The 112,272-nt window shown below is 70.1% G+C and carries 100 protein-coding genes, 12 tRNA genes, 1 other RNA gene and 3 pseudogenes (1 of these 116 only partly in view); 60 read left to right on the top strand and 56 right to left on the bottom strand.

What is annotated here, in order from left to right:
• Positions 1-1,413, bottom strand: the 5' portion of a protein-coding gene (locus tag AB0H86_RS03615; RefSeq protein ID WP_362432498.1) for a PP2C family protein-serine/threonine phosphatase. It extends 192 nt beyond the left edge of the window; the window shows 1,413 of its 1,605 coding nt (coding positions 1-1,413); the start codon lies at positions 1,411-1,413; its stop codon lies beyond the left edge, outside the window.
• Positions 1,414-1,905: 492 nt separating this feature from the next.
• On the opposite strand from AB0H86_RS03615, the gene AB0H86_RS03610 reads away from it, so the two are divergent.
• Both AB0H86_RS03610 and AB0H86_RS03605 read left to right on the top strand, forming a co-directional pair.
• Positions 1,906-2,571: a bifunctional DNA primase/polymerase gene (locus tag AB0H86_RS03610; protein WP_362432495.1), complete on the top strand. Its 666-nt coding sequence runs from the start codon at positions 1,906-1,908 to the stop codon at positions 2,569-2,571.
• A gap of 55 nt (positions 2,572-2,626) precedes the next feature.
• Entirely contained in the window at positions 2,627-3,244 is a 618-nt protein-coding gene (locus AB0H86_RS03605; RefSeq protein WP_362432492.1) for a hypothetical protein, read from the top strand.
• A 243-nt stretch (positions 3,245-3,487) separates the two neighbouring features.
• Here AB0H86_RS03605 and AB0H86_RS03600 read toward each other — a convergent pair whose 3' ends face one another.
• The 3 genes from AB0H86_RS03600 to AB0H86_RS03590 all read right to left on the bottom strand — a co-directional run bounded on the left by AB0H86_RS03600 (position 3,488) and on the right by AB0H86_RS03590 (position 6,470).
• Entirely contained in the window at positions 3,488-4,477 is a 990-nt protein-coding gene (locus tag AB0H86_RS03600; protein ID WP_362432489.1) for a DUF5926 family protein, read from the bottom strand.
• A gap of 352 nt (positions 4,478-4,829) precedes the next feature.
• On the bottom strand, positions 4,830-5,504 hold the full coding sequence (locus AB0H86_RS03595; RefSeq protein WP_362432487.1) for an ATP-binding protein: 675 nt from the start codon (positions 5,502-5,504) through the stop codon (positions 4,830-4,832).
• Between the two features lie 138 nt (positions 5,505-5,642).
• Complete coding sequence (locus AB0H86_RS03590; RefSeq protein WP_362432485.1) at positions 5,643-6,470, bottom strand: glycerophosphodiester phosphodiesterase; 828 nt, start codon at positions 6,468-6,470, stop codon at positions 5,643-5,645.
• A gap of 257 nt (positions 6,471-6,727) precedes the next feature.
• Here AB0H86_RS03590 and AB0H86_RS03585 point away from each other — a divergent pair, with 257 nt between their 5' ends.
• From AB0H86_RS03585 to AB0H86_RS03540, 10 genes are all read left to right on the top strand, one after another.
• Positions 6,728-8,257, top strand: coding sequence for a trypsin-like peptidase domain-containing protein (locus AB0H86_RS03585; RefSeq protein WP_362432482.1), 1,530 nt, complete (start codon positions 6,728-6,730; stop codon positions 8,255-8,257).
• A 385-nt stretch (positions 8,258-8,642) separates the two neighbouring features.
• Positions 8,643-9,074, top strand: a complete 432-nt coding sequence (locus AB0H86_RS03580; RefSeq protein WP_362433638.1) for an Asp23/Gls24 family envelope stress response protein — start codon at positions 8,643-8,645, stop codon at positions 9,072-9,074.
• Positions 9,075-9,112: 38 nt separating this feature from the next.
• Positions 9,113-9,340, top strand: a complete 228-nt coding sequence (locus AB0H86_RS03575) for a hypothetical protein (RefSeq protein WP_362432479.1) — start codon at positions 9,113-9,115, stop codon at positions 9,338-9,340.
• A 455-nt stretch (positions 9,341-9,795) separates the two neighbouring features.
• Positions 9,796-10,455 (top strand): DUF5994 family protein, encoded by a 660-nt coding sequence (locus AB0H86_RS03570; RefSeq protein ID WP_362432477.1) that lies wholly within the window; start codon positions 9,796-9,798, stop codon positions 10,453-10,455.
• Entirely contained in the window at positions 10,440-10,604 is a 165-nt protein-coding gene (locus tag AB0H86_RS03565) for a hypothetical protein (RefSeq protein WP_362432474.1), read from the top strand. The genes AB0H86_RS03570 and AB0H86_RS03565 overlap by 16 nt, the downstream gene beginning before the upstream one ends.
• Before the next feature lie 6 nt (positions 10,605-10,610).
• A complete protein-coding gene (locus tag AB0H86_RS03560) occupies positions 10,611-11,102 on the top strand; it encodes a DUF5994 family protein (RefSeq protein ID WP_362432472.1) in 492 nt (163 codons plus the stop codon).
• 189 nt (positions 11,103-11,291) lie between these two features.
• Complete coding sequence (locus AB0H86_RS03555; protein ID WP_362432469.1) at positions 11,292-11,663, top strand: STAS domain-containing protein; 372 nt, start codon at positions 11,292-11,294, stop codon at positions 11,661-11,663.
• A 765-nt stretch (positions 11,664-12,428) separates the two neighbouring features.
• Positions 12,429-12,515 (top strand) — tRNA-Ser (locus AB0H86_RS03550).
• Positions 12,516-13,221: 706 nt separating this feature from the next.
• Positions 13,222-13,965 (top strand): hypothetical protein, encoded by a 744-nt coding sequence (locus AB0H86_RS03545; protein WP_362432467.1) that lies wholly within the window; start codon positions 13,222-13,224, stop codon positions 13,963-13,965.
• A 1-nt stretch (position 13,966) separates the two neighbouring features.
• Positions 13,967-15,658, top strand: coding sequence for an amidohydrolase (locus tag AB0H86_RS03540; protein ID WP_362432465.1), 1,692 nt, complete (start codon positions 13,967-13,969; stop codon positions 15,656-15,658).
• Positions 15,659-15,835: 177 nt separating this feature from the next.
• On the opposite strand, the gene AB0H86_RS03535 is transcribed toward AB0H86_RS03540, so the two are convergent.
• Complete coding sequence (locus AB0H86_RS03535) at positions 15,836-16,702, bottom strand: bifunctional DNA primase/polymerase (protein WP_362432463.1); 867 nt, start codon at positions 16,700-16,702, stop codon at positions 15,836-15,838.
• A 357-nt stretch (positions 16,703-17,059) separates the two neighbouring features.
• Between AB0H86_RS03535 and AB0H86_RS03530 the strand changes: the two genes are divergently transcribed.
• From AB0H86_RS03530 to AB0H86_RS03505, 6 genes and pseudogenes are all read left to right on the top strand, one after another.
• Positions 17,060-17,386: a hypothetical protein gene (locus AB0H86_RS03530; protein ID WP_362432461.1), complete on the top strand. Its 327-nt coding sequence runs from the start codon at positions 17,060-17,062 to the stop codon at positions 17,384-17,386.
• Between the two features lie 698 nt (positions 17,387-18,084).
• A complete protein-coding gene (locus AB0H86_RS03525; protein ID WP_362433635.1) occupies positions 18,085-18,984 on the top strand; it encodes an OB-fold domain-containing protein in 900 nt (299 codons plus the stop codon).
• A 17-nt stretch (positions 18,985-19,001) separates the two neighbouring features.
• Positions 19,002-19,421: pseudogene (locus AB0H86_RS03520) on the top strand (protein dehydratase); the annotation flags it as partial.
• Positions 19,422-19,615: 194 nt separating this feature from the next.
• The gene (locus AB0H86_RS03515; protein WP_362432458.1) at positions 19,616-20,782 is read left to right on the top strand and encodes a lipid-transfer protein; all 1,167 of its coding nucleotides are present in this window, start codon (positions 19,616-19,618) and stop codon (positions 20,780-20,782) included.
• Between the two features lie 170 nt (positions 20,783-20,952).
• On the top strand, positions 20,953-21,522 hold the full coding sequence (locus tag AB0H86_RS03510; RefSeq protein ID WP_362432456.1) for a SigE family RNA polymerase sigma factor: 570 nt from the start codon (positions 20,953-20,955) through the stop codon (positions 21,520-21,522).
• A 194-nt stretch (positions 21,523-21,716) separates the two neighbouring features.
• Positions 21,717-23,393, top strand: coding sequence for a long-chain fatty acid--CoA ligase (locus tag AB0H86_RS03505; RefSeq protein WP_362432454.1), 1,677 nt, complete (start codon positions 21,717-21,719; stop codon positions 23,391-23,393).
• Positions 23,394-23,438: 45 nt separating this feature from the next.
• On the opposite strand, the gene AB0H86_RS03500 is transcribed toward AB0H86_RS03505, so the two are convergent.
• The 3 genes from AB0H86_RS03500 to AB0H86_RS03490 form a co-directional block, all read right to left on the bottom strand.
• Positions 23,439-23,597: a hypothetical protein gene (locus AB0H86_RS03500; RefSeq protein WP_362432452.1), complete on the bottom strand. Its 159-nt coding sequence runs from the start codon at positions 23,595-23,597 to the stop codon at positions 23,439-23,441.
• A 54-nt stretch (positions 23,598-23,651) separates the two neighbouring features.
• Positions 23,652-28,271, bottom strand: a complete 4,620-nt coding sequence (locus AB0H86_RS03495) for a PAS domain-containing protein (RefSeq protein ID WP_362433633.1) — start codon at positions 28,269-28,271, stop codon at positions 23,652-23,654.
• A 381-nt stretch (positions 28,272-28,652) separates the two neighbouring features.
• A complete protein-coding gene (locus AB0H86_RS03490; RefSeq protein ID WP_362432450.1) occupies positions 28,653-29,225 on the bottom strand; it encodes an SSI family serine proteinase inhibitor in 573 nt (190 codons plus the stop codon).
• 190 nt (positions 29,226-29,415) lie between these two features.
• Here AB0H86_RS03490 and AB0H86_RS03485 point away from each other — a divergent pair.
• Positions 29,416-29,506, top strand: a tRNA-Ser gene (locus AB0H86_RS03485).
• Positions 29,507-29,694: 188 nt separating this feature from the next.
• A tRNA-Arg gene (locus AB0H86_RS03480) sits at positions 29,695-29,767 on the top strand.
• 122 nt (positions 29,768-29,889) lie between these two features.
• Here the strand turns inward: AB0H86_RS03480 and AB0H86_RS03475 are convergent.
• Complete coding sequence (locus AB0H86_RS03475) at positions 29,890-30,378, bottom strand: nucleoside deaminase (protein WP_362432447.1); 489 nt, start codon at positions 30,376-30,378, stop codon at positions 29,890-29,892.
• A gap of 158 nt (positions 30,379-30,536) precedes the next feature.
• Positions 30,537-31,586, bottom strand: a pseudogene (locus AB0H86_RS03470) (NAD(P)-dependent alcohol dehydrogenase).
• 114 nt (positions 31,587-31,700) lie between these two features.
• Here AB0H86_RS03470 and AB0H86_RS03465 point away from each other — a divergent pair.
• Positions 31,701-32,288 (top strand): TetR family transcriptional regulator, encoded by a 588-nt coding sequence (locus AB0H86_RS03465; RefSeq protein WP_362432444.1) that lies wholly within the window; start codon positions 31,701-31,703, stop codon positions 32,286-32,288.
• Between the two features lie 22 nt (positions 32,289-32,310).
• On the opposite strand, the gene AB0H86_RS03460 is transcribed toward AB0H86_RS03465, so the two are convergent.
• From AB0H86_RS03460 to AB0H86_RS03450, 3 genes are all read right to left on the bottom strand, one after another.
• The gene (locus AB0H86_RS03460; protein ID WP_362432441.1) at positions 32,311-33,003 is read right to left on the bottom strand and encodes a hypothetical protein; all 693 of its coding nucleotides are present in this window, start codon (positions 33,001-33,003) and stop codon (positions 32,311-32,313) included.
• Positions 33,004-33,094: 91 nt separating this feature from the next.
• Entirely contained in the window at positions 33,095-33,643 is a 549-nt protein-coding gene (locus AB0H86_RS03455) for a GtrA family protein (protein ID WP_362432439.1), read from the bottom strand.
• Between the two features lie 440 nt (positions 33,644-34,083).
• On the bottom strand, positions 34,084-34,572 hold the full coding sequence (locus AB0H86_RS03450) for a MarR family transcriptional regulator (protein WP_362432436.1): 489 nt from the start codon (positions 34,570-34,572) through the stop codon (positions 34,084-34,086).
• Between the two features lie 89 nt (positions 34,573-34,661).
• Between AB0H86_RS03450 and AB0H86_RS03445 the strand changes: the two are divergent.
• The 8 genes and pseudogenes from AB0H86_RS03445 to AB0H86_RS03410 all read left to right on the top strand — a co-directional run bounded on the left by AB0H86_RS03445 (position 34,662) and on the right by AB0H86_RS03410 (position 45,088).
• Positions 34,662-35,068 (top strand): annotated as a pseudogene (locus AB0H86_RS03445) (HGxxPAAW family protein).
• 60 nt (positions 35,069-35,128) lie between these two features.
• On the top strand, positions 35,129-36,004 hold the full coding sequence (locus AB0H86_RS03440; RefSeq protein ID WP_362432434.1) for a DUF2797 domain-containing protein: 876 nt from the start codon (positions 35,129-35,131) through the stop codon (positions 36,002-36,004).
• A 161-nt stretch (positions 36,005-36,165) separates the two neighbouring features.
• Positions 36,166-36,906: a response regulator transcription factor gene (locus AB0H86_RS03435; protein WP_362432432.1), complete on the top strand. Its 741-nt coding sequence runs from the start codon at positions 36,166-36,168 to the stop codon at positions 36,904-36,906.
• A complete protein-coding gene (locus tag AB0H86_RS03430) occupies positions 36,903-38,543 on the top strand; it encodes a HAMP domain-containing sensor histidine kinase (protein ID WP_362432430.1) in 1,641 nt (546 codons plus the stop codon). The genes AB0H86_RS03435 and AB0H86_RS03430 overlap by 4 nt, the downstream gene beginning before the upstream one ends.
• A gap of 14 nt (positions 38,544-38,557) precedes the next feature.
• Positions 38,558-40,132: a bifunctional glycosyltransferase family 2/GtrA family protein gene (locus AB0H86_RS03425; protein WP_362432427.1), complete on the top strand. Its 1,575-nt coding sequence runs from the start codon at positions 38,558-38,560 to the stop codon at positions 40,130-40,132.
• A complete protein-coding gene (locus AB0H86_RS03420; RefSeq protein ID WP_362432425.1) occupies positions 40,132-42,450 on the top strand; it encodes a glycosyltransferase family 39 protein in 2,319 nt (772 codons plus the stop codon). Before AB0H86_RS03425 ends, AB0H86_RS03420 begins: the two co-directional genes overlap by 1 nt.
• A gap of 158 nt (positions 42,451-42,608) precedes the next feature.
• Entirely contained in the window at positions 42,609-44,105 is a 1,497-nt protein-coding gene (locus AB0H86_RS03415; RefSeq protein ID WP_362432423.1) for an MFS transporter, read from the top strand.
• A gap of 212 nt (positions 44,106-44,317) precedes the next feature.
• Entirely contained in the window at positions 44,318-45,088 is a 771-nt protein-coding gene (locus AB0H86_RS03410) for a TetR/AcrR family transcriptional regulator (RefSeq protein ID WP_362432421.1), read from the top strand.
• A gap of 10 nt (positions 45,089-45,098) precedes the next feature.
• Here the strand turns inward: AB0H86_RS03410 and AB0H86_RS03405 are convergent, their stop codons facing one another.
• Both AB0H86_RS03405 and AB0H86_RS03400 read right to left on the bottom strand, forming a co-directional pair.
• Entirely contained in the window at positions 45,099-45,575 is a 477-nt protein-coding gene (locus tag AB0H86_RS03405) for a PPOX class F420-dependent oxidoreductase (RefSeq protein WP_362432418.1), read from the bottom strand.
• A 117-nt stretch (positions 45,576-45,692) separates the two neighbouring features.
• The gene (locus AB0H86_RS03400) at positions 45,693-46,058 is read right to left on the bottom strand and encodes an STAS domain-containing protein (RefSeq protein WP_362432415.1); all 366 of its coding nucleotides are present in this window, start codon (positions 46,056-46,058) and stop codon (positions 45,693-45,695) included.
• Between the two features lie 224 nt (positions 46,059-46,282).
• On the opposite strand from AB0H86_RS03400, the gene AB0H86_RS03395 reads away from it, so the two are divergent.
• The 3 genes from AB0H86_RS03395 to AB0H86_RS03385 all read left to right on the top strand — a co-directional run bounded on the left by AB0H86_RS03395 (position 46,283) and on the right by AB0H86_RS03385 (position 48,265).
• Complete coding sequence (locus tag AB0H86_RS03395; RefSeq protein ID WP_362432413.1) at positions 46,283-47,005, top strand: ANTAR domain-containing protein; 723 nt, start codon at positions 46,283-46,285, stop codon at positions 47,003-47,005.
• Positions 47,006-47,059: 54 nt separating this feature from the next.
• Positions 47,060-47,767: a GAF and ANTAR domain-containing protein gene (locus AB0H86_RS03390; protein WP_362432411.1), complete on the top strand. Its 708-nt coding sequence runs from the start codon at positions 47,060-47,062 to the stop codon at positions 47,765-47,767.
• Between the two features lie 111 nt (positions 47,768-47,878).
• The gene (locus AB0H86_RS03385; protein WP_362432409.1) at positions 47,879-48,265 is read left to right on the top strand and encodes a hypothetical protein; all 387 of its coding nucleotides are present in this window, start codon (positions 47,879-47,881) and stop codon (positions 48,263-48,265) included.
• Between the two features lie 77 nt (positions 48,266-48,342).
• Here AB0H86_RS03385 and AB0H86_RS03380 read toward each other — a convergent pair whose 3' ends face one another.
• The 3 genes from AB0H86_RS03380 to AB0H86_RS03370 form a co-directional block, all read right to left on the bottom strand.
• Positions 48,343-49,164, bottom strand: coding sequence for a YceI family protein (locus tag AB0H86_RS03380; protein ID WP_362432407.1), 822 nt, complete (start codon positions 49,162-49,164; stop codon positions 48,343-48,345).
• Between the two features lie 102 nt (positions 49,165-49,266).
• Positions 49,267-51,849, bottom strand: a complete 2,583-nt coding sequence (locus AB0H86_RS03375; RefSeq protein ID WP_362432405.1) for an MFS transporter — start codon at positions 51,847-51,849, stop codon at positions 49,267-49,269.
• A gap of 13 nt (positions 51,850-51,862) precedes the next feature.
• Entirely contained in the window at positions 51,863-52,381 is a 519-nt protein-coding gene (locus AB0H86_RS03370; protein ID WP_362433631.1) for a MarR family transcriptional regulator, read from the bottom strand.
• Positions 52,382-52,575: 194 nt separating this feature from the next.
• Between AB0H86_RS03370 and AB0H86_RS03365 the strand changes: the two genes are divergently transcribed.
• Entirely contained in the window at positions 52,576-52,773 is a 198-nt protein-coding gene (locus AB0H86_RS03365) for a hypothetical protein (protein WP_362432402.1), read from the top strand.
• A gap of 775 nt (positions 52,774-53,548) precedes the next feature.
• Here the strand turns inward: AB0H86_RS03365 and AB0H86_RS03360 are convergent.
• The 8 genes from AB0H86_RS03360 to AB0H86_RS03325 all read right to left on the bottom strand — a co-directional run bounded on the left by AB0H86_RS03360 (position 53,549) and on the right by AB0H86_RS03325 (position 58,141).
• Complete coding sequence (locus tag AB0H86_RS03360) at positions 53,549-54,430, bottom strand: RNA polymerase sigma factor SigF (RefSeq protein ID WP_362432400.1); 882 nt, start codon at positions 54,428-54,430, stop codon at positions 53,549-53,551.
• Between the two features lie 268 nt (positions 54,431-54,698).
• Positions 54,699-55,568 carry an RNA polymerase sigma factor SigF gene (locus AB0H86_RS03355; RefSeq protein WP_362432398.1) on the bottom strand — a complete coding sequence of 290 codons (870 nt, stop codon included), beginning with the start codon at positions 55,566-55,568 and terminating at the stop codon, positions 54,699-54,701.
• A 177-nt stretch (positions 55,569-55,745) separates the two neighbouring features.
• A complete protein-coding gene (locus tag AB0H86_RS03350) occupies positions 55,746-56,039 on the bottom strand; it encodes a Dabb family protein (protein WP_362432396.1) in 294 nt (97 codons plus the stop codon).
• On the bottom strand, positions 56,036-56,215 hold the full coding sequence (locus tag AB0H86_RS03345) for a hypothetical protein (protein ID WP_362432394.1): 180 nt from the start codon (positions 56,213-56,215) through the stop codon (positions 56,036-56,038). The genes AB0H86_RS03350 and AB0H86_RS03345 overlap by 4 nt, the downstream gene beginning before the upstream one ends.
• 105 nt (positions 56,216-56,320) lie before the next feature.
• A tRNA-Ser gene (locus tag AB0H86_RS03340) sits at positions 56,321-56,405 on the bottom strand.
• Positions 56,406-56,471: 66 nt separating this feature from the next.
• Positions 56,472-56,903, bottom strand: a complete 432-nt coding sequence (gene tadA / locus AB0H86_RS03335) for a tRNA adenosine(34) deaminase TadA (protein WP_362432392.1) — start codon at positions 56,901-56,903, stop codon at positions 56,472-56,474.
• A 56-nt stretch (positions 56,904-56,959) separates the two neighbouring features.
• The gene (locus tag AB0H86_RS03330) at positions 56,960-57,493 is read right to left on the bottom strand and encodes a hypothetical protein (protein WP_362432389.1); all 534 of its coding nucleotides are present in this window, start codon (positions 57,491-57,493) and stop codon (positions 56,960-56,962) included.
• A 354-nt stretch (positions 57,494-57,847) separates the two neighbouring features.
• Positions 57,848-58,141 carry a hypothetical protein gene (locus AB0H86_RS03325; RefSeq protein ID WP_362432387.1) on the bottom strand — a complete coding sequence of 98 codons (294 nt, stop codon included), beginning with the start codon at positions 58,139-58,141 and terminating at the stop codon, positions 57,848-57,850.
• Positions 58,142-58,281: 140 nt separating this feature from the next.
• On the opposite strand from AB0H86_RS03325, the gene upp reads away from it, so the two are divergent.
• The gene (gene upp / locus AB0H86_RS03320; RefSeq protein WP_362432385.1) at positions 58,282-58,917 is read left to right on the top strand and encodes a uracil phosphoribosyltransferase; all 636 of its coding nucleotides are present in this window, start codon (positions 58,282-58,284) and stop codon (positions 58,915-58,917) included.
• 67 nt (positions 58,918-58,984) lie between these two features.
• On the opposite strand, the gene AB0H86_RS03315 is transcribed toward upp, so the two are convergent.
• The 5 genes from AB0H86_RS03315 to AB0H86_RS03295 form a co-directional block, all read right to left on the bottom strand.
• Positions 58,985-59,626, bottom strand: coding sequence for a LytR C-terminal domain-containing protein (locus AB0H86_RS03315; protein ID WP_362432383.1), 642 nt, complete (start codon positions 59,624-59,626; stop codon positions 58,985-58,987).
• Between the two features lie 139 nt (positions 59,627-59,765).
• Positions 59,766-60,062 carry a type II toxin-antitoxin system VapB family antitoxin gene (locus AB0H86_RS03310; RefSeq protein WP_003999914.1) on the bottom strand — a complete coding sequence of 99 codons (297 nt, stop codon included), beginning with the start codon at positions 60,060-60,062 and terminating at the stop codon, positions 59,766-59,768.
• Positions 60,063-60,312: 250 nt separating this feature from the next.
• Positions 60,313-60,438: a hypothetical protein gene (locus AB0H86_RS03305; protein ID WP_362432381.1), complete on the bottom strand. Its 126-nt coding sequence runs from the start codon at positions 60,436-60,438 to the stop codon at positions 60,313-60,315.
• Positions 60,439-60,540: 102 nt separating this feature from the next.
• Positions 60,541-60,855 carry a hypothetical protein gene (locus tag AB0H86_RS03300; protein WP_362432378.1) on the bottom strand — a complete coding sequence of 105 codons (315 nt, stop codon included), beginning with the start codon at positions 60,853-60,855 and terminating at the stop codon, positions 60,541-60,543.
• 117 nt (positions 60,856-60,972) lie between these two features.
• Positions 60,973-61,578: an HhH-GPD-type base excision DNA repair protein gene (locus tag AB0H86_RS03295; RefSeq protein ID WP_362432376.1), complete on the bottom strand. Its 606-nt coding sequence runs from the start codon at positions 61,576-61,578 to the stop codon at positions 60,973-60,975.
• Between the two features lie 94 nt (positions 61,579-61,672).
• Here AB0H86_RS03295 and AB0H86_RS03290 point away from each other — a divergent pair, with 94 nt between their 5' ends.
• The 3 genes from AB0H86_RS03290 to AB0H86_RS03280 all read left to right on the top strand — a co-directional run bounded on the left by AB0H86_RS03290 (position 61,673) and on the right by AB0H86_RS03280 (position 64,890).
• Positions 61,673-62,152, top strand: a complete 480-nt coding sequence (locus AB0H86_RS03290; RefSeq protein ID WP_362432374.1) for a cupin domain-containing protein — start codon at positions 61,673-61,675, stop codon at positions 62,150-62,152.
• Positions 62,149-62,952 carry a glucose 1-dehydrogenase gene (locus AB0H86_RS03285; RefSeq protein ID WP_362432372.1) on the top strand — a complete coding sequence of 268 codons (804 nt, stop codon included), beginning with the start codon at positions 62,149-62,151 and terminating at the stop codon, positions 62,950-62,952. The genes AB0H86_RS03290 and AB0H86_RS03285 overlap by 4 nt, the downstream gene beginning before the upstream one ends.
• A 135-nt stretch (positions 62,953-63,087) precedes the next feature.
• Positions 63,088-64,890, top strand: a complete 1,803-nt coding sequence (locus AB0H86_RS03280) for a copper resistance protein CopC (protein WP_362433629.1) — start codon at positions 63,088-63,090, stop codon at positions 64,888-64,890.
• 30 nt (positions 64,891-64,920) lie between these two features.
• On the opposite strand, the gene AB0H86_RS03275 is transcribed toward AB0H86_RS03280, so the two are convergent.
• Together AB0H86_RS03275 and AB0H86_RS03270 are read right to left on the bottom strand one after the other, a co-directional pair.
• Positions 64,921-65,217 carry a zinc-ribbon domain-containing protein gene (locus AB0H86_RS03275; protein WP_362432370.1) on the bottom strand — a complete coding sequence of 99 codons (297 nt, stop codon included), beginning with the start codon at positions 65,215-65,217 and terminating at the stop codon, positions 64,921-64,923.
• Positions 65,218-65,294: 77 nt separating this feature from the next.
• Entirely contained in the window at positions 65,295-67,769 is a 2,475-nt protein-coding gene (locus AB0H86_RS03270) for a SpoIIE family protein phosphatase (RefSeq protein ID WP_362432368.1), read from the bottom strand.
• 215 nt (positions 67,770-67,984) lie between these two features.
• Here AB0H86_RS03270 and AB0H86_RS03265 point away from each other — a divergent pair, with 215 nt between their 5' ends.
• Positions 67,985-69,604 (top strand): MFS transporter, encoded by a 1,620-nt coding sequence (locus tag AB0H86_RS03265; RefSeq protein WP_362432365.1) that lies wholly within the window; start codon positions 67,985-67,987, stop codon positions 69,602-69,604.
• Between the two features lie 5 nt (positions 69,605-69,609).
• Here AB0H86_RS03265 and AB0H86_RS03260 read toward each other — a convergent pair whose 3' ends face one another.
• Positions 69,610-69,945: a hypothetical protein gene (locus AB0H86_RS03260; protein WP_362433626.1), complete on the bottom strand. Its 336-nt coding sequence runs from the start codon at positions 69,943-69,945 to the stop codon at positions 69,610-69,612.
• Positions 69,946-70,171: 226 nt separating this feature from the next.
• Positions 70,172-70,447, bottom strand: coding sequence for a hypothetical protein (locus AB0H86_RS03255; RefSeq protein WP_362432363.1), 276 nt, complete (start codon positions 70,445-70,447; stop codon positions 70,172-70,174).
• Positions 70,448-70,668: 221 nt separating this feature from the next.
• Here AB0H86_RS03255 and AB0H86_RS03250 point away from each other — a divergent pair, with 221 nt between their 5' ends.
• On the top strand, positions 70,669-72,069 hold the full coding sequence (locus AB0H86_RS03250) for a DUF2252 domain-containing protein (RefSeq protein ID WP_362432361.1): 1,401 nt from the start codon (positions 70,669-70,671) through the stop codon (positions 72,067-72,069).
• A gap of 27 nt (positions 72,070-72,096) precedes the next feature.
• Here the strand turns inward: AB0H86_RS03250 and AB0H86_RS03245 are convergent, their stop codons facing one another.
• Entirely contained in the window at positions 72,097-72,963 is an 867-nt protein-coding gene (locus AB0H86_RS03245; protein WP_362432359.1) for an oxidoreductase, read from the bottom strand.
• Between the two features lie 73 nt (positions 72,964-73,036).
• On the opposite strand from AB0H86_RS03245, the gene AB0H86_RS03240 reads away from it, so the two are divergent.
• The 3 genes from AB0H86_RS03240 to AB0H86_RS03230 all read left to right on the top strand — a co-directional run bounded on the left by AB0H86_RS03240 (position 73,037) and on the right by AB0H86_RS03230 (position 74,933).
• Positions 73,037-73,690 carry a DNA-binding response regulator gene (locus tag AB0H86_RS03240; protein WP_362432356.1) on the top strand — a complete coding sequence of 218 codons (654 nt, stop codon included), beginning with the start codon at positions 73,037-73,039 and terminating at the stop codon, positions 73,688-73,690.
• Between the two features lie 232 nt (positions 73,691-73,922).
• Positions 73,923-74,147 (top strand): hypothetical protein, encoded by a 225-nt coding sequence (locus tag AB0H86_RS03235; protein WP_362432354.1) that lies wholly within the window; start codon positions 73,923-73,925, stop codon positions 74,145-74,147.
• Positions 74,148-74,162: 15 nt separating this feature from the next.
• Entirely contained in the window at positions 74,163-74,933 is a 771-nt protein-coding gene (locus AB0H86_RS03230; protein ID WP_362432352.1) for a DUF2637 domain-containing protein, read from the top strand.
• A 91-nt stretch (positions 74,934-75,024) separates the two neighbouring features.
• On the opposite strand, the gene AB0H86_RS03225 is transcribed toward AB0H86_RS03230, so the two are convergent.
• A complete protein-coding gene (locus AB0H86_RS03225) occupies positions 75,025-75,309 on the bottom strand; it encodes a hypothetical protein (protein ID WP_362432349.1) in 285 nt (94 codons plus the stop codon).
• Between the two features lie 338 nt (positions 75,310-75,647).
• Positions 75,648-75,735, bottom strand: a tRNA-Ser gene (locus AB0H86_RS03220).
• 72 nt (positions 75,736-75,807) lie between these two features.
• Here AB0H86_RS03220 and ffs point away from each other — a divergent pair.
• The 6 genes from ffs (at position 75,808) to AB0H86_RS03190 (ending at position 85,104) form a co-directional block, all read left to right on the top strand.
• Positions 75,808-75,904: signal recognition particle sRNA small type (gene ffs / locus AB0H86_RS03215), an RNA gene on the top strand.
• 183 nt (positions 75,905-76,087) lie between these two features.
• Positions 76,088-78,544, top strand: coding sequence for a DNA polymerase III subunit gamma and tau (locus AB0H86_RS03210; RefSeq protein WP_362432347.1), 2,457 nt, complete (start codon positions 76,088-76,090; stop codon positions 78,542-78,544).
• 95 nt (positions 78,545-78,639) lie between these two features.
• Entirely contained in the window at positions 78,640-79,917 is a 1,278-nt protein-coding gene (gene purD, locus AB0H86_RS03205; protein ID WP_362432344.1) for a phosphoribosylamine--glycine ligase, read from the top strand.
• 302 nt (positions 79,918-80,219) lie between these two features.
• Positions 80,220-82,271, top strand: a complete 2,052-nt coding sequence (locus tag AB0H86_RS03200) for a hypothetical protein (RefSeq protein ID WP_362432342.1) — start codon at positions 80,220-80,222, stop codon at positions 82,269-82,271.
• Positions 82,272-82,539: 268 nt separating this feature from the next.
• Positions 82,540-84,066, top strand: a complete 1,527-nt coding sequence (locus tag AB0H86_RS03195) for a N,N-dimethylformamidase beta subunit family domain-containing protein (protein ID WP_362432339.1) — start codon at positions 82,540-82,542, stop codon at positions 84,064-84,066.
• A gap of 138 nt (positions 84,067-84,204) precedes the next feature.
• Entirely contained in the window at positions 84,205-85,104 is a 900-nt protein-coding gene (locus AB0H86_RS03190; RefSeq protein WP_362432336.1) for a phosphoribosylaminoimidazolesuccinocarboxamide synthase, read from the top strand.
• 111 nt (positions 85,105-85,215) lie between these two features.
• Here the strand turns inward: AB0H86_RS03190 and AB0H86_RS03185 are convergent.
• From AB0H86_RS03185 to AB0H86_RS03150, 8 genes are all read right to left on the bottom strand, one after another.
• Positions 85,216-85,288, bottom strand: a tRNA-Gly gene (locus AB0H86_RS03185).
• Between the two features lie 23 nt (positions 85,289-85,311).
• On the bottom strand, positions 85,312-85,926 hold the full coding sequence (locus AB0H86_RS03180; RefSeq protein WP_362432335.1) for a response regulator transcription factor: 615 nt from the start codon (positions 85,924-85,926) through the stop codon (positions 85,312-85,314).
• The gene (locus AB0H86_RS03175; protein WP_362432333.1) at positions 85,923-87,305 is read right to left on the bottom strand and encodes a histidine kinase; all 1,383 of its coding nucleotides are present in this window, start codon (positions 87,303-87,305) and stop codon (positions 85,923-85,925) included. Before AB0H86_RS03175 ends, AB0H86_RS03180 begins: the two co-directional genes overlap by 4 nt.
• A 68-nt stretch (positions 87,306-87,373) precedes the next feature.
• Positions 87,374-88,153: an ABC transporter permease gene (locus AB0H86_RS03170; protein ID WP_362432330.1), complete on the bottom strand. Its 780-nt coding sequence runs from the start codon at positions 88,151-88,153 to the stop codon at positions 87,374-87,376.
• Positions 88,150-89,163, bottom strand: a complete 1,014-nt coding sequence (locus AB0H86_RS03165; protein ID WP_362432328.1) for an ABC transporter ATP-binding protein — start codon at positions 89,161-89,163, stop codon at positions 88,150-88,152. The genes AB0H86_RS03170 and AB0H86_RS03165 overlap by 4 nt, the downstream gene beginning before the upstream one ends.
• 172 nt (positions 89,164-89,335) lie before the next feature.
• A tRNA-Gly gene (locus AB0H86_RS03160) sits at positions 89,336-89,408 on the bottom strand.
• Between the two features lie 80 nt (positions 89,409-89,488).
• Positions 89,489-89,560 (bottom strand) — tRNA-Gly (locus tag AB0H86_RS03155).
• A 149-nt stretch (positions 89,561-89,709) separates the two neighbouring features.
• The gene (locus AB0H86_RS03150; protein WP_362432326.1) at positions 89,710-90,027 is read right to left on the bottom strand and encodes an Lsr2 family protein; all 318 of its coding nucleotides are present in this window, start codon (positions 90,025-90,027) and stop codon (positions 89,710-89,712) included.
• Between the two features lie 351 nt (positions 90,028-90,378).
• Here AB0H86_RS03150 and purS point away from each other — a divergent pair, with 351 nt between their 5' ends.
• The 3 genes from purS to purL are packed head-to-tail and all read left to right on the top strand — an operon-like array spanning position 90,379 to position 93,598.
• Positions 90,379-90,642, top strand: a complete 264-nt coding sequence (gene purS / locus AB0H86_RS03145) for a phosphoribosylformylglycinamidine synthase subunit PurS (RefSeq protein WP_020124274.1) — start codon at positions 90,379-90,381, stop codon at positions 90,640-90,642.
• Positions 90,639-91,343: a phosphoribosylformylglycinamidine synthase subunit PurQ gene (gene purQ, locus AB0H86_RS03140; protein WP_362432323.1), complete on the top strand. Its 705-nt coding sequence runs from the start codon at positions 90,639-90,641 to the stop codon at positions 91,341-91,343. The genes purS and purQ overlap by 4 nt, the downstream gene beginning before the upstream one ends.
• A complete protein-coding gene (purL, locus tag AB0H86_RS03135) occupies positions 91,340-93,598 on the top strand; it encodes a phosphoribosylformylglycinamidine synthase subunit PurL (RefSeq protein WP_362432321.1) in 2,259 nt (752 codons plus the stop codon). The genes purQ and purL overlap by 4 nt, the downstream gene beginning before the upstream one ends.
• Positions 93,599-93,634: 36 nt before the next feature.
• On the opposite strand, the gene AB0H86_RS03130 is transcribed toward purL, so the two are convergent.
• Entirely contained in the window at positions 93,635-93,832 is a 198-nt protein-coding gene (locus AB0H86_RS03130; RefSeq protein ID WP_362432319.1) for a hypothetical protein, read from the bottom strand.
• A gap of 57 nt (positions 93,833-93,889) precedes the next feature.
• On the opposite strand from AB0H86_RS03130, the gene AB0H86_RS03125 reads away from it, so the two are divergent.
• The 4 genes from AB0H86_RS03125 to purM all read left to right on the top strand — a co-directional run bounded on the left by AB0H86_RS03125 (position 93,890) and on the right by purM (position 98,009).
• The gene (locus tag AB0H86_RS03125; protein ID WP_362432316.1) at positions 93,890-94,693 is read left to right on the top strand and encodes a sterol carrier family protein; all 804 of its coding nucleotides are present in this window, start codon (positions 93,890-93,892) and stop codon (positions 94,691-94,693) included.
• Between the two features lie 60 nt (positions 94,694-94,753).
• On the top strand, positions 94,754-95,236 hold the full coding sequence (locus AB0H86_RS03120; RefSeq protein ID WP_362433624.1) for an META domain-containing protein: 483 nt from the start codon (positions 94,754-94,756) through the stop codon (positions 95,234-95,236).
• Positions 95,237-95,308: 72 nt separating this feature from the next.
• The gene (purF, locus tag AB0H86_RS03115) at positions 95,309-96,838 is read left to right on the top strand and encodes an amidophosphoribosyltransferase (protein WP_362432314.1); all 1,530 of its coding nucleotides are present in this window, start codon (positions 95,309-95,311) and stop codon (positions 96,836-96,838) included.
• An 88-nt stretch (positions 96,839-96,926) separates the two neighbouring features.
• Positions 96,927-98,009, top strand: coding sequence for a phosphoribosylformylglycinamidine cyclo-ligase (gene purM / locus AB0H86_RS03110; protein ID WP_362432312.1), 1,083 nt, complete (start codon positions 96,927-96,929; stop codon positions 98,007-98,009).
• 149 nt (positions 98,010-98,158) lie between these two features.
• Here the strand turns inward: purM and AB0H86_RS03105 are convergent, their stop codons facing one another.
• Both AB0H86_RS03105 and AB0H86_RS03100 read right to left on the bottom strand, forming a co-directional pair.
• A complete protein-coding gene (locus AB0H86_RS03105; protein ID WP_362432310.1) occupies positions 98,159-98,413 on the bottom strand; it encodes a DUF3073 domain-containing protein in 255 nt (84 codons plus the stop codon).
• 294 nt (positions 98,414-98,707) lie between these two features.
• Positions 98,708-99,802 (bottom strand): Glu/Leu/Phe/Val dehydrogenase dimerization domain-containing protein, encoded by a 1,095-nt coding sequence (locus AB0H86_RS03100; RefSeq protein WP_362432307.1) that lies wholly within the window; start codon positions 99,800-99,802, stop codon positions 98,708-98,710.
• Positions 99,803-100,024: 222 nt separating this feature from the next.
• On the opposite strand from AB0H86_RS03100, the gene AB0H86_RS03095 reads away from it, so the two are divergent.
• A complete protein-coding gene (locus tag AB0H86_RS03095) occupies positions 100,025-100,867 on the top strand; it encodes a hypothetical protein (protein WP_362432305.1) in 843 nt (280 codons plus the stop codon).
• A 558-nt stretch (positions 100,868-101,425) separates the two neighbouring features.
• Entirely contained in the window at positions 101,426-101,632 is a 207-nt protein-coding gene (gene bldC / locus AB0H86_RS03090) for a developmental transcriptional regulator BldC (RefSeq protein ID WP_003949541.1), read from the top strand.
• A 461-nt stretch (positions 101,633-102,093) separates the two neighbouring features.
• Here the strand turns inward: bldC and AB0H86_RS03085 are convergent, their stop codons facing one another.
• The 7 genes from AB0H86_RS03085 to AB0H86_RS03055 form a co-directional block, all read right to left on the bottom strand.
• On the bottom strand, positions 102,094-102,321 hold the full coding sequence (locus AB0H86_RS03085; protein WP_362432303.1) for a DUF6274 family protein: 228 nt from the start codon (positions 102,319-102,321) through the stop codon (positions 102,094-102,096).
• A 506-nt stretch (positions 102,322-102,827) separates the two neighbouring features.
• Positions 102,828-102,902: transfer RNA gene (locus AB0H86_RS03080), tRNA-Asp, on the bottom strand.
• 94 nt (positions 102,903-102,996) lie between these two features.
• Positions 102,997-106,974, bottom strand: coding sequence for an ATP-dependent RNA helicase HrpA (gene hrpA, locus AB0H86_RS03075; RefSeq protein ID WP_362432300.1), 3,978 nt, complete (start codon positions 106,972-106,974; stop codon positions 102,997-102,999).
• A 298-nt stretch (positions 106,975-107,272) separates the two neighbouring features.
• A tRNA-Phe gene (locus tag AB0H86_RS03070) sits at positions 107,273-107,346 on the bottom strand.
• A 24-nt stretch (positions 107,347-107,370) separates the two neighbouring features.
• Positions 107,371-107,445 (bottom strand) — tRNA-Asp (locus AB0H86_RS03065).
• Between the two features lie 37 nt (positions 107,446-107,482).
• A tRNA-Glu gene (locus AB0H86_RS03060) sits at positions 107,483-107,555 on the bottom strand.
• 80 nt (positions 107,556-107,635) lie between these two features.
• Positions 107,636-109,288, bottom strand: coding sequence for a metallophosphoesterase (locus AB0H86_RS03055; protein ID WP_362432298.1), 1,653 nt, complete (start codon positions 109,286-109,288; stop codon positions 107,636-107,638).
• A gap of 103 nt (positions 109,289-109,391) precedes the next feature.
• Here AB0H86_RS03055 and AB0H86_RS03050 point away from each other — a divergent pair, with 103 nt between their 5' ends.
• The 3 genes from AB0H86_RS03050 to AB0H86_RS03040 form a co-directional block, all read left to right on the top strand.
• Positions 109,392-109,742 (top strand): metallopeptidase family protein, encoded by a 351-nt coding sequence (locus tag AB0H86_RS03050; RefSeq protein ID WP_362432295.1) that lies wholly within the window; start codon positions 109,392-109,394, stop codon positions 109,740-109,742.
• A gap of 107 nt (positions 109,743-109,849) precedes the next feature.
• Positions 109,850-110,404 carry a hypothetical protein gene (locus tag AB0H86_RS03045; RefSeq protein ID WP_362432293.1) on the top strand — a complete coding sequence of 185 codons (555 nt, stop codon included), beginning with the start codon at positions 109,850-109,852 and terminating at the stop codon, positions 110,402-110,404.
• A gap of 250 nt (positions 110,405-110,654) precedes the next feature.
• On the top strand, positions 110,655-112,272 hold a 1,618-nt coding region (locus AB0H86_RS03040), incomplete at its 3' end, for a DEAD/DEAH box helicase (protein WP_362432291.1).

The raw sequence follows: 112,272 nt of genomic DNA, 5'->3' as shown, positions 1-112,272 counted from the left end.
CAGGCCGTCGGTGTACAGCAGAACCGTCTCTCCGGCTTCCGCCTGGAGCTCCACGCTCGGCGCCTCCCAGCAGGCGAGCATGCCCAGAGGCGCCGACACCGAGGTCTCCACGAATTCCGTCTGCCGCTCGCCGAGCAACAGCGGCGGGCTGTGCCCGGCACCGGCAAGGGTGATCTTGCGCAGCGCGGGTTCGCAGTAGGCGAACAGGGCGGTGGCGGAGCGGGCGGGCTCGGTGAGCCGCAGCAGCAGCTCCAGATCGGACAGCACCGCGACCGGGTCCTCGCCCTCCATCACGGCGTACGCCCGCAGGGATGCCCGCAGTCGGCCCATCGCGGCGATCGCGCTGGGCCCGGAACCCGTCACCGACCCGACGGCGAGCCCGAGTGCGGCGTCCGGCAGCGGCAGCGCGTCGTACCAGTCGCCGCCGCCGCGCGGGCCGCTGCGGTGCCGGGCGGCGAGCCGCACTCCGGCGACGCGGGGGAGCCGTGACGGCAGCAGTTCCTCGGCGATCGTCGCCAGGCACGCGCGGGTGCGCTCGACCTCGACCAGCCGGGCCAGGTGCTCGCCCGCGTAACGGGCGTACAGGCCGACGAGGTGACGCTGGCGCTCTGCCGGTTCGGCGGGCTCGTCGTAGAGCCACACGGCGGCGCCGAGACGTCCGGTGCCCTTGGTGGAGTCCATGGGCGTGCCCCGGGTGGTGCCGCCGACGATGCCGTGGTTGATGCCCTCGGTGGTGCGGTCGGTGCCATCGAGGGGGCCTTCGGCGGTCAGGGGGAGTGCGTAGCTGGCCGCGTATCCGAGGCGGGCGGCCACTTCGCGGTGCCGGGGGTCGAGTCCGTCCCCGGCGAACAGGTCCGGCTCGGCGATCTCGCCGTCGCCGCCGGGCAGTCCGTCGAGGATGCGGCCGTACGCCAGGGAACTGCGCGGCACGGTCTCGATGTGGCCGAGGTCGGCGCGGCCGAGGCCCAGGCCGATGGTGGTGTCGGGGCCGAGTCCGTCGCCCGGCTCCAGGACGACCAGTCCGCGGCGGGCGCCGACCAAGGCGGCCCCGGCGCGCAGGAGTTCCTGGAGTGCGTCGGTGAGCACGTCTGTGCGTGCCAGACGTTCGGTGAGTTCGTGCAGCGTGGTGAGGTCCGACACCCAGCCGGCCAGACGGTCCTGGAGCAGGGCGCCCGGTGCGTTGGACGAGAGAACCGCAGTGGTGTCCGAGGCAGCAGGCGCGGGCGCGACAGTGTGTGCGGGCGAGGGAACCGTTGAATCGATTCCAGCCACTTTCGGAGGGTGAGGGGCGTTCATGGTGTCCGGCTTTCCGACCGGTGCGTACTGCTCAAAAGCATCGCAAACCCCCATGTCATTCTGCGTCGCTAGCAGTGTCTCCACATGTACACGCACTCGTAAGGGGATGTCCAGCATTGTCCTGCTGGGATTCCTGGTGTCCGTGGTGCGCGGGTGCACCACTTGCCAAAAAGTGAAGTTGGCCTAAAACTGCCCCAGGTAAGGGCCTATTGCGGTCGACTGGGCTTGCTCCACAGAGCGTCACACCGGTCGTGATGGGTACGTACTCGGAGAAGGCCAGGGGTGGTTGGCATTCACCCGGAACCTGGTGAGGGGCCCGGGCGTCTTAGCCACCGACGACCGAGCCCCATCCTTCCGTGGCGGAGGCGAAGAGACATACGCGGGACGGCAAACGCCAGACTTCGCCACCCCCACGCCAGCCCATGCTTTTGGTAGACCGCAGTATGGGCGAGGCTGCCGCGGACGCAGCCGACGTTCGACCCATAGGGGTTCCCCTTGTCTCCGACAGGGGTGTGATGCGCCAACAGGTACGCACAGTGAAGTGATCGACACATGATGTGATGTGGTCCACGGTGTTGCCAGCGGTGCAACGGAAAGGAACGAGCGCTCATGCGCGAGATCCTCGGAAGGCGACGCAGGCTTCTGTCCCAGCGCAGCGACGGGAGGCCTGAGTTGATCAGCGCGGCCCTGACCTTCGCCACGCAATGGCAGTGGCCCGTACTCCCCGGTGTGGCGCCGGACCCGCAGGGGCGGGCCCGCTGCGGCTGCCCCGACCCCGAGTGCACGGTGCCCGGTGCCCACCCCTTCGACCCCGGCCTCCTCGCGGCCACCACCGACGAGCGCATGGTGCGCTGGTGGTGGGCCAACCGGCCGGCGGCCCCCATCGTCCTGGCCACCGGCGACACGGCCCCCTGCGCGGTCAGCCTGCCGGCGCTCCCGGCCGCCCTCGCGCTCGGCGCGCTCGACCGCAAGGGCATCCGCCTGGGCCCGGTCGTCGCAGCGCCCACCCGCTGGGCGATCCTCGTGAAGCCTTACTCCCTGGAGCAGTTGGGCGAACTGCTGTACGCCCAGGATCACGTTCCCGGCTCCCTCCGCTTCCACGGCGAGGGCGGCTACCTCGCCCTGCCCCCGTCCGAGACCGGCCAGGGCGAGATCCGCTGGGAACGCGCCCCCCTGCCCGGCTCGTCCTCTCCCTGGGTGCCCGATGTGGAGGCCGTGGTGGACGCCGTGGTCGAGGCACTCACTCGTACGGGTGTGAGCGCACCCGACTTGTAAGGGTGTCGGCGCGGACGGAACCGACCTACCGCCGCCGCTCGTTATCTTCCGGTACATGAACCTTCGTCTGCTCGCCCTCGCGGGCGTCGCGGTATGCGTGATCGCGCTGCCGCTGGCCGTGGCGTCCGCGGGACAGGTGGGCGACGAGGGGCGCTCGCCCGCTCGCGGCGTCGTACACCCTTCCGCACCCACCGATGCGCACGGCGCGGTACGTCCTTCCGCACCCGCTGACGCGCGCGATGCCGTACGTCCTTTCGCGCGCACCGATGCCAAGATTCCCTCCCCGGAGCCCACCGGCTCTCCGCTGCTGCTCGGCCTGGGACTGGCCACCGCGGCCCGCTGCGGTCCCGAACTCACCTCCCCCGACGGTGTCGAGGCGCAGACCTGTGTGCTGACACAGGGTGAGGAGCGCTGGGCGCGCACGTACTACCGGAACGTGACCGGTCAGTCGCTGGACGCCGTACTGAGTGTCATGGGGCCAGGCGGCCGGACCGTACAGATGCGCTGCGCCGTGGCCGCCGAGGACGACCCCGGAATGTGCGAGACGCCTCGGGAACGCACCCGGGGAGATGGGGACGACTACACGGCCGTCGCGGAGTTCGCGTCGAAGGGCGGGGGCAGACCGCTGCTGCTGCGGTCCGGGAGCAACTCCGGTGCGCCTACGGGTAGTTGACGCGCGATTCCATTCCGTAAAGAAGTCCGCGCAAAGAAAGACCCGGTTGCTGGCGACGGGGGATGCACCAGCAACCGGGCTACTCGAACGGTAACAAGAGATCGGCAGTTCGCAAATTCGATCTCGTCTTGTCGTCGGCTATTCGGACACCGACTGGCTTGTCCTGAGCGGGAGTTGTGAGCCGAGCCGCCGAAGCGGCGCGATCACGTGCGGCTGACCGGCCAGTCAGCCGCACGGACTTCGTCAACTCAGCGTGACCTGCCGGTTGGTCAGCCCGCCGCGCGCGCGGCGCTCCTCGGCGGTCAGCGGTGAGTCGGTGGCCAGGGCGGCGGCGAGGCGCTCGGCGAACTCGGCGGCCGGCTTCTCGATGTCCTCCGCCGTGACGCCGCTCGGCAGGTCCCAGACCGGCACGGTGAGCCCGTGAGCGCGGAAGGAACCCACGAGGCGGGTGCCCTCGCCGAGGCTCGACCGGCCTGCCGCGTGCAGCCGCGCGAGAGCGTCCAGAAGCTGCTCCTCGGGGTGCGGCATGACCCAGCGCAGGTGGTTCTTGTCCGGGGTCTCGCACCAGTACGCCGCGTCCACGCCGGTCAGCCGCACGGTCGGGATGGCGGCGGCGTTGGCCCGCTCCAGGGAGGCGGTCACCTCCTGCGTGGCGTTCTCCGCGTCCGGGACCCAGAACTCGAAGCCCGGGTGCACAACTGGCTCGAAGGCGCCTTCGGGGTCGAGCAGATCCTGCAGCCGCGGACCGTCGGCCGGGGCGCGTCGGCCCTCCACCGGAGTGCCGGGGTCCGCCGTGAGGGCGCGCTGCAGGGTGTCGGCGAGGTCGCGGCTGATGTCGCCCGACGCCGTGTCGTTCTGCAGGCCGATCAGCACCGAGCCGTCGTCACGACGCAGGGCGGGCCAGGCCATCGGCAGGACCGTGGCCAGCGTGACCGACGGGACGCCCTCGGGGAGGCCGTTCCTCAGTGTCAGTCCGACCGTCGAGGCCGGCACCAGCTCGCGCAGCGCCACCCAGTCGCACTCGCCCGGCAGTCCTTCGAAGGGCCGGTGCACCAACTCGGTCGCGGCGTGCGCGGCCGCCCGGCCGTGGCAGGCCTTGTAACGGCGGCCGCTGCCACAGGGGCAGGGCTCGCGGGCACCGACGACCGGAACGGGCCCGTCGGTGCCGGCGGCGTGGGCCCCGTTCGTGAGTTGCGGCCGCTTGGCCTTCGTCTGGGGGCGCTTCTTGGCCATGGTGGGTGTCTCCCGGTTACGGCTCGTCTCGTACTGGCGCGAGCCTAGCCGTTCACGACTTGACCGATGGGAGCCTGTGGACAACGGGGGCCCGCGTGCCTCCGTCGGGCCTTCGCCGTTTCGATCGGTCGAGCCTCTGCGGTGTCGGCCTGTGTATAGCGCGCCAGCCTGTGTATGGCGCGTCGGCCTCTGTATGACGCGCCAGCCTGTGTATAGCGCGTCGGCCTGTGCATGACGCGCCGGCCTGTGGGCAACGCGCCAGTCTGTGGGCAACGGGTCAGGTCGTCCAGGTGCCCGGCCGGTCCAGGTCGTCGACATGCCGGGGGTCTGCCCAGGTCGTCATGGATCGTGGTCAGTCCAGGTCGTCGAACGCGTCCGCGAATCCCAGCCCGGGCACCGAAGACCCCGAGGGGCCCATGGAGGCGCCTCCCGCTCGGGCGAAGTCGCGAGCCGGGGAGTGGGCGGCGAAGTCGTCGCGGTGGTGCCCGGCGTCCGGATCGTGAACGTCGACGTGGACCACGACCCACACCGTGACCTCGCCCCGGGTCTCGTCGCGTACGCCCCAGTCGTCGGCCAGCGCGGTGATGATGTTCAGCCCGCGGCCGCCGTGCGCGGTGACCGAGGGCGTGGCCGGAGCAGGGCGGGTGGGCCCGCCACCGTCCGTGACCTCGACCGTGAGTCTGCCGACCGGGTCCACCTGCCAGGCAGCGCGGACATCACCGTCCCCGGCCAGGGCGTCGCCCAGCGGCCGGCCGTGCCTGCACGCGTTGCTCAAGAGTTCGGAAAGGATCAGTACGGCGTCGTCGATGACCGATTCCGACACACCGCCCCTGCGTAGCTGAGCCCGCATACGGTGTCTTGCCTCGCCCACGCCCGCAGGGCCATGGGGTACGGCCATGCTCGACGACGTGGGCACCTCCTGTGCCACCACCAACGCCACCCCCGAGACCTCCTTTGCCCCACGCCACGGTGTGGATGCCCTCTCGGCCTGAACCGGAAACCGGCCAATCCAGGTCCGATGTCGCATTCGCAACGATCGAACACGGACCGAACGCGCCGGAGCACTCCCTGTAGTGATTTGGCCGGATTTCATCGGTGTGGCCGAGGCAGGAGGATGGCGGCCGGGCGGTGGGCGGGTCAAGGGTTCTTCACAGGTCTTTACCAGTCAGCGGCCGAGCCGGTGCAGTACCGCTGCCGGGCGGTTGGTGATGATGGCGTCGACGCCCAGGTCGAGACAGAGGTCGACGTCCTCCGGCTCGTTCACGGTCCACACATGCACCTGGTGGCCGATCCGCTTCAGTCGCTCGATGTACGCGGGATGGTTGCGCACGATCCGGATCGACGGGCCCGCGATCCGGACACCGGCGGGCAGCCGCCCGTCGCGCAGCCGGGGCGAGACGAACTGCATCAGATAGACCGTCGGCAGCGTCGGCGAGGAGGCCCGCACCCGGTGCAGCGAGCGTGCCGAGAAGCTCATGATTCGGACCGGAGAGTCTCCGGCGGAGTCCGGGGTGTCGAGCCCGAAGCGCTTCAGCAGAAGCATCAGCCGGTCCTCGACCTGCCCCGCCCAGCGTGTGGGGTGTTTGGTCTCGATGGCCAGCTCCACGCGCCGCCCGGCGTCCGCGACCAACTCCAGCAGCCGCTCCAAGGTCAGTACGGAGGTGTCCTCGTGGTCCTCAGGACGGAACTCCCAGTCGGGCTCCTCGTCGCGCGTGCGCCAGAACTCCCGCGTCCTGCGCGAGCCGAAGTCCAGTGCGGCGAGGTCGGCGAGCTCCAGCGCGGAGACCGCTCCCCGGCCGTTGGACGTACGGTTGACGCGACGGTCGTGGACGCAGACGAGATGGCCGTCCGCGGTCAGGCGCACGTCGCATTCGAGGGCGTCGGCACCGTCCTCGATCGCCTTCCTGTACGCGGCCAGGGTGTGTTCGGGGGCCTCTTCGGAGGCTCCGCGGTGGGCGACGACCTGAGTGCGGTGCTGTCGTACGTGGGTCACTGCGTCATGGTGCCACCGCGTGCGGGTACGCGTGCGAACGGAGGCCTCGGAATTGCGTCCTATATGTCCGAGGTGGCCTATATAAAGAGTGGCCGCGGACGCACAGGCACCGCTTATGGTGCTCTGACGGCCCGTGGGAAAAGCTGACGGCATACAAAAACACATGCACAGCTGCATCGCGCCGGACCGTTGAGCTACGTGACGCGCGCGACCGAGTGCGACCGACAAACAACAGCCGTGGACCGAGGAGACAAGCTGTGAGCACCGAGAACGAGGGCACTGCGGTACCCCCGGCCCCGTCCGCACCCCCCGTGCCGGTGGATGCTCCCGCTGCGTCGGCGCCCCAGGAGCACCCCGCTCCCACCGGCGACGCCCCGACGACTCCGATCCCGCCGGTGCCTTCGGGAAACCCCGGCGGCCAGGAGCAGGAACTGGCGCACTCCGGCCAGACACCCGCGTCCACCCCCGCGTACGCCGCGGCGAGCGCCGGTGGCGCTCCCCAGGGACCGCATCAGGGACAGCCCCACGGGCAGTACGGCCAAGGCTCCGCCCCGGAGGGCGACTGGCCGCCGCCCGCGCCGCCGGCCGTCCCTTCGTACGCCGACGGCGGCTCCGGTGGCGCGGGATCCGGCTGGGGCACCGCCTACCAGCAACCCGCGCCGAAGCCCCGCAGCGGTCGTGGCGGACTGGTCGCCGCGATCCTGGTGGCCGCGCTGGTCGCGGGCGGCCTGGGCGGCGGCCTCGGCTACACCCTGGCCAAGGACAACGACACCAGCTCCTCGACGACCGTCTCCGCCTCCGACAGCGGCGGCTCCGTCAAGCGCGACCCCGGCACGGTCGCCGGCGTGGCTGCCAAGGCACTGCCCAGCACCGTCACCATCGAGGCCGAGAGCAGCAGCGGCGAGGGCGGCACCGGTACCGGCTTCGTCTTCGACACCGAGGGCCACATCGTCACCAACAACCACGTGGTGGCGGACGCCGTCGACGGCGGCAAGGTCACGGCGACCTTCCCGAGCGGCAAGAAGTTCGACGCGGAGGTCGTCGGCCACGCCCAGGGCTACGACGTGGCGGTCATCAAGCTCAAGAACGCCCCGTCGGACCTCAAGCCCCTGACACTCGGCAACTCCGACAGGGTCGCGGTCGGCGACTCGACGATCGCGATCGGCGCCCCCTTCGGGCTGTCCAACACGGTCACGACGGGCATCATCAGCGCCAAGGACCGCCCCGTGGCGTCGAGCGACGGCAGCGGCTCCAACGCCTCCTACATGAGCGCCCTCCAGACGGACGCCTCGATCAACCCGGGCAACTCCGGCGGCCCGCTGCTCGACGCACAGGGCAATGTCATCGGCATCAACTCCGCGATCCAGTCCAGCAGCGGCGGCGGCCTCGGCGGCACCAGCCAGTCCGGCTCGATCGGCCTCGGCTTCGCCATCCCGATCAACCAGGCCAAGTACGTCGCCCAGCAGCTGATCAAGACCGGCAAGCCGGTCTACGCGAAGATCGGCGCGTCGGTCTCCCTGGAGGACGGCACGAGCGGCGCCCAGATCACCGAGCAGGGCGCCAGCGGCTCCGACGCGGTCGAGGCGGGCGGCCCCGCCGCCAAGGCCGGCCTCAAGCCCGGTGACGTCATCACCAAGATCGACGACCACGTGATCGACTCCGGCCCCACCCTGATCGGCGAGATCTGGACCCACAAGCCCGGCGACAAGGTCACGATCACCTACGAGCGCGGCGGCAAGAACCACACCGTGGAACTCACTCTGGGCTCCCGCCAGGGCGACAGCTGACACCCACGCGCGCGCACCAACCCGTTGCTCGCCGACTCCGCAGGTTGTAGACGTGCTGGTCAGAAGGGGTGCCTCTCTCTGAGGGGCACCCCTTCTGCATGGGGTTGTCCCACCTGGCCAGGCCGAGCCGTTCGGCGGCTCAGTCGAGCAGTGTGCTCCTCGACTGGTCGGTGCGCGTCCGAGGACCGGGACGGCCGCTTGCTCTGCTGCCGTGCTGTGCCTGGAGTGTCCCCAAGGGCTTGGCGTACGGGCGCTCGTGCCACTGGCACTGCTCCGACTTCGCATTTCGGACAATAGATACTAAAACGAACTATAGTGTTAATGGTGGTGCCAGGTGGGCTCCTTGATTGAGGGAGGGATGACCTCGATGACTTCGACGACCTCGATGACTGAGAACGCCGGCGTAAAGCAAGCCGGTGCGCCCGGCTCTCGCGGCCGGACGACCATCGCAGATGTGGTGGTGGAGAAGATCGCCGGAATGGCGGCACGGGACGTGCTCGGCGTCCACGCCCTCGGCAGCAGAACCGCGCGCTCGATGGGATCCATGCGGGAGCGGATGCCCGGTGCTGATAGTGGCAAGTCCGTCACGCGCGGGGTCAGTGTCGAGGTCGGCGAGCGGCAGGCGGCCATCGATCTGGAGATCGTCGTCGACTACGGCGTGTCGATCACGGACGTCGCCGGTGCAGTTCGGGAGAACGTGATCTCCGCTGTGGAGCGGATGGCGGGCCGCGAAGTCGTGGAAGTCAACATCGCGGTCAGCGACGTGAAGCTGCCCGACGAGGAGGACGAAGACGAAGAGCGACAGCAGGTCCAGTAACCGGGGCGAAGTAGCCCGCTTGCGTGAGGGAGCGCGTGATGAGTAGGGCCGTGGTGGGCTTGATGGCCGGAATGGCGCTGGGCTTCGCCGCGTATTTCGGTGACTTCTGGGCCTTCCTGCTGGTGCTGGGACTGGGCGTGGTCGGTCTCGCGGTCGGGCGGTTCATGGAAGGTGATTTCGAAGCGGGCGACTTCGTCCGCCGCAGGGACCGGCAGGAGCGGATCCGCGATGATCGGCGACGGGCTCGGGGAGACTGGCGGCAGTGAGCGGTGACGCCGAGCGGCGTCCGGGCATTCCCCGCGAGGAGCGGATTCGCTTCCGCGCGGTCCAGGAAGGGCATCGCCCTGCGACAGCCTCGTTCCTCCTCCGCGCTCTCCATGATCCGGAGGCGGTCCCTGTGGGTGGGGCGTATGACCAGGCGTTCTCCCCGCAAGGCGCCGTCTGAGTCACCGTGTGAAGACTTCGCCCTCGTTACCGGGTGTCGTTTGCCTCCGGCTCGGTGATCACTCGTCTTCTCCGGACAGCGCCTTGGGGTCGAGCCCGTCCGGAGGGGGGTGCCAAGGGGGCGGTTCATCCGCCGACGGCACTGTCCGTTCGGCTTGGCCGGGGAGTACGGTGAAGGCACCGAAGATATATCGCGCACCGGCTACCACGCTCGTGTCGTTTTCGGCGATCGAATAGGCCGGACCGATCGCGGTCGGCCCGGGGCAGGGTCCGCGTCATGACTGCGACCATTTCCCTCTCGCCGACACTCGAGGACCGGCTCTCGTCGCCCTCCCCCGCCTCTTCCTCTCTCCGCCTGTCGCTGGCTCCCGTCGGCGCCGCTCCGGCTCTCCTGGACGGCGCATGGTGGCCCCGCTCTCGCGATCTCGGGGCGGAACTCCCCAATCTGGCAGCTGTGTTGGATCCGCTGTGGGGGCGGATCACCCGGGTCACGGTGAATCCCACCCACTGGCCGGTCGTTCCGCGCAAGGTGCCCGTCGCCGGGCGTGTGGTGAACGTGGGCTGGTTCCTGCCCGAGCAGGATCCGCACGAACTGCTGCTGCTCTCGTACCGCGTGGGCCGCTGGAACCTGCTGGTGATCCCGCCGCGGACGGACCCCGTCTCGGCCGCCTGGCTGATGGCCGCCGCGAGCGACCCCCTGGGCACGTCGACCGCGAGCCGGTTGATGGAGCAGGCCGCGCGCCGGCGGACGGTGACGGAGACCGACCGGGCCGTGGAGGCGGTCTGGGACTCCGAGGGAGGGCATGGGGCCCGCGATCCCGCCGCACAGCCACGGATCCCGGCAGCCATGCCCGAGGGCGGAGATCGAGCCGCTGCCGCCGCCGCGACCCCGAATCGGCCGACGATGGGGATGCGAGGACCATGGAGACCCTTGTGACCGTGGTCGTGCTCATGGCGATGATCGCTCTGGGCGTGCTCCTCGTCCACATGGCCAACCGGCAGCACAGCGGCCGCATCGCCGCCTCCCACCGCGGCCGCTCCTGGGCGGCCGCGTGGGGACGCCGCACCTGGAAGGGAGTGGGGTGAGTACTCGTGATCCCCATCAGGCTTCTGGCAGACACCAGCACGGAGCCGATACTCCCGGGCACCGCGGTCCTGCGGATGGAGACGACGCCCAAGCGCACGGGGACGTTCGACGGCGCGTGGTGGCCGCGGTCACGTGACCTCGAGAGCCAACTCTCCGGACTGCTCGCCGCGTTGACCGCCCGACTGGGTCCTCTCGCCCGTGTCGGCCTCGACGCGGGCGCCTGGGACGAGAGGCCGACCCATCTGGTCGTCGACGGTCGCACCGTCCGCATCGACTGGTCGGCCGTCGGCGACGACACCATGATCGTCACTCGGGGTGACCAGGACCACTTCGTGTTCCTCGTGGTCCCTCCACAGACGGCTCCGTCGCGCGCTCGCGCCGCGATGGCCATGGCCGTACGGGACGACAACGACGCCTCGGCCGAACGGATTCTCGCAGCCACCGGCGTCACCCCCGCCGACCAGACGCCCGTACTGCCCGGTGCTCCCGGCTCGTAGCCCATCTGCTCGCACAACACGCACTCCGGTACCGGAGGCCGCCTGCAGGAGCCGAGTTCAGGAACCGAGTTCAGGAACCGACGGCAGGAACTCGGTTCGCCGGAGCGCAAGTTCATCCCGTCCCTCACCGCGCACGCGCACGCACACCCACACCCACACCCACAGCCTCATGCGTCCGACAGAGGAGCCATGGCCCTTCCACAGCTGAACGTCTACCGGCACGGCAGCGGCGCCCGTGCTCTGATCACCCTCGCGGGGGAGATCGACCTGGCCACGGCACCGCTGGTGAGCGAAGTGCTGGCGGAGTGCCTGAGCGACGGCACCCGCAGCATCGATGTCGACCTCACGGCGGTCACCTTCTGCGACGTCAGCGGACTCAACGCCTTCCTCTCGGCATCCCTGCTCGCCACGGACGCCGGCAGGACCCTGCGGCTGCACCACCCGCCGCAGAGCATGACCCGCGTCATCGAGATCACCGGCTCCGGATTCCTGCTTCACTCGCTCCCTGCCGCCGGCGCGCGACCGGGTCGGATTCCCATTGCCCCGGGCGGTGCGCCGTGACGGCCCCGCCCGGGCGGGAGCAGCCGCCGCACGGTGACGGCAGCACACCGTCCGCCATGGACGCGTTACGCCTGCGCCGGCTGACCCGCTGGCAGGCCGAGACCCTCAAGGAGGACCTGGCCGACCTGTACGTGGAGTCCTCCGGGGCACGCCCGGCGAAGGGGTACCGGGGCCGGGAGGCGTTTGTGCGGCGGCTGACTGGGCGCCATCCGGCGGTCCGGTTTCGCCCTGCTGATCGCGGAGAGCACCGCTTTCGCCGGGTGTGTCTACGGATTTCCGGTACGGCGCGAGGGGACGTGGTGGCGGGGGTTCGAGCAAAGCCTGCTCGCCGACCATCACGCCTCGCTCGGGGCGACGTTGGTGGATCAAGCAGACTCGGCGGTCTGCGACGCCTTCCTGTCATGGGGCTGGCAGGACATCGGGACGGTCCGCCGCCCATCGGACCGTTCCGGTCTCCTGCCTCTCCGGCTGTCAGAGGCGTCGACCTCTCGCTTGGCGCGCCGCCCGATTCGACTGATCAGAAGGTCGTTGCTTCACGAGGATGAGCTTGGGCGCACCCGTACAGAGTCCTGCTCTTGCTGGGGCGCGGCCTGTACCGTGCTTTCCACAGTGCCGGCGTGCGACCGGGGACCGGGTGCTGATCGCGGGCGGTGGCACCGGCGGACGAAAAACAGAGCCGATGGACCCCGTGTGGACCATGCCCCCCCGCGTACCGGACGCGCCCGGTACGCTGTACTCGCTCCACCCCAGGTGGGCAGGGGCGCAGGTGGGTTGCCCGAGCGGCCTAAGGGAACGGTCTTGAAAACCGTCGTGGCAGCGATGTCACCGTGGGTTCAAATCCCACACCCACCGCTTGCTGGTCAGACGCATTGCAGGTCAGAAGGGGTGCCACTCTCCGGAGCGGCACCCCTTCTGCGTGCACCGTCTCAGCGCGTTCATCTTGGCCTCTTGGCCGTCCAGCACCTTGGCGTAGTAGCGCTCGAGGCCGACGACGCTCAGGCAGCGCCGTGCACAGAGGCGAGGTCTGTGCACATGTGCGCCCGGCGCGCATCAGATGCTTCGAGTGCGCCGCTTACTGATGGCCGCAACGTCAGTAGTGTTGCAGCGGCTTCGCCGTTTTCAGATGAGCCGACACCTGCACCGGACACAGCAGGCTCGCGTCCACACCGAAATTGACGCGGCCCATCACTGCAAGCGGACACGTGGTTGGGCGTCACACCGTGGACCGGTCAGGGAGGCATGTCGAATGCAGGAAGACCTCCGATGGCGTGTCGAGTGTCTATTCATGGTGGCGATTCGGCGCCCGGGGACCTACATAGTCGGCCTTTCTGGGGCCATCACCGGAATACTTGGTTCCCTGCAAATATCGGAGCCTATCCAAAGGGTGATCGGTGATATCGAATTTCTTACGTACAGTGACTGGGTGCTTTATATAGCTCTTACCGCAATACTCGGAAGCTTTCTCCTCGTGTGCTCACGAGTCGTGGGAGCGATCTGGGGAGCGCAACCCTTCGAGCGGATAGCGAGCTATATCGACTCATTAGAGGTGATACCCACCTTGGAGCAACAGGTGCATAATCGACTTCGGGACGACGCTGCACAAGGAGGGCAACCGCTTCGATGTCGATATCGACGTATCGAGCTGCACGAACTGGAGCTATTCAATCAGTTGAATCGCGAGGTGTTCAAGCACACCGCTTTCACCCTGCCACTGCACGTGATTAGGAGGAGGAATAACGAGCTGTTTAGTGCCGATCCAATGATGTTCGGGATAGTGGAAGCATCCAAGGATGGTCACTATACCCCCGTGGGCATGTCGCACATCATACCTCTGAACGATTTAGGGGCTTCCCTCTATGTTCGCAACGGTGGCCTGAAAGATTCCGAGATAAGTGCGCGGTACGCCGCCAAACAGGGGGAATGGTCGGATAGTCTCGTTTTATTCTCCATGGGAATTTTGAAGTCTTCCCGTGACTTGTTGAAGGATAGGCACCTGCTGCTTCCTGCAGTTTTTGCCGACCATCTCGTCGATCTGATATCTGAGATGTGCTCGCTCCATCCGGATAGGTCACATGTGCGCGTATACGCACAAACCGAGAAACCTAATGGAGGGATTGGGCGACTTCTGGCGCGTCTGGGTTTCGAAGAAACGTCCATCATTGGCGGAGATGGTTATCCGCTGTGGGAACTTCGATTGGCGCTACCGGAACGATCGAGAACCCAAGGTGTGCGCCCGACTTTGTCGGCAGTGGTAGGCGCTTGGCGCGAAATGCTTCCGTATAGGTGGGTGCGAGGGCGGTAACATGGGTAAATCAGTGTCTGAGCAAGCCGCCGATCTCGTTATGACCGGTGCTCGTGTCCGCCTCGGTCGCGGACTCTGGGCCGGCGCCGTTGCCATCCGGCGAGGCAGGATCGTCGCCCTGGGGAATGACGCTTCCAGCGTTCGCCACCTGATCGGACGACGTACTCGAGTCATCCACGCGCCGGGTGGGATGGTGATACCTGGATTCCAAGACAGCCACATTCACGCTCCCTTCGCGGGACGTGAGCGACTCCGCCTCGATCTCCACATCATGACAGGGCGGCACGCGTACTTGGATGCGATCGCTTCGTATGCTGCCACGCATCCGTCAGAGCCGTGGATCCTCGGTGGCGGTTGGTCGACAGATCACTTTTCCGGTGGGATTCCTCGTAAGGAGGATCTTGACGCTGTCGTTCCTGACCGCCCGGTCTTCCTTTTCAACAGGGACCTACACAGAGCATGGGTCAACTCACGAGCACTCGAGGCAGCAGGGATCACACGCGACACTCCAGATCCTGCTGACGGCCGGATCGAACGCGACCCTGTCACCGGTGACCCCTCGGGAATGCTGCATGAGGGAGCGGCCTACCGTGTCAACGATCGAATCGTCCCTTCGCCAACCCGCCAAGAGTGGGAGGCAGCGATTCTCCATGCGCAGAATTACCTGCACTCTCTTGGGGTCACGGGTTGGCAAGACGCCTGGGTCACCGCAGATACCCAGGCGGCGTACGAGGCGCTGGCCGCCCAGGGACGGTTGACTGCCCGTGTTGTCGGTGCCCTTTGGTGGGACAGGTACCAGGGCCTGTCACAGATTCCCGAGCTGCTCGAACGTCGGGAACGCGGGCTTTCGGTCGTATCTCCCACAGGGCATTTAGGATCCGGGTTCTACCCGACCTCCGTAAAAATCATGACGGACGGCGTGTTGGAGAATTTCACGGGAGCCTTGCTGCAACCCTACTGCAGCGGGTGTGGCGGTCATTGTGCCGACCGTGGTCTGACGTATGTCGATCAGGAGTTGTTAACAGCAGCGGCTACTGAACTTGACGCCCTTGGATTTCAGATACATCTGCACGCTATCGGAGACCGTGCCGTTCGTAATAGTTTGGACGCCCTCGCAAGCGCGCAAGCCTCCAACGGAAACACCGGCCGACGACACCACATAGCTCATGTCCAGGTCGTACAGCCACAAGATGTGGTGCGTTTCGCAAGGCTTGGCGTCGTTGCCAACTGTCAGGCGTTCTGGGCGAGAAGTACACCGGAAATGGATGAGATGACCATTCCCATCCTGGGGCCCGAGCGTGCACGGATGCAGTACCCGTTCGGAGATCTCTTTGCCTCAGGAGCGAAGTTGGCCATGGGTAGCGACTGGGCCGTGACCACGGCGAATCCCCTTGAGCAGTTGGAGGTGGCCGTGACTCGCATTTCGCCTAAAAACCGGGATCAGGCATCCTTTATCCCGTCACAGCGGTTGCGATTGGATGACGCTCTGGATGCCTTCACCTCGGGCTCCGCGTACGTCAATCATGACGACCAGGCCGGACAGATCGCCGTGGGCCGCCGGGCCGACCTGGTTCTGCTCGACACCGACATCTGTGAGCCGGGATTTGCCACCTTGGATGCGGCTCCGCTCGCGGACGTACGCGTGCGCCTCACCGTGTCGTCTGGGTCCATCGTTCATGACGATGAAGCATGACGCCAACTCTCCACCACCCAGAGCACAAACGCTGATCAGCACCACATCGCTGACGCTGCGGTTCGGGCTGGGCTGGGCTGTTCCGAGCTCGAGCGTTCACCCGCCTCCGTGATCCTCATCTGCGTTCACAGCCTTCGTGCGAGCCTCTGCTCGCAAGCCTTCGTACGAGAGCTCTTCTCAGGCCCGGTGCCCCGACATCCGTGCCGCCGATGCGATCGTCGCCCGAGCTTCGCGTTCGCTGAGCCCCGTGTTCAGGGCCGCGTCGACGAGCGGGTCGACGAGGGCGGGGCCGATGCCGTCCTCGTAGGCGCGGCAGGCGGCCCAGAACAGGCGGGTGTTGCGCTGGCCCTCGTGCGCGGCGAGGACGAACTGGACCAGGCCCTGGCCGTGGTCGCCGGTCGACTGGGGCGTGGGGTGGTGGGTGCGGGGCGGGGGCAGCAGGAGCCGGAGGAGCGCGGGTGGACAGGCCGCGGGGGCGAGGTGGGCGGTACCGGGAGCGGTGGCGTACTCGCCGTGGTCCGTGTGCGAGCCGGGGCCGACGAGGTAGCCGCCGGCTCCCCGGATGTCGATGCCGGGGGCGAGTCGGCCGGCCGAGTTGGGGACGACGACGTCCGGTGGACCACTCAGCCAGAGGTGCCGGCCGCCGCTCGGGGTCAGTACGACGACTGTGTCGGGGATCGTGAACAGGTGCCGCAGGGCGAGTTCGCGCAGGGCGGCCGAGGAGTTCGTACCGGACTTCGTGTCGAGGTCGACGCCGACCAGGTGGTGTGGCGGGAGGCCGCACGCGATGCCGTACCCCGTGGCCCAGGGCGCGGCGGCGAACAGTTCGCGGATGCGCGCCGGGTCGGTGGTGGCGTCGTAGACCCCGTGGCCGAAGCGTCCGCACTCGCCGTGGCAGGGCGGGGCCGTGGGGTCGTCGCGGTGGGGTGAGCGCAGGGCCGGGAGCTTCGCCCGGGACAGGGGGATGACGGCCAGTCCGCGTTCGGCGGCTGACAGGGCGTGTGCGAGGGCCAGCGTCGTGGCCTGCCGGTCGGTGGTGGCCATGGGTCCATGTTCGTACACACGTTCGAAAAAGGGAAGGGGTGGCGACCATGACTCGTCAGGTGGGCGGATTGGCTGGAAACGCGCCGGAACGCTTTACCTCTTGCGCCGCTTGGGGGTGGAGCTGCCTGCACTGTCCCGACCTGGGATTTTGCGTAGTGAAAGGGGTTTATCGACTTGTCATCACGCTTGAGGGCGAATAACGGCTTCCGGGTGGTTCGCCGGGGATTCGGTAGGCAACTCTGGTCTCGCGACGTCGAGCACGAATACCGGGGCGGTCGGCCAACTGCCCTGGCGGAAGCCGTACTTCACGTACTTCCGGCACTACTGCCGGTGCGTAATTTGTTCTTGAGGAACACCATGGCAAGCATCCGTACCGCCCGTGTCATCGCCGCCGTCTCCGCCCTCCCGCTGGCCGTCGCGCTCTTCTCCGGCGTCGCGACGGCGGACAACGGTGCGATCGCGGACGACGGATCGAGCGCGTCCGTGACGAATGCCAAGGCGGGCATCGTCGGCAGCGGCGTCGGCGGTGACAACGACGGCAACTCGTCCACCACACAGCAGCAGGCGGTCGGCTCCGGCGCCTCGAACCAGAGCAACACCGCCCAGGTCAACGGCTCAGCGTTCACGGCCATCAATCAGGGCAACGACAACACGTCCGTCAACTTCACCCCGCTGTGGTGGTGATCTGAGGGGGCCGGTGCTTCGGCGTCGGGCCCCTGGACTCTGGTGTGTGGGGTGCTCTGTGGGGTGACAAGTGTCTGCGCTGCGGTGCTACGGCATCGGCGCGCAGACGCTTTTGCGTGCGCCGGCTGTTTCGCGTGCGCGCGACTGTTGTGGTGGGCGGGCGGCTGTTCCGGTGTGGCGTGGGGGCGGCTGTCCAAGGTGTGCGGATAGCTGTCGCACGTGGCTGTCGCGCGTGGCTGTCGCGGGTGGGCGGGCAGCGCATTTGGCATGCGGGCCAGGCGACTTGGCCTTCGGGCCGGGCGTTCTCGGGTGCGGGCCGGTTGACTTGGCCGGTGGGACGACGCCTTGACACCTCTTCCTATCTGACGGACAGTCAGAAATCTTCGCGAGGACGGTGGGAACCGGTCCGGCGGCTGCGGTGTACCAGAAGTGTCTACGCGATGCGGCACGTGCCACGAGGCACGGCGCGGGACGGCAGGGAACGGCGGAGGTCGGCGAAGGCAGCTAAGGGCAGCGAGGGGGCGAAGATGGGCGAGCAGTCGGAGGTGCGCGGCCGGTCCGGAGGCAGCGGTGAGCTGATGGGCGGCGGTGAAGCGTGCGTCACGGACGATCCGGTCGCGAGCAACGAGCCAGGCGTCAGCGGTGATCCGCGAGCCGGCGACGAGCAGGCGGCCGGTGGCGACCCGCCCATCCTGGACATGCGGCTGAAGGCCTTCGAGGGGCGGCACGCAGCCGTGGCCGGCATCGGCAAGGACCCCGTCAACGCGCCCATGATCCGGCACTGGTGCGAGGCGATGGGTGACTCCAGTCCGGCGTACAGCGGACCGGAGGCGATCGCCCCACCCACCATGCTCCAGGTGTGGACCATGGGCGGCCTCTCCGGTCACACCGGGCGGACAGGGGCGTACGACGAACTGCTCACCCTCCTCGACGAGGCGGGCTGCACGTCGGTGGTCGCCACCGACTGCGAGCAGGAGTACGTCAGAGCTCTGCGACCCGGCGACGAGGTCACCTTCGACTCGGTCATCGAGGCGGTATCGGAGCGAAAGACGACCAAGCTCGGCGCGGGGTACTTCGTCACGACCCGTATGGACGTCCGGGTGGGTGAGGACCTGGTGGGCACCCACCGCTTCCGCATCCTCAAGTACGCCCCCGCACGCCGACCAGAGGAAAAGCCCTCACGTCCCCGCCCCGCAGCGCGCCCACGCCCTGTCGTCAATCGTGACAACGCCGGCTTCTGGGAGGGCGTTCGACAGCACCGGCTTCTCATACAGCGGTGCGCCGCCTGCGCGGCGCTCCGTCTCCCCTGGCTGCCGGGCTGTACAGCGTGTGGCTGCCCGGACTGGGACACGGTCGAGGCGAGCGGAGAGGGCACGGTCTTCTCGTACGTCGTCCTGCACCATCCGCCCTTCCCCGCCTTCGATCCGCCCTACGCGGTGGCCCTGATCGAACTCGCGGAGGGCGTCCGGACGATCAGCAACGTGGTCGGCTTGCCGTACGACAAGGTGCGGATCGGTCAGTCCGTGCGACTCGAGTTCCAGGAGTACGAGGACGAGTTGGTGCTGCCGGTCTTCCGCGCCGGAGGGGAGGCCGGATGAGGGCCGTCGGACATCGCATGAAGGCCGGTGACCAACTCCCGCCCCTGGAGATCCCGATCACCCGCACCCTCGTCGTCGCCGGCGCCATCGCCTCCCGCGACTACCAGGACGTGCACCACGACGCCGAGTTGGCCCGGCAGAAGGGCTCCCCCGACATCTTCATGAACATCCTGACGACGAACGGCCTGGTCGGCCGGTACATCACCGACCACTTCGGCCCCAGGGCGGTGCTCCGCAAGGTGGCCATCAGACTCGGCGCACCCAACTACCCAGGCGACTCGATGGTGTTGACGGGCACGATCGAGGACGTGACCGAGGACGTGATCGAGGACGTGACGGATGAAGTGGACGGCTACACCGCGACCGTCCGCGTGGTCGGAGCCAACGCGATCGGCAGACACGTGACCGGCACCGTCACGGTCACCGTGCCGAGAGGGGCGTCACCGGATCCGGAGGGGGCGAACGCGACGGTGGGAGGAGAGCCGGGGCAGCCGACGGAAGCCGAGGTACCGGGAGAAGCCGGGCAGCGGCCGGGGGAACTGGGGGAACTGGGGAACGCCAAGGAACCGGGGAAAGCCAAGCACCCGCCGAGCGAGCCCACGCACCGGCCCAGGGAACCGAGGGAGCCGCGATGAGCGCCCGCACGCGGGACTCGCTCGGCGGTCGGGCGGCGATCGTCGGCATCGGTGCCACGGAGTTCTCCAAGGACTCGGGCCGCAGCGAGCTGCGGCTGGCGGCGGAGGCCGTGCGGGCCGCGCTGGACGACGCCGGACTGCGGCCGGCCGACGTGGACGGCATGGTGACCTTCACGATGGACACCAGCCCGGAGATCACCGTCGCCCAGGCCTGTGGGATGGGGGAGCTGTCCTTCTTCTCCCGTGTCCACTACGGCGGCGGGGCGGCCTGTGCCACCGTCCAGCAGGCCGCGCTCGCCGTGGCCACGGGCGTGGCCGAGGTGGTCGTCTGCTATCGAGCCTTCAACGAGCGGTCGGGCCGCAGATTCGGCTCGGGCGTGCAGCACCGGGAACCGTCGGCGGAGGGGGTCGCCCTGGGCTGGTCCCTGCCCTTCGGACTGCTCACTCCGGCGTCCTGGGTGGCGATGGCGGCCCAGCGGTATCTGCACACGTACGGCCTGACCCCGGAGGCCTTCGGGCACGTGGCGGTGACGGACCGCGGATACGCGGCGACCAATCCGGCGGCCTACTTCCACGGCCGCCCGATCACCCTCGCCGACCACGCGGCCTCCCGTTGGATCGTGGAGCCGCTGCGGCTGCTGGACTGCTGCCAGGAGACCGACGGCGGCCAGGCACTCGTCGTCACCTCTGTGGAGCGGGCCCGCGACCTGCCCCACCCGCCCACCGTCGTCTCGGCGGCCGCCCAGGGTGCGGGCCGGGGGCAGGAACAGATGACGAGCTTCTACCGTGACGACCTGACCGGCCTGCCGGAGATGGGCGTGGTGGCCCGGCAACTGTGGCGGACCTCGGGCCTCACCCCCGCCGACATCGACGTGGGGATCCTGTACGACCACTTCACGCCGTTCGTGCTGATGCAGCTGGAGGAGTTCGGCTTCTGTGAAAAGGGGGAGGCGGCGGACTTTGTACGCCACGGTGAGTTGCCGCTGAACACACACGGGGGACAGCTCGGGGAGGCGTATCTGCATGGCATGAACGGCATCGCGGAGGGTGCACGACAGATTCGGGGTACGGCCGTGAACCACATACCGGGGGCGAGCCGGGTCCTGGTGACCGCGGGGACGGGGGTGCCGACGTCGGGCCTGGTCCTGGCCTCGGACGAGTGAGCCGCAGGGACCGCGGAGGGGTAACCCCCAGGGGTGATCCCGCAGTACCCCCGGTCCGCCAGTCCACCTTCAGGAGGTGGAGCCAGCCCCACCCCTACAACCTGAGGCGGACTTGTCTTCGGGACCTACGGCCGATGAGCCGCAGGCGCTCTCACTCATAGCGTTGAGCCATGACCACACCCGTCTGCACCAGCGCTTCGAAGGCCGCCGCACCGGCGACGCAGACCCGTTCGTACTCCACTTCGTACCCCACGTTCGCGTCGTACGTTAAGGCCCGTCAGCCGGTGCTGCTGCGTACCGCCCGGTCGCTCACCGCGAACCCGAGTGACGCGGAAGACCTGCTGCAGACCGCGCTCACCAAGACGTATGTGGCCTGGGAGCGCATCGAGGACCACCGTGCGCTCGACGGCTATGTGCGCCGCGCGCTGCTCAACACGCGTACCTCGCAGTGGCGCAAGCGCAAGGTCGACGAGTTCGCGTGTGACGAGTTGCCCGAGCCGGAGCCGGTGCCCGCCGGTAGCGACCCGGCTGAGCAGCAGGCCCTGCATGACGCGATGTGGCGGGCGATCATGAAGCTGCCCGCCCGGCAGCGGGCGATGGTCGTCCTCAGGTACTACGAGGACCTCAGTGAGGTCCAGACGGCAGAGGTGCTCGGGGTGTCCGTCGGCACGGTGAAGTCGGCGGTGTCCCGGGCGCTGGGCAAGCTCCGCGAGGACCCCGAGCTGGTACTGGTCCGCTAGCGCGGGCTCCGGCAGCGGGCCTGTGCGTGCGTGGCCGTGGGTTCCGGTAGGCCTGTGGCGCAGGTTCCGACACCTCCGACCCGGTACCTTCTTCATGCGATGAGCGCAACGTGACGTGATCGATCATCCTCCCCTAGTGACATACCGATCGGTATGCGCGCAGAATCTGCGCAACCCTAACTACCGCGCAGGCAATGTCGCCTCGGGAGGACGCCGTGCTGAGCACCATGCAGGACGTACCGCTGCTGATCTCCAGGATCCTGACCCATGGGTCGACGATCCACGGCACATCGCAGGTGATCACATGGACCGGTGACGACGAACCGCACCGCCGCTCCTTCGCCGAGGTCGGTGCCCGTGCCGCCCAGTTGGCGCACGCTCTGCGGGAGGACCTCGGAGTCGTCGACGACGATCGGGTGGCAACTCTCGCCTGGAACAACGCCGAGCACGTCGAGTGCTACTTCGCGATCCCCTCCATGGGCGCCGTGCTGCACACGCTCAACCTTCGCCTCCCACCGGAGCAGCTGGCCTGGATCGTCAACCACGCGGCCGACCGGGTGGTGATCGCCAACGGTTCGCTGCTCCCGCTGCTCGCCCCGCTGCTCCCGCACCTCAAGACGGTCCAGCACGTGGTGGTGACCGGGCCGGGAGACCGCACCCTCCTCGCGGGCGCCGCCGTCCAGGTGCACGAGTACGAGGACCTGATCGCCGGGAAGCCGACGACGTACGAGTGGCCGGAGCTGGACGAACGCCAGGCGGCCGCCATGTGTTACACCTCCGGGACGACGGGCGACCCCAAGGGGGTGGTCTACTCCCACCGTTCGGTCTACCTGCACTCCATGCAGGTCAACATGACCCAGTCGATGGGCCTGACCGACCAGGACACCTCGCTGGTCGTGGTCCCCCAGTTCCATGTGAACGCCTGGGGCCTGCCGGACGCGACCTTCATGACCGGCGTGAACATGCTGATGCCGGACCGCTTCCTCCAGGCCGCCCCGCTCGCCGAGATGATCGAGCGCGAGAAGCCGACACACGCGGCCGCCGTCCCCACCATCTGGCAGGGCCTGCTGGCCGAGCTCACGGCCAAGCCGCGCGATGTCTCCTCCCTCACCCAGGTCACCATCGGCGGCTCGGCCTGCCCGCCCTCGCTCATGGAGGAGTTCGACAAGCTGGGTATGCGGGTCTGCCACGCCTGGGGGATGACGGAGACCTCGCCGCTCGGCACGGTCGCGCGTCCTCCGGCCCACGCGGTGGGTACGGAGGAGGAGTTCGCGTACCGGCTCACCCAGGGCCGTTTCCCGACGAGTGTCGAGGCCCGGCTCACCGGCCCCGGCGGCGAACGCCTCCCCTGGGACGGCGAGTCGGCGGGCGAGCTGGAGGTCCGGGGCCCCTGGATCGCCGGTGCCTACTACAACGGCCCCGATGCCGAACCCCTGCGCCCCTCCGACAAGTTCAGCGAGGACGGCTGGCTGAAGACGGGGGACGTGGGATCCATCTCCCCGGACGGCTATCTCACCCTCACCGACCGCGCCAAGGACGTCATCAAGTCCGGCGGCGAGTGGATCTCCTCGGTGGAGTTGGAGAACGCGCTGATGTCCCACCCGTCCGTCGCGGAGGCGGCCGTCGTCGCCGTCCCCGACGACAAGTGGGGCGAGCGCCCGCTGGCCACGGTCGTCCTCAAGGAGGGCACCACCGCCGACTTCGAGTCCCTGCGCGCCTTCCTCGCCGACGAGGGCCACATCGCCAAGTGGCAGCTCCCGGAGCGCTGGTCGATCGTCGAGGCGGTGCCGAAGACGAGCGTCGGAAAGTTCGACAAGAAGGTGCTGCGCAGGCGGTACGCCGACGGGCAGCTGGACGTCACGAAGCTCTGACGCCCTGACGAACTCACGCGTCGACGCCGGTGCCGAGCGGGGCCCTCACGGTCCCTGCTCGGCACCGGCGTCCCTGCTCGGTACCGGCACACACGTCACTGTCAGGGCCAGGGCCAGGGCCAGGTCGGCCACGTGGGACGCCACCAGCGCCTGCGACGCCACCAGCCCCGCCTGCGACGCCACCAGCCCCGCCTGCGACGCCATCAGATGCAGCCGCAGCGCGAGCGAGGCCCACGCTGGTCGGTGCCGTCTCGTGCGTCAGTTGGTGCCGATGCGGGCCAGCAGGTCGACGATCCGCGACTGCACCTCGGTGCTCGTGGACCGCTCCGCCAGGAACAGCACCGTCTCGCCGGAGGCCAGCCGCGGCAGGTCGGCCTGGTCGACGGCGGCGGTGTAGACGACGAGCGGGGTGCGGTTGAGCTGGCCGTTCGCGCGCAGCCAGTCGAGGATGCCGGCCCGTCGCCGATGCACCTGCATCAGGTCCATCACGACGAGATTCGGCCGGAGCTGCCCGGCAAGCGTCACCGCGTCCGCGTCACTCGCGGCCCGCGCGACCTGCATCCCGCGCCGCTCCAGCGTCGCGGTCAGCGCGAGCGCGATCTCCGCGTGCTCCTCGATCAGCAGCACGCGCGGCGGGTGCTGCTCGGTGTCACGCGGCGCCAGTGCCTTCAGCAGTACGGCGGGATCGGCGCCGTACGCCGCCTCCCGCGAGGCCTGCCCGAGCCCGGCCGTCACCAGCACCGGCACCTGGGCCGCGACCGCCGCCTGCCGCAGCGACTGCAGCGCGGTCCGGGTGATCGGACCGGTGAGCGGGTCCACGAAAAGCGCGGCGGGGAAGGCCGCGATCTGCGCGTCGACCTCCTCGCGCGAGTGCACGATCACCGGCCGGTAGCCGCGGTCGCTGAGCGCCTGCTGGGTGGTGACGTCCGGCGCCGGCCACACCAACAGCCGTCGCGGATTGTCGAGCGGCTCCGGCGGCAGCTCGTCGTCCATGGGTTGCGGCCGTGGCGGGTCCGCCACCTCGATGGCACCGCCCGGACCGTCCAACGGCTCGGGCCCCTCGGCCGCGTTCTGGTCCGGTGCCCCTATGGCATACGACCGCCCCGAGCCCTCGGTGGCCTGCGCCAGCCGGGACTGCCCGGCCAGCGACGGCTGCGACTGCGGTTGCTGGGCCTGCGAGGGTACGAGGGGCTGGTCGGCCTGCGGGTGCGAGCGGGCCGTCTGCTCCGGGTGCCCGGAAGCGGGATCGGTCCGCGTACCGAGCTTGCGACGCCGACCCGAGCCGCCTGTCTGATGCGGGGGAGGCGTGGCCGACGGAAGGGCGGAGACGGGTGCGGTCACCGGATGCGGCGCCTGGGCCTGCCGCACGAACGGCACCCCCTGCCCGAGCGTCCGCACGCTGATGGCCCTGCCCTGCGTGGAGTTCGGGTCGACCGCCGGTTCGGGGGGCGCGGTGGGTGTGGCCGCCGGAGGGGCGGGTGTGGTGGCGGCGCCGGGTGCGGGTGTCGCGGCCGTCGCACCCGTTGCCTCGGCGGGGAGGGGCTGGGCGACGGGCGGCTGCGCTGCGGCGGCCTCCGGGGGGAGGGGGGTGCCGGGAGCGGGGGTGGCCGTCTGCGCGGGCGGTGCGGGCTGCGCAGGCGGTGCGGGCTGTGGGTTCTGGGGGGCGCCGGGGATGCCCTGACCGGGCGCGGCCTCGGCCGGGAGCGGCTGGCCGGTGGCGTGGGCGTCGGGCATGCCGTGGGCAGCCGGGCCGGCCTGAGCCGGGATGCTCTGGGCGGGCAGGGAAGGGTTGGGCACGCCGGTCTGACCGGGCGCGATCTGTCCCGGCGCGGGCTGCCCGGGTACGGGAGCGCCAGGCGCGGGCTGCCCAGGTACCGGCTGGCCCGGTGCGGCTTGGTTGGGCAGGCCGACCTGACCGGGGGCGTTCTGCGCGGGACCGGCTGCGGGCGCGGGGGCAGGGACACTCTGGCCCTGCGCCGCAGGCGCCGGTGCCGGTGCCGGCGCGATCGCGGCCTGCGCCCCGACCGGCTGGCCCGGTGCCGTCTGAACCCCGTGAACGGCCGTGCCCGGCGCGGGTACCGTACCGCCCTGGCCGACCACCCCACCCTGACCGGCGGCCGGAGCCGCCTGGCCCACGTGGGCCTGAGGCGCACCCGGCTGAGGCGCACCTGCCTGGACCGGCACTCCCTGCGCCGCGACGCCCTGGTCCGGGACCTCCTGCACGGGCGCCCCGGCGGCCTCCAACTCCGCCCGCTGGCCGACCGCCCGGCGACGGCGCCCCGTGGGCGCGTTCGTGGGGTGCGGCTGCGGCGGAGTGTGGTCGTCGGCCTGGCTGTGCGGCACGGCGTCGTGCCGACCGTCGTCGACACCGGCGTCCGCGGGAACCCCCTGGCCGGGAACCCCCTGGCCAGGAACCTGCACCTGCTCCGGAACCGGGCCCGCAGCGGGCGCGGGCGCGTGAGCGGCGGCATCGGTGCCGGTGGCGACGGACGGAGCGGGCGGCACAGCCTGCCCGTTCGCCCCCTCCGTCGTGCGGTCCGCCTCGGCGGGCGGCAGGGCGAACACCGTACGGGGTCCCGCCTCCTGCGCGGCGGCGCGCTCCGTGGCGGCGGCCAGTGCCCGCCGGCGGCGTCCTGTCGGCTGCTGCGGATTCCCAGTGGAGTCGGCCGACGGACCGGCGGCCTGGGCCGGATCGGCGGAGGCCAAGGCCGGCAGTGCCGGCGGCAGCGCGTGCTGTTCACCGGCGTCGAGCCGGGCACGACGTCCGTCGGGCGCGGGCACGCCCTGCGGCGGCACCGTCCCGCCCAGACCCGTACCGGCCGCCGCGGTCCCGGCCGCGTGCTCGGCGGCGGTGACGACCGCCCCTTCCGAGACGCCCGCACCCCCCGCGATGGCGGCGATCGCCCCACCGGCGTCAGCGCCGCCCGTACCACTCGCACCGGCACCACTGGTGATCTCGGCGGGCCGTCCCCGGCGCCGTCCGGTACCGCCGGACGCCTCACCGGCCTCGCCCGAGGCCTGGGCCGGGATGGGGGCGGGTTCCTGCGCGGCGGCGCCCCGCCGCCTGCGCCGACCGGTCGGCGCCACGGACTCCGGGTCGGCTTCGTCGCTGTCGGCGCCCGGCAGCTCGCTCTCCAGGAAGGCGTCGGTGGTGGCCCGCCGGGCCCGCCGCCGTCCGCCGCCGGAGGTGGCCTGTTCGGGCAGCGCGACCTCGCCGGGTCCGGCCTCCAGCGCGGCCGGTCCCGGAGCCGCGACGGCTCCGGCCCCACCGCCGAGGGGCACTTCGAGGACGTAGGCACTACCGCTCATGCCCGGCACCACGTGCGTCTGCAGCACACCGCCGTGGGCCCGCACGATGCCGCGCACGATCGGCTCGTGCACCGGGTCTCCCCCTGCGTACGGCCCGCGCACCTCGATCCGTACGACCTCGCCGCGCTGTGCCGCCGCCACGACGACGGTGTTGTCCATGTAACCGCCCGCCGAAACGTGCGCGTTGCCGGTCGCGTCGACGCCGGCGACGTCCGCGACGAGGTGGGCGAGCGCGGTGGCGAGCAGCCGGGAGTCGACCTCGGCCTCGATGGGCGGCGCGTGCACGGCGAACTGCACCCGCCCGGGCCCGATCAGCTCCACGGCCCCTTCGACGCCCGCCGCGACGACGGCGTCGAGCATCACCTTCGTACGGGTGATGCCGGCCGCCCCGGTGTCGAGGCGCTGGTACCCGAGGACGTTGTCGATGAGGGTCGTGATCCGTGAGTAGCCCGCCGACAGGTGATGGAGCACCTGGTTGGCCTCGGGCCACAGCTGCCCGGCGTCGTCGGCGGCCAGGGCGGACAGATCACGGCGCAGTTCGTCGAGGGGGCCGCGCAGCGACTGCGAGAGCAGGGTCAGCAGCTGCTCGTGCCGTCCGGAGAGGGCCTCGTAGCGGTCCTTCGCGCGCTCCCCGAGGGCGGCGTACCGCTCCTCGCCCGCGGCGAGCTCCTCCTCGTGCTGCTCCTGGATCTCCTCCAGTTCGGTCACGTGCTTCTGGCGCAGCGAGGTGAGCTCGGAGGCTTGCTCCTCGGAGAGCCGTTCCAGCTCGTCCTCGTGGCGCTTCTCGGCGGCCGCCTTCTCGTCGGCGAGCGCGTCGTACGGCCGCCGGTCGGCGAAGGTCATCACGGCACCGACGAGTTGGTCGCCGTCGCGGACGGGCGCGGTCGTCAGGTCGACCGGAACCCTGTCGCCCTTCTTCGACCACAGCACCTGCCCGCGCACCCGATGCTTGCGCCCGGAGCGCAGGGTGTCGGCGAGCGGTGACTCCTCGTACGGGAAGGGCGTGCCGTCGGGACGGGAGTGCAGCACGAGTTCGTGCAGCTCACGGCCGCCGAGGTCGCTGGCCCGGTAGCCCAGTATCTGAGCGGCGGCCGGGTTGACGAGGACGATCCGGCCGTCCGTGTCCGTCCCCACGACACCCTCGGACGCGGCCCGCAGGATCATCTCGGTCTGCCGCTGCGACCGGGCGAGTTCGGCCTCGGTGTCCACGGTGCCGGTCAGGTCCCGTACGACGAGCATCAGCAGCTCGTCGGCGCTGTAGCCGTAGCCGTCGTAGGCCTGCTGGCCGTTCTCGAGGTTCGCGCTGGTGACCTCGACCGGGAACTCGGTCCCGTCGGTCCGCCGGGCGACCATCCGGGTCGGCTTGGTCCGCCCGCGCGGATCCATGTGGTCGGGCCGACGCATGGACCCGGGGATGAGCTTGGAGTCGAACTGCGGCAGCAGATCGAGCAGCCCGCGTCCGACCAGAGCGGTCCCCGGCGTCTCGAAGGCCTCGAGCGCGATCGTATTGGCGTTCACGACGGTCCCATTGGCGTTGACCAGCACCAACGCATCGGGAAGCGCATCCAGTATGGCTGCGAGGCGAGCAGCGCCTCGGGATGGCCTGCTGCTCACGAGACGCTTCCTCCCTGTTACCGCACCTTGCCGACCGCTCGGGCCATCTTGCCAACCGGCCCGCGACGTGTCACGCGAGGGAGTCTACGGGCAGCGGTTGCGCTCGCGACGCCGGATGAGAGGGAGGTCGCACGACGAAGTGACGCAGAACATGTGACCGCATACTCGACCACACGCCTGGGCTCCCGGTTCGCCTCCACGTGACCTGGGCGGGACCGTCTCGGGACCTTTACGGAGCCGGGGCGTCCGCCATGAAAACGGCGGGGGCGGGTGGCCGACCCGGGACGCCCGGTCGCCCCGGATGCCTGCCCTGCCTGACTGTCAGCCTGGCGGCGCTCAGGAGCCGGAGCCCAACTTGGGCAGCAGCGGCACGAGCCGGTCCCACCGCCCGATCTCACAGCCGTTGCTGCGGTCGAACGTCGCGTCGACGGGCCGCCCGGCCCAGGTCCCGGTGACATGCGCGGTGGCGGGCCCGCCGTACTGCATGGTGCAGACGCTGTCCCCGGGCACCGGCCCGAAGACGTCCTTGCCCCACCGGGTGTTCCGGTCGACGACGGCACACGCGCCGCTGACGTCGGGATGGCTCCCCCGACCGGGATGACAGTTCACCTCGTACGTCCCGTCGGCACTGACGCCCGCCTTCCGCACGGTGACGGTGAGGTGATCGCCGACTGGCTCCACCCGGTCCTCGTCCCGGACGGGCGGGGGCGCGAGGGGGATGGAGGCGGCGGCGGGAGTGCCAGGAGTGAAAGGAGTGAAAGGAGTGGAGGGGGCGAAGGGCACGGCGGGAGCGGCTGCCGCGGGCAGGGCGGTGGCCATGGGCACGGATGCGGCGGCGCCGGCGGAGCCGACGGCGACGAGGAGACGGGCGAACCCTGCGAACCGGCTGCGCCGGGCGACGTATGACATGCCCTGACTAACGCGGTGGGCCGCGGGACGATGCGGCGCGGGGCCGCCGGACCGCCGGACCGCCGGACCGCAGGTAAGGACTTTGCCCTGCGGCCCGCCCGCCTAGTACCGTGGGAGGCGATTGGTGACACCGCGCTCGACTGTGTCATCATCTGCACGCACCACTCGCGCTCGCGCGGGAGGTTGTGCTGGAGGCGTCGCCTAGTCCGGTCTATGGCGCCGCACTGCTAATGCGGTTTGGGACTTCAATCCCATCGAGGGTTCAAATCCCTCCGCCTCCGCACCAGATCACGAAGCCCCGGTCCACAGGCCGGGGCTTCGTCGTCTCCCGCCATACCCCTTCTGGAGCCTTTCCGCAGGTCACAAGGGGTATGGCTAACGGATTTCACATGGCGGCGGCAGTCATGTAATGTTCTTCCTGTCGCCGCGAGCGGGCCATAAGGACCAGGAACGGCACAAAACAAAACAAGCACTCGTAGCTTAACGGATAGAGCATCTGACTACGGATCAGAAGGTTGCAGGTTCGAATCCTGCCGAGTGCACACAGGTGAGAGGCCCCGGAGAGATCCGGGGCCTCTTGCGTTTCAGGGGCGTACAGCAGCGAAGTGCACGCCACTTTCGGGTGGACCTTGAGCGCGACCAGGAGTGAGCTGCACGTGTGGAGCTAGTCGCGCTGCCTCGCGCCGTGGAATCTGCGGTGCAGGTCGCGGACCTCCGTCACCAGTTCCGGGACCGGCCCCTCCACGACTACCCCGGGGGCGACCTCGTTGACTGGCAGGGCGCGTACTGGAGGTGCTGGAACCCCCAACTCGCCGAGCCATGTCTGGAGTTGCTCGGACGAGGCCACGTACACGATGCGGCCGAGACCGACCCAGGCATGCGCGGCCGCGCACATCGGGCAGTGCTCGCCGGAGGTGTAGACGGTCGCGGCCGTCCGCTGCTCGGGCGTCAGGTGGGCGGCGGACCAGCGGGCAAGCTCGAACTCGGGGTGCCGTGTGTGGTCTCCGGAGGCCACCTCGTTGTGACCCTCGGCGAGCACCGAGCCATCCGCGCCCACCAGCACCGAACCGAACGGCTCGTCCCCCTTCGCCAGCGCCTGGGCTGCCAGCTCCACGCAGCGGCGCAGGTACGGCAGTTGGGCTTCCGTCGCCATGGCGTACGGTCCTCCTCACATCGCGATCTTCGGGCGCAGCCTACGTCCGTCTGTGGCGACCGGGAAGGCGCACCGGCGGGGGCGTTACCGGCGCCCAGGGAGTGACCTGGGTTCGAATCCCGCCGAGTGCACAAAGGTGAGAGGCCCCGGAGGGCGGGTCAGTCCAGGTCGGACAGGTCGAGTACGAAGCGGTAGCGGACGTCGTTGTGTTGGAGGCGGGTCAGGGCCTCGTTCACGTGGGTCGAGGGGAGCAGTTCGATGTCGGCGGTGACACCGTGCTCGGCGCAGAAGTCCAGCATGGCGGCGGTGGCGGGCCTGCCGCCGCTGCCCGCGGAGCTGAGCTTCTTGCGCCCCACGAGCAGGTCGGTGGTCTCCACGGTGACGGGGCCGAGGTGTCCGAGGTGGCTGAGCGTCCCGTCCATGGCGACCAGGCGTAGGTAGGGGGAGAGGTCGTGCGGGGCGGAGATGGTGTCGATGACGACGTCGAACCGTTCACGGGCGTCGGTCATCTGTTTCGGGGCGGTGGAGACGATGAGATCGGCGGCGCCGAGGCGACGGGCGTCGTCGATCTTGTCCGGTGAGCGGCTGATGACCGAGGTGTCGGCGCCCAGCGCCACGGCGATCTTGACCGCGAGATGGCCGAGACCGCCCAGTCCCGCCACGGCGACACGCGTCCCCGGACCCACGCCGAGGGCGCGCAGTGGCTCCCATACGGTGACCCCGGCGCACAGCAGTGGAGCCGCGGCGGCCGGATCCAGAGCGGCGGGGAGGGCGTAGGCGAACCGGTCGCGGACGACGTACTCGCGGGAGTAGCCGCCCAGGGTGGTCGATCCGTCGTGCCGGTCGAGGCCGCCGTAGGTGAGGGTCGGGAAGTCGTGGCAGAAGTTCTCCTGGCCGGCTCGGCACATGGCGCACGTGCCGCACTAATCGACGATGTTGCCGACCGCCACCGGATCACCGACGGTGAAGCCGGTGACCTCGGGCCCGGTCTCGGTCACCACACCCGTGAACTCGTGCCCCGGCACCACGCCATGGGCGCGGACGGCGTGCAGGTCGGTGTGGCAGACACCGCAGTAGTCCACGCGGATCGCGAGGTCGTCGGGGCGTAGGTCGCGCCGTTCCAGTGGTGTCCGGCGCAGCTTCCGCAGGGGTGCCCGCTGCGATGTCGCCTCCGTGCTGGTCGACTGCCAGCCGACTGTGGTCCTCATGACGCTCCACTCCGCTCCACTCGTATAGACAGACTGTTCGGTCTGCTTTGCTGTCAATTACAGAGGTGCGGGGCGTCAGGCAAACCAACTGTTCTGTTTGGTAGTGTGGCGGGCATGGTTGACCAGCCCCTGACCTCGCGTGGCGTGGCGACGCACCGGCGCATCATCGAGGTGGCGACCCAGGAGTTCGCCGAGCACGGGATCGCCGGAGCGCGCATCGAGCGGATCGTGGCCGCCGCACGCACCAACAAGGCCCAGCTCTATGCCTACTTCGGCAACAAGGAAGGGCTCTTCGACGCGATCTTCTTCAGCTCCCTGGAGCGGATCGTGAACGTCGTCCCGATCGACGCCACCGACCTCGCGGACTGGGCCGTGCGCCTCTACGACGAGTACCTGCGCCGCCCCGATCTCATCCGCCTGGCCACCTGGGCGCGACTGGAGCGACGCCCGGCAGGTCACCTGGTCGACGACCCCGACCGCCTCGACGACAACAAACTGCGCGCCATCGCCGAGGCGCAGGCCGCCGGCCTGGTGCGCCGGGGGGACCCGTTCGACGTGATGGCCATGGTGATCGCCATGTCCATGGCCTGGTCGCCGGTCAGCAACGTCTACGCGGCGACCGTCGATGAGCCCCCGGAACTGCACGAGCGGCGTCGAGCCCTGCTTCATGAGAGCGTTCGCCGCGCGATGGCGGCCGACTAGTCCCAGCCAGGAGCCGACAGTCCTAGCCGTAGAACGGGCCCGGGGTGCTCCACGTCGAGTGGCCGAAGACGTTGTCGTCGGCGATGGTGACCTTGACGTTGCTGACCTTGAGGCCGTACTGGGCCGGGGTCATGCCCGTGGGGCAGTCCACCGTGACCGCCGGGAAGTTCATGTAGAACAGCGGGCCCGTGTCCTGGGTGGGGTTCGCGCGGAGCTCGTAGAGGACCCAGTTGGCTTGCGGGTAGTAGTAGTTGTGTATCAGCTCCTGCTGCTCGGTGCGGACGACGAAGCTGGTGCTGTGGTCGAAGGTGCCGTCGGGGCGCAGGCACCCGAAGGTGCGGGCGGTGTCGGCGTAGGCCTTGAACGATTGGTCGGTGCTGCTCAGGCCGGCGATGTAGCCCGGCTGGTTGCGGACGTTGTGCAGGGTGACGCCCAGTTTGAAGCCGCCGCAGCCCGGGGTCGGGTCGTAGTCGTGGTACGTGTTCAGACACTTGCGGTCCCCGAAGGCGGCGGTGGGATCCGGGTTGTAGGGCTTCGGGACGACGGTGCCGTAGAACTTCACCGTCGCCGAGACGCCGTCGGCGGTGGGTGCTGGGATGTCGACCGTGGTGGTGGCCTGGGCGGTGCCCGGGCCGGACAGGGCGAGGCCGGTGGCGGCCAGCAGGGCGATGGTCAGTCGCGTCAGTGCTCTTCGTGTCTTCCGTGTCTCCCGCATGCGGAGAAACCCCCTCGTGCACATGGTGCACTCTCATACGAACAGTGACATACAGACAGTGACATGGGCACGCTAGTCGGTCATTGCCTGGTCATCCGGCAAAAGCCTCGGTCCTCACAAACGGAACGTTCCAGTCGTTCGCCGGGCGGGGCTTCCGTGTCGTGGCCTGCTTCCGGTCGCCGCCGGTGAAGACGAACAGGCGCAGGACCAGGAAGCGGCCGATTCCGGCGAGACCGGACGCGGAGAGATAGACCGCCTGCTCCCACAGCAGGCTCGGCGACGACCGTACCGACTGGAGCATGAACATCGCGGCGCAGGTCACCACGTACGCCGCCGTCGCGGAGCCCGCGGACTGCAGGTGGCGGCGCCAGCCGGGGCGGCGGCCCGTGCCGAAGGTGAAGAGCGCGTGCAACTCGGTGCACAGGAGGGTGGACGCGACGGTGATCACCGCGTTCGCGGCCGCCCAGGGCATCGTCGCGGCCAGCAGCGGTACGGCGAGGCCGGCGAGGAGGCCGACACCGCCGCCGCAGATCACGAACCGCAGGAAGGAGGTGAGGGGGCCCGGAGTCGCGGAGGTGCCGCGGACTGGCCGGGGCTCGCCGCGCGTGGGCTGCGGCTTCGGCGGGAGCGGCGACTCCATGACGTTTCCTTCCGGACGGGGCGGGCTTCGTTGCGTCGTCAGCTGAGACCGGTCCGACTTCAGGCGACCTTCGCGGTCGGGCTTCGGTCGGACTTGAGTCGAGCTTCGATCGGGCTTCAGCCGGGGCCAGTTGGGATCAGCCGGGGGGCGGCGGGATCCGTTGGGATCGGCTGGGTTCAACGATGCCGTCGTCCGCTAGCGGGAACGATGGAGCGGGCTACCGGACTGGGGGTATGGCCAGCTACACCACCCGGGTATCGCGCCGGGTGTCACGGTCGGGGTTACGCCGGGTTTCACGGCCGGTTTCACGGCCGATTTCACGGCCGGTTCCACGGCCGGTTCCACGGCCGGTTCCACGGCCGGTTCCACGGCCGGTTCCACGGCCGGTTCCACGGACGTGTCGCGTCCGGAGTCGCGTCAGGGGTCACTTCCCCCTTGCGTCACTTCCTCTTGGCGTCCTGGTCCCGGAGTTCCTCGATGTAGCTGTGGGCGACGGCCGTCGCGCGGGTGAACCAGTCGGTGATGGCGGCCAGTTCGTCGGCGGGGTAATCGGCGAAGAGGTCGTTCAGGCGGGCGTAGTGGGGCTCGTAGAGGGCGACCACGCGGGTGACGGCGTCCGGGACGGCGGCCACGCGGACGCGGCGGCGGTCCGCGGGGTCTGGGACGCGGGTGACATAGCCGGCGCGTTCGAGGCGGTTGAGGATGCCGGTCACGCCGCCGGTGGTGACGTGCGCGCGTTCGGCGATGTCGCCGGCCGTCAGGAGGTTCTCGCCCGCCTGAAGGACGTAGGCGAAGCACAGGAGGTCGCTGACGTTCAGGCCCAGTCGCTGGGCCATCTCCTGTTGGCCGAGCAGGTGGGCCGCGACGAGGGAGTCCATCGCCGACAGTGCCTGGGCCGGAGTGGCAGGGGGGCGCGACTTGGCTGGCATTGCGGGTTCCTGTTTCCCTTAGCTTGTGAGAGGTTCACGTAGTAAATTACTTACGCTGTGAGATACCCGTACGGGAGGAAGGCGGGCACGTGAGCGCACATCAGTATGACGAGGGGCATACGGTCGCAGGCTGGACCGGTTTCGGCATCGCGACCGTCGGGACGGCGGTGCTGGGGCTGGGTGTGTGCGTGGTGTCCACTCCGCTCCTGGTGGCTGGGGCCACGATCGACGTCGTGAGCCTCCTCGTCACCTGGGCCCTGCATCTCACCGGCTGGGGCAAGCCGCCGGGGAAACGGCCGAGGGAGCAGTGGGGGATACGGGTGCGGGACACGGGGGCGCGGGGCGGGCATCCCGGGTGTGTCGGGTGCCGGTTGGCGGGGCGGGGGCTCGGCGTACGGCAGCGGCGGCGACAGCGGTGGACGTCGCGCCGGTGGACGGCGAGACGCCGGTGGCAGGTGCGGCGGCGGCGTCCGTCACCGCCGGCTCCGGCAGCTGAACCCCGCCCCGACTGCGCCCCAGCCGCCATTGTCAGTGGTGCCCTCTACTCTCGTGAGCGATGGCACAGGCATGGAAGTGCTCGGGGCTGCGGTGGTCGGGGGACGGTCCCGTGCTGGTGTGGGACGGCGGGCGGCGCAGTGCGCTGACCTGGGGGAAGCGCGTGGCCTTCGGGGTCGCGGAAGGGGGCGGTCGGACATGTGTGGGTGCGCGGAGGCATCCCTGTCCGGTGCGGGCGGCCGTGTCGGGGCGCAGTACGGGGGCGCGGTGCGAGGAGTGCGCGCGGCTGGACCGGGCTCACTCCGTCGCCGCCGACACTCTCGCGGACGACCCGCGGCCGTACCGGGTGTATCTGGCGTGGTTCGGTCCCGGGATGGTCAAGGTCGGGATCACCGCCGAAGAGCGCGGCTCAGCCCGGCTGTTGGAGCAGGGCGCCGTCTGCTTCAGCTGGCTGGGCACCGGCCCGCTGATGGCGGCCCGGCGTACCGAGGAACTGCTGCGCGCCGCACTCGGGGTGCCGGACCGGATTCCGTACGTCGAGAAGCGGGCGGTACGGGCCCGGTTGCCGGGGTCGGCGGACGAACGGGCCGCTGAGGTCACGGAGTTGCACGGGAGTGCGGTGGCCCTCGGCGGCTGGCCGGAGTCGCTCGCGCCCGCGCCCTGCCAACCCGTCGATCACGTCGACGAGTTCGGGCTCACGGACCTTCCGTCAGCCGTCGGCGAGGTGGCCGAGCTTGCCGCCGGGGGCGTGGTGAGTGGCCGGCTGGTTGCGGCCGCCGGGCCGGACCTGCACCTGGCGACTGGGACCGGCGCAGTGGTCGTCCTCGACACGCGGCTGATCACCGGGTGGGAGCTGGTTCCCGCCGAGGGAGACGAAGTCACCGTGCCGGTACGGCAGTTCAAGGCGCCGTCGAGCGTGCAGTCAGGGTTGTTCTGACCAGGGCGGCGGCAGGTTCGGCACGACACCGGAGACCGCCAAAAACCATGAATCGTCGATGAAGGGTTCCCAAGGCTTCCCTGAGAGTCACCTGTGCGTTTCTCAGGAAATTCACAGACAGTCGAAAGGGTGTTCTCAGGGGACCTCGGCATGGTCTCACTATGACCACGACCTCGCCCCAGGGGCGCACCGAACTGCTGAGGCCGGACGGGAGCCCCGTCCGAGTGCTTGTGGTGGACGACGAGCTGTCGATCACCGAACTCCTGTCCATGGCCCTTCGCTACGAGGGCTGGCAGATCCGGAGTGCCGGTGACGGCACGGGCGCCATACAGACCGCCCGTGAGTTCCGTCCCGACGCCGTCGTCCTGGACATGATGCTGCCCGACATGGACGGGCTGGCCGTGCTGGGCCGGCTGCGGCGTGAGCTGCCGGACGTGCCGGTGCTGTTCCTGACGGCGAAGGACGCCGTCGAGGACCGGATCGCCGGGCTCACCGCCGGTGGCGACGACTACGTCACCAAGCCGTTCAGCCTCGAAGAGGTCGTGGCCCGGCTGCGCGGTCTGATCCGGCGCTCCGGCGCGGCCGACCGGCGCTCCGACTCCGTCCTCGTCGTCGGGGACCTCACCCTGGACGAGGACAGCCACGAGGTGTCGCGGGCCGGCGATGGCATCCACCTCACCGCCACCGAGTTCGAGCTGCTGCGCTTCCTGATGCGTAATCCGCGGCGCGTGCTCAGCAAGGCGCAGATCCTCGACCGTGTGTGGTCGTACGACTTCGGTGGCCAGGCCAACGTGGTCGAGCTCTACATCTCCTACCTGCGCCGCAAGATCGACGCCGGCCGTGAGCCGATGATCCACACCCGTCGCGGTGCCGGCTACCTGATCAAGCCCGCGGTGTCATGAGCGGACGACGACGGCCGCGTGCGCAGAAGCGAGCAGGTAAGCCCCGCACCCTGCGGACCCGGCTCGTCGTCGCGTCGGTGGTGCTGATCGCGGTGGTCTGCGCGGTGATCGGCACGGTGACGACGCTGGCGCTGCGGTCGCATCTGTACGAGCAGTTGGACGGCAAGCTGCGCGAGACTTCCATGCGCGCGGTGGGCGGCCGTATGGACGGCAAGCAGCCGCCAAACGGCGAAGACAAGATCCCGCCTAACGCGAACGACAACACCCCGGCGAGCGCCAGGGCCGCGAAGTTCGTCACGCAGGGCCCGACGCAGCCCAAGACCATCGCCGCGTACGTGACGAGCGGCAAGATCGCCAGTGCCGCCATCGCCGAGCAGGAGAAGGACAGCAACGGCGCCTTCAAGGACATGCGCGCCGGCAGCCTCAACGCGGCGCAGAAGGCGGCCCTCGCCTCCGTGGCGAAGGACCGCAACGCCCACTCCGTGGACATCCCGGGCATCGGGGAGTATCGCGTCGCGTACGTCACCAGCTTGGACGGCAGCGACTCGTACTACGTCGCCCTCCCCACCGACGACGTCAACAGCACCATCAACACCCTGATTCTCGTGGAGCTCAGCGTCACCGCCGCCGGTCTCGGCGCCGCCGTCTTGGCCGGCTATGTCCTCGTAGGAGTCGCCACCCGCCCCCTCCGCCGGGTCGCCGCCACCGCCACCCGGGTCTCCGAACTGCCCCTGCACACCGGCGAGGTGAACCTCAGCGAGCGGGTGCCCGTGTCCGAGACCGACCCGCACACCGAGGTCGGGCAGGTGGGTGCCGCGCTCAACCGGATGCTGAACCACGTCCACGGGGCTCTGCACTCCCGGCAGCAGAGCGAGATGCGGGTACGGCAGTTCGTCGCGGACGCCAGCCACGAGCTGCGCACCCCGCTCGCCTCGATCCGCGGGTACGCCGAGCTCACCAGACGTGGCAGAGAGGAGGTCGGACCGGACACGCGGCACGCCCTCGGGCGTATCGAGTCCGAGGCCGGCCGTATGACTCTCCTCGTGGAGGACCTCCTGCTGCTCGCGCGCCTCGACGCCGGGCGGCCGCTCCAGTTCGAGCAGACGGACCTCGTACCGCTCGTCGTGGACACCATCAGCGACTCCCGCGCGGCCGGCATGGGCCACAACTGGCGCCTCGACCTGCCCGACGAACCGGCCCTCGTCTCCGCGGACGCGGCCCGGATCCAGCAGGTGCTGGTCAACCTGTTGGGCAACGCACGCAAGCACACGCCGCCCGGTACGACCGTCACCGCACGGGTGCAGCGGCGCGGCCCCTGGATGTGCGTGGACGTCGAGGACAACGGTCAGGGCATCCCGTCCGAGCTGCTCCCGCACGTCTTCGAACGGTTCGCGCGCGGCGACTCGGCGCGTTCCCGGGCCACCGGCTCGACCGGTCTGGGGCTCGCGATCGTGGAGGCCGTGGCGACCGCGCACGGCGGTGCGGTGACCGTGGACAGCGCTCCCGGGCGCACCGTCTTCACCATGCACCTGCCCGCGCTGGGTCCCGTGATCCCGCATCCGGCGCCCGAAACGAACTGGCAATCGCACTCACAGGCACAGCACAGCGCCGCCATATGGGTGCAACAGGGGGCCTGACCAGAGTCGTTTCCATGCGAACCGACTCTTCTCCCGGCACCCTGCCGGCGCGGGAGCACCTCCCGGCCGGAGACGCCGGTACGCCTGTCCTGGACGTAGTGATCCCCGTCTACAACGAGGAGAAGGACCTCCAGCCGTGTGTGCTGAGACTGCACGAGCACCTCAAGCGCACGTTCCCGTACGCGTTCCGCATCACGATCGCGGACAACGCGTCGACGGACACCACCCCCCAGGTGTCCGCGCGGCTGGCGGCGGAGCTCCCGGAGGTACGGGCGTTCCGGCTGGAGCAGAAGGGCCGCGGCCGGGCGCTGCGGACCGTCTGGTCCGCCTCGGACGCCCCCGTCCTCGCCTATATGGACGTGGATCTGTCCACCGACCTCAACGCCCTGCTGCCGCTGGTGGCACCGCTGATCTCGGGCCACTCCGACCTGGCGATCGGCTCCCGGCTCGCCCGTAGCTCCCGGGTGGTGCGCGGGCCCAAGCGCGAGTTCATCAGCCGCGTCTACAACCTGATCCTGCGGGGCTCGCTCCAGGCCCGCTTCTCGGACGCCCAGTGCGGCTTCAAGGCGATCCGCCGCGATGTCGCGCAGGTGCTGCTGCCGCTGGTGGAGGACACCGGCTGGTTCTTCGACACCGAGATGCTGGTGCTCGCCGAGCGCGCGGGGCTGCGGATCCACGAGGTCCCCGTCGACTGGGTCGACGACCCGAACTCCACGGTGCACATCGTGAAGACGGCGACCGACGACCTCAAGGGCGTGTGGCGGGTCGGCAAGGCCCTGGCCACCGGATCGCTGTCGCTGGACCGGATCGCCCGGCCGTTCGGCGACGATCCGCGCGACCGCGAGATCCAGGACGTACCGAAGGGGCTGGCCCGCCAGCTCGTCGGGTTCTGTGTCGTCGGCGGGTTGTCCACCCTCTTCTATCTGCTGCTCTACAGCCTCTTCCGGCAGTTCGGCGGCTCCCAGGTGGCCAACGCGCTCGCGCTGCTGGTGTCGGCGGTCGCGAACACGGCGGCCAACCGGCGACTGACCTTCGGGGTGCGCGGGCGGGGCGGCGCCGTCCGGCACCAGGCGCAGGGACTGGTCGTCTTCGGTATCTGCCTCGCGCTGACCAGCGGCTCCCTCGCCGCCCTGAACGCGGCGACCTCCGAACCGGCGCACTCCACCGAGCTCGCGGTCCTCATCGCCGCCAACCTGGCCGCGACCGTGCTGCGCTTCCTGCTCTTCCGCGCCTGGGTGTTCTCGGACCGACGCGAGGACGACGGCCCGTCCACCGTCCCGGTCTCGCACAACCCGGCCTCGCCGACCTACGCCACGGCGCCACCCGCCCAGCAGCCGTACGCCCAGCAGCCGTACGGACAGCAGGCCTACGGCCAGCAGCAGTACGGCCGGCAGCCCTACGAGCAGCAGCAGTACGGCCAGCAGCCGCTGCCGCAGCGGCCGACGGCACCGACGTACGTCACCGGGCCCCAGAGCTCGTACCAGACGACCCAGTTCCGCGCCGGTGAAGCCGCGGACCGCACCCGGGGGGACGCGACCGCGCAGATGCAGCCGGTGCGCCCCACCGACACCGACCCGAGGAACGCCTGATGACCACCGACACCGACCGGACGACCCCAAAGGGTCCCGCCGCCTGGGGGCCGCCGACGGCCACGACGAGCACGACGAGCACGACGAGCACGACGAGCACGACGAGCACGACGAGTACGGCGAGTACGGCCGTGGGGGAACCGGCGGTCCCCGAGGCCCCGCCGACCGATCCCGGATCCGGTGAACCCAAGCAGCCGTTCGTACGGAGACTGTGGCGGGGCCGGCCCGAGGACCCGCGCTGGGCGCGCCCAGCGTTCCTCGGCCTGCTGCTCGTGACCACCGCGCTCTACCTGTACAACCTGAGCGCCTCCGGATACGCCAACTCCTTCTACTCCGCCGCCGTCCAGGCCGGCAGCGAGAGCTGGAAGGCGATGTTCTTCGGCTCGCTGGACGCGGGCAACGCCATCACCGTCGACAAGCCCCCGGCCTCGCTGTGGCCGATGGAGCTGTCGGTCAGGATCTTCGGCCTGAACTCGTGGGCGATCCTGGCCCCCGAGGTACTGATGGGCGTCGGCACGGTCGCCGTCGTGTACGCCTCGGTGCGCCGCCGGTTCAGCCCCGCGGCCGGACTGATCGCGGGCGTGGTGCTCGCGTTCACCCCCGTCGCGGCGCTGATGTTCCGGTTCAACAACCCGGACGCCATGCTGGCTCTGCTGATGGCCGTGGCCTGTTACATGGTGGCCCGCGCGCTGGAGGACGGCCGGACGAAGTGGCTGGTGTGGGCGGGGGTCGCGATCGGTTTCGCGTTCCTCGCCAAGACCCTCCAGGCCTTCCTGATCCTGCCGCCGCTGGCGATCGTGTACGCGGTGTGCGCGCCGGTGAGCCTGAAGAAACGGTTCGGCCAGCTGGCCGTCGCCACCGGCGCGCTGCTTGTTTCCGGCGGCTGGTGGGTGGCGATCGTCGAGCTGTGGCCCGCTTCCTCCCGCCCGTACATCGGCGGCTCGCAGAACAACTCCTTCCTGGAGCTGACCTTCGGCTACAACGGCTTCGGACGGCTGAACGGCGAGGAGACCGGCAGCGTCGGCGGTGGCGGTGGCGGTGGCGGTGGCAACACCGGGCAGTGGGGCGAGACCGGCTGGGACCGGATGTTCAACTCCGAGATCGGCGGCCAGATCTCTTGGCTGCTGCCGGCCGCGCTGATCCTGCTGGTCGGCGGCCTGGTCGCGACACGACAGCTGAAGCGGACCTCGACGACCCGAGGTCTGTTCCTGGTGTGGGGCGGCTCGCTGCTGATCACCATGGTCGTCTTCAGCTACATGGCGGGGATCTTCCACCAGTACTACACGATCGCCCTCGCCCCCTACGTCGCCGCCGTGGTCGGCATGGGCGCGGGGATCCTGTGGGAGAAGCGCTCCGAGATCTGGGCGTCGCTCACCCTGGCGGCGGCGGTGGTGGCGAGTGCCGCCTGGGGCTATGTCCTCCTCAACCGCACTCCCGACTACCTGCCCTGGCTCAAGTGGCTGGTCCTCGTCGGGGGTCTGGCCGCCGCGCTCGGCCTGATCTTCGTGGCAAGGCTCGGCCGGCAGCTCGCGCTCGCCGCGGTGGGCCTGGGCATCGCGGCCTCGCTGGCAGGACCGACGGCGTACACCCTCAGCACCCTGCAGGAGGGCCACACCGGCTCCATCGTCACGGCCGGTCCGGCGGGCGCGAGCATGATGGGCGGCGGTCCGGGCGGCGGCGGCCGGGGTGGCTTCGGCGGCGGCGGTATGCCGGGCCAGCAGAACGGCAACGGCAACGGCAACACGCAGGGCCAGAACCAGCAGGGCAACGGCACCCCCCAGAAGGGCAACGGCTTCCCGGGCGGCGGCACCGGCGGCGGTATGCCGGGCCAGAACGGAAACAGCCAGAACCAGCAGAACGGCAACGGCACCCCCCAGGGCCAGGGTCAGAACCAGCAGGGCGGCCCGTCGATGGGCGAGGGCGGCGGCATGGGCGGCGGTGGCGGTGCCGGCGGCCTGCTCAACGGCGCCTCCGTCACCTCCGAGGCCAAGAAGCTGCTGGAGACCGACTCCGACGACTACACCTGGGCGGCCGCGGCCATCGGCGCCCAGAACGCCGCGAGCTACCAGCTCGCCACGGGTGACGCGGTGATGGCGATCGGCGGCTTCAACGGCACCGACCCGTCCCCGACGCTGGCCCAGTTCAAGACGTACGTGGAGGACGGCAGGATCCACTACTTCATCTCCTCCGGCTCCGGCGGCGGCATGGGCGGCAGCAGCGACGGCACGTCCTCGCAGATCACCACCTGGGTCGAGGTCAACTTCAAGAAGGTGACGGTCGGTTCGGCCACCTTCTACGACCTGACGCAGAAGGCCTAGCGGCAGGCGTAAGCATCCGACTGGGACAACAACGGCGGTGGCCCGGGGTTCGCACGAACCCCGGGCCACCGCCCTTTGCGTACGGCGAGAACGGGTGTCGTACGCCGCGTCGCACGCCCTGTTGTACGCCGTATAGGAACTGTTCTACGGTGTACAGCATGACGACATCCCCCCGGGAACAGGCCCCAGCTCCCGCACTGGCCGGCGGCCATCCGCAGCGTTGGTTGATCCTCGGGGTCATCTGTCTCGCACAGCTCACCGTGCTGCTCGACAACACCGTCCTGAACGTGGCGATCCCCTCGCTCACCCGGGAGCTGGACGCGTCCACGTCCGACATCCAGTGGATGATCAACGCGTACTCGCTGGTGCAGTCGGGCCTGCTGCTCACCGCGGGCAGCTCCGCGGACCGGTACGGCCGCAAGAAGCTGCTGGTGGCGGGACTGGCCCTGTTCGGCGTCGGCTCGCTCGTGGCGGGTCTCGCGACCACCAGCGGTCAACTGATCGCCGCGCGTGCCGGGATGGGCGTCGGCGGGGCGCTCCTGATGACCACCACGCTCGCCGTCGTGGTCCAGATCTTCGACGACACCGAGCGGGTGAAGGCGATCGGACTGTGGTCCACGGTCAACTCGCTCGGGTTCGCCGTCGGCCCGCTGCTCGGCGGTGTGATGCTCGACCACTTCTGGTGGGGCGCGATCTTCCTGGTCAACATCCCGGTCGCGGCCATCGGCCTGGTCGCCGTGCTCGCCCTCGTCCCCGAGTCCAGGAACCCGCGGGGCGACCGCCCCGACCTGCTCGGCGCGCTGCTGTCCACGGTCGGTATGACGAGCGTCGTCTACGCGATCATCTCCGGGCCCGACGACGGCTGGACCTCGGCGCCCACCCTCACCTCCGCCGCGATCGGCGTCGTCGTGCTGACCGGGTTCGTGGCGTGGGAGCTGCGCATCCCGTACCCGATGCTGGACATGCACTTCTTCCGCGACCAGAGGTTCACCGGCGCCGTCGCGGGCGCGATCCTCGTCGCCTTCGGGATGGCCGGCTCGCTCTTCCTGCTCACCCAGCACCTCCAGTTCGTGCTCGGATACGGCCCGTTGGAGGCCGGTCTGCACACGGCGCCGTTCGCGCTCACCATCGTCGCGCTCAACCTCACCGGGGTGAGCGCGATGCTTCTGCCGAGGCTGGGCACGCCGCTGACCATCGCGTCCGGGATGACGTGCCTGGCGGCGGGACTCGCGTCGATCGCGCTGCTCGGCGGGGACGGCTACGGCGGAATGCTGCTCGGGCTGATCATCATGGGCGTCGGTGTCGCCTTCGCCATGCCGGCCATGGCCAACGCCGTGATGAGCGCGATACCGCCCCAGAAGGCGGGCGTGGGCGCGGGCGTCAACGGGACGCTGGCGGAGTTCGGGCAGGGACTGGGGGTCGCGGTGCTCGGTGCCGTCCTGAACGCGCGGTTCGCGGCGGCGGTTTCCGTGGCGGCGGTCTCGCTGCCGGCGGCGTTGGCCGAAGCGGGGTCTGCCGAGGAACGGCGGCAGATCACGGACGCGTTCGCCTCCGGACTGGAGACCAGTCAGTTGGTGGGCGCGGTGGCTGTGCTGTTCGGGGGGTTGGTCGCCGCCGCGTTGTTGCGTCGGGCTGAGCGGGCAGACTCCGCATAGGGCCTGTCCTGGTGGCTCGGGTGGCTCGGGTGGCCGGGTCGGCCGGCCACCGCGGGGCCGTCGGATCTGATCGCGCCCATGCGAGGGATGTGATCGCCCCCACGCGATGGATGTGATCGCCCCCACGCGGCGGAGGCGCACATGGGTGCAGGCCCGCGCCCCTGTCGGGGCGCCTAAGCTGGCCGGCGTTTGAGAGTCGAGGAAGGTGCGCCATGGTGAAAGCGGCCCAGCGGACGGCGCGGACCAGTGTGTGGCTGGGGGGCAAGGCGCGTCGCGGCGGGCGGGGTGGTGGGCAGCCGTCCGGGCTGGACCGGGAGCGGATCACCGAGGTCACCGTGCGGCTGCTGGACGCCGAGGGGCTGGCCGGGTTCTCCATGCGCCGGCTCGCCGCCGAGCTGAACGTCACCGCGATGTCCGTCTACTGGTACGTCGACACCAAGGACGACCTCCTCGAACTCGCCCTGGACACGGTCTTCGGCGAGCTGCACCTGCCCGACCCCGACGCCGACGAGGACTGGCGCGACCAGCTGCGCACCCTGGCCCGGGTGTATCGGGCCCTGCTGGTCCGCCACCCCTGGCTGTCGCCGCTGGTCGGCACCTACCTCAACATCGGCCCCAACAACCTGGCCTTCGTCCGGGTCGTGCAGCGCGTCATCCGTAAGACCGCCCTGCCCGTGCACGGCGTCACCGGCGCCATCTCGGCGGTCTTCCAGTTCGTATACGGCTACGGCACCATCGAGGGTCACTTCTTCGCCCGTGTCGCGGACGCCGGTATGTCGCCGGACGAGTACTTCCAGCACTCCCTGAGCACGGTGACGCGGGCCCCGGACGCCGCCGAGGTCATCCAGGAGTCCACGGAGATCATGGAGGCCCGCGGCGGCGACACGGTCGAGGAGATGCTGGAGCGGGACTTCGAGTTCGCGCTGGAGCTGCTGCTGGCCGGGATCGAGGCGATGGTGGAGCGGGGCCGGAACAGGTCCTAGGGGGTGTCGTTCACTCCTGGTCGCCGGAGACCAGCCGGGCCGGGAAACCGCCGGTGGCCACCGGACCCCAGCGTTCCGGCGTGATCCGGATGATCGACTTGCCCTGCTTGAGCATGGCCGCCCGGTACTCGTCCCAGTCGGGGTGCTCGCCGGCGATGTTGCGGTAGTACTCCACGAGCGGCTCGATGGAGTCCGGCGAGTCGACGACCTCGGCGGTGCCGTCGACCTGGACCCACGGCCCGTTCCAGTCGTCGCTCAGCACGATCAGGCTGACCCGCGGATCCCGCTGGGCGTTGCGGGTCTTGGCGCGCTCGGGGTAGGTGGACACGACGATCCGCCCGGAGTCGTCGACCCCGCAGGTCAGCGGCGACCCCTGGGGGCCACCGTCGGACCGGCGGGTCAGCAGGATCGCGTGGTGCCGGGGCCGTACGAAGTCCAGCAACTCGTCCAGCGAAACGGAGGTGTTGGTCGCGATGTTCGGTGCCATGCCGTCAGCGTAGGACCCCGGCCCGGGCAAGGCCGTTCGGGACACTCGCGCGAGCCATCCGTCCGGCACGCCAGTTCGACGCATCCCCGTCCGGTGCACCCGCATGGACAACGCCCCCTACTCCTCCAGCGCCTCGTGCAGGCTGTCGAACACCGGGACGTCCCGCCGCACCCCCGTCAGCTCCATGACCCGGCTGGGGGCCCCGTCGGGCAGCGCCGCCACCCGCACCCGCACCTGGGGCTGGAGACTCAGGCGGACCTCGTTGATGAGGCGGACGCCCTGGGAGTCCATGAAGTGGGTCGAGGTGAGGTCCAGCACCAGGACCCGCAGCCGGCCGGCACGGGTGTCCACGGCGGACATGACCCGTCTCAGCAGGCCCGCGGCGTTGGAGAAGTCGATCTCGGGCGGGAGGACGAGCAAGGTTGTGGAGCTGGGCAGATCACGTAGATCACGCAGCTCGCACAGATTCGGGATGAAGGTCATAGCGCTCACCTGGCAGACGTTCGTCCGGAGTCCGGGGGAGGCCACTTCCTGACCTTGTCGTCCCACCATTGCACCACGCCGACCATCGCGCCCGAAAGTGGCCGTGGACTCCGTCGGCTGAACGTCACTTCGACGCAACCAAGCAGCTAAAGTGCTATCTATCCTGTGCTCGCAGTCAGGAATGTGCTGCGGAGCTCTCCTGCGCACGTCCCTTTGGGTCGTGCATGCCGAAGAGGTTCGTGGTGGCTACGTCCGAGTTTCCTGATTCGCCCCTTTTTGCTGCCGATTTCGAGCTGGCAGAGGCCCTGACGGTGGCAGCTCAGCAACTGCACGAGACGGTGACCCCGCACACCACCATGCGCACCGCGGTCCGGCTGGCCGTGCACCTGCTGCCCGGCGCCGACCACGCCGGCATCTCCGTGATCGAGCGCACCCAGCACCGCCGTACGGTCGCCTGGACCGACGAGGTGGTGCGCTCCGCCGAGGCCGGGCACACCGGACGCGAGCAGGCGCCGTACTGGGAGAACCTGTGGACCACGCCCGTCGTACGGCTGGAGGACAGCGAGGCCGAGGACAGCGGGGCCGCTCTGTCCGAGCTGGGCCTGCGCTCGGTGCTGTCGCTGCGGCTGCGCGCCGACCGCCGCCGGCTGACCGTCCTCACGGCCTACTCCCGCAAGCCGCGCGCCTTCGACGAGGCCGCCACCCGGATCGGCCGGCTGTTCACCGCGCACGTCAGTCTCGCCCTCGACTCATCCACCGTACGGGAGCAGTTGACGGAGGCCATGCGCACCCGGGATCTGATCGGGCAGGCCACCGGCATCCTCATGGAACGGATGGACATGGACGCGGCGGAGGCGTTCGATTCCCTGGTCAAGGCCTCGCAGCGGGAGAACATCAAGCTGCGCGACCTGGCCCGGCGCATCGTGGATGCGAACAACGCCACATGACGGGCCCGGCGATCGCGGGGCATTGACGGGCAGGTACGGGATATCCGTACGTACATGAGCCCTGAGACAACCGACACGCTGGAAATGGCCATCGTGCGCAGCAGTGGTCTCGACACGCTGTTGCGCGATCTGACCGACCGCGCGGTGCAGGCGGTGCCCGGTGCGGCCGCGTGCAGCATCACCGTGCGCCGTGCCGACCGGCTGCTCACCCTGGCCGGCAGCCACGGCCTGCCCAGTGGCCTCGACCAGCGCCAGTACGAGAACGGCTCGGGGCCCTGCGTGCAGGCCGCCGACACGAGCGGCGAGCAGTACTCCCCCGACCTGGAGGCGGAGACCCGCTGGCCCACGTACACGTCGTACGCGCTCTCCGCGGGCGTGCGCTGTGTGCTGGCCGTTCCGATCGCGGTGGAGGGCGAGAGAGGCGCCGCCCTCAACCTCTACGGTGTCGAGGTCGGGTCGCTGGGCCCGGGCCGGGACGCGGCCAGGGCCTTCGCCGCCCGGGTCGGCGACGCGATCAACGTCGCCCTGGGTGTCGAGCGCCGCCGGGAGTCGGCCGTCGACGTGCGCGCCGCGCTGCTCTCCCGCAGCGTCATCGACCAGGCCATCGGCATCCTCATGGCGCAGGAGCGGATCGACGCCCGGATCGCCCTGGAACGCCTGCGCCGGGTCTCGCAGAACCACAACGTCAAACTCCGGGACCTGTGCACCGACCTGGTGGCACGGACGAGCGCCGACGACGGGCGCGGGCCCGACCGGAACTGAGTTCCCTGAAGCGGGACTTGGGGACGTGCCCCGGCCGCGGCCGAGCAGCGTCCGGTTCGTATTCGTACGGACGGCTGCGGGGCCGGGTCCGCAGCGCCTACCGTGGCCCGCATGAGCGCGGAAGACCTCAGCCCCGAGGACCAGTGGCCGCTGCCGCCCGCCTGGATGTGGGACTGCGCCGAGTGCGTCCGCCGCTACGAGGCGATGAAGCACGTGCAGGCCGTCATTGCCGGGCTCACCGCGGAGGATCCCGGCGTCGACTGGGACGTCACCGACAGCATCGTCGGTACGCAGATCGGCCTGAGCCGTCATCTGGCCGAGGCGCACCGCGCGTCACTGCCCGACTGGGACCCCTCCTGCACGACCTGCGCCGGCCACCGCGACTCCCTCGCCGGGGCGGCGGAGTCCCCCGAACCGCTCCCGGGCGCGGTCATGGTGGCCGAGGAACACCGCGCCCGCCATCTGTTCGCCCCGCCGAGCGTCGCCGGGCTGATGTAGGCCGTGCCGGGCACGGCCGACTGCTACTTGGGCCTGAGCCGTGCCTCAGTCCGTGCCTCAAAGCTCAGCCGCGCGCCTCAGGCCTGCGGCAGTGAGTCCCCCTGCACCGCCTGTACGTCCAGCTCCACCTTCAGCGTCGTGCCGATGGCGGCGATGCCCGCCTGGACGACCTGGTTGTAGGTCATGGCGAAGTCCTCACGGTGCAGTTCCGTCGTCGCCCGGAACGCCGCCCGGGTGCCGCCCCAGGGATCGGAGCCGGTGCCGAGGTAGGCGAGGTCCAGGTCGACCGGTCGGGCGACGCCGTGCAGGGTCAGCTCCCCGTGCACGGTCCAGCGGTCCGCACCGGCCACCGTCAGTCCGGTCGAGTGGTACGTGATCTCCGGGAACCGCTCGACGTCCAGGAAGTCCGCGGACCTCAGGTGGGTGTCGCGCATGCCGTTGCCGGTGTCGATGGACGCCGCCTGGATGACCGCCTCCACACGGGACTTGGCCACGTCGTCCGGGGCGACCTCGATCGAGGCCGTGAACTCCGTGAACCGTCCGTGCACGCTGGAGATCCCCAGGTGCTGGGCGACGGCGGCCACACCGGAGTGCGCCGGGTCGACGGTCCACGGCCCCGGCGGCGGCAGCTCGGTCCCGCCCTGCCGGGCCAGTGTCACCGCGCCGACCTCGGCCCGGCCGCTCGCCGTGACGAGGGCGCTCGCGGCGGCGGGCGCGTACCCGACGGCCGTGACGATGACGGTGTACGCGCCCGGCGCCAGCGCGGTCGTGTCCCGTACGGCGCCCTCGGGGTCGGCCTCGGCACGCAGCACCTGCGAGCCGGTCATGTCGGTCACCGTGACGACCGCGTGCGACACGGCCCATCCGTCCCTCGTACGGATCTTCGCGGTCAGTCCCATCCCGGTTCTCCCTGAAAAAGCATTACAAACTGGTCATGACGAGACCGGCCCGCGCCGGGCACGCTCCGATCGGAGACGTGCCCGACCCGGGCCGGGTGCGAACTACTCGCCGGGGTGGGCGAGTTCGATGTCGTGGCCGTCGACGCCCTGGCCGTGGACGGTCAGCGCGGTCGCGACCGGGGCGTAGCCGGTCGCGATGACCGTGTACTCGCCCCCGTCCAGATCGGTGAAGGCGTACGCCCCGTCGATGCCGGTCGTGGCGGTCGCGACGACATTGCCGGCCGCGTCGACCAGCGTCACCCGGGCATCCGCCAGCGGACCGTGCGGCGCCCGCACCACACCCTGCAGCTGCGCCCCCGCGTCCAGATCCACCTCGACCCGGGTCACCCCGCTGCCGCCGACCTCGACCGGCAGGGCACGCGGCCGGTATCCGGCGGCGTTCACGGCCACCGTCACCGCGCCGGGCACCAGCTCCGCGAACGAGAACTCACCCTGCTCACCGCTGACGGCGGTGGCCAGCAGGTCCCCGCGGACGTCGGTGACGATGACCATCGCGTCCTTGACCGGGCTGCCGGTGTGGGCGGCCCGCACCAGCCCGCTCAGGCCACTGGTACCGCTCAGCAGAATGTCGTAGGCCACCGGCTCGCCGCCCACCACGACGGTGGACGCCTGCGGCTGGAAGCCGTCCGCCGAGGCGATCAGCACATACGAGCCCGTGTCCGGAGCGTCCAGCCCGTAGGAGCCGTCCGGCTGCGCGACCGCGCGGCCCAACTGTCGGCCCGCCAGCGAGATCAGCGTCACCGCCGCACCCGCCACCGGAACACCCTCCGCGCCCCGCACGAAACCACCGACCGGCACACCGGCCGAACCCTCGGGACGGGCGATCGTGGCCACCGCCGCGAGCCGCCGCGTGCCCTCGGTCCCGGTCTCGGTCCCGGTCTCGGTCTCGGTACTGGTCTCGGTCGTGGAGTCGGCGGCGGCCCAGCTCGGGACGTGCGCCTCGGCGGAAGACTGCGCCTCGGCCGGAGTCTGCACTCCGGCGGAAGCGGCGGGAGCCGCCGCGGCCGGGGCCGCCTGGGCCAGGGTCTTCTCCGAGGCCGTCTGCTCGAGTGCGCCCTTCGTCCGCAACGGGACCTCCTTGATGAACAGCGTGATGAGGAAGGCGAGCAGGGCCAGGACCGACGCGATCAGGAAGATGTCGGCGATCCCGTGGCCGTACGCGCTCTCCATGACCGTGCGCAGCGGCGTGGGCAGCTTGTCCATGTCGGGGATGGCGCCGCTGGAGCTCGAACCGGACGCCAGGGACGCGTACTTGGGGCCGAGGCCGGCGATGCCGTCCTGGGCGTAGTCGGTGATGCGGTGGGCCATGACGGCGCCCAGCGCGGAGACGCCGACCGCGCCGCCGAGGGAACGGAAGAACGTGACCGTGGAGCTGGCCGAGCCGAGGTCGGCGGGGGCCACCTGGTTCTGCGTGGACAGCACCAGGTTCTGCATCATCATGCCGATGCCGAGGCCCAGCAGGGCCATGAAGATCGCCATCTTCCAGTAGTCCGTGTCGTACCGGACCGTGCCCAGCAGGCCCAGACCCGCCGTCAGCAGCACGCCACCGCCGACCAGCCAGACCTTCCACTTGCCGGTCCGGGTGATGAACTGCCCGGAGACGGTCGAGGAGATGAACAGACCGCCGATCATCGGGATCGTCATGACACCCGACATGGTCGGCGACTTGTCCCGGGCCAGCTGGAAGAACTGGCTGAAGAAGACGGTGCCGGTGAACATCGCGACGCCCACGAAGAGCGAGGCCAGTGAGGACAGCGTGATGGTGCGGTTGCGGAACAGCCGCAGCGGGATGATCGGCTCGCTCACCTTGGACTCCACGAGCACGAACAGCAGGCCGAGCACGATCGAGCCGCCGACCAACGCGTACGTCTGCCACGAGACCCAGTCGTACTTGTCACCGGCGAAGGTGACCCACAGCAGCAGCACGGAGACCGCGGCGGAGATGAAGAACGCACCGCCCCAGTCGACCTTCACGTCCCGCTTCACGACGGGCAGGTGCAGGGTCTTCTGCAGCACGATCAGCGCGATGACCGCGAACGGCACACCGACGTAGAAGCACCAGCGCCAGCCGAGCCACGAGGTGTCGGTGATGACACCGCCGAGCAGCGGACCGCCGACGGTGGCGATGGCGAAGGTCGCGCCGAGGTAGCCGGAGTAGCGCCCGCGCTCACGCGGGGAGATCATCGCGGCCATCACGATCTGCGCGAGGGCGGAGAGACCGCCGACGCCGATGCCCTGGACGACACGACAGGCGATGAGCATCCCCGGGTTCTGCGACAGACCGGCGGCCGCGGATCCCAGCACGTAGATGACGAGCGCTATCTGGACGAGCGCCTTCTTGCTGTACAGGTCGGAGAGCTTGCCCCACAGCGGTGTGGTCGCCGTCATGGCGAGCAGGGAGGCGGTGACGACCCAGGTGTAGGCGGACTGGCCGCCGCCGAGGTCGCCGATGATCTCGGGAAGCGCGTTGGTGACGATCGTGGACGACAGGATCGCCACGAACATCCCGAGCAGCAGCCCGGAGAGCGCCTCCATGATCTGCCGGTGCGTCATCGGAGCGCCGTGGGAGGCCCCTCCTCCGTTGTCGGCGGGGGCCCGCACACCGGCTGGTGTGGTCGTTGCCATGAGCTTCCTTCTCTTACGTGGTGATCGCGGGTGTACGGGGGGACCGGTCCGTGGACCGTTCGGGCTCGGGCGTGGTGGGTGGCCGGGGTTCCGGGTGCGCCATACGGCAGTCGTCGAAACTCGACCTGAGCCGCGCCATGAGGTGGGTGAGCTGTCCGACCTCGTCGTCGCTCCAGTCGCTCAGCCGCTCGGCGAGCAGTCGGCAGCTCCGTTGTGACAGGTCGTCCAGCCGGTCCCGGCCCGCGGGTGTGAGGCGCAGGATGCGCGAGCGCTTGTCCGCCGGATCGGGGGAGCGCTCGATCCAGCCCCGATCGGCGACGTGGGCCACATGCCGGCTGGTCACCGACATGTCCACGGCGAGCAACTCGGCGAGCTTGCTTATGCGCATGTCCCCGTGGCGGCCGAGGAGAGTCAGCACGGCGGCGGAGCCGCTGGGGCAGTCTGACGGCAGGATGCGCCCCAACTCCCTGCGTACGGCGCCGAAGGCACTGAACTGACGGATCAGCTCCTCGTACTGCGCCTGCCCGGCCATCACACCTCCCATGTTCGTTGCTTAGGGCAACCATAAAGCTGTTGGTTGCTGCAGGCAAATAGAATCAGGGGCCCGGCATCCAAAAAGTTGGCAAAGGCATGTATTGCGAACGTGAATGTGCAGGTAAGGGGGTGTTGTGAGGGCTCACGATCTCCACTTGGGCCTCACCCCCGGATTCGCTAGGGTCTCGGGGCATGGCTAACACCCAGGGCCCCCAGGGCAACAACGACCCGGCCGGCAGCACCCAGATGTTCCGCGCGTTCGTCGACGAGGCCCCTCAGGGCCGCCGGCCGCAGGCCGCCGCCTCCAGCGGTCCCCGCCTCGGCCTCATCATCGGCGTGGTCGTCGCGGTGGCGGTCGTCGCCGCTGTGGCTTGGCTCGCGCTGAAGTAACCACGTCCACCGGACCGCCGCGTCGCGCGTCGACGCACACCGTCCAGGTCCTCTCCGTCCGCGCACCGGCTGCGATCGGCGCGGGCACTTCCTCAGCGGACTCGACCGTCGCCCAGTCGACACCGAGTGCGCCGATGACGTGTGCGCCGACGACGTGTGTGCCGAAGGTCACGATTCCCGAACGCACCGCAAATCCGCCGGTGTTGTGGAAGGAGAGCGGGACGTCCTCGCACCACCGCCTGTCCGTGGCCTTCTCGTACGACGGCGGACTCCTCGTCGTACGACCGGACTTGGCGCCGTCGGTCGCGGGCGGAAGCGAGCCGTCGTGCGCGCCGCCGGACCGTCCGGGTTCCCGAGGTTCCTGGGCGCTCCGAGAAGTGCCGCTCCCGGCGGGTGAGTTGTGCGTGCCCGCGGCTGTACTCGGAGCCGTACTCGCGGATTGCAGCTCGTCGGGCGGCACCAGCCGCACTCGCCTCGTCGGCGCCACCGCCGTACCCGAGGGTCGGAGCGGCCCGCCCGCCGTACCTGTCGCCAGATAACCGGCACCGGCACCGCCTCCGGCGCCTCCGCACGCGGCCAGGAGCCCGCCGAGAAGGACGACGGCCGCCGACGCTCGATCAAGGCGCCCCGACGGCCATGCGTCCGCGTCGGTCGAAGCATCGCGCCACCGTGGCTGACGCCCCCTCAAACAGGAACCCCCGGGGCTCCGTCGGCCTGCTAGGGCCGGCCCTTGCTCCGGGGGTTCCTGTCTTCTTCTCCTGACTCCTGGGGGGCCTCAGTCCGAGATGAGGCCTTCCCGCAGCTGCGAGAGGGTCCGCGTCAGCAGCCGGGAGACGTGCATCTGGGAGATGCCGACCTCCTCGCCGATCTGCGACTGGGTCATGTTCGCGAAGAAACGCAGCATGATGATCTGCCGCTCGCGAGGCGGGAGCTTGGCCAGCAGGGGCTTCAGGGACTCGCGGTACTCCACGCCCTCCAGAGCGGTGTCCTCGTAGCCGAGGCGGTCCGCGAGGGAGCCCTCGCCGCCGTCGTCCTCCGGGGCCGGGGAGTCCAGCGAGGAGGCGGTGTACGCGTTGCCGACCGCGAGGCCGTCGACGACGTCCTCCTCCGACACCCCGAGCACCGCGGCGAGTTCGGCCACCGTGGGCGAACGGTCCAGCTTCTGGGAGAGCTCGTCGCTGGCCCTGGTGAGGGCGAGCCGCAGTTCCTGGAGCCGACGCGGGACCCGGACCGACCAGGACGTGTCACGGAAGAACCGCTTGATCTCGCCGACCACCGTCGGCATGGCGAAGGTCGGGAACTCCACGCCCCGTTCGCAGTCGAAACGATCGATCGCCTTGATCAGGCCGATGGTGCCGACCTGGACGATGTCTTCCATCGGCTCGTTGCGCGAGCGGAAGCGTGCGGCCGCATAGCGGACCAGCGGGAGGTTGAGCTCGATGAGGGTGTCCCGGACGTACGCACGCTCGGGGCTGTTCTCGTCGAGTGCGGCGAGCCGCAGGAAGAGGGAGCGGGACAGGGTGCGGGTGTCGAGAGCTCCCGAGGTCGGGAGGGCCGGTGCCGGCGCGGCCTCGACGGCCGTTACGTCGTCGAGTGCGGGCGCAGGCTCGCTCTTTGTGAGCGTGAGCACCTTCGAGCTGCCCTGGTCTGCGGACATGCCACCCCCTTTGGGTCGCGAGGACGGTCGTGGCGGACGCTCCCACGGAGGAACGCAGCCTCCACCTGAATACCGGAGCCGAAGCCTCGGCAAACGCGCTTCCGGCAGAATGTCACATGTCGGCAACACGCTGTAGTGACATGTCGACATGCGAGACGCGAATTCGCCCTGGAAGAAGGCGGTCTGACGGTCTTTCGGCAGTAAAACGCAGGGATACGCGCTGGTGAGCGATTCGCTCGTGAAGGTGACCAGTCGATCGTGTGCGCGGTTACGCCTCGATCCGGTTCGCGGAGCGCAGTCGCTGGAAGCTACGCGCGAGTAGCCGCGAGACGTGCATCTGGGACACGCCGAGTTCCGCGCTGATCTGTGACTGGGTGAGATTGCTGTAGTAGCGCAGCAGCAGAATTCGCTGTTCCCGTTCCGGAAGTTGGACGAGCAGATGCCGGACCAGGTCCCGGTGCTCGACGCCGTCCAGGGCCGGGTCCTCGTAGCCCAGCCGGTCCAGCAGTCCTGGCATGCCGTCGCCCTCCTGGGCGGCCTCCAGCGAGGTGGCGTGGTACGACCGTCCGGCCTCGATGCAGGACAGCACCTCCTCCTCGGTGATGCGCAGCCGCTCGGCGATCTCGGCGGTCGTCGGGGTGCGTCCGAAGGAGGTCGTCAGGTCCTCGGTCGCGCTGTTGACCTGCACCCACAGCTCGTGCAGCCGGCGCGGTACGTGGACCGTGCGGACGTTGTCCCGGAAGTACCGCTTGATCTCGCCGACCACCGTGGGCATCGCGAACGTCGGGAACTGCACGCCCCGCTCCGGGTCGAAGCGGTCGATGGCGTTGATCAGCCCGATGGTGCCGACCTGGATGACGTCCTCCATCGGCTCGTTGCGGGAGCGGAAGCGGGCGGCCGCGTAGCGCACGAGCGGGAGGTTGGCCTCGATGAGCGCCCCGCGCACCCGGTTGTGCTCCGGCGTGCCCGGTCGCAAGTCCTTGAGCTGGGCGAAGAGCACCTGTGTCAGGGCCCGGGTGTCGGCACCGCGGCTCCGTTGGGGGGCGGTCGGTGCCGGGGGTTGGGCGGGAGCCTCTTCCTGGGGCGGCGCAGTACTGGCCGACACGGACAACGCCACCTCTTCATCGGTCTTCAGCATCGGTCAACTCATCCATCAAAAGCGGTCATAGCATCACAAGACATGTGCACTGTGTGCAAGCACCGCATAACGCCGTGTTGAGGGAAGAGTGAGCGCAGAAGACGCGAAGAAGCCCCCCGCCGTGCAGGCGGAGGGCTTCGAAGGGGCTCTGAAGGGGCTTCGAAAAGGCAGGGTCGCCTAGTACTCGTAGTCCGCGATCACCCAGGTGGCGAACTCTTTCCACAGGGCGACGCCGGCCTGGTGCTCCGGGTGTTCCACGTACCGGCGCAGCGCGGCCGCGTCGTCGAAACCGGAGTTGATGGCGAAGTCGTACGCGATGGGCCGGTCGCTGAGGTTCCAGCCGAGCTCCCAGAAGCGGATCTCGGGAATCACGCCGTCGAGGGCGCGGAAGGCCTCCTCGCCCTTCACGACCCGGGGGTCGTCGCGCTCGACGCCCTCGTGGAGCTTGAAGAGGACCAGGTGGCGGATCATGAGTTTCCTCCCTGGGCGACCCAGGACATGAAGTCGCCGACGGACTTCGCGGCGTCCGATATGCCCTCGAATCCTATCTGGACGTAGTCCGCGGCCTTGGCCGGATCCGTGATGATCACATACAGCGCGAAGACCACGAGCACATAGACGGCGATCTTCTTCGAGTTCACCGCCATCGCGGCCTCCCCTGTCTCCCCTGCCACTGGAACTGCTTCTGTCACGCCCAAGCGCGCACATGATCGCACGAAGGGCCCCGTCTCACGACGGGGCCCTTCTTCAAGCGGTAGCGGAGGGATTTGAACCCTCGGTGACTTGCGCCACACTCGCTTTCGAGGCGAGCTCCTTCGGCCGCTCGGACACGCTACCGAGGGAGACCTTACAGCAAGGCGGGGGATGGTTTGAAATCCGTTTCCCGGCCCCTGTGACGGCCGGTCAGCGGGACCGGAAGAAGTCGGTGAGCAGCTCGGCGCACTCCTCGGCGAGCACTCCCTCGACCACCTCGGGCCGGTGGTTGAGCCGCCGGTCGCGGACGACGTCCCAGAGGGATCCGGCCGCGCCGGCCTTCTCGTCCCGGGCGCCGTAGACCACCCGGTCCACCCGGGACTGCACGAGGGCGCCCGCGCACATCGTGCAGGGCTCCAGCGTCACGACCAGCGTGCAGCCGGACAGCCGCCATTGACCCAGCTCGGCGGCGCCCCGCCGGACGGCGAGGACCTCCGCGTGGGCCGTGGGGTCACCGGTGGCCTCGCGTTCGTTGTGTCCGGCCGCCAGCACCGTCGTGCCGTCCGGGGACAGCAGGACGGCGCCGACGGGGACGTCCCCGTCGCGGCCGGCCTGCTCGGCCTCGGCCAGGGCGAGCCGCATCGCGGCCCGCCACCGGTCGCGTACCGGGTCCGGAGGTCCTGGGAAGGGTTGATGGGTCAGCGGACGGTCTCCAGGGTCTCCGAGGCGCCCAGTGCCTCGGCGATCTCGGTGACCGCGTCCGTGGCGAGCGACTTCAGCTCCTTCTCGCCGACGCCGAGGTCGTCGAGGATCTCGGGGTCGCCGACCGGGCCGTGCGGCACGGCCTCGGCGGAGCCGCCGGCGTCCTCGCCGTCGTCGTCCTCGTCCTCTCCGTCCTCGGTGCCGTCGAGGTCGAGGGAGTCCAGGTCGGCGACGTCGTCGTCACCCGGATCCCGGCCGAGCAGTTCGTCGGTGAGCAGGATCTCGCCGTACGAACTGCGAGCGGCGGCTGCGGCATCCGAGACGTAGATACGAGGGTCGTCCTCTCCATCGATGCGGACGACGCCGAACCAGGCGTCCTCCTGCTCGATGAGGACCAGCACCGTGTCGTCCTCGGGTGAGGTTTCACGGGCCAGGTCGGCCAGGTCCGACAGGGTCTCCACATCGTCGAGCTCCGTGTCGCTCGCTTTCCACCCGTCTTCGGTGCGCGCGAGCAGTGCGGCGAAGTACACCGTGACTCTCCCACTGGTCTTAGGCGTGCCGGTTGGGGGTCCCCCCGGCGGAGGTTGAGGGCGGGGAGAGCTGTGCTCCGAGCCCCACCCACTCGGAATCGTGGCAGAAACATGGCGCTCAGGGGACGTCTTCGGCTCCCTGTGTTTTCGGCTGCCGCCGATCTCGTGGCAACCGAGGTTCCGGCGAGGCCTCACCAGCGCACTCGTTGCCGCCAACAGCGGATCGTACGCGGCCTTTTTGGGCGCTCACGCACGGCTGCCCGCCCAACGTGCGCGCGGCCCGTGATCTTGCCCTGACGTCGCCCCATCGGCGTGTCTTCGCCCCCGCGGCACTTACCAGCGGAAGGTCCGGACTTACCAGCGGAAGGTCCGCATGCGCATCGCGCGCCTGAGCCGGGCGGTCTTCGCGCGGCGGGGCTGGACGCGGTCGCGCAGTTCGCGGGCCTCGGCCCGGTCGCGCAGGAACTGGGCGCGGCGTCGTCGGCGCTCGGCGTCCGTCTGCGGAGCGTCCGGCCTGCGCAGCACACCGGGTATCTCCGGCCTTCTCGACGCGGCAGGTGTCGCCGGTGCGTTCGAGGTGCCCGGCTGCTTGTGTGTCCCCGGCGGTGTGCGCGGCGACGGATTTTTGCGGGTTTCCCGGTCAGGCATAGGTTCACCACCCCAGTCCGTCCCTCCCACCTTCCCCCGGACAGCCGGTTTGACTCCAGTGAGCGGGTGAAGCGGGGGGCCCGGGGCGTTCCCCGTGCGGGGGGGCGTAGGCGTAACCGGGCCCGGTTACTGTTGTCGACATGCGTCTCCACGTCGTCGACCACCCCCTGGTCGCACACAAGCTCACCGCGCTGCGCGACCAGCGCACCGACTCCGCGACCTTCCGCCGTCTCGCCGACGAGCTGGTCACCCTGCTCGCCTACGAGGCCACGCGTGACGTGCGCACCGAACAGGTCGACATCCAGACGCCGGTCGCCGGGACCACGGGCGTCAAGCTGTCCCACCCGCGCCCGCTGGTGGTGCCGATCCTGCGCGCCGGCCTCGGCATGCTGGACGGCATGATGCGGCTGCTGCCGACCGCCGAGGTGGGTTTCCTGGGCATGATCCGCAACGAGGAGACCCTGGAGGCCTCCACGTATGCCACGCGCATGCCGGAGGACCTCTCGAACCGCCAGGTGTACGTCCTGGACCCGATGCTCGCCACCGGCGGCACGCTGGTCGCGGCGATCCGGGAGCTGATCAGGCGCGGCGCCGACGATGTGACGGCCGTGGTCCTCCTGGCCGCCCCGGAGGGCGTCGAGGTCATGGAGCGCGAGCTGGCGGGCACCCCGGTGACGGTCGTGACGGCCTCGGTCGACGATCACCTCAACGAGCACGGCTACATCGTCCCGGGCCTGGGCGACGCGGGGGACCGGCTGTACGGGGCGGCCGAGTAAGGCCCGCGCGCGCTCTACGGCTTCCCTCAGGCTTCGTAAGGCTCCCGTACGGCCTTCGTACGACCGCTCAGCAGGTCTTCTTCGACGAGGTGGACGTCGGCTGGGGCTCGGCCAGTTGGGCCAGGGCCTTGTCGGCGTCCTTCTTCGTGGTGAGGGTCTTGAAGCCGTTGCCGAGGATGAGGTCGAGGTCCGTGCCCTTGCGGGCGGCGTCGGTGCGGCGTTCGGCCGCGCCGAGCTGGGTGGCCAGGACGGGCAGCGAGGTGTTCAGGGAGGACGCGGGGCCGAGCAGTATCCCGGTGCCCTTGACCTTCTTGTCGTACTCCTTGGTCGCGTTGCCCACATCGCCGATCTTGAAGCCGCGCTTCTTCAGCTCGTCCGCGGTCTGCTTGGCCAGGCCGCTGCGGGGCGTCGCGTTGAACACGTTGACGGTGATCCGGCCCGGCTTGGGCGCGGCTGCGGCTGCGGACGCGGAGGGGGTGGCGCGGGTGCCGCAGTCGGCCTTGGCACCGGCCGCCGCGGCCTTCTTGCCGCCGCCGGTGAAGACGTCGATGAGCTGCAGGGTGCCCCAGCCGATCAGGCCCAGCGCGGCCGCGGAGGCCACCAGCCCGAGGACGAGCCTGCCGCGTCGCCGGGATCGGCGCATCCGGGGGTACTTGTCTCCCGTGATCCGGTACTTGCCGCCCATGCCGGGGGGAGTCAGCATGCTCATGGGCGCAGCGTAGTGGGCCCGGGCGGCGATTCCTACTAGATGATCATAGGACGCGTCGCAGTCCAACCCGAAAGGGCCAACCCGTCACCGGGGCGGGCCGTGGGTCGAACTCGTCGGCCGAGCTCGTCAGTCGGGCTCGTCAGTCGAGTTCGAGCACGCGCGCGTGGAGGACCTGGCGCTGCTGGAGGGCCGCCCGGACCGCGCGGTGCAGGCCGTCCTCCAGGTACAGGTCGCCCTGCCACTTCACGACGTGCGCGAAGAGATCGCCGTAGAAGGTGGAGTCCTCGGCGAGCAGGGTTTCCAGGTCGAGCTGGCCCTTGGTCGTCACGAGCTGATCGAGGCGGACCGGGCGCGGCGCGACATCCGCCCACTGCCGGGTGCTTTCCCGGCCGTGGTCGGGGTACGGCCGGCCGTTTCCGATGCGCTTGAAGATCACACGGAAAGCCTACCGGTCAAGCCTCTCCGGGCGCAGCCTCCCGGCTCGGCTCGCGGGGGCGAGTGCGTACAGTTTTTGGTCAATATCGGTCAAAGGGGCGCGTGTGAACTGCTTGCTCTCGCATTTCCCGTATGGATGATCGAAAGACAGCTGTCGGGTATGGGCGGCAGAGTCCCGGTCGTCCGGACAAGAGCCGGTGCCGTCGGGCGAGTTGCCCGGCGGAGGCGGTGCACCCGCCTCCGCCGGACGGTCAGCGGCGGCCCCGCTCCTTCGGGGGCAGCTGCGGTTTCGCTTCCTTCAGCCGCGGGTTCGATGTGCCGCGTGTGGCCTCGGCGCGCAGCAGCGCGCGCAGGATCGCGTACGGGTCAGTGGGCATGTCCGTGTTCCTCGCATCGTGCTGAGATGACGTGCTGAGATGACGTGCTGGGACGACGTGCTGAGACGTCGTGCTGACCGGCCTTGCTCCGGGCGGGTTCCGTCAGCAGCGCAGGACCACGGTGCGAAGGGCATGCAGGGCGTACGGCGGCTTCGGCGGCGCCGGTTGCGGCCGGCCCCGCGGGACGGCGGGCGCCGGGCCGAGGTCGGGGGCCCGGCGCGGGGGTACGGCGGGCCGGTGGGCGTCGCGGGCCGGTGGCCGCAGGGCCGTGTCGAGGACGTCGTACTCGACGATCTCCACGGAGACGCCAGGCGCCGCGGACACCTCGGCGGGCGTGCCCGGCACCAGGACGGCGAGCAGCAGCACGAGCACCCGCAGCCAGGCGCGGCTGCGCGGAAGCCCTCGTGCGGTGCTCATGGGAGGTCATCTCCCCATGACACGCCGGGCGTTCAGCACGCCGGGGCCAGAACCGCCCGTTCGGGGGACATCCCGGCGGATCAGGCCCCACGCCAGGCCGGTACGTCGGATCAGGCGCTACGTCGTCCTGGCGGTCTTCCCGGCTTTCGCCGCTTTCGCCGCCGCCTTCATCTCCTGCTTGTGCGCCCGCACCTTGGTCAGCGACTCGGGCCCGGTGATGTCGGCGACGGACCGGAAGGAGTTCGGTTCGCCGTAGGATCCCGCCGCCTCCCGCCAGCCCTCGGGCCGCACACCGAGCTGCTTGCCCAGCAGGGCGAGGAAGATCTGCGCCTTCTGCTTGCCGAAGCCGGGCAGTTCCTGGAGGCGCCGCAGCAGCTCCCGCCCGTCGTCGACGCCCTTCCAGACGAGTTCGGCCCGACCGTCGTAGTGCTCGACGAGGTACTGGCAGAGCTGCTGGATGCGTTTGGCCATCGACCCCGGGTAGCGGTGCACGGCCGGCTTCTCCGAGAGGAGTGCGGCGAAGGCCTCCGGGTCCTGTGCGGCGATCTCGTGCGCGTCCAGGTCGTCGGCGCCGAGCCGGTCCGCGATGGTGCGGGGTCCCTTGAACGCCCACTCCATCGGAACCTGCTGGTCCAGCAGCATGCCGACGAGCGCGGCGAGCGGCGAGCGCCCGAGCAGTTCGTCGGCCTCGGGGTCCTGGGCGAGGTGAAGAGTGACGTCCATGACCTCGATCATGCCTCCTGAGGCCTCGGGTCGCTCCTCAGGTCCTGGCTGCCGGTACCCGAGGGCGTTCCCGGAGCGGCGGTAGCCTGCCCCGGTGACGCCTGACGAGCTGGTCGCCCACTACGGCCTGGAGCCCATCCCGCGCGAGGGCGGGCTGTTCCGGCGGACCTGGGCGGGGCCCGAGCGGCCGGACGGGCGGCCCGAGGGCTCCGCGATCGTCGCGCTGCTGACGGCCGCGCCCGGCGACTTCTCGGCCCTGCACCGGCTGCCCACCGACGAGATCTGGCACTTCTACCTCGGCGACCCGCTGGACCTGCTGCTCCTCGCCCCGGACGGCACCTCGCGCACCGCAGTCCTGGGCCCGGACGTCCGCACCGGCCAGCACCTCCAGCTCACCGTCCCGGCCGGCACCTGGATGGGCGGCCGGGTCGCGGCGGGCGGCGCGTGGACCTTCTTCGGCTGCACGATGGCACCCGGGTTCACCTACGAGGGCTACGAGCACGGGGACGCGGCGGAACTCTCGGCGCGTTATCCGACGCGGGCGGACCTGATCGCGGGACTGTGCCGTCCATGAGACCGCCGGAGAGTTCCACGCCCCCGTCGAAGAGTTCCACGGGACTTCTGGAGGGCCAGATCGCCCTGGTCACCGGCGCCGGCGGCGGCATCGGGCGGGGCATCGCGCTGCGGTTCGCGGCACAGGGCGCGGCGGTCGCCGTGCACTGCCGTACGGGAGTGGAGTCGGCGCGGGAAGTGGCCGGCCGGGTACGGGACTCGGGCGGGCGGGCCGTCGTACTGGAGGCGGACCTCACCGACGAGGACGCGTGCCGGCTGCTGCTGCGGGAGGCCGCCGAGTGGGGTGGCGGGCGGCTGACGGCGCTGGTCAACAACGCGGGTGTGCAGCCCACGCGGTCCCTGCCCGGGATGACCGCGGCCCAGTGGCGGGCGGTCGTGGACACCAACCTGTCGAGCGTCTTCGCCTGCACACAGGCGGCGGCGGAGATCATGCGGGAACAGGGCGGCGGCAGTGTCACCCACATCGCGTCGATCGAGGCGGGCCACCCGGCGCCGGAACACGCGCACTACTCCGCGTCCAAGGCCGCCGTCGTCGCGCACGCCCGGGCGGCGGCCCTGGAATACGGTCCCCACGGCATCCGCGTCAACACGGTCTCGCCCGGGCTGATCGACCGGGACGGGCTGGCGGAGGCCTGGCCGGACGGGGTGCGACGATGGCGGGGTGCGGCGCCCCTCGGACGGCTGGGGCGGCCGGAGGACGTCGGTGACGCCTGTGTGTTCCTGGCCTCGCCGCTCGCGTCCTGGATCACCGGGCACGATCTGGTCGTGGACGGCGGGGTGTCGGCGCGTCCGACGTGGTGAGCGGCGGCGCGGTGAGCGTTGCGGGGCTCTCGTCCGTACGTATCCGGAAGGCGGCAAGTCCACAGACGGAGATGTGACGTGGGGCGTGACGGTGACCTCAGGGCAGGACGACGACACCGGCGGCTTCGGGGGCTGGTGCTGCTGGGCCCCATGCTGGTCCTGCTCGTCCTCGGCGGCGCCGGAACCGCGTCGGCACACGCCGCCCTCCGCGCCACCGACCCCGGGGACGGAGCCGTCCTCAAGTCGGCCCCCCGTGACATCTCCCTGACCTTCACCGAGTCGGTCGGCCTGATCAAGGACTCCTTCCGCGTCATCGGCCCCGACAACGAGCCGCTGGACGTCAAGGACGCGCGGCACGCGTCGGACGACTCCGACACCGTCCGGGCGACCCTGCCCGCGAAGCTCGCCGAGGGCACCTATGTGGTGGCGTGGCGGGTGGTGTCCGCCGACAGCCACCCGGCCTCGGGCGCGTTCACCTTCTCCATCGGCGAACCCTCCCCGAACCCGCCGTCCATCGACATCGGCCCGGTCGAGGACCCGGCGACCGCCGGTCTCTACAACATCGCCCGCTATCTCGCGTACCTCGCCGCCGCCCTGCTCATCGGCACAGCCGTCTTCATGGCGGTGTGCCGCCCGCCGGACACCGGCCCGCTGCGCAGGCCCCTGTGGGCGGGCTTCTGGACCCTGCTCGGAGCCACGGTCGCCCTGCTGGCGCTGCGTGGCCCCTACGAGTCGGGGGTGGGCCCAGCGTCCGCCTTCGACGCCGCCGCCCTCGAACGCACGGTGACGACCCGCTCCGGCGCGGTGCTGCTGATCCGCCTGGCCCTGCTGCCCCTGATCGCGTTCTTCCTGGTACGGCTGGTGCGGCGCACCGAGTGGTCGCGCCTACGGCTCGGGGCGGGGGCCGCGCTCTCCGTGGGCCTCGCGCTGACCTGGGCCGCCGCCGAACACGCCTCCGCCGGGATCCAGGTGCCGGTGGCGATGACATCGGCCGTGCTGCACGTGCTGGCGATGGCGGTGTGGCTGGGCGGTCTCGCGGCCCTGCTCATCACCCTGTACCGCTCGTCCGCGGCCCCGGCCCGCATGGTCGCCCGCTACTCCCGGCTCGCCTTCGCCTCGGTGATCGTCCTCGTCGTCACCGGCGTCTACCAGTCCTGGCGCGGCCTTGGCTCCTGGAGCACGCTCACCGACACGGCGTACGGGCGCCTGCTGACCCTCAAACTGGCCGCGGTGGTGCTGCTGTTGACGGTCGGGGGGCTGTCGCGGCAGTGGACGGCCCGGCTGGCGGAGGCGGACGTCGCGGCCGAGGTGCCGGCGGAGGTCGAGTCGGAGGCGGTCGTACGGGAGCGGGTGCCGGAGCCGGTGGGTGGGCCGTCGGCGCCGGCCGGGGAAGGCCCGGTGCCTCCGTCGGAACCCGCCGCCCAGCCCGCCCCCGAGGATCCCGGCCGCCGTCGGCTGCGCCGCTCGGTGCTGGTCGAGGTCACCGTCGGTTTCGTCGTGCTGGTGCTCTCGACGATGCTCTCCAGCACCCTGCCCGGCCGCGCGGCCGCCGAGGCGGAGCGGACCGAGCAGTCGACGCAGGCGGGCGGGATCCCCGTCGCGTCCGTCGCCGTCGTCCCCTTCGACACCGGCACACCCGGCGGCTACGGCAAGGCGCAGATCACCCTCATCCCGGGCAGCGCCGGCGACTACTCCGTCGAAGCCATCGTCTACGGTCCCGACGGCGGCCTGTCCAGCGTCCCGGAACTCCGGCTCTCGTTCACGCTCCCCGCCCAGGACATCGGCCCGATCCAAGCCAACCTCACCGACAAGGGCGGCTACTGGGGCACGGATTCACTCAAGCTCCCCATCGAGGGTGACTGGACGATGAAGGTGACGGTCCGGATCTCGGACATCGACCAGGCGAGCGAGGAACAGAAGGTGCGGATCACGCACTAGTCGAACCGTGCCCGCCGCGGCGCCGGTACGTCACGACTGGTACGGCTGCTGCTGGTGCGGCCGGCCCTGCTGTCCCTGACCGCTGTCCCCGGCCGCCCCGTGCGCCAGCAGCTGCTCCGCCTGCTCCTTGGTCACCTTCTGTTCCGCCCCGCAGAAGGTGCACTGGGTGGTGTGCTTGGTCGAGATGGGGAACAGCGGCACGAAGAACAGGCTGAACTTCGTCACCCGCTTCCTGAGCGTGTGAGCGGAGGGATTTCCGCACTGGCCACACACCAGCGTCAGTATCGCGAGCTGGTACAGGTACCCCTTGGTGCCGAAGATGATCACGTCGCTGAATCCTTTCCGAGCCGTCGACCGCCGACAGGAGTGCCGGTTGGCCGACGGTACAGCGCCGCGAGCGGGTGTCAGCCGGGAGCGACGCTCCGCTCCGCCCAGATCGTCTTGCCCCCGACGGTCTGACGGGTGCCCCAGCGCCGGCTCAGCCGGGCGACCAGGAGCAGACCGCGGCCGCCCTCGTCGTAGGTGCGGGCGCGGCGCATGTGGGGTGCCGTGCTGCTGGCGTCCGAGACCTCGCAGATGAGGCTCCGGTCGTGGATGAGACGCAACTGGATGGGCGGTTCCGCGTGCCGGACGGCGTTGGTGACCAGTTCGCTGACGATCAGTTCGGTGACGAAGGAGGCGTCGGTCAGGCCCCAGGTGTCCAGCTGACCCAGGGCGTTCGTGCGGGCGTTGGCGACGGCGGCGGGTTCGGGGGCCACGTCCCAGGCGGCGACCCGGTCGGACTTGAGTGCCCGGGTGCGGGCGACGAGCAGGGCCACGTCGTCGGCGGGCTGCCGGGGGAGTACGGCGGCGAGCACCGTGTCGCACAGCACGTCCAGGGAGGGCGAGGGATGGGCGAGGGCCTGCCCCAGCCGGGAGAGACCGTCGTCGACGTCGTGGTCACGCGACTCGATCAGGCCGTCGGTGTAGAGGGCCAGCAGACTGCCCTCGGGCAACTCCGTCTCCATCGCCTCGAAGGGCAGTCCGCCCAGTCCCAGCGGAGGTCCCGCGGGAACGTCGAGCAGTTCGACGGTGCCGTCCGGGCTCACCACGACCGGGAGCGGATGCCCGGCCCGGGCGATCGTGCAACCACGGGAGACGGGGTCGTACACGGCGTACAGACAGGTCGCCCCGACGTCTCCCCCGATCTCCCCCTCCCCCGGGGGCCGTTCCGCGCCCTCCGCCTCCATGGCCAGGCGGCCCACCAGGTCGTCGAGGTGGGTGAGCAGCTCGTCGGGGGGCAGATCGATGTCGGCCAGGGTCCGTACGGCCGTCCGCAGCCGTCCCATGGTCGCGGAGGCGTGGACGCCGTGGCCCACCACATCGCCCACCACCAGCGCGACCCTGGCCCCGGACAGCGGGATCACGTCGAACCAGTCACCGCCCACTCCGGCCCGGGCGCCGGCCGGCAGATAGCGGGAGGCGACGTCCACCGCGCTCTGTTCGGGCAGCCGCTGCGGGAGCAGGTTGCGCTGGAGGGTGACCGCCGTGCCGCGCTCGCGGGTGTAGCGGCGGGCGTTGTCGATGCAGACCGCCGCCCGGGCCGCCAGTTCCTCGGCCAGCACCAGGTCGTCCGCCTGGAACGGGCCGGGATGCCGGTGCCGGGCGAGGACCACGATGCCCAGCGTGGCTCCGCGTGCCGACAGGGGCACGGTCATCGCCGAGTGGAAGCCGAAATCGCGGATCCGGGAGGACCGGACGGGGTGCCGGGCCACCCAGTCGGTGATCGCGGGCTCCGTCATCCGGTACAGCACGGCCCGCCCTGACCGCAGGCTCTCCACCGCCGGGGAACCCTCCGGGTACTCCTCCACCGCGCCCGGTGCCACGACCGCCTCGGGTGCCCCCGGATACACGGACTGGTGGGCGATGCGCCGCAGGGTGAGGCTGCCCTCCGCCGTCAGCGCTCCCGGGGGCCGCTCCGGCAGGTCGTCCAGGGACGTCAGGAGATCGACGCTGACGAAGTCCGCGAGTTCCGGGATCACCACGTCCGCCAGTTCCTGCGCGGTCCGTGTGACATCCAGCGTGCCGCCGATGCGGGTGCTGGCCTCGGCGATCAACTGGAGGCGTTTGCGGGCCCAGTAGTGATCCGTCATGTCGTGCCCGGCGGAAGCCACGCCCAGAACGCGGCCGTCCGGGTCCTGCAACCGGTAGAGGTGGACCGACCAGGCGTGCTCACGGGATTCGCCGGGGGCCTGCGCATGGTTCTCCATGTACTGCGGCTCACCGGTCTCCAGGGCCAGCCGCATCGCCTGCTCGACCCTCTCGGCGAAGGGATCGTCGAGCACGTCCGCCAGCCGCAGCCCGCGCATGTCGTCGTCGCTCAGGCCCAGTAGGTCCCGCCCGGACCGGCTGGACCGGCGGAACCGCAGGTCCAGGTCGTACACCGAGATCGCGCAGCACGGCGAGTCGGAGAAGCCGCGCCGTACGAGCGCGTCGTCGCCGGGACGCCGGGCGTCGAAGTCGGCTTCGGATTCCGCCACGGTCACGGCGGAGACCAGGAGCCAGTACCGTGCCGTCGCCTCGTCCTCCGGCGTCCTGTGATGGGCCAGGACCCTGGCTTCCAGGCGGTGCCCGGCACGGTGCCGGAGAGCGAGCGTGCCGTGCCACCTCGGCAGCTCGGAGAGCGGTGGAAGCTCGCCCGCCGGGGGCTCCTCGGCGAGCAGGGACACCGCCGGCCGGCCCAGGACCTGCGCCGACGTATATCCGAGCAGCCGCTCGGCTCCCTCGCTCCATCCGGTCACGGTGCCGTGTTCATCGACGGTGGCGCGTGCGGTGAGCGCCTCGCCGACGGCGTCCTGGGCAATACGCGGTCCCTGGTTCCCGGCGGCACCACGCTCCATGGCCTCTCATCTCACTCCCGCCGCGTTCTCCACCGGGCTGAGCCCCACTCACAGCCCGGGGCGCGTGCCGCCGCGGCGTTCGAGGGCACGCCATACGCCCCGACATCCGTCTATTTCGATGCTTACTGTCCCCTACCACCCTCAGTAGCCGCGAAACGGTCAATCGGTGGGTGTCGATCAGCCGCTCCTGCCGGAGCCGCTGGGACGATTCGGGCATGACAACCGGGGCGGGCACCGCGCGGAGCTCGGCGAAGGCGCGCCTCGTGCTGATGACGCTCGCGGCCGGGCAGTTTCTGATGGCGCTCGACAGCTCTGTCATGAACGTCTCGATCGCGACGGTCGCCGACGACGTGGGCACGACGGTGACGGGCATCCAGGGCGCCATCACGGCCTACACCCTTGTGATGGCCATGTTCATGATCCCCGGTGGCAAGATCGGAGCGCTGATCGGCCGCAGACGGGCGTTCGTGATCGGCTGCGGCATCTACGGCTGCGGCTCTCTCGTGACGGCGCTCGCACCGAACCTGCCCGTGCTGCTGCTCGGCTGGTCCTTCCTCGAAGGGATCGGAGCGGCACTCATCCTGCCCGCGATCGTGGCCCTCGTGGCAGGCAACTTCGCCCCGGAGCGCCGCCCCACCGCCTACGGGCTCGTCGCCGCCGCCGGGGCCGTGGCGATCGCGGTCGGCCCGCTGATCGGCGGTGTCGCGACGACGTACTTCTCCTGGCGCTGGGTCTTCGCGGGCGAGGTCGTGATGGTGCTCGGCATCCTGGTGCTCGCCCGCCGCATCGCGGACGCGCCGACCGGCGAACGCCGGCGCGTCGATCTCGTCGGGGCCGTGCTCTCCGCACTCGGGCTCGGGATCTTCGTCTACGGAGTTCTCCGCTCCGACGAATGGGGCTGGTTCCGGCCCAAGCCCGACGCGCCCTCGTGGCTCGGGGTCTCGCTGGTCGTGTGGCTGATGCTGGCAGGGCTGCTGCTGATCTGGCTCTTCCTCCGCTGGGAGGCCCGCACGGTGGAGCGAGGCAGGGAGCCGCTCGTCGACCCGGCCATACTGAGCAACAAGCAGCTCACCGGCGGGCTGACGATGTTCTTCTTCCAGTACCTGGTGCAGATGGGCGTCTTCTTCGTCGTACCGCTCTATCTGTCGGTCGCCCTCGGCCTGTCCGCGCTCACGACGGGCGCCCGCATTCTGCCGCTCTCCGTGACGCTGCTGGCGGCCGCGATCCTGATCCCCCGCTTCTTCCCCGACGTCTCCCCGCGCCGGGTCGTACGGCTGGGGGTCCTCGCGTTGCTCGCGGGCGCGGTGGTCCTGATGGCCGCGCTGGACGCGGACGCCGGGGCGGAGATCGTCACCATCCCGCTCCTGCTGATCGGGCTCGGCATGGGCGCGCTGGCGTCCCAACTCGGGTCGGTCACCGTGTCGGCGGTGCCGGAAGCGCAGAGCGCGGAGGTCGGCGGTGTGCAGAACGCCGTGACCAACCTCGGCGCCTCGATCGGTACCGCGCTCGCCGGGTCGATCATGATCGCCGCCCTGACGACCTCGTTCCTGACCAGCGTCGACCAGAACCAGGCGATCCCGGCCGACGTCAAGAGTCAGGCGACCGTCGAACTCGAGAGCGGCGTACCGTTCCTGTCGGACGCACAGCTGAAGTCCGCCCTCGACGACGCCGGCACGAGCCCGGAGGTTACCCAGGCGGCCCTCGACGCGAACGAAGCCGCCAGGCTCGACGGGCTGCGCGCCGCGCTCGCCATCCTCGCGCTCACCGCTCTCCTCGCGCTGTTCTTCACCCATCGGATCCCCACGACGCAGCCCGGCGGCACGACCGAGCCGTAACGGCTTCAGCGCCGCGACGGACTCGGAGCTGTGCACAGGGCCCAGATCACGAAGCCGTACAGCGCGATCAGGACGATCGCCCAGAACGGTGCGTACGGGATCCAGAGGAAGTTCGCGATCATGGCGAGGCCGGCCAGTGCGACGCCGACGACCCTCGCCCAGGTGGACCCCTGGAACAGGGCGAAACCGGCGAGCGTGATGACCACACCCAGAATCAGATGGACCCAGCCCCACCCGGTGAGATCGAACTCGAACACATAGTTGCGGGTGGCGACGAACACGTCATCCTCGGCGATGGCCGCGATGCCCGCGAAGAGCGTCATCAGGCCACCGAAGATCATCAGGACGCCCGCGAGGACAATCCAACCGCTGAGGGCGCCAGTGCGCGCGGAAGTCCGCGTCGTCGCACCCGCGTGGGCCCCACCGGTCCCACTCACATGACTGGTCATGGCCGACTCCTTCTCGGTGTGGCCCCGCACAGCCGACGCTCATGTTCGGCCCGCGCGGGGCTACTTCCAATCTCGTCCCGTCCGGCACGCCGCGCACCTCGGGCGTGAACGGCGGTGCTCACCGGCGCTTTTGGTGCTTACGATCCCGGCGGCGCCGCACGGTGACTGCGCAGGCGAGCAGGCCGAGGCCCCAGGCGATCATGAGGGCTCCCCACAGCGGCATGGTCACCAAGGGGATCAGCAGGCGGATCTCCGTACTCGCGCGGTTCTCGAAGATGAAGACCAGAGCGATCGCGCTGATCACGACGAACGGCAGTGCGCGGCGGACACCGGGCCGGGAGAAGAAGGGCGTGCGCTGCTTGTGCTGCTGTGGTTCTGTGCCGGTCGGAGCCATGGGACATCTCCATCGCGTTTGCCCCCTCCAACCAGCGTCCTCTTCCGGTACCCGGCCCGCGACCGAAGGCGCCGGGCGCCCGCGCGGGGACCTCGGCCGCGCGGGCCCCCGGCGCCCGGATGCCTGCCTGCGCGGACTGTGAAACGGTGGGGAAAGGTTCGGGAACCAGGCCTTGCCCGGAGCAGTCGCTCCGCCGGGCCGCTCCACCAGGAGGTGGCGTCATGGCTGACCGAGTCGGCGGGAGGAACCCGAGGGAGCGGGCGGCGCGAGGCCGGGCCGCCCGGGCGGACGCACCACGCTCCGCTCACGCGGACTACCAGCCCTCGACGAAACGACCGGACCCGGTGGACACCCTCGAGGCGCAGTCGGCGGCCCGGCTGCCGGAACTCGTGCCCATCCGCTACGGCCGGATGCTGGAGTCGCCCTTCCGCTTCTACCGCGGTGCCGCCGCCATCATGGCCGGCGACCTGGCCGACACCCCTCGCTCGGGAATCACCGCGCAACTGTGCGGTGACGCGCATCTGCTGAACTTCCGGCTGCTCGCCTCGCCCGAGCGGCATCTGATGTTCGACATCAACGACTTCGACGAGACCCTGCCCGGCCCCTGGGAGTGGGACGTCAAGAGGCTGGCCGCCAGCCTGGTGATCGCCGGACGCGAGAACGGCTACACGGATGCCGAACGGGCCTCCGTGGTACGGGCCACCGTACGGTCCTACCGGGAGCGGATGCGCTACTTCGCCGGCCAGGGCAACCTCACCGTCTGGTACACCCAGGCCGACATGGACGTACTGCAGAAGCTGGCGGACCAGAAGCTGGGGGCGCGGGGCCGCGAGCGTACCCGGCGGGCCATGGCCAAGGCCCGCGGACGTGACAGTCTCCAGGCCTTCGACAAGCTCACGCACGTGGTCGACGGCCGGCGCCTGATCACCCCCGACCCGCCCCTGATCGTGCCCTTGCACAACCTCATGCCGGGCATCGAGCGCGACACAATCGAAGACCAACTGCGGGAGCTGATCGAGAGGTACGGCGAGAGTCTGCAGGCCGACCGGCGCCATCTGCTGCGTCAGTACCGGCTCGTCGACATGGCCCGCAAGGTCGTCGGAGTCGGCAGCGTGGGTACCCGCTGCTGGATCGTCCTGCTGCTCGGCAGGGACGACGAGGATCCGCTGCTGCTGCAGGCCAAGGAAGCCGACCAGTCGGTGCTGGCCCCGCACGTGGGGGAGAGCGCCTACGACAACCAGGGACAACGCGTCGTCTCCGGACAGCGACTCATGCAGGCCGCCAGCGACATCTTCCTCGGCTGGGAACGCGTCATCGGCATGGACGGACGCCAACGCGACTTCTACGTCCGCCAGTTGCGGGACTGGAAGGGCATCGCCGAACCCCAGCTCATGGCCCCCAAGGACATGCGCGTCTTCGGGGAACTCTGCGGCGCCACCCTCGCCCGGGCCCACGCCCGCTCGGGGGACCGCGTCGCCATCGCCGCCTACCTCGGTGCCGGTGACACCTTCGACCACGCGCTCACCCACTTCGCCGAGCGCTACGCCGATCAGAACGAGCGCGACCACCAAGCCCTCGCGGACGCCGTGCGCGCGGGCCGAGTCCTCGCCCAGAGCGCGTAGCGGCCCAAGAACGGAGTGGTCCTCGGGTCAGGTGAGGTCGGAGAGGTCCTCGAGGTCCTCCCGGGTGAGGGAGATCGACGCCGCGGCGGTGTTCTCCTCCAGGTGGGCGACGGAGCCGGTGCCCGGGATGGCCAGGGTGACGGGTGACGAGGCGAGCAGCCAGGCCAGGGCGATCTGAGGGACCGTGGCGTGATGCCGGTCCGCGACCTTGGCCATGCGGTCGCTCGTGAGGTCGCTGATGCCGCCGCCCAGCGGGAAGTACGGCACGAAGGCGATACCGGCCTCCTCGCAGGCGGTCAGAAGCTGGGTGTCATCGCGCTTGGCGGCGTGGAAGTGGTTCTGGACCGCTACGACGGGTGCGATCGCACGGGCCTCGGCGAGGTGGCCGGTGTCGATGTGGCTCAGGCCGAGGTGGCGGATCAGGCCCTCCTCCCGCATCGCGGCCAGCGCCTCGAAGCGTTCGCCGACGGACTCGCCGTTCGGCGGCGGCTCTATGCCCCCGATGCGCAGATAGACCAGATCGAGGCGGTCCACGCCGAGGGTTTCGAGGTTCTCGTCGACCAGCTGCCGCAGGCCCGAGGCGTCGGTGGCCGCGGCCAGGCCGCCCTCGGGGGTGCGGACCGGGCCGACCTTCGTGGCGATGACCAGGTCGGCCGGGTACGGGTGGAGGGCCTCACGGATCAGGGCGTTGGCTCGGACGGTGCCGTCGCCGCTGGTGTAGAAGGCGGCGGTGTCGATGTGGTTGACGCCCAGCTCGACGGCACGGCGCAGGACGGTGCGACCGGTCTCGGGGTCGCGGGCCGGACCATGGAAGGTGTTCGTGGGCAGGCGCATGGCCCCGAAGCCGATCCGGTTGATCAGAAGGTCGCCACCAAGGCGGAAGTCATTGCTCATGGACTCAGCCTGGACGCGGCGGGCTGGGGCTGCGAACCCTTGGCAGCTTGCTGCCATCGGGCAGAATGGCGGGGTGACAGAGATCGTGACGATCCGCGGCGACCTGGAGCTGCTCACCCGTACCGAGCAGCTGTTCTCCTCTGTCCAGGAAGAGTTCGTCTGTGCCGCCCGGGATCTCGACACCTGGTCCCGCCCCGAAGCCCGGCAGACCGCCCGCGGCCGGCTGCGGAGCAGCGGCACCCACCGGATCCGCAAGCTGTACAGCGCGACCGCGCTGGCCGACGAGCGCGGCCGCCGGCACCTGAGCGAACTCGCCGACCGGGGCGCCCAGGTACGGATCGCCGCCACCGCTCTTCCCCACGAGACGATCATCATCGACCGCCGGTTCGCGATCCTCGCCGGCCTGCACGCCCCCGGCGGCCGCGAGTACACCCTGACCACCGCACCCACCCTGGTCGGCGGTGTGTACGCCCTGTTCGAAGCCGCCTGGGAGACCGCCACCGACCTCAAGACCTTCCTGCGCGGTGAGCAGCCCCAGCTCGACGCCGGGAGCCGGACGGTCCTGCGCGCGCTGGGATCGGGCGCCACCGACGAGACAGCCGCACGGGAGCTCGGCATGTCCGTGCGGACGTACCGTCGTCGCGTCGCCGAACTACTCGACGCCCTCGACGCGGGTTCGCGCTTCCAGGCCGGGGTGCGCGCGGGCGAGCTGGGCCTGAACGGCTGAGAGGGTCGGGCCCCTGCCTACTGAGTTTTTTGAAGACAAAAAGCTCGACTCATCACGTGTTGAGCGGGGCGCGGATTACATAAATTAAAAAACGTTCTCATCAACGTTTCTCCTACGCTGCGGTCACTCATTTGCCACGCAACTGGAGGAGTGGGCGTGGCGTTAGCGGGACATGACGAAACCAATGCCCCTTGGCCTGCCTCGCCGCGGAGCGAGGACGGAGAATCTGTCCATGGATAATGATGTGACCGTGGGGAGATACGCCTACACGCCTGGTGCGGCGTACTTGGCGCCCGAGGTCGGTGGCACCCTGCACGGCGACGGTGCACGGGTCGAAACCCGAGTCACCGAGTCGCTGCTCACCGAGTTCCTCACGCTGTTGGATGCGGCCCAGGCGGACCTCAATCAGCGGTGGAGCAGTCAGAGGAGATCTGACTGCCACTCGGACCGCATGTGACGTGGGCGAATTACCATGACTCACGACTACGCGGATCTCTCGTTTACACAGCGTGAATGGCACCCCGACGCATATCCTTTCGGGTCGGGTGCCGACTGGCACGGCAGTCCTGTCGATGCCCTGCACTCGGGGGCCCCCTTGGAACCCCCCGATGCGGGCTGGGACCCGGTCGAGGAACTCGCCTATCTCCTTCAGGACGCCATGCCGACGGAGCGGGCGACCGTCGTACCGCCGCCGCAGAGCGAGCCGTCCTCCGGCGCCGACTTCACCGACCCGTTGGAGAATCTGGCACAGATCACGGCACAGTTGCCGCCCATTCGACGTCCTTCTGCCGGGCATCGGAAGATCCCAGTCCGCAGACTTCGCTTCAAGTGGGTGCAGACCGGCAGCTTTGTGATCGTCGCATTCGTTGCCGTCATCGTGGCGGCGGTCAGCGTCTTCGGTGGCGTGGTGATCTACGCGCCTCTTCAGCACATCACGTCCGGTGCTAAGGGCGGGAACGTTTCCTGGTGGCCTCTTCTCGTGTACGGCCCCTGGGTTGTGGCCTCTCTCTCCATTCTGCGCAGTACCTTGCACCGACGCCGAGCTCTGCACTCATGGTTCGTCGTTCTGCTGTTTTCCTCCGTCGCGATGATGCTGTGCGTCACTCAGGCCGAGAGGACTTTCACCGGTATCGCCGGAGCCGCCCTGCCGGCCGTCGCATCCCTGGCCTGCTTCCAACAGCTTGTCCGACAAATCACCTTGACCCTGCCCCCACGACAGAATGCGTCCCGCCACCGGAATTAGCGGTCTGCCCGAACGCGGTCACCTGGCAGGACATGAGGCATCGCTCCCCCCACCGGACCCGGGACCCGGTGGGGGGAGCGGCTTCGCCGGACTAGCGGGCGAGCGACCCGTTCCGGGCCTCGGACGCGGACTGCCACGCCCGCATACCCGCTCGGGACGCCTCCTTGGCCTGCTGCCACTTCGCGGCCGCCTGTTGGCTCGGGGGCACGTCCATGCCGCGGATCATGCGCCGACCTGCCGTGAACACGGCGAAGGCCCCGATGGCCATGCCGACGCATGCCACCGCGGCACCGGCCGCGGTGAGCACGACACCGGTCTTGGCGAGCCGGGTGTCGATCTGGATCGCCCGATGGGGCTGGTGGTGGTGCTGATTCATGACTCCACCATCCGACGGGGGGAACCACCTCGCATCCCGACCAACCGCTCAGGACGCCGTACGCGATCGACACCGACGCACCCCGCCGGTCCAGCCACGTCGAGTTCAGCCCCACCGAAGCGCACCGACCCGAGGGAGATCCCCGGAAAGCAGCCCGCGACGCGGGTGCGGGAAATCGTGCCGATCCGCTACAGCCGGATGAGTGAGGCGCCCTTCCCCGATTCGCGGATATCCGCGTGCGTCCAGGTCGGCCGGCGGTAACCAGAACCGCGGCCACACACGACGAAGGGCCCCACCGCGAACGGTGGGGCCCTTCGACATCGTGCCCGGTGAGGCACTGGCGGAGGATACGAGATTCGAACTCGTGAGGGGTTGCCCCCAACACGCTTTCCAAGCGTGCGCCCTAGGCCTCTAGGCGAATCCTCCGCCGGGAACATTACATGACGTTGGGGAGTGCTCGCGAACTCGTTCGGCGGCCCCGCGATCAGGTACGCTGGGCCCAGCCCCTCACGCGGCGCTATCTGACTGAACTCCCCCAGGGCCGGAAGGCAGCAAGGGTAGGTCGGCTCTGGCGGGTGCGTGGGGGGTCTTCTGTGTTTCGGGGGGCAGCAGAACGAGCACGGCGTGCAGGGCGGCTGTGTAGGGGCGTTCTGGTGTCGTGAAGCGGCCGACCGGTGGACGCCTGGGTTTCGCCTGTCGGTGTCGTGGGGGCGGCGTCCCGGGGCTTGCGGGATCTGGGCGGTCCGTGTTGTCAGTGGGCGCCTATAACCTCGTATGTGTGTCGTCTCTCGCGCTGTACCGCCGCTATCGCCCGGAGTCGTTCGCCGAGGTCATCGGGCAGGAGCATGTAACCGACCCGCTGCAGCAGGCGCTGCGCAACAACCGGGTCAATCACGCGTACCTGTTCAGCGGTCCGCGCGGGTGCGGGAAGACGACCAGCGCGCGGATCCTGGCGCGCTGCCTGAACTGCGAGCAGGGGCCGACGCCCACGCCGTGCGGGGAGTGCCAGTCGTGCCGTGACCTGGCCCGCAACGGACCGGGATCCATCGACGTCATCGAGATCGACGCCGCTTCGCACGGTGGTGTGGACGACGCGCGTGAGCTCCGGGAGAAGGCCTTCTTCGGGCCTGCGGGCAGCCGGTACAAGATCTACATCATCGACGAGGCCCACATGGTCACGTCGGCCGGATTCAACGCGCTGCTCAAGGTCGTCGAGGAGCCCCCGGAGCACCTCAAGTTCATCTTCGCCACCACCGAGCCCGAGAAGGTCATCGGGACCATCCGGTCGCGGACCCACCACTACCCGTTCCGGCTGGTGCCCCCGGGGACCCTGCGCGACTACCTCGGAGAGGTCTGCGGGCGCGAGGAGATCCCCGTCGCGGAGGGCGTGCTGCCGCTGGTGGTGCGCGCGGGCGCGGGTTCCGTGCGTGACTCGATGTCCGTCATGGACCAGCTGCTGGCCGGCGCGGGGGCGGACGGCGTGACGTACGCCATGGCGACCTCCCTGCTCGGGTACACCGACGGCTCACTCCTCGACTCCGTCGTCGAGGCCTTCGCCACCGGTGACGGCGCCGCCGCCTTCGAGGTCGTCGACCGCATCATCGAGGGCGGCAACGACCCCCGGAGGTTCGTCACCGACCTGCTGGAGCGGCTGCGGGACCTGGTGATCCTCGCCGCCGTGCCGGACGCCGCGGAGAAGGGGCTCATCGATGCCCCCGTCGACGTCATCGAGCGGATGCAGGCCCAGGCCGGCACCTTCGGCGCCGCCGAGCTGAGCCGCGCCGCCGACCTCGTCAACCAGGGGCTGACCGAGATGCGCGGCGCCAACTCGCCCCGCCTCCAGCTGGAGCTCATCTGCGCGCGCGTGCTGCTGCCGGCCGCGTACGGCGACGAGCGTTCGGTCATGGCCCGCCTCGACCGCATCGAACGGGGCGTGCACTTCTCCGCGGGCGGCGCCGCCCCCGCCATGGGGTACGTGCCGGGGCCCGAGGCACATGGGGGAGCGGCGGGAGCGGGAGGGGCGGTGAGTGCGTCGGCACCTTCGGTTCCTCCGGTTCCATCGGCTCCTTCGGCTTCCCCGGTTCCACCGGGGGCCGGGGCCGCCGCGGCTCGGGCCGCGGTTCGCGCTTCGGGTGCGGGTTCCGGACCGGGTTCGGCCGATGATCCGAACGCCCCCGCCGCACCGCCTGCCGAGGCCTCTCCCGCGCCCGGCCCCTCCGCCGACCCGACATCCGGACCGGCGTCCGGCTCTCCCGGCGACGGTCAGCCCGGACAGCATCCGTCGCCCGGACAGTCCCAGCCGTCCCACCCGGCGCCCGCCTCCCCGCCCCCCGCACCAGGTGCCTGGCCCACCCCCGCCCCAGCGGGCGGTGCTCGACGCCCTGGTGGCTGGCCCACCGCGGCCCCAGCGGGCGGCGGCCGCCCTCCGGCCGCACCGAACCAACCCGCGTCCGCGCCCACACCCCCGCCTGCGCAGGCACCCTCGACTCCGGCGGCCGCACCGCCCGCCGCGGACGCCGCCGCTTACGCGCCTGCGGCCGGCGGCCTCGACCCCCGCACGCTCTGGCCGAACATCCTGGAGGCGGTGAAGAACCGCCGCCGCTTCACCTGGATCCTGCTCAGTCAGAACGCGCAGGTCACAGGCTTCGACGGCACGACCCTCCAGCTCGGTTTCATCAACGCCGGCGCCCGTGACAACTTCGCGGGCAGCGGCAGCGAGGACGTACTGCGGCAGGCACTGGCCGAGCAGTTCAGCGTGCAGTGGAAGATCGAGGCGATCGTCGACCCCTCGGGCGGCGGCTCGGCACTCCCGGCGCCGGGCGGACCCTCCGGCTTCACCGGCGGAGGGGGAGGCACCGGGACCACCGGCTACGGCTCGGGCGGCGGTGGCTACGGCGGTGGCGGTGGCGGTGGCGGTGGCGGTACGACCCCACAACGCCCGGCATCCCCGCAGTCCGCGCCTTCCGCCACCAGCACCTCGTCCTCGTCCCCGTCCTCGTCTTCGGGCCCGGCCCGGTCCTCATCGTCGTCCGCGTCCTCGGGAGCCTCCGGCTCTACGGCCGCCCCCGCTTCCGGCTCCCAGCATTCCGCCTCCGAACCACGACACTCGGTCTCCCCCGAGGACGACATCCCCGCGGACGACGACCCCGACCTCGACGAGTCGGCCCTCTCCGGCCATGACCTCATCGTCCGGGAGCTGGGAGCGACCGTGGTGGAGGAGTTCTCGAACGAATAGCGAGCAACGAGTGACGCCCGCCTTGGAGGAACCCACAATCCTCCCACCCCCACCCCTTCGGAAGCCCGCACAAAAACCCCGTTAGGCTGACCCCCGTGAAGGTCCTTGTCATCGGTAGCGGTGCCCGCGAACACGCCCTGTGCCACTCTCTGTCCCTCGATCCCGACGTCACCGCGCTGCACTGCGCCCCCGGCAACGCCGGCATCGCCGAAGTCGCCGAGCTGCACCGGGTCGACGCTCTGGACGGCGCCGCCGTCTCCGCGCTGGCCGCGCAGCTGGGCGCCGAGCTGGTGATCGTAGGCCCGGAGGCGCCGCTCGTCGCCGGGGTCGCCGACGCCGTGAGCTCGGCCGGTATTCCGGTCTTCGGCCCCTCCAAGGAGGCCGCGCAGCTGGAGGGCTCCAAGGCCTTCGCCAAGGAGATCATGGCCGCGGCGGAGGTACCCACCGCCCGCTCGTACGTCTGCACGACCCCCGAAGAGGTCGATACGGCTCTCGACGCCTTCGGTGCCCCCTACGTGGTCAAGGACGACGGACTCGCCGCCGGCAAGGGCGTCGTCGTCACCAGCGACGTAGAGGCGGCCAAGGCGCACGCGAACTCGTGCGAGCGCGTGGTCATCGAGGAGTTCCTCGACGGCCCCGAGGTCTCCCTGTTCGCCATCACCGACGGCGCGACGGTCCTCCCGCTCCAGCCCGCCCAGGACTTCAAGCGCGCGCTCGACGGCGACGAGGGCCCGAACACCGGCGGCATGGGCGCGTACTCCCCGCTGCCGTGGGCGGACCCGAAGCTGGTCGACGAGGTCATGGAGACCGTCCTCCAGCCGACCGTCGACGAGATGCGCCGCCGCGGCACCCCCTTCTCCGGCCTGCTCTACGCCGGTCTCGCGATCACCTCCCGCGGCGTCCGGGTGATCGAGTTCAACGCCCGCTTCGGCGACCCCGAGACCCAGGTCGTACTGGCCCGTCTGAAGACCCCGCTGGCCGGTGTCCTGCTGGCCGCCGCGACCAGCAACCTCGCCGACCTGGAGCCCCTGCGCTGGAGCGAGGACGCGGCGGTCACCGTGGTCGTGGCCTCGCACAACTACCCCGGCACCCCGCGCACCGGCGACCCGATCACCGGCCTGGCCGAGGTGGTCGCCGAGGACGCCCCGCACGCGTACGTCCTGCACGCGGGCACCCGCCAGGACGGTGACGCCGTCGTGAGCGCGGGCGGTCGCGTCCTGTCCGTGACGGCGAGCGGCAAGGACCTCTCCGAGGCCCGTGAGCGTGCGTACCGGGCCGTCGGCCGGGTCCGTCTCGACGGTTCCCAGCACCGTACGGACATCGCGGCGAAGGCGGCCTCCGACGCCGCCGCCGGTGCGGACCGCGGCGCCTGAAAAGCCGGGCGGGAAAACCCGCCGCCGATAAACCCCACAGGCCCCGCATCCGTCTCAGGATTCGGGGCCTGATCATTGCGTTCCGTCAGCCACCTCTCCCCAAAGCCATTCCATCGAGTGACCGATGCCCCATCCGGCTGACGAGGGCCGGGGGCCCAACTAGGGTGCGGCGCAAGCTTTCCGGCACTTGGCTCACCGGCATTGCGATGTCAGTGCCTGGTGCCACAGTGGGGAGTGAGCAACGCCGGCAGAGCCAGGCAAGCAGGACAGCAGGGAGGGGGTGAGGTCCGGTCGTGACAGGTATGGGTGTAGAGGCAGGCGTGCAGGCCGCGCGGCATCGGGCACTCGCCGTGCTGCGTATCCGCAGCCGTGCGCTGGCCGTCGCGCTGTTGCCCGCGGCCGTCGCCGTGGTGCTGCTGGCCGGCGGTGCCACGGACCATCTCGTGGGCCCGGTCTGGGACGGGGCCCGCTGGGCGATGACAGTGGCCGCCGCCCTCGTGCTGCTCGCCGCCGGCGGCATCGCGCTGGTCGTCTCCCGCGCCCGCCCCGCCGTCAGTCCGACGGTTCCGATCGCCGAGGAGTCGGCGCCCGACCTGTACCGCATGGTGCGCGACCTCGCCGACCGGCTCGACGTGCCCGCACCCTCCGCGATAGCCCTCACCCCGGACTGCGACAGCTGGCTGGAGGACCGTACCCACCCGGCCCACGGCCCGCCTCCGCGGGAGGAACAGGACGAGATAGCGGGTGCCCATGGTGCTCCCCGCCGGTCCGCCGCCGCTCCGGTGCTGGTCATCGGCTCCCCGTTCCTGTGGTGGATGCGCGTCGGCGAACTGCGCGCGGTCCTCGCCCCGGTCGTCGCCGGTACGGGCCCCTCGGCGCATCCGGACATAGCGACGGCCCGGCGCTTCGTGCGGGGCCTGGACGCGGCGGTGGCCGTGACCGCGGCACCCCGCCGCGACCCGGTCACCCGGACGGTGCTCGCGGGCGTCGGCTGGGTCGTCCGGCTCCTGCTGCGCAGCTGTCGCGGTCATGCCGCCGAGATGGAGCGCGGTGTCGCCGCCGCGGCGGCCGAGCGTGCACAGGCTGTGGATTACGGACTGAGAATCGTCGCCCAGGAACAGGTGGGTCTCGCGTACGCGGGCTGGGACCGGCTGCTGACCAAGGTCGCGCTGCCCGCCTGGCGCATGGGCCGCTGGCCCTCCCGACTGGACGCGGGCGTCGTCGCGGCACTGACCGAGCTGTCCCGCCGAGACCGCCTGGCGGAGGGCTTCGCCTCCCGGCTGGGCGAGCGCCCCGCCTGTGACCTGCTGGAAGAGCCCGGCACGGTGGATGAGGCGGCCTCGCTTCTCGCCGCCCGCCTCTTCCACGGAGGCCCGGCGGAGTCGGGCCGGGACTGGTCCCCGGTGGACTGGCAGGAGTATCCGGAGGAGGTCGTCGACCGCAAGTGGCGCACGGACGCCGCCCGTCTCGACCGCGTCCTGGACACCCTCGGCGTCCGACGCTCCCCCGACCCGGCGTCCCTCGCCCCTGCCGCCCCCACCCTGGCCAGGATCATCGACCACCTGACCGAGCCGCCCCCTCCCGCCAACGGCACTCTGATCGCGTCCCTCGGGTCCACCCCCCTGAACGGCCACACCGAAGCCGACGGCGACGCCGGACCTGACGACGACACCAACTCTCCCGACGACATCGCCGTACCCGGCGGGCGCCTTCGCGATGACACGGCGGCCCCCGACGACACCGCCGTCCCCGACGCCACCGCCGCCCCCGACGAGCGTCTTCCCGGCGACATCGCCGTCCCCGACGAGCCCCCTCGCGACTCCGATCCCGCCGCCGAGCCCGGCAGCCGGCCCCCGCACGACGACCCCGCCGCCACGGACCAACAGATCGCCCCCCACGACCTCCCAGACGACGAGCCGCCCCACGACCTCCCCCACAGCAGCGAGCGCGGTGCCGATCTCGCCGCTCGGCTCAGTGCCGAGGTCGCACGGGAGGAGGCGTCTGCCGCTCCGCGGACGGGCGGGGACCAGCCCGCAGCCGGGCAGGGCAGTCCCGACACGGCCTTCTGGGACGACGGCATGCTGCCCCTCTTCCCCCTGCAGCCACCCCGTACCGGACGCGAACTGCTCGCCGACCACGTCATCGCGATGGTCTGCTGTGCCGCGATCGACAACGCCGGCGCGACCCCGGGCCTCGACTGGCTGGACGGCCCCTCGCTTCTGGTCAACGGCGAACGGACGACCGACCTGACCTTCCGCGTCCTCAGCCTCGTCGAGGAAGGCGATCCGGCCCCCCTGCGCGCCTGGCTGGTCGAGTCGGGCATACGCCCGGAGAAGCCGGTACGCCTCGTCTGACAGCCGCACCCACCGCACACAGGTCGCGACTCAGCGTAATCGGATGCCCCGATTCCACTTTCGGTCAATTCGCAACGAATAGTGACAGCGCGCGTGCGTAATGTGATGTGCTGGGACCGATCGCGCACATGGCATGGGCTCGCGACATACGACAGGCACATGACACGCGCGGCACCTGCAACACGCCTCGCACGACACGCCACACACAACGCGGCTCACGCAACGCGGCACACACAAAAAAACGGGGGCACGAGGGAGGGAAGCGACGATGGGATCGGGAGCGCGACCGGAGCAGATCCGCCGCTGGGAGTCGGGAGCACTCGCGCACGCCGTGACGGATCCCTTCGGCCAGGGCCCCGTCCCCTGGCTCCGCGGCAACCCGACGTACTTCGACGACTCCGGCCAGATCGTCCCCTGGTACGTGGACCCGGCCCAGCAGCCGCCCCCCGGCGCGACCCCGGGTGCCGGCACCGGCCGCCGCCACGTCCCCGCCCCCCGAGCCGCCTCAGGCCCCCGCTCCGCCGACGACGTCCACCGCCAGATCAAGGGCTTCACCTCCACCGGCGCGGTCGCCCCCGGCGAGGCCGTCGACTTCCACATCACCGTCGACCCGCCTCAGGAATTCGGCGTCGACATCTACCGCATCGGCCACTACGGCGGTGACGGCGCCGCCAAGATCACCACCAGCCCCCGGCTGCCCGGCATCGTCCAGCCGCCGCCCCTCACGGCCGACCGCACGGTCTCCTGCCACCACTGGTGGCTGTCCTGGCGCCTGCAGATCCCGTCGTACTGGAGCGTCGGAGCGTATGTCGCCGTCCTCACCACCGCCGACGGCTACCGTTCGCACATCCCCTTCACCGTCCGCCACGACCACCCGGCGGACCTGCTTCTCCTGCTGCCCGACGTGACCTGGCAGGCGTACAACCTCTACCCGGAGGACGGCCGCACCGGTGCCAGCCTCTACCACGCCTGGGACGAGGAGGGCCGGCTGCTCGGGGAGTCCGACGCGGCGACGACGGTCTCCTTCGACCGCCCCTACGCGGGCGCCGGCCTCCCCCTGCACGTCGGCCACGCCTACGACTTCATCCGCTGGGCCGAGCGCTACGGCTACGACCTCGCCTACGCCGACGCCCGCGACCTGCACGCCGGTCACATCGACCCCACCCACTACCGCGGCCTGGTCTTCCCCGGCCACGACGAGTACTGGTCGACGAACATGCGCCGCACCGTCGAGCGGGCCCGCGACCAGGGCACCTCTCTCGTCTTCCTCTCCGCCAACTCCCTTTACTGGCAGGTGGAGTTGGGCCCCTCGCCGTCCGGCGTCCCCGACCGCCTGCTCACCTGCCGCAAACGCCGAGGGCCGGGCAAACCCGTGCTGTGGCGCGAGATCGACCGCCCGGAGCAGCACCTGGTCGGCATCCAGTACGCCGGCCATGTCCCCGAACCCAGCCCCCTGGTCGTCCGCAACGCCGACCACTGGCTGTGGGAGGCGACCGGCGCGCACGAGGGCGACGAGATCGAGGGCCTGGTCGCGGGCGAGGCCGACCGCTACTTCCCGCGCGCCCCGCTGCCCGCGCACGACGAGCGCATCCTGCTCGCCCACTCCCCGTACACCGACCGCGGGGGCGTGCGCCGCCACCAGGAGACCTCCTTGTACCGCGCCCCCTCCGGCGCCCTGGTCTTCGCATCCGGGACGTTCGCCTGGGCACCCTCACTGGACCGGCCGGGCCACGTCGACACCCGGGTCCAACGCGCCACCGCAAACCTCATCGACCGCATCTGCAAACACGACTGACCGCCCACCCACCGGTCCCCGTGTCCGGAACCGATCCCCCGTACGGGAGAATCGACCCAGTTGGGCCCGCCCGTCGCCCCCCACCACCCCATTCGGGCCCTATGGGCGCACCCTTTTCTTCAACCACGGGGAGGAACCGTGTCCGGATTCGTAGAAAAACCCGAGCCGATCCAGGTTCCGGGCCTGGTGCACCTGCACACCGGCAAGGTGCGAGAGCTGTACCAGAACGAGGCGGGCGACCTCGTGATGGTCGCCAGCGACCGCCTGTCCGCCTACGACTGGGTGCTGCCGACCGAGATCCCCGACAAGGGCCGCGTCCTCACCCAGCTCTCCCTGTGGTGGTTCGATCAGATCGCCGACCTGATCCCCAACCACGTCCTGAGCACCGACCTGCCCGCCGGCGCCCCCGCCGACTGGGCCGGCCGCACGCTGATCTGCAAGTCGCTCCAGATGGTCCCGGTGGAGTGCGTGGCCCGCGGCTACCTCACCGGCTCGGGCCTGGTCGAGTACAACGAGTCCCGCACGGTCTGCGGCCTCGCCCTCCCCGAGGGCCTGGTCGACGGCAGCGAACTCCCCGCCTCGATCTTCACCCCGGCCACCAAGGCCGCGGTCGGCGAGCACGACGAGAACGTCTCCTACGAGGAGGTCGCCCGCCAGGTCGGCGCGGAGACCGCCGCCCAGCTGCGTCAGGCCACCCTCGCCGTCTACTCGCGCGGCCGGGACATCGCCCGGGACCGCGGGGTCATCCTCGCTGACACCAAGTTCGAGTTCGGCTTCGAAGGGGAGACCCTGGTCCTCGCGGACGAGATCCTCACCCCGGACTCCTCCCGCTTCTGGCCGGCCGACCAGTGGCAGCCGGGCCGCCCGCAGCCGTCGTACGACAAGCAGTACGTCCGTGACTGGCTGACCTCGCCCGAGTCCGGCTGGGACCGGAAGAGCGAGCTGCCCCCGCCGCCGCTGCCCGAGGAGGTCGTGGAGGCGACACGGGCGAAGTACCTGGAGGCGTACGAGCGCCTGACGGGCATGACCTGGAGCTGACCGCGCCGCGCGCGAGAGGCCCCGGCGAGAGCCGGGGCCTCTTCCGAACCCGCGCGTCACGCGACGCACGACGAAGGCCCCGGTCGCGATGACCGGGGCCTTCGAACAACGAGCGGACGACCAGGTTCGAACTGGCGACCTCAACCTTGGCAAGGTTGCGCTCTACCAACTGAGCTACGTCCGCAGTGCGCCGTGGCGCGAGAGCAACTATACCCAACCCCGCTCGCGTGCGAGCCGCACCGCCGAGTGACGGTTTTCCGCCCCGAGCTTCGAGACGGCCGACGACAGATAGTTCCGCACGGTCCCCTGCGACAACGCGGCCCGCTCGGCGATCTCCGCGACCGGCGCCCCGTCGGCTGCGAGCTCCAGCACCTCCGCCTCCCTGGCGGTCAGCGGCGAGTTCCCGGCGGAGATCGCGTCGGCGGCCAACTCGGGGTCGACGTAGCGGTTTCCCCCGTGCACCGTGCGGATGATCTCCGCGAGGCGCTGGGCGCTGACGGTCTTCGGGACGAATCCGCGCACCCCCGCCTCCAGGGCCCGCTTCAGATGCCCGGGCCGCCCGTGACTGGTCACGATCAGCACCCGGCAGTCGGGCAGCTCGGTCCGCAGGGATGTGGCGACCTTCACACCGTCCGCCCCCGGCATCTGCAGATCGAGTACGGCGACGTCGACCTTGTGCGCCAACGCCATCGCCAGCGCTTCCGGCCCGGAGGCCGCCTCGGCCACGACCAGCAGATCGTCCTCCAGGGACAGCAGCGCGGCGAGCGCACCCCGGATCAGATGTTCGTCGTCGGCGAGCAGAAGCCGTACGGGAGCAGTCATCTCGTGACCTCCCTCAGACCGGCCTTACCACTTACGGCCACCGCGTCACTTACAGCCACCGCGTCACTCACACTCGCCGTGTCACTCACACTCGCCGTGTCGCTCACGCCCCTCGTCGCCGTCAGCGGCACCTCCGCCACCACCCGGAACCCGCCGTCCTCGGTGAACCCCGCCTCCAGGGCCCCGTCCACCGCCGCCAGCCGCTCCCGCAACCCCGCCAGCCCCGACCCACCGCTCCCGTCGGAGGCCCGCGCCCTGTCGTTCTCCACGGTCATCACCACCCGCCGGTCCGTCGCCCGCCCCTCAGCCGACGGCCCCTGAGCCACCCGCCCCTCAGCCACCACGCATCCCTCCACCACCCGCACCACCACCACGCACCGCTCCGCATCCCCATGCCGCAGCACGTTGGTCGTGGCCTCCCGCACCACCCACCCCAGCGCCGACTGCACCTCGGCCGGGAGGTCGGACGCCTCGCCGCCGGTCACCTCGCACCGGATCCCCGCCGCCGTCAACACCCCCTGCGCACCGGCGAGTTCGACCCCGAGGTCGGCCTCCCGGTACCCCCGTACGACATCCCGCACCTCGCGCTGCGACTCCCGCGCGATGCGCTGCACCTCGATCATCTGCTCCACGGCCTCGGCCCGTCCGCGCCGCGCCAACTGGACGGCCAGCTCGCTCTTCAGCGCGATCACGGCGAGGTTGCGTCCCATCACGTCGTGCAGATCCCGCCCGAACCGCAGCCGCTCCTCGGCGACGGCGAGCCGGGCCCGGGTCTCGCGGGCCGCGTCGAGCTCGTAGACGGCGTCGAGGAGCCAGACGGAGAAGACGGCGGAGAAGGCCAGTGCCCCGGCGCCGAACAGCACCATGAGCGCCGAGAGGAGCGCGGTGGGGCCGGGCAGACCCATGGGGAAGGCCACGACGGCGGAGCCCGCCGCGAAGCCCCCGACGATCGCGAAGACGCGCCGCCGGTTGCGGACACCGAGCGAGATGAAGCCGGCGCCGAAGATCAGGACCAGGCTGTAGAACGTGCCCGTCGCGTTGTCGACGTGCTCACCCTCCGGCCCGCGCTCCGCGATGCCGATCGCGGCCACCGCGAGCACCGCGGTGACGGAGGACAACAGCCACAGCAATCGCACGGGCTGCGCGCGACGGCCCCGCGTCCAGTCCAGCGCCCGGGACGCGGTCACCCCGCAGAGCACGGTGTGCACACCCGCCGACACCAGCAGCGTCGCCGCCAGCCACCCGTTCACCTGGCCCAGGATCGCGAGCCCGGCCGTGGCGCCCTCCAGCATCGCGAAGAAGTGGAACGACCACCGTGTGTACGTCTCCACCTTCGCCGGTGTGTTCTTGCGCCGCCACCAGCCGCTCGGCCCCCGCATCCGCTGTCCCCGTCCCTTCCACGCACTCGCACTGGCACTCGTACGCGCACTCGCACTCGCACCGTGGCTCAGCGCCTCGGCTCCCACCGGAACCACCGTCCTACAGCAAACACGCCGAACGCGGTCCAGGCCAGGGCCGTCAGCACCGGTCCCACCGCCTCGTAGACCGACAGCTCACCGCTCCACCCGCCGCGCACGAGTGTGATCACCGGGGTCAGCGGCAGCAGTTCGAGCACCGTCGCCACCCGGTCGGGCATCAGCTCCAGCGGGACGGTGATCCCGGAGCCGACCATCGAGATCATCATCAACGGCAGCGCGGTGACCTGCGCGCTCTCCACCGTGCGGGTGAAGCTCGCCGTCACGGCGGCCAGCGACGCGCACATCACCAGGCCCAACAGCACGCCGATGACGGCCAGATGGGGTGCCTCGGGAGCCGGCAGGCCGAGCAGCGCGGCACAGCCCGCCGCCAGGATCAGGGACTGGACCAACCCGGTGCCAAGGGACGGCAGCGCGGCCCCGGCCAGGATCTCCCGGTCCCGCAGCTCACCGGTGCGCAGCCGCTTCAGGACCAGTTCCTCGCGCCGCCCGACGAAGACGCCGATGGGCGCCGAGTACACCGCGAACAGCAGCGAGAAGCCGACGGCTCCCGGCAGCAGGACCAGCCCGACGCTGAGGCCGGTGTCCGCGAGGTCCATGTCCTCGACCACCGACCGCACGCTGAACGGCAGCACCAGCGGCACGAAGACGGCCGCGACGATCATGCCCTTGCTACGTCCGAACAGGGTCAGCTCGGCCCGCGCGAGGGCCCCCACACGCCCCCTCGCCGTGGTGACGGTCCCGCTGCTCATACCGCGTACTCCTCGGCAGTCTCGGAAACGTCCGCGGAACCATCGGCATCGGCATCGGCATCGGCATCGGCCTCGCCCGAACCGGCCGCCTCCCGCGCGATCCCCAGGAACGCCTCCTCCAGCGACGCCGACCGCACATCGAGCCGCCGCAGCTCCACCCCCGCCTCGGCGGCCCACACCAGCAGCCCGGTGGCCGCCCGCTGAAGCGCCCGGGTCCGCAGCCGTACGGTGCTCCCCACGACCTCGTGCCCGCACACCTCCAGCTCGCCGAGCGGCGGCAGGTCCCCCAGGAAGTACCCGTAGGGCAGTTCGAAGGAGATCCGGGACGGCTGCGCGGCGGTCACCTCGGCCGGTGTCCCGGCGGCCGCGATGCGACCCGAGTGAAGGATCGCCAGCCGGTCGGCGAGCCCTTCGGCCTCCTCCAGGTAGTGCGTGGTGAGCAGCACGGTCGTACCGCTGTCGCGCAGCGCGCGCACCAACTCCCAGGTCTCCCGGCGCCCTTCGGCGTCCAGCCCGGTCGTCGGCTCGTCCAGGAACAGCACCTCGGGCCGGCCGAGCAGCGCGAGCGCCAGGTCCAGGCGGCGCCGCTCGCCTCCGGACAACTGCTTCACGCGGACACCGGACCGCCGCTCCAGACCGACCAGTGCCAGCGCTTCCCGCGGCGGGCGTGCCCCGCTCACGCAGCCCGCCCACATCCGTGCGGTCTCCGCGACGGTCAGTTCGGAGGGAAAGCCGCCCTCCTGCAACATCACCCCGGTCCGGGGGCGTACGACGTCCCGCTCGGCGTAGGGATCGTGCCCGAGGACCCGTACCCGGCCCCCGGCCGGCCGTGCGAGCCCCTCCAGCAGTTCGACGGTGGACGTCTTTCCGGCTCCGTTGGTGCCGAGCAGTGCGAAGATCTCGCCGCGGCGCACGGAGAAGGTGATCCCGCGCACCGCTTCGAACCCGCCCCCGTACACACGCTTCAGGTCAGTGACCTCAATCACGTGTTCGTGTTCGTTGGTGTCCATGCCTCCAGCCTCCCGGCGATCCGGGACGGGTGGCAGTGCGGGCTGTCATCACCGCACATGACAAATGTCAGACGCTCGACGAAGAGCCCTGGAGGCCTCGGATCACCGGGAGGCGGACACACGAAGGACATGCAAAAGGCCCCGGTCCACTGGACCGGGGCCTTCAGAACTGAGCGGACGACCAGGTTCGAACTGGCGACCTCAACCTTGGCAAGGTTGCGCTCTACCAACTGAGCTACGTCCGCATTGCCTCCGACCGGCTCTCACCGATCGGCGCGAGCACCAGCCTACCTGATCCACAAGAGTGGCCGGACTGGTGGTGCAGAGCGGGTGACAGGAATTGCACACTGCGCCTTCCTCCTGGAAGGAGGATGTTCTGCTACTGAACTACACCCGCGTGTACTCCGTGGGCTGGGCTTTTCGGCCTTGCCCCTCGGCGTGCTCCAGACTCTAGCTGACCAGGTGGGGTGCAACGCAAGTCGGTTGCCCTCAGGGCCCGCTGACGGACTCTGAGGGCACCACACCGCACCGCACCGCGGCCGGCTGTCACCTCGCGGCGGCGAACGCCTCGTAGACCTTCTTCGGGATGCGCCCGCGCGCCGGGACGTCCATCTTGTTCGCCTGTGCCCAGGCCCGGACGGCCGCCGGGTCGGGCGCGATCTCCGTCTGCTTGTACGCCTTGCCGGACCTCGACCGCTTGCGGCCGGCGTCCACGTACGGCGCGAGCGCCTTACGCAGTTTCTTGGCATTGGCTGGGTTCAGGTCGATCTCGTACGACTTGCCGTCGAGTCCGAAGGCGATCGTTTCCGCCGCTTCCGAGCCGTCGATGTCGTCAAAGAGAGTGACCACGACCTTCTGCGCCACGAATATCGGTCCCTTCGTGCGGCATCTCTGGGATGACGTGCCAAGACGTCTGGGAGATGCCGACTGTCCGCCTGTTAATGGGCAAAGTATCGGCTATTGGCAATTCATTTGTACAGGGCCCGGCATTGCAATGTGAAGCCCGACTAAATCTGTCCGCGTGTCTCCAGCGCAATAGGTCCTGTGCATCGATCCGAGATCTTTCCCTGAACTTTTCGTGAAACCCCCGCTCTGATACCGGATCGTGACAGCCGTCACGTAGATTCCTACAACTCTACCCGCGTAGAAATTTTGTACGGGTAGTCTGAAGACACCTGCAGGAACCTGCTCAGCACCACAACACCGGGAGTGCCAGTGGCACGCGTCGTAGTCGACGTCATGCTCAAGCCGGAGATCCTCGACCCCCAGGGCCAGGCGGTGCAGCGCGCACTGCCGCGGCTGGGTTTCGAAGGGATCTCCGACGTACGTCAGGGAAAGCGATTCGAACTGGAAGTTGACGGACCGGTCGACGAGGCCGTGCTCGCCCGCATCCACGATCTTGCGGAATCCTTCCTCGCCAACACCGTGATCGAGGACTTCACCGTCAAGGTGGAGGAAGTCGCGGAGGCCGCGAAGTGACCGCTCGTATTGGCGTCGTCACTTTCCCGGGCAGCCTTGACGACCGGGACACGCAGCGCGCGATCCGCCTCGCGGGCGCCGAGCCGGTCGCCCTGTGGCACAAGGACAAGAACCTCCACCAGGTCGACGCCGTGGTGCTGTGCGGTGGTTTCTCCTACGGTGACTATCTGCGCGCCGGTGCCATCGCCCGCTTCTCGCCGGTGATGGAGCCCCTCATCGAGCAGACGAAGGCCGGACTGCCGGTCCTCGGCATCTGCAACGGCTTCCAGATCCTCACCGAGGCCCACCTCCTCCCGGGCGGGATGCTCGGCAACGACCACCTCCACTTCATCTGCCGCGACCAGAAGCTGCGGGTGGAGAACGCGGACACCGCCTGGACGACCGACTACACGGCCGGCCAGGAGATCGACATCCCGCTGAAGAACATGGACGGCCGGTACGTCGCCGACGAGTACACCCTCGACAAGCTGGAGGGCGAGGGCCGAGTCGCCTTCCGTTACGTCGCCCGCGGCGAGGCCGCTGATGGATACGGCAATCCGAACGGCTCGCTCCGCGACATCGCCGGCATCACCAACGAGGCCGGCAACGTCGTAGGCCTCATGCCGCACCCGGAGCACGCCGTCGAGCCCCTCATCGGCTCCGGCGGCACCGACGGCCTCCCCTTCTTCACCTCGATCCTCAAGAAGCTGGTCAACGCATGAGCCGGACGCCTCTGGACACGGTCGAGAACGCGGCCGCGACCCCCGACGTCGAGCTGCCCTGGGCCGAACTCGGACTGAAGAAGGACGAGTACGAGCGGGTCGTGGAGATCCTCGGCCGCCGCCCGACCGGCGCCGAGCTCGCCATGTACTCGGTCATGTGGTCCGAGCACTGCTCGTACAAGTCGTCGAAGGTGCACCTGCGCCAGTTCGGCGAGAAGGCCCCCCAGTCCGACGCGCTGCTCGTGGGCATCGGCGAGAACGCGGGCGTCGTCGACGTCGGTCAGGGCTACGCGGTCACCTTCAAGGTCGAGTCGCACAACCATCCGTCGTACGTGGAGCCGTACCAGGGCGCCGCGACCGGTGTCGGCGGTATCGTCCGCGACATCATCGCGATGGGCGCGCGGCCGGTCGCGGTCGTCGACCCGCTGCGCTTCGGCGCCGCCGACCACCCCGACACCAAGCGCGTGCTGCCGGGTGTCGTCGCGGGCATCGGCGGCTACGGCAACTGCCTGGGCCTGCCGAACATCGGCGGCGAGGTCGTCTTCGACGCCTGCTACCAGGGCAACCCGCTGGTCAACGCCGGTGCCATCGGTGTGATGCGACACGAGGACATCCACCTCGCGAAGGCGTCCGGCGCGGGCAACAAGGTCATCCTGTACGGGGCCCGCACGGGCGGTGACGGCATCGGCGGCGCGTCCATCCTGGCGAGCGAGACCTTCGACGACGCCAAGCCGTCGAAGCGTCCCGCGGTCCAGGTCGGCGACCCCTTCCAGGAGAAGCTCCTCATCGAGTGCACCCTGGAGGCCTTCCAGGAGAAGCTCGTCGTCGGCATCCAGGACCTGGGCGCGGCCGGTCTGTCGTGTGCCACCTCCGAGCTCGCCTCCAACGGCTCCGGCGGCATGCGCGTGACCCTGGACGACGTACCGCTGCGCGACTCGACGCTCTCGCCCGAGGAAATCCTCATGAGCGAGTCGCAGGAACGCATGTGCGCGGTCGTCGAGCCGGAGAAGGTCGACCGGTTCCTGGAGATCTGCGACAAGTGGGACGTCATCGCCACCGTCATCGGTGAGGTGACCGACGGCGACCGCCTGGAGATCTACTGGCACGGCGGCAAGATCGTCGACGTCGACCCGCGCACGGTGGCGCACGACGGCCCGGTCTACGAGCGCCCGTACGCCCGCCCCCAGTGGCAGGACGCCCTTCAGGCGGACGACGCCGGAAAGCTTGCCCGGCCCGCGAGTTCGGCGGAGCTGAAGGACCAGGTCCTGAGGCTGGTGTCGTCTCCCAACCAGGCCTCCAAGAAGTGGATCACCTCGCAGTACGACCACTTCGTACAGGGCAACACGGTGCTGGCCCAGCCCGAGGACTCGGGCATGATCCGCATCGACGAGGTGACCGGCCTCGGCGTCGCCATCGCGACGGACGGCAACGGCCGGTACGCCAAGCTCGACCCGTACGCGGGCGCGCAGCTGGCCCTCGCCGAGGCCTATCGCAACGTGGCGACGACCGGTGCCAAGCCGCTCGCGGTCTCCGACTGTCTGAACTTCGGTTCGCCCGAGGACCCCGCGGTGATGTGGCAGTTCGCGGAGGCCATCCGCGGTCTCGCCGACGCCTGCCAGCAGCTCGGCACCCCGGTGACCGGCGGCAACGTCTCCCTGTACAACCAGACGGGCGACGTGGCCATCCACCCGACCCCGGTGGTCGCGGTCCTCGGCGTCATCGACGACGTGGCCCGGCGCACCCCGGTCGCCTTCCAGGAGGAGGGCCAGCTGCTGTACCTCCTCGGCGACACGCATGCGGAGTTCGGCGGTTCGGCCTGGTCGCAGGTCATCCACGACCACCTCGGCGGCCTGCCGCCCAAGGTCGACCTGGAGCGCGAGCGTCTGCTGGCCGAGATCCTGATCTCCGCCTCCCGCGACGGCATGATCGACTCCGCGCACGACCTGTCCGACGGCGGTCTGATCCAGGCCGTGGTCGAGTCGGCGCTGCTCGGCGGCAAGGGCGCACGGCTGATCGTGCCGGACGGTCTCGACGCGTTCACCTACCTCTTCTCGGAGTCGGCGGGCCGCGCGGTCGTTGCCGTCCCGCGTTCGGAAGAGGTCCGCTTCAACGACATGTGCGGTGCGCGGGGTCTGCCCGTCACCCGCATCGGTGTCGTCGACGGCGACTCCGTCGAGGTCCAGGGCGAGTTCGCGCTCTCCCTGGAGGACCTGCGCACGGCACACGAGGAGACCATCCCGGCGCTGCTGGCGTAGGCGGCTCCACGCGCGGAGGGCCTCACGGCCCCGGCCTCACCGCGAAGAAGGCCCCGCCCGGGCCAGAAGTCCGGGCGGGGCCTTCGTCATGCCGGGATCGGGCAGGTGCGGGGCGAGCAGCGCGGCGAAGATCATCAGAACCGCCTCGCTCCAGAAGACCACCTCGGTCGCCGCGACCGTCACCGGTGCCGTCCGGCTGCCGACCGGGGAGGGCAGGGCATCGGCGTCCCCCACGACCACGAGATCTTCGACGCCCCCGTGACCACGTCCCGATCCGCCTAGGCTGCCCCCATGCCCCCGGCCAAGAAGCGTGCGCGTACCTACGACCCCGGCAGGATCCGCACGGCGGTGCTCACCCAGTTCGGGACCGTACGACAGGCCGTACGCACCCTCACCCCCGAGCAACTCGCCCTGCCCACCCGGCTCGGCGACTGGACCGTACGGGACCTGGTCGCGCACATCGGGATGGTCCTCGGCGCAGTCGACCGGCTGCTCGGCGAGCCCGAGCCGGAGTCGGAGCGGCGGGCCGGCGCCCTGCTCGGCTGGCCGCACGCGATCCGCGCCGACGCCGCGGACATCGCAGCCCACGCCCACGACCTCGCCGAGCGCAATCCCGACCTCGACGCCCACCTCGCCGACGTGGAGCACCGCTTCACCGCCCGCCTCGACGAGAATCCCGGCACCCGCCTGCTCGCCACCAGCGCCGGCGCCCTGTCGCTCGACGACTACCTCGTCACCCGCACCGTCGAGCTCGTCGTCCACACCGACGACCTGAACGCCGCCGTGCCCGGCCTCGACCTCCCGTACGACCGCCAGGCCCTCGCCGCCTGCACCCGCCTCCTCGCAGACACGCTCGCCGCGAAGGCGCCCGGCGGCTCCACCGAGGTGCGGATCCCGCCGTATGCCGTGGTGCAGTGCGTCGAAGGTCCCAGGCACACCCGCGGCACCCCGCCCAACGTCGTCGAGACCGACCCGCTGACCTGGATCCGGCTCGCCTGCGGGCGGTCGACCTGGAAGGACGCGGTCGGGGAGGCGAAGGTCAGCGCGAGCGGAGAGCGGGCCGACCTCGGCGGATTGCTGCCGTTGCTGGGCTGAGTCCGGAACCGGAGGGGGCCGGAGTGGAACCGATCACCCCGTATGTCCCGTCGAAGCGACATGTACCGGCAGAAGCAGCGACTGATCAAGCCCCTGATCACGACGGCCGCCGTGGCCCTTCTCCCCCTCGCGGCGGCCTGCGGCAACGAGAAGGCGGGCAGCGGCGGCGAACAGACCGGCAGCGGCGCGGTCGGTGCCGAACAGCCCGTCACCGACGTGCGCTGGAACATCGACAGCGTCACCACCGACGGCAAGACGCTCAAGGCCGAGGGGGACGCCCACCTCGTCATCGACAAGAAGACCGGCAAGCTCGGCGGCCGGCTCGGCTGCAACCACGTCAACGCGAAGGCCACCGTCCGCGACGGACATATCACCCTGGGCGCCCCGGCCACCACCCGAATGATGTGCGACGCCTCACTCATGAAGACGGAACGGGCCCTGCTGAGCCTCTTCGACGGGCAGGTCAGTTACCGGGTCGACCAGGAAACTCTCACGCTGACCAGCGCAAACGGCACAAGTGTGCGGGCGGTCGCCGCCGAGTGATCCCAAGTGGCCGACGATTCTGGAGCATTCCCCAATTCGGACCAGTGGTCGATCTCGCCTACACTCGGTGGCGTGCCACGTGGTGACGGTCGACTCAGTCATGATCTGCTCCCCGGTGAGAAGGGCCCCCAGGACGCCTGCGGCGTCTTCGGTGTCTGGGCTCCGGGTGAAGAGGTCGCCAAGCTCACTTACTTCGGGCTCTACGCCCTGCAGCATCGAGGTCAGGAATCCGCGGGAATCGCGGTCAGCAACGGTTCCCAGATCCTCGTCTTCAAGGACATGGGCCTGGTGTCCCAGGTCTTCGACGAGACCTCGCTCGGTTCGCTCCTGGGTCATATCGCGGTCGGTCACGCCCGCTACTCGACCACCGGTGCCTCCGTGTGGGAGAACGCTCAGCCGACGTTCCGGGCCACCGCGCACGGTTCCATCGCGCTCGGCCACAACGGCAACCTGGTCAACACGGCGCAGCTCGCCGAGATGGTCGCCGACCTCCCGAAGGACACCAACGGTCGCTCGACCCGTGTCGCGGCCACCAACGACACCGACCTGCTCACCGCGCTCCTCGCGGCCCAGGTCGACGACGACGGCAAGCCGCTGACCATCGAGGAGGCCTCCGCGAGGGTCCTCCCCCAGGTCAGGGGCGCCTTCAGCCTCGTCTTCATGGACGAGCACACCCTCTACGCGGCCCGTGACCCGCAGGGCATCCGTCCGCTGGTCCTCGGTCGACTGGAGCGTGGCTGGGTGGTCGCCTCCGAGTCCGCCGCGCTCGACATCTGCGGCGCCGCCTACGTCCGCGAGATCGAGCCGGGCGAGTTCATCGCCATCGACGAGAACGGCCTGCGCACCTCCCGATTCGCGGATGCGAAGCCCAAGGGCTGTGTCTTCGAGTATGTGTACCTGGCCCGCCCCGACACCGACATCGCCGGGCGGAACGTGTACCTGTCCCGCGTGGAGATGGGCCGCAAGCTCGCCAAGGAAGCCCCGGCCGACGCCGACCTGGTCATAGCGACTCCGGAGTCCGGCACCCCCGCCGCCATCGGCTACGCGGAAGCCTCGGGCATCCCCTTCGGCGCCGGGCTGGTCAAGAACGCGTACGTGGGCCGGACCTTCATCCAGCCTTCACAGACCATTCGCCAGCTGGGTATCCGGCTGAAGCTCAATCCGCTGAAGGAAGTCATCAAGGGCAGGCGGCTGGTCGTCGTCGACGACTCGATCGTGCGCGGCAACACCCAGCGCGCCCTGGTCCGCATGCTCCGCGAGGCGGGCGCGGCGGAGGTCCACATCCGGATCTCCTCGCCGCCCGTGAAGTGGCCCTGCTTCTTCGGCATAGATTTCGCCACCCGCGCCGAGCTCATCGGCAACGGCATGACCATCGACGAGATCGGCACCTCCCTGGGCGCCGACTCCCTGGCGTACATCTCCATCGACGGCATGATCGAGGCGACCACCATCGCCAAGCCGAACCTGTGCCGCGCCTGCTTCGACGGCGAGTACCCGATGGATCTCCCGGACCCCGAGCTGCTCGGCAAGCAGCTCCTGGAGACCGAGCTGGCCGCCGGGCCCGCCGCCACGGCCGCGGCCGACGCGATCCGTCGTCCGTAGACAGCCCGTATCACCAGCAGACGACCGCAGTACGACCGCCGTACGACTGCGACGACGACTGCAATACGACACGAAAGTTCTCACCGTCATGTCTGAGACAACTGGTGCCAGCTACGCAGCAGCGTCCTACAAAACAGCAGGTGTCGACATCGAAGCGGGCGACCGCGCCGTCGAGTTGATGAAGGAGTGGGTGAAGAAGACGCAGCGCCCCGAGGTCCTCGGCGGCCTCGGCGGTTTCGCCGGTCTCTTCGACGCCTCCGCCCTCAAGGGCTACGAGCGCCCGCTGCTCGCCTCCGCGACCGACGGCGTCGGCACCAAGGTCGACATCGCGCGCCAACTGGGCGTCTACGACACCATCGGCCACGACCTGGTCGCGATGGTCATGGACGACATCGTGGTGTGCGGTGCCGAGCCGCTGTTCATGACCGACTACATCTGCGTCGGCAAGGTCCACCCCGAGCGGGTCGCCGCCATCGTCAAGGGCATCGCCGAGGGCTGTGTACTGGCCGGCTGCGCCCTGGTGGGAGGCGAGACGGCCGAGCACCCCGGCCTGCTGGGCCCGGACGATTTCGATGTCGCCGGCGCCGGTACGGGCGTGGTGGAGGCCGACCGCCTGCTGGGCCCGGATCGCATCCGTACGGGCGACGCGGTCATCGCCATGGCCGCCTCCGGTCTTCACTCGAACGGGTACTCGCTCGTCCGGCATGTGCTGCTGGAGCAGGCCGGTCTCGCGCTGGACGCGCGGGTCGAGGAGTTCGGCCGCACGCTGGGCGAGGAGCTCCTGGAGCCCACCAAGATCTACTCGCTGGACTGCCTGGCCCTCACCCGGACCACGGACGTGCACGCCTTCAGCCACGTCACGGGCGGCGGGCTCGCCGCCAACCTGGCCCGTGTGATCCCCGACACGCTGCACGCGATCGTCGACCGCTCCACCTGGACCCCGGCGCCGGTGTTCGACCTCGTCGGCAGGACCGGTCAGGTCGAGCGCCTGGAGCTGGAGAAGACCCTGAACATGGGCGTCGGCATGATCGCGATCGTGCCCGAGGAGTCGGCGGACGTGGCCCTGGCCACCCTGGCCGACCGCGGGGTCGACGCATGGGTGGCCGGCGAGGTCACGGACCGCGGCGATCACACCACGGGTGCGGAACTGGTCGGCACGTATTCAATCTAAGAGCGTCTCCGCTTCAGTCAGCGCCGCTTCAGTGAGCGACTCCGCGCGATCTCTACGACGCCTGGCCTTGCGGCCTGGCCTGACGAGGGCAGAGCAAAACCCGGTCCGGCGGCGAAAACCGCTGGACCGGGTCAAGCAGAGCTGAATCGTCAAGCGCCGCGGCGTTGTGACGCGGGACCGGACTCGTCGTCCTCGTCCTCATCGTCATCGTTGTACAGATCCGCGTACTGGGCGTACGGGTCGTCTTCGTCTTCGTCGTCCTCGAACGGCTCGCCGTTCGGAGGCTGACTCGAAGTCGAAGCGCCCAGCTCGCTGGCCAGACGCGACAGGTCAGTCCCGCCGCTGTTGTACTTCAGCTGGCGGGCGACCTTCGTCTGCTTGGCCTTGGCCCGGCCGCGCCCCATGGCTCGACCCCCTCGGTGACGGGGCTCGACGGCCCCAGAGTCTTGACACGCGTTCATGATCTGGAACGGGCTCTCCGTGGAGAGACCGGTCCGTAGGGCTTCCACGGTACCTGAGCCCGCGCCCATACGGTACGTCGCCCGCAGGACGTGCCCGCATCCAGGACCCTCGGGGTGCCCCGTACCCGCTGGTCAACCGCGATTTTAACCACTTCTCGGCAGGCGACCCGCCGACGGACGTGAGAGTTCTCTCTAAGTGTGCGCCGACGGGTACCGATCAAACCCGGGAGGGGCCTCTCAGCGCCTCCCGCGCGCCTCCGCCATCCGCTGCTCGGCGATCCGGTCGGCCGCGGCGGCCGGCGGAATCCCATCCGTCTTCGCACGTGCGAAGATGGCGAGCGTGGTGTCGTAGATCCGGGCGGCCTTCGTCCTGCACCGCTCGAAGTCGAACCCGTGCAGCTCGTCGGCGACCTGGATGACACCGCCGGCGTTCACCACGTAGTCCGGCGAGTAGAGGATCCCGCGGTCGGCGAGGTCCTTCTCGACGCCCGGGTGGGCCAGCTGGTTGTTCGCGGCACCGCAGACGATCGTCGCGGTGAGCACCGGCACGGAGTCGTCGTTCAGGGCCCCGCCGAGCGCGCAGGGAGCGTAGATGTCGAGGCCCTCGACCCGGATCAGCGCCTCGGTGTCGGCGACCACGCCCACGGCCGGGTGTTTGTCGGCGATCCGCCGCACGGCTTCCTGCCGCACGTCGGTGATCACGACCCGGGCGCCCTCCTCCAGAAGGTGCTCCACCAGGTGGTGCCCGACCTTGCCCACGCCGGCGATGCCGACCGTGCGGTCGCGCAGCGACGGGTCGCCCCACAGGTGCTGCGCGGAGGCCCGCATGCCCTGGTACACGCCGAACGCGGTGAGGACGGAGGAGTCGCCCGCCCCGCCGTTCTCCGGCGAGCGCCCCGTCGTCCAGCGGCACTCGCGGGCCACGACGTCCATGTCGGCGACGTAGGTGCCGACGTCGCAGGCGGTCACGTACCGCCCGCCGAGCGAGGCCACGAAACGGCCGTACGCGAGCAGCAGCCCTTCGGTCTTGATCACATCGGGATCGCCGATGATCACGGCCTTGCCGCCGCCGTGGTCCAGACCGGCCATGGCGTTCTTGTACGACATCCCGCGGGCGAGGTTCAGCGCGTCGGCGACGGCCTCCGCCTCGCTCGTGTACGGGTAGAAGCGGGTACCGCCGAGCGCGGGGCCCAGGGCGGTGGAGTGGAGGGCGATGACGGCCTTGAGGCCGGTGGCCCGGTCCTGGCAGAGCACGACTTGCTCATGACCGCCCTGTTCCGAGTGGAACAGGGTGTGCAGTACATCAGCAGGTGCGCCGGTTACGTCGGTCACGGTGGTGACTCCTGAAGTAAGTTGCGGCGGGTGGAGACCGGCTCCCGTGTGGGTGGCGGGGGCTGTGAGCATGAGATTAGAGCCTGCATGCCCCGTCATCCGTGCAGCGCCGGGGATCACGTCCTCGCGGCGTACGCCCGTGCGAGGATTTGCATGGGTATCCCGCTCGTCGGGTGTGGGTTTCGCAGGTTTTCCTGGCAGTCGGCGGGGGAGGGAGCAGGCGTGCCCAAGGTGTCCTCCGTGATCGTCCCGTACACGACCTATCTGCGCGTGTACGAACCGCTGGCCGCCTTCCCGGAGCCGGAGCGCGGCTACTGGGCCCGCTATGCCCGGCGTGCCGACCGCCCCTCGTACCAGGACGAGCTGCGCCGCTCCCTGGCCGACCTGCTGCCCACCCCGCCGGTCCCGGTGCCGGTCCACGAGAGCAGCGACGCTTTCGTGCTCGATGTGGACGGGGTGGTGTGCGTCTGCCCGTGGCGCACCCGGCTCCGCGGCTGGCAGGCCCTGGACGAGCTGCCCGAGGAGCTTCCGCCGCCCGTCCTGGACTCGGTGCTGCCCCCCGTCGTACGGCGTCAGGCGGCCCAGGACTACGAGCGATGGCTGGCCCGCAACCCGGACGCGCGGCCCTGGATCCGTACGGCGACCTGGCAGGTGCCGCTGAACTGGTTCGTGCTGGTGTCCGACGAGGAGCGGCGGTTCGACAAGGGCTCCGGCGAGATCCCGGCGATGCTGCGCTACCGCACGCCCATGGTGCAGGCCCGGCGGCGGGTGGCGCGGGCCCTGAGGGCGCTCAAGGACGCCATCGACGAGAGCGTGCTGATCGACGGCCTGATCGACGTGGGGCGCTGGCTGGAGGAGTTCCACCCGCGCTCGCTGGTGGAGCTGGACTACGGCGGTCTGGTGCACGTGCTGCCGGCCGGCGAGCTGGAGGACGATCACTCGGCGGCCGACGTGGCCGAGGGGATCGAGGCGCTGCGGCTCGGTGACGGGGACGCGGCGGGGGAGGCCTACGCCCGGCTCGTGGAGCGGTGGCGGTCGGTGCTGAACCGGCGCTCGGCCAACTGAACGCGCCGCCGGTAACGAACTGACGTTTGACCTGGGGCCCGTTTTGGGGTTTCGTCCTCGCACTGACGTGTGTCCTGAGGTTTCGTCAACAAGGGACGTAGGTCCCGATCCGGGCGTTCGCCCCTCAAGTGTGTCAAGCGTGACGGAACGCACTTACGCGGCCCTTGCGCCCCTTGCCCCTCCTCATGCCAAAATAGGACAAGGAGTCCGGGGAGGACTCCTTCCGCCCCGTTGTGTTGCGATGTGGGCGGAATCTCATGCATTGCTCGCTTTGGGGGGTCTGGTGACTCCTGATCGCCACTGTGACTGATCGTCACAAGGGTGTGACTGTCCGCTATGGCATGGTCCATCGGCTTCCGTGGCTGATGAACACCTGGAGGGGCAATTCCATCGGTTTGGCCTACGCGGCTGGACGGATGGTGTAGTTGTAGTGCCGAGGACAAGCCGTTCGTCCTATAACCGACTCGACTCGCGTCCGCCATTTCGGGCAACGCGGGTCAAGGTGCAGAATTTAGAGGAATGAACCGAGAAGGTTCGGTTCTCCCGAGGAGGCCGCTCATGACCGCTCGCACCCCTGATGCCGAGCCGCTGCTGACCCCGGCTGAGGTCGCCACGATGTTCCGCGTCGACCCGAAGACGGTCACGCGGTGGGCGAAGGCCGGCAAGCTCACGTCCATCCGTACGCTCGGCGGGCACCGCCGTTACCGCGAGGCTGAGGTCCGCGCTCTGCTCGCGGGCATCCCGCAGCAGCGCAGCGAGGCCTGAACAACTGAATAACCGGGCAAACCGGCAGGTCCCCCACTTGTCGTAGCGCCCGGCACCACAGCTCCAAGCGACGCGGGTCCTGCCCCAACAGGGCTCACGCCCAAGCCTCCAGGGGCTTTCCGAGCACAACACAGGGTGCGTCGTAGATCGCGCTGGACTCCGCCGAGTCCAGCGCGATCTTTTTTGTGTGCGGAACGTGGCCGGTGGGGCGGATCTGTGAGCACCCTTGTCGGAGTCTGGGGAGGGCTGTCCGGTCTGCTGTGGGGGCCTTCTGGAGGTGGTGCAATTGCACATATAAAATTGACTAGTTGTAGGTGAGGCGTAAGTACCGCGGTTTTAAAAACTCATGCGGTGACACCCGTCACATGCCAGGGTCCTTGTTGCCTCTGGCTTGCGTGCGTTAGAGGGGGGCGCGTGCTCCAGCACTCCTGGTGCGGTGGGCTGTTGGGAATCGCCGATGGTCACGCGGGGGCGGGGCTCTCGTCCTCGACGCTCACGTCCACGCCCTGGGCCGGCTCCTGGGCGGCCGGCGGGGCGGCCGACGGGGCGTTCGGTGGGGCGGAGTCCATCGCCAGCCGCAACAGGCGGTGGCAGATCGGGCAGTGGCGCGTCAGATGGCGATAGGAGGAGGCGGCCGCCAGGTGCGCACGGAGTAATGCCCGCGTCTCGTGCCTGGCCGATGCCGCCATACGCCACCTCCTGGAGGCCGCACACGAGGCAGGCCCTGACTTCTGGGTACCGGGGGAACGGGACGCCGTCAAGACGGCGTGTGCCTCCCGGAGGGGCTTTTGGACGGGGCTGAACACAAGAGAGCCCGGGTCCGAAGGCCGGGCTGTCGTGAGTGGTGGCGGGCATGAAGAAGGGCCCGCTTCCCCTGACGGGTGCGGGCCCTTCATGCTGCTGCGGTCCTGACGGGATTTGCTGTACCCGATTGCGGCTGCGCCGCGGGCGCGGCCTCCACCTTGACAGGGTGGCGGGTGCTCTTGAGTGGTGGCGGGCATGAAGAAGGGCCCGCTTCCCCTGACGGGTGCGGGCCCTTCATGCTGCTGCGGTCCTGACGGGATTTGCTGTACCCGATTGCGGCTGCGCCGCGGGCGCGGCCTCCACCTTGACAGGGTGGCGGGTGCTCTTGAGTGGTGGCGGGCATGAAGAAGGGCCCGCTTCCCCTGACGGGTGCGGGCCCTTCTTCTTACTGCGGTCCTGACGGGATTTGAACCCGCGGCCTCCACCTTGACAGGGTGGCGAGCACTCCAAACTGCTCCACAGGACCAGGTTTCGCGGCGCTATTCGTGCGTTGCGCTGCGAGAAGAGACTCTACAGGAGGCGCCCCCTCCTGGTCGAACTCACCCAGTGTGGAGGCGCCGTTACGGTACGGCCGCGTCGATCGCCTTCACGATCCGCTTGTCGGAGATCGGGTACGCCGTCCCCAGCGCGTGCGCGAAATAGCTGACCCGCAGCTCCTCGATCATCCACCGGATGTCCCGCACCGAGGACGGGATCGGGCGGCCCTGCGGCATCTGTTCCAGCAGCCACGCGTACTCGTCCCGCATCTCGTGGACCTTCTCCATGCGCGTGGTGTCCCGCTGGACGCTCGTCGGCATCTGCTGCAGCCGCCGGTCCGCGGCGACGAGATAGCGCATCAGGTCGGGCAGCCGCCTCAGCCCCGCCTCCGTCACGAAGCCCGGCTTCACGAGGGCGTCCAGTTGCCCCCGTACGTCTGCCAGGTTGGCCAGCAGCACAGCGCTCCGTACGCCCTTCAGGCGGCGCTCACAGGCCTGCCAGGCGGCCAGCACCTGCTGTACCTGATCCACCGTACGGACCGTCGTGTCGACGATCTCCGCGCGTACCTTGTCGTAGAGCTTCCGGTACGACTCCTCGTCCCAGACCGGGCCGCCCAGGTCGCCGATCAGCTTGTCGGCCGCCGCCATCGCGCAGTCGTCGAAGAGCGCCTGGATCGACCCGTGCGGATTCGCGGACAGGGCGAGCTTCTGCGGGTTCGTCAGCTTCTCGGACGCGAACTTCGCCGGGTTGACCGGGATGTTGCGCAGGATCAGCCGGCGCGTGCCCTTCCACATCGCCTCCGCCTGCTCGGCCTCGGTGTCGAAGAGCCGTACGGAGACGGTGTTCGCCGTCGGTCCGTCGTCGACCAGCGCCGGGTACGCCTTCACCGGCTGGCCGGCGCGGCGGGTCTCGAAGACGCGGGTGAGGGAGCCGATCGTCCAGTCGGTGAGGCCCCTGCGCTCCAGGGACTCGCTGCCCTGCCGCTCGGCGGTGGCGGCCGCCGCCTGGGACAGGGCCTGCCTCGCCTTCGGCCGCAGACGGAGTTTCAGCGCCTCCAGGTCCTTGTCCTCGGCCAGATTGCGGCGACGCTCGTCGACGATCCGGAAGGTGACGCGGAGATGGTCGGGGACCCTCGACCAGTCGAAGTCGTCCGCGGTGAACGGGACGCCGACCATGCGCTTGAGCTCACGCGCCATGGTCGTGGTGAGGGGCTCCTGGAGGGGAACCGCCGTGTCCAGGAACCGCTTCGCGAAGTTCGGCGCCGGCACGTAGTGGCGACGGATCGGCTTCGGCAGGGAGCGGATCAGCTCGGTGACGACGTCTTCCCTCAGGCCCGGGATCTGCCAGTCGAAGCCCTCGTCAGTGACCTGGTTGAGGACGTGGAGCGGGACGTGGACGGTCACGCCGTCCGCGTCCGCCCCCGGCTCGAACTGGTACGTCACCCGGAACTTCAGCGCGCCCTGCCGCCACGAGTCCGGATAGTCGGCCTTGGTGACCGCCTCCGCCGACTCCCGGATGAGCATCTCCCGCTCGAAGTCGAGGAAGTCGGGCTGCTCGTGCCGCCTGTGCTTCCACCAGGAGTCGAAGTGGGCTCCGGAGACGACGTGTTCGGGCACCTTCTGGTCGTAGAAGTCGAAGAGCGTGTCGTCGTCGACCACGATGTCCCGGCGCCGGGCCCGGTGCTCCAGCTCCTCGACCTCGCTGAGGAGTCTGCGGTTGTCGGCGAAGAACTTGTGGTGCGTACGCCAGTCACCCTCGACCAGGGCGTTGCGGATGAAGAGCTCGCGGGAGGTCTCCGGATCGATCCGGCCGTAGTTGACCTTGCGCTGGGCGATGATCGGGATGCCGTACAGCGTGACCTTCTCGTACGCCATCACCGCCGCCTGGTCCTTCTCCCAGTGCGGCTCGCTGTACGTGCGCTTCAGCAGGTGCTCGGCGAGCGGCTCGACCCACTCCGGCTCGATCTTCGCGTTGACCCGGGCCCAGAGGCGGGACGTCTCCACCAGTTCGGCGGACATCACGAAACGCGGGGGCTTCTTGAAGAGGGCCGAGCCGGGGAAGATCGCGAACTTGGCGTTGCGGGCGCCCAGATAGTCGTTCTTCGCGCCCTCCTTCACGTCCTTCATGCCGATGTGGGAGAGCAGGCCGGCGAGGAGGGAGACGTGGACGCTCTGGTCGGCCGCGTCCTCTTCGTTCAGATGGATGCCCATCTGCTTGGCGACCGTACGCAGCTGCGAGTAGATGTCCTGCCATTCGCGGATGCGCAGGAAGTTCAGGTACTCCTGCTTGCACATGCGCCGGAAGGAGGAGGAGCCCCGCTCCTTCTGCTGCTCCCGCACGTACCGCCACAGGTTGAGGTAGGCGAGGAAGTCGCTCGTCTCGTCCCGGAAGCGGGCGTGCTGCTGGTCGGCCTGGGTCTGCTTGTCGGCGGGGCGCTCGCGCGGGTCCTGGATGGACAGCGCGGCCGCTATGACCATGACCTCCCGGACACAGCCGTTCTTGTCGGCCTCCAGGACCATCCGGGCCAGCCGCGGGTCCACGGGCAGCTGCGCGAGCTTGCGGCCGGTCTGGGTGAGCCGCTTGCGTACGTCCTTCTCCGCCGGGTCCAACGCGCCGAGCTCCTGGAGGAGTTGGACGCCGTCACGGATGTTGCGGTGGTCCGGCGGATCGATGAACGGGAACTTCTCGATGTCGCCGAGACCTGCGGCGGTCATCTGCAGGATGACGGAGGCGAGGTTCGTACGGAGGATCTCCGCGTCCGTGAACTCGGGCCGGGCCTCGAAGTCGTCCTCGCCGTAGAGGCGGATGCAGATGCCGTCGCTGGTGCGGCCGCAGCGGCCCTTGCGCTGGTTGGCGCTGGCCTGCGAGATCGGCTCGATGGGGAGGCGCTGGACCTTGGTGCGGTGGCTGTAGCGGGAGATACGGGCGAAGCCGGGGTCGATGACGTACTTGATCCCGGGGACGGTCAGTGACGTTTCCGCGACGTTGGTCGCCAGCACGATCCTGCGTCCGGTGTGCTGTTGGAAGACGCGGTGCTGCTCGGCGTGCGAGAGTCGGGCGTACAGGGGCAGGACTTCGGTGAACCGGAATTTCTTTTTGTCGAGCGCGTCCGCGGTGTCCCGGATCTCCCGCTCCCCGGAGAGGAAGACGAGGATGTCGCCCTTGCCCTCGCCCATGAGCTCTTCGACGGCTTCGGTGATCGCGGTGATCTGATCCCGGTCGGAGTCCTCGCCGTCCTCCTCCAGGAGCGGGCGATAGCGGACCTCCACGGGATACGTGCGCCCGCTGACCTCGACGATCGGGGCATCCCCGAAGTGCCGGGAGAAGCGCTCCGGGTCGATGGTCGCGGAGGTGATCACGACCTTCAGATCGGGGCGCTTCGGCAGCAGTCGGGCGAGGTAGCCCAGCAGGAAGTCGATGTTCAGGGACCGCTCGTGGGCCTCGTCGATGATGATCGTGTCGTAGGCGCGCAGCTCGCGGTCGGTCTGGATCTCGGCGAGCAGGATGCCGTCCGTCATCAGTTTGACGAAGGTGGCTTCCGGGTTCACCTGGTCGGTGAACCGCACCTTCCAGCCGACGGCCTCGCCGAGTGGCGTGTCGAGCTCCTCCGCGACCCGCTCCGCGACGGTGCGGGCGGCGATACGGCGGGGTTGGGTGTGCCCGACCATGCCGCGCACTCCGCGACCCAGCTCCAGACAGATCTTCGGGATCTGGGTCGTCTTGCCGGACCCGGTCTCACCGGCGACGATGACGACCTGGTGATCACGGATGGCGGCCGCGATCTCGTCCTTCTTCTGGCTGACGGGCAGCTGCTGGGGGTAGCTGACGTCGGGCACCCGGCCGCGGCGCTTACGCATCCGCTCCTCGGCCTGTGCGACCTCCGCCTCGATCTCGGCGATTACGGCGGCGCGGGCCTCCGGCTTGCGGATCCTGCGCGCGCCTTCGAGCCTGCGGCCGAGCCGGTGCGCGTCGCGCAGGGACAGCTCGGTCAGGCGGGGGGCGAGAGCGGCGAGGTCGGGGGTGCCCGGAGCGGGAGCGCCGGGGGCGGGGTGCGTAGACATACGCGGTCCAGGATCTCATCCCCGGGAAATCTGTGGCGAACGCTTTTGTCTGCGGCGGTGCGGCAGCGTTCTCGGCGGGCTGTCGCGCCTGCGGCGGCCGGTGGGGGGGCGGGGACGGGATGGGGGTGTCCGTCCTCGGTCTGGCGCGGAATCGGTTTCTCATCTAGTGGGCGGTGTTGACGCGCCAGACGCTGCGGGCGGACACCCCCGTCCCGTCCCCTTGCCGCCGTGGGCGGCTGTGCGGCCTCTGGGAACGCATGACAAGGGCCCCGTCCGTTTGGACGGGGCCCTTGGGTTGTGGCTGGGGCCGGGGTCGAACCGGCGACCTATCGCTTTTCAGGCGATCGCTCGTACCAACTGAGCTACCCAGCCACGAGGCTTCCGGAGAAGCCTCAGCGGTCCTGACGGGATTTGAACCCGCGGCCTCCACCTTGACAGGGTGGCGAGCACTCCAAGCTGCTCCACAGGACCTTGCTGTGCGTACGACAGTGTCGCACACGGTATTGCGTGCCCCCAACGGGATTCGAACCCGTGCTACCGCCTTGAAAGGGCGGCGTCCTAGGCCGCTAGACGATGAGGGCTATCGGCCCGCCTGGGCGCTTCGCAGCGCGTCGGGGACGTGTGAAGCATAGGCGATGGCGGGAGGGATCGCCAAAACGGTTTAGGGGGCCTCCGTGGAGGGGGCGGAGGGGGAGGAGGGGGAGGAGGAGGGGCTGAGGGAGGAAGGGGTGGGGGAGGAGGAGGGGCTGAGGGAGGAAGGGGTGGGGGAGGACGAGCCGGGGGACGGGGTGGCGCCGGGTTGGTTCTCCTTTACGAGGTGGCGACTGACCTCGGCTGTCGTCAGGCCGAGGCCGCCCAGCTCGATCTCGTCCCAGGCCTGGAGGCGGCGGGTGTCGCGGTCCATGTAGAGGATCGAGGCCTCGATGGGGTCGGGGTACTTGCCTTCCACCGCGCGCAGACCGCTGCCGCCGGTGGAGCCCTCGATCCGCAGGCGGGTGCCGTACTTCATGACCTCCATCTCCTCGTGGTGGAGGTGGCCGGACAGGGCCAGCGGAACCTCGCCGTCGGCCTCGCGGACCGTCGCCGGTTCGTGGGCGACGGCGATGTCGGCGGGGGTGCCGGCCGTGAGCTGGTCGCGCAGGGCGGAGGCCAGGCGGGCGCCGGCCAGTTCCTGGGACGCCTCGGCGCCGGGCCGCGTCGAGCGGTCGGGCGTGTACTGCGGGTCGCCGATGCCGGCGAAGCGCAGGCCGGCGACGGTCTGCGCCCGGCCGTCGTCCAGGACGTGCACGTTCTTCATCCGGGACAGATAGCGCTGGGTGAGCGTGGAGTCGTGGTTTCCGCGGACCCAGACGTACGGGGCGCCCAGGTCCTCGATCGGGTCCAGGAAGCCGTTCTCGGCCGCCGTGCCGTGATCCATGGTGTCGCCGGAGTCGACGATCACATCGACCTTGTACTGCTCCACCAGCGAGGCGATGATCTTCCAGCTCGCCGGGTTCAGGTGGATGTCGGAGACGTGCAGCACGCGGATGGTGGACGGGTCGGGCGCGTACGCGGGGAGCGTCGAGGTGGCGTCGTACAGCTTCGTCACGTTCGTGACCAGGCGGGCCAACTCCTTCTGGTACACGTCGAATTCGGTGACGATGCTGCGGGCGTTGCCGACCAGGGACGGTGCGGAGGACAGCAGGCCCGAGAACTTCGGTTCGAGGACCGACTCCGGGTTCCAGGTCGCGTACGCCGTTCCGCCCGAGGCGGCGAGGAGGGTGAACGCCAGGCCGCCCGCGGCGAGGGCGCGGCGGGGGCGGCGGTAGACCGCGAGACCGAGGGCGGTGGCGCCGGAGACGACGGCGACGCAGGAGCGTACGGCGAGGTCGAGGGTGCCGTGGGCGACATCCGCGGTGACCTCGTCCTGGAGTCCGGAGAGACGCTCGGGGTGGTCGACCAGGGCCTGGGAACGGACCGGGTCGAGCTGGTCGACGTTCACGTCCAGACGGACGGGGGCGTGATGGCTGTTCAACTGCAGCGCGCCGAGCGGCGAGACGTTGATCTTCGTGCCGCCGGTGAACGACGGACGCAGGGTCATCGTGGTGTTCATCGGGCCGACCGGGGCCCGTACGTTGCCGACGATCAGCAGGCCCAGCCAGGCGCCGAGCACGACGACGGCGACGAGCCCGAGGGCGCGGACCCAGGGGTGCGGCTGGGGGACGAGCTCGACGATCGGGTCGGGGCGGCGCGTGCGGTAGCGGCGGGCGACGGTACGGGAGGTCCTGCGGATGGGGTTCACGATCTTCCGGACGGCTACGGGGACGCGGGCCATTGGTCCCGTATGCCCAAGCCCGCCCACTGATATGCGGGGGGTACGGGGAGCGCGGGGGCGCTCGTGACTCTCGTACGGGCGTTCCGTACCGGACAATGGGCCTGTGCTGGAGATGACGCGCGAGGAGTTCGAGGAACTGGTCGCCGAGGCGCTGGACCGGATTCCGCCGGAGTTGACGCGGCTGATGGACAACGTCGCGGTGTTCGTCGAGGACGAGCCGCCGGCGGACGATCCCGAGCTGCTCGGGCTGTACGAGGGGACTCCCCTGACCGACCGGGGCGAGTGGTACGCCGGCGTGCTGCCGGACCGGATCACGATCTACCGGGGGCCGACGCTCAGGATGTGCGCGTCGCGGGAGGAGGCCGTCGCGGAGACGGAGGTGACCGTGGTCCATGAGATCGCGCACCACTTCGGGATCGACGACGCCCGGCTGCACGCCCTCGGGTACGGGTGAGGTGAGCCGTACGGACCGGGGCTGTTCGCTGCGGGGCGCGTGTCCTCTTGTGGGCGGCGGGAGTTGGACGGGTTGACTCCTTCACCCTCCACCGGAGGTGGCTGCCCGTGCGCCCCTTGTACGTACCCGTCCGTCTGGCCGCCACGGTCATGGCCGTCGCCGCTGCCGCCGGCTGCATGAGCGTGGGTGACGACGACGGCGGCGGCGGTGCCGGCGGGCGCGCGAAGCCGTCGCACTCGGCCGGGCAGCGGGGTGGTGAGGAGCCCGACGGCGGGGCGGCGGTGTCGGGCGGTGGCGTGGGCGTCGGCGCGGCGGCCGGTGACGGCAAGCACGGGCACGGCAAGCACAAGAAGGGCAAGGGAGCGTCGGCAGGGGCCTCGGCCTCGGCGCGGGCGGAGGCCGGCGCGTCCGCCCCGGCGAAGGGCGGCCCGCACAGGCCGCCGAAGCCGGGGGCGCCGTCGCCGACCGACGCCGAACCGATGCCCACCCGGACGGTCGAGCCGCCACCGCCACCACCGCCGACCCCGACTCCGCCGCCGCCGGCCTCGCCGACCCCCGAGCCGCCGACCCCCGAGCCGTCGTCCTCGGCGCACGAGCCGCCGGGACCGCAACCGCAACTGGCCCAGCGGGAACCGGCACCTGAGGCCGGGTCACCGGCGTAAGCCTCTGGCCATGGGTCTGACCTGCGTGCGGGCCTGTGTGACCTACGTCTATCCGACTCGGTTTGCCTTGGGGGGAGAGGGGTGCGTATGGTGGTAGATCGTTTGATCCCATTGCCCGGCGCCAACGCAGAGCGCGCCGTGTGGCGCGTTCTCTCCCCTTGCCGTGGCTGACCGCATAGAGGCGGTCGTATTGCGAAACACGGAGTTGACGGGCGCGTGCCGACGAGACTCCGGAAGGTTTCGCATACGCATGTCCATTTCCAGTACTGATCACGTCGTTGTGCCCGAGAACGAAGGCACTGAGGGCGCGGCGGACGCTCCCGAGGTCACCTTCGCGGACCTCGGCCTCCCCGAGGGTGTCGTGCGCAAGCTCACCCAGAACGGCGTGACCACCCCCTTCCCGATCCAGGTCGCGACCATCCCGGACGCCCTGGCCGGCAAGGACATCCTCGGCCGTGGCCGCACCGGCTCCGGCAAGACCCTCTCCTTCGGTCTGCCGGCCCTGACCACGCTGGCCGGCGGCCGCACCGAGAAGCACAAGCCGCGCGCCGTCATCCTCACGCCGACCCGTGAGCTCGCCATGCAGGTCGCCGACGCGCTGCAGCCCTACGGCGACGTCCTCGGCCTGAAGATGAAGGTCGTCTGCGGCGGTACGTCGATGGGCAACCAGATCTACGCCCTGGAGCGCGGCGTCGACGTCCTCGTCGCCACCCCGGGCCGGCTGCGCGACATCATCAACCGCGGCGCGTGCTCCCTGGAGAACGTGCAGATCGCCGTCATCGACGAGGCCGACCAGATGTCGGACCTGGGCTTCCTGCCCGAGGTCACCGAGCTGCTCGACCAGGTCCCGGCGGGCGGCCAGCGCATGCTCTTCTCGGCCACGATGGAGAACGAGATCTCCACGCTGGTCAAGCGCTACCTGATCGACCCGGTCACGCACGAGGTCGACAGCGCCCAGGGCAACGTCACGACCATGTCGCACCACATCCTCATCGTGAAGCCCAAGGACAAGGCGCCGGTCACCGCCGCGATCGCCTCCCGCAAGGGCCGCACGATCATCTTCGTCCGCACCCAGCTGGGCGCCGACCGTATCGCCGAGCAGCTGTGCGACTCGGGCGTGAAGGCCGACGCGCTGCACGGCGGTATGACGCAGGGCGCGCGTACCCGCGTGCTGGAGGACTTCAAGAAGGGCTACGTCAACGCGCTCGTCGCGACCGACGTCGCCGCTCGCGGTATCCACGTCGACGGCATCGACCTGGTCCTGAACGTGGACCCGGCCGGCGACCACAAGGACTACCTGCACCGGGCCGGCCGTACGGCCCGTGCCGGTCGTACGGGCACGGTCGTGTCCCTCTCCCTGCCGCACCAGCGCCGTCAGATCTTCCGTCTCATGGAGGACGCCGGGGTCGACGCCGGGCGTCACATCATCCAGGGCGGCACGGCGTTCGAGCCGGAGGTCGCCGAGATCACCGGTGCCCGGTCGATGTCCGAGGTGCAGGCCGAGTCCGCGGGCAACGCGGCGGAGCAGGCCGAGCGTGAGGTCGCCCATCTCAGCAAGCAGTTGGAGCGGGCGCAGCGGCGCGCGACCGAGCTGCGCGAGGAGTCCGACCGGCTGGTCGCCCGCGCCGCCCGCGAGCGCGGCGATGACCCGGAGGCCGCGGTGGCCGAGGCGCAGGCGGCGGTCGCCGCGGCCGCTGCGGTGTCCGTGCCCGAGCAGCCGGTGGCGCAGGACGTCGACAAGGCGGAGCGCTCCTACGAGCGTCGCGACAACGACCGTGGTGGCTTCCGCCGCGACGACCGTGGTGACCGTGGTGACAACCGTGGTGGTGGCCGTTCGTTCGAGCGCCGTGACGACAACCGTGGTGGTG

This window comes from Streptomyces sp. NPDC050997 (genome assembly GCF_040660135.1).
Classification (GTDB): Bacteria; Actinomycetota; Actinomycetes; order Streptomycetales; family Streptomycetaceae; genus Streptomyces.
Note: the sequence above shows the minus strand (reverse complement) of the source record. Positions and strands in the feature narration are given on the sequence as shown.

Bases quoted from the DNA above. Each gene is read 5' to 3' on its own strand.
- AB0H86_RS03610 (WP_362432495.1), top strand. From the start codon at position 1,906: ATGCGCGAGATCCTCGGAAGGCGACGCAGGCTTCTGTCCCAGCGCAGC.
- AB0H86_RS03605 (WP_362432492.1), top strand. From the start codon at position 2,627: ATGAACCTTCGTCTGCTCGCCCTCGCGGGCGTCGCGGTATGCGTGATC.
- AB0H86_RS03600 (WP_362432489.1), bottom strand. From the start codon at position 4,477: ATGGCCAAGAAGCGCCCCCAGACGAAGGCCAAGCGGCCGCAACTCACG.
- AB0H86_RS03595 (WP_362432487.1), bottom strand. From the start codon at position 5,504: ATGCGACATCGGACCTGGATTGGCCGGTTTCCGGTTCAGGCCGAGAGG.
- AB0H86_RS03580 (WP_362433638.1), top strand. From the start codon at position 8,643: ATGACTGAGAACGCCGGCGTAAAGCAAGCCGGTGCGCCCGGCTCTCGC.
- AB0H86_RS03575 (WP_362432479.1), top strand. From the start codon at position 9,113: ATGAGTAGGGCCGTGGTGGGCTTGATGGCCGGAATGGCGCTGGGCTTC.
- AB0H86_RS03570 (WP_362432477.1), top strand. From the start codon at position 9,796: ATGACTGCGACCATTTCCCTCTCGCCGACACTCGAGGACCGGCTCTCG.
- AB0H86_RS03565 (WP_362432474.1), top strand. From the start codon at position 10,440: ATGGAGACCCTTGTGACCGTGGTCGTGCTCATGGCGATGATCGCTCTG.
- AB0H86_RS03555 (WP_362432469.1), top strand. From the start codon at position 11,292: ATGGCCCTTCCACAGCTGAACGTCTACCGGCACGGCAGCGGCGCCCGT.
- AB0H86_RS03540 (WP_362432465.1), top strand. From the start codon at position 13,967: ATGGGTAAATCAGTGTCTGAGCAAGCCGCCGATCTCGTTATGACCGGT.
- AB0H86_RS03535 (WP_362432463.1), bottom strand. From the start codon at position 16,702: ATGGCCACCACCGACCGGCAGGCCACGACGCTGGCCCTCGCACACGCC.
- AB0H86_RS03530 (WP_362432461.1), top strand. From the start codon at position 17,060: ATGGCAAGCATCCGTACCGCCCGTGTCATCGCCGCCGTCTCCGCCCTC.
- AB0H86_RS03525 (WP_362433635.1), top strand. From the start codon at position 18,085: ATGCGGCTGAAGGCCTTCGAGGGGCGGCACGCAGCCGTGGCCGGCATC.
- AB0H86_RS03515 (WP_362432458.1), top strand. From the start codon at position 19,616: ATGAGCGCCCGCACGCGGGACTCGCTCGGCGGTCGGGCGGCGATCGTC.
- AB0H86_RS03510 (WP_362432456.1), top strand. From the start codon at position 20,953: ATGACCACACCCGTCTGCACCAGCGCTTCGAAGGCCGCCGCACCGGCG.
- AB0H86_RS03505 (WP_362432454.1), top strand. From the start codon at position 21,717: ATGTCGCCTCGGGAGGACGCCGTGCTGAGCACCATGCAGGACGTACCG.
- AB0H86_RS03500 (WP_362432452.1), bottom strand. From the start codon at position 23,597: ATGGCGTCGCAGGCGGGGCTGGTGGCGTCGCAGGCGGGGCTGGTGGCG.
- AB0H86_RS03490 (WP_362432450.1), bottom strand. From the start codon at position 29,225: ATGTCATACGTCGCCCGGCGCAGCCGGTTCGCAGGGTTCGCCCGTCTC.
- AB0H86_RS03475 (WP_362432447.1), bottom strand. From the start codon at position 30,378: ATGGCGACGGAAGCCCAACTGCCGTACCTGCGCCGCTGCGTGGAGCTG.
- AB0H86_RS03465 (WP_362432444.1), top strand. From the start codon at position 31,701: ATGGTTGACCAGCCCCTGACCTCGCGTGGCGTGGCGACGCACCGGCGC.
- AB0H86_RS03460 (WP_362432441.1), bottom strand. From the start codon at position 33,003: ATGCGGGAGACACGGAAGACACGAAGAGCACTGACGCGACTGACCATC.
- AB0H86_RS03455 (WP_362432439.1), bottom strand. From the start codon at position 33,643: ATGGAGTCGCCGCTCCCGCCGAAGCCGCAGCCCACGCGCGGCGAGCCC.
- AB0H86_RS03450 (WP_362432436.1), bottom strand. From the start codon at position 34,572: ATGCCAGCCAAGTCGCGCCCCCCTGCCACTCCGGCCCAGGCACTGTCG.
- AB0H86_RS03440 (WP_362432434.1), top strand. From the start codon at position 35,129: ATGGCACAGGCATGGAAGTGCTCGGGGCTGCGGTGGTCGGGGGACGGT.
- AB0H86_RS03435 (WP_362432432.1), top strand. From the start codon at position 36,166: ATGACCACGACCTCGCCCCAGGGGCGCACCGAACTGCTGAGGCCGGAC.
- AB0H86_RS03430 (WP_362432430.1), top strand. From the start codon at position 36,903: ATGAGCGGACGACGACGGCCGCGTGCGCAGAAGCGAGCAGGTAAGCCC.
- AB0H86_RS03425 (WP_362432427.1), top strand. From the start codon at position 38,558: ATGCGAACCGACTCTTCTCCCGGCACCCTGCCGGCGCGGGAGCACCTC.
- AB0H86_RS03420 (WP_362432425.1), top strand. From the start codon at position 40,132: ATGACCACCGACACCGACCGGACGACCCCAAAGGGTCCCGCCGCCTGG.
- AB0H86_RS03415 (WP_362432423.1), top strand. From the start codon at position 42,609: ATGACGACATCCCCCCGGGAACAGGCCCCAGCTCCCGCACTGGCCGGC.
- AB0H86_RS03410 (WP_362432421.1), top strand. From the start codon at position 44,318: ATGGTGAAAGCGGCCCAGCGGACGGCGCGGACCAGTGTGTGGCTGGGG.
- AB0H86_RS03405 (WP_362432418.1), bottom strand. From the start codon at position 45,575: ATGGCACCGAACATCGCGACCAACACCTCCGTTTCGCTGGACGAGTTG.
- AB0H86_RS03400 (WP_362432415.1), bottom strand. From the start codon at position 46,058: ATGACCTTCATCCCGAATCTGTGCGAGCTGCGTGATCTACGTGATCTG.
- AB0H86_RS03395 (WP_362432413.1), top strand. From the start codon at position 46,283: ATGCCGAAGAGGTTCGTGGTGGCTACGTCCGAGTTTCCTGATTCGCCC.
- AB0H86_RS03390 (WP_362432411.1), top strand. From the start codon at position 47,060: ATGAGCCCTGAGACAACCGACACGCTGGAAATGGCCATCGTGCGCAGC.
- AB0H86_RS03385 (WP_362432409.1), top strand. From the start codon at position 47,879: ATGAGCGCGGAAGACCTCAGCCCCGAGGACCAGTGGCCGCTGCCGCCC.
- AB0H86_RS03380 (WP_362432407.1), bottom strand. From the start codon at position 49,164: ATGGGACTGACCGCGAAGATCCGTACGAGGGACGGATGGGCCGTGTCG.
- AB0H86_RS03375 (WP_362432405.1), bottom strand. From the start codon at position 51,849: ATGGCAACGACCACACCAGCCGGTGTGCGGGCCCCCGCCGACAACGGA.
- AB0H86_RS03370 (WP_362433631.1), bottom strand. From the start codon at position 52,381: ATGGCCGGGCAGGCGCAGTACGAGGAGCTGATCCGTCAGTTCAGTGCC.
- AB0H86_RS03365 (WP_362432402.1), top strand. From the start codon at position 52,576: ATGGCTAACACCCAGGGCCCCCAGGGCAACAACGACCCGGCCGGCAGC.
- AB0H86_RS03360 (WP_362432400.1), bottom strand. From the start codon at position 54,430: ATGTCCGCAGACCAGGGCAGCTCGAAGGTGCTCACGCTCACAAAGAGC.
- AB0H86_RS03355 (WP_362432398.1), bottom strand. From the start codon at position 55,568: ATGCTGAAGACCGATGAAGAGGTGGCGTTGTCCGTGTCGGCCAGTACT.
- AB0H86_RS03350 (WP_362432396.1), bottom strand. From the start codon at position 56,039: ATGATCCGCCACCTGGTCCTCTTCAAGCTCCACGAGGGCGTCGAGCGC.
- AB0H86_RS03345 (WP_362432394.1), bottom strand. From the start codon at position 56,215: ATGGCGGTGAACTCGAAGAAGATCGCCGTCTATGTGCTCGTGGTCTTC.
- tadA (WP_362432392.1), bottom strand. From the start codon at position 56,903: ATGCGGCTCGCCCTGGCCGAGGCCGAGCAGGCCGGCCGCGACGGGGAC.
- AB0H86_RS03325 (WP_362432387.1), bottom strand. From the start codon at position 58,141: ATGCCTGACCGGGAAACCCGCAAAAATCCGTCGCCGCGCACACCGCCG.
- upp (WP_362432385.1), top strand. From the start codon at position 58,282: ATGCGTCTCCACGTCGTCGACCACCCCCTGGTCGCACACAAGCTCACC.
- AB0H86_RS03315 (WP_362432383.1), bottom strand. From the start codon at position 59,626: ATGAGCATGCTGACTCCCCCCGGCATGGGCGGCAAGTACCGGATCACG.
- AB0H86_RS03305 (WP_362432381.1), bottom strand. From the start codon at position 60,438: ATGCCCACTGACCCGTACGCGATCCTGCGCGCGCTGCTGCGCGCCGAG.
- AB0H86_RS03300 (WP_362432378.1), bottom strand. From the start codon at position 60,855: ATGAGCACCGCACGAGGGCTTCCGCGCAGCCGCGCCTGGCTGCGGGTG.
- AB0H86_RS03295 (WP_362432376.1), bottom strand. From the start codon at position 61,578: ATGGACGTCACTCTTCACCTCGCCCAGGACCCCGAGGCCGACGAACTG.
- AB0H86_RS03285 (WP_362432372.1), top strand. From the start codon at position 62,149: ATGAGACCGCCGGAGAGTTCCACGCCCCCGTCGAAGAGTTCCACGGGA.
- AB0H86_RS03270 (WP_362432368.1), bottom strand. From the start codon at position 67,769: ATGGAGCGTGGTGCCGCCGGGAACCAGGGACCGCGTATTGCCCAGGAC.
- AB0H86_RS03265 (WP_362432365.1), top strand. From the start codon at position 67,985: ATGACAACCGGGGCGGGCACCGCGCGGAGCTCGGCGAAGGCGCGCCTC.
- AB0H86_RS03260 (WP_362433626.1), bottom strand. From the start codon at position 69,945: ATGATCTTCGGTGGCCTGATGACGCTCTTCGCGGGCATCGCGGCCATC.
- AB0H86_RS03255 (WP_362432363.1), bottom strand. From the start codon at position 70,447: ATGGCTCCGACCGGCACAGAACCACAGCAGCACAAGCAGCGCACGCCC.
- AB0H86_RS03250 (WP_362432361.1), top strand. From the start codon at position 70,669: ATGGCTGACCGAGTCGGCGGGAGGAACCCGAGGGAGCGGGCGGCGCGA.
- AB0H86_RS03245 (WP_362432359.1), bottom strand. From the start codon at position 72,963: ATGAGCAATGACTTCCGCCTTGGTGGCGACCTTCTGATCAACCGGATC.
- AB0H86_RS03235 (WP_362432354.1), top strand. From the start codon at position 73,923: ATGGATAATGATGTGACCGTGGGGAGATACGCCTACACGCCTGGTGCG.
- AB0H86_RS03230 (WP_362432352.1), top strand. From the start codon at position 74,163: ATGACTCACGACTACGCGGATCTCTCGTTTACACAGCGTGAATGGCAC.
- AB0H86_RS03225 (WP_362432349.1), bottom strand. From the start codon at position 75,309: ATGAATCAGCACCACCACCAGCCCCATCGGGCGATCCAGATCGACACC.
- AB0H86_RS03200 (WP_362432342.1), top strand. From the start codon at position 80,220: ATGGGTGTAGAGGCAGGCGTGCAGGCCGCGCGGCATCGGGCACTCGCC.
- AB0H86_RS03195 (WP_362432339.1), top strand. From the start codon at position 82,540: ATGGGATCGGGAGCGCGACCGGAGCAGATCCGCCGCTGGGAGTCGGGA.
- AB0H86_RS03180 (WP_362432335.1), bottom strand. From the start codon at position 85,926: ATGACTGCTCCCGTACGGCTTCTGCTCGCCGACGACGAACATCTGATC.
- AB0H86_RS03175 (WP_362432333.1), bottom strand. From the start codon at position 87,305: ATGCGGGGGCCGAGCGGCTGGTGGCGGCGCAAGAACACACCGGCGAAG.
- AB0H86_RS03170 (WP_362432330.1), bottom strand. From the start codon at position 88,153: ATGAGCAGCGGGACCGTCACCACGGCGAGGGGGCGTGTGGGGGCCCTC.
- AB0H86_RS03165 (WP_362432328.1), bottom strand. From the start codon at position 89,163: ATGGACACCAACGAACACGAACACGTGATTGAGGTCACTGACCTGAAG.
- purL (WP_362432321.1), top strand. From the start codon at position 91,340: ATGAGCCGGACGCCTCTGGACACGGTCGAGAACGCGGCCGCGACCCCC.
- AB0H86_RS03125 (WP_362432316.1), top strand. From the start codon at position 93,890: ATGCCCCCGGCCAAGAAGCGTGCGCGTACCTACGACCCCGGCAGGATC.
- AB0H86_RS03120 (WP_362433624.1), top strand. From the start codon at position 94,754: ATGTACCGGCAGAAGCAGCGACTGATCAAGCCCCTGATCACGACGGCC.
- purM (WP_362432312.1), top strand. From the start codon at position 96,927: ATGTCTGAGACAACTGGTGCCAGCTACGCAGCAGCGTCCTACAAAACA.
- AB0H86_RS03105 (WP_362432310.1), bottom strand. From the start codon at position 98,413: ATGGGGCGCGGCCGGGCCAAGGCCAAGCAGACGAAGGTCGCCCGCCAG.
- bldC (WP_003949541.1), top strand. From the start codon at position 101,426: ATGACCGCTCGCACCCCTGATGCCGAGCCGCTGCTGACCCCGGCTGAG.
- AB0H86_RS03085 (WP_362432303.1), bottom strand. From the start codon at position 102,321: ATGGCGGCATCGGCCAGGCACGAGACGCGGGCATTACTCCGTGCGCAC.
- hrpA (WP_362432300.1), bottom strand. From the start codon at position 106,974: ATGTCTACGCACCCCGCCCCCGGCGCTCCCGCTCCGGGCACCCCCGAC.
- AB0H86_RS03055 (WP_362432298.1), bottom strand. From the start codon at position 109,288: ATGGCCCGCGTCCCCGTAGCCGTCCGGAAGATCGTGAACCCCATCCGC.